This window comes from Streptomyces sp. NPDC029138 (assembly GCF_055564375.1).
In genome coordinates, this window is record NZ_JBVHWM010000042.1 from 1 (window position 1) to 82905 (window position 82905).

Annotated in this window: 69 protein-coding genes and 4 pseudogenes; 39 read left to right on the forward strand and 34 right to left on the reverse strand. The window is 74.0% G+C overall.

The features are described 5' to 3' along the window. A pseudogene (locus tag ACZ4WH_RS27655) lies at positions 1–237 on the reverse strand (aa3-type cytochrome oxidase subunit I); the annotation flags it as partial. Positions 238–286: 49 nt separating this feature from the next. Between ACZ4WH_RS27655 and ACZ4WH_RS27660 the strand changes: the two are divergent. Both ACZ4WH_RS27660 and ACZ4WH_RS27665 read left to right on the forward strand, forming a co-directional pair. Then, positions 287–790: pseudogene (locus ACZ4WH_RS27660) on the forward strand (RNA polymerase sigma factor); the annotation flags it as partial. Between the two features lie 826 nt (positions 791–1616). Next, positions 1617–2591: a CU044_5270 family protein gene (locus ACZ4WH_RS27665; RefSeq protein ID WP_468185356.1), complete on the forward strand. Its 975-nt coding sequence runs from the start codon at positions 1617–1619 to the stop codon at positions 2589–2591. Between the two features lie 138 nt (positions 2592–2729). Here ACZ4WH_RS27665 and ACZ4WH_RS27670 read toward each other — a convergent pair whose 3' ends face one another. Next, a complete protein-coding gene (locus ACZ4WH_RS27670) occupies positions 2730–3095 on the reverse strand; it encodes a nuclear transport factor 2 family protein (protein ID WP_468185358.1) in 366 nt (121 codons plus the stop codon). Between the two features lie 173 nt (positions 3096–3268). On the opposite strand from ACZ4WH_RS27670, the gene ACZ4WH_RS27675 reads away from it, so the two are divergent. The 6 genes from ACZ4WH_RS27675 to ACZ4WH_RS27700 all read left to right on the forward strand — a co-directional run bounded on the left by ACZ4WH_RS27675 (position 3269) and on the right by ACZ4WH_RS27700 (position 7711). Continuing rightward, on the forward strand, positions 3269–3571 hold the full coding sequence (locus ACZ4WH_RS27675; RefSeq protein ID WP_468185359.1) for a hypothetical protein: 303 nt from the start codon (positions 3269–3271) through the stop codon (positions 3569–3571). A gap of 179 nt (positions 3572–3750) precedes the next feature. After that, positions 3751–4839 carry an S-(hydroxymethyl)mycothiol dehydrogenase gene (locus ACZ4WH_RS27680; RefSeq protein WP_468185360.1) on the forward strand — a complete coding sequence of 363 codons (1089 nt, stop codon included), beginning with the start codon at positions 3751–3753 and terminating at the stop codon, positions 4837–4839. Then, complete coding sequence (locus ACZ4WH_RS27685) at positions 4839–5468, forward strand: MBL fold metallo-hydrolase (RefSeq protein ID WP_468185363.1); 630 nt, start codon at positions 4839–4841, stop codon at positions 5466–5468. The genes ACZ4WH_RS27680 and ACZ4WH_RS27685 overlap by 1 nt, the downstream gene beginning before the upstream one ends. Positions 5469–5509: 41 nt before the next feature. Next, positions 5510–5878 (forward strand): DUF4180 domain-containing protein, encoded by a 369-nt coding sequence (locus tag ACZ4WH_RS27690; RefSeq protein WP_468185366.1) that lies wholly within the window; start codon positions 5510–5512, stop codon positions 5876–5878. Between the two features lie 74 nt (positions 5879–5952). Next, complete coding sequence (locus ACZ4WH_RS27695; RefSeq protein WP_468185369.1) at positions 5953–6867, forward strand: SDR family oxidoreductase; 915 nt, start codon at positions 5953–5955, stop codon at positions 6865–6867. Positions 6868–6919: 52 nt separating this feature from the next. Next, positions 6920–7711 carry an SDR family NAD(P)-dependent oxidoreductase gene (locus ACZ4WH_RS27700; RefSeq protein WP_468185371.1) on the forward strand — a complete coding sequence of 264 codons (792 nt, stop codon included), beginning with the start codon at positions 6920–6922 and terminating at the stop codon, positions 7709–7711. A 3-nt stretch (positions 7712–7714) separates the two neighbouring features. Here ACZ4WH_RS27700 and ACZ4WH_RS27705 read toward each other — a convergent pair whose 3' ends face one another. Continuing rightward, positions 7715–9103 (reverse strand): pyridoxal phosphate-dependent decarboxylase family protein, encoded by a 1389-nt coding sequence (locus tag ACZ4WH_RS27705; RefSeq protein WP_468185373.1) that lies wholly within the window; start codon positions 9101–9103, stop codon positions 7715–7717. A 249-nt stretch (positions 9104–9352) separates the two neighbouring features. On the opposite strand from ACZ4WH_RS27705, the gene ACZ4WH_RS27710 reads away from it, so the two are divergent. Beyond that, positions 9353–10048, forward strand: coding sequence for a L,D-transpeptidase family protein (locus tag ACZ4WH_RS27710; protein ID WP_468185375.1), 696 nt, complete (start codon positions 9353–9355; stop codon positions 10046–10048). 15 nt (positions 10049–10063) lie between these two features. On the opposite strand, the gene ACZ4WH_RS27715 is transcribed toward ACZ4WH_RS27710, so the two are convergent. Further along, positions 10064–11266: a Gfo/Idh/MocA family protein gene (locus ACZ4WH_RS27715; protein ID WP_468185377.1), complete on the reverse strand. Its 1203-nt coding sequence runs from the start codon at positions 11264–11266 to the stop codon at positions 10064–10066. Between the two features lie 138 nt (positions 11267–11404). Between ACZ4WH_RS27715 and ACZ4WH_RS27720 the strand changes: the two genes are divergently transcribed. Both ACZ4WH_RS27720 and ACZ4WH_RS27725 read left to right on the forward strand, forming a co-directional pair. Further along, positions 11405–12553 (forward strand): ROK family protein, encoded by a 1149-nt coding sequence (locus tag ACZ4WH_RS27720; protein WP_468185380.1) that lies wholly within the window; start codon positions 11405–11407, stop codon positions 12551–12553. A gap of 132 nt (positions 12554–12685) precedes the next feature. Further along, complete coding sequence (locus tag ACZ4WH_RS27725; protein WP_171150422.1) at positions 12686–12871, forward strand: hypothetical protein; 186 nt, start codon at positions 12686–12688, stop codon at positions 12869–12871. A 122-nt stretch (positions 12872–12993) separates the two neighbouring features. On the opposite strand, the gene ACZ4WH_RS27730 is transcribed toward ACZ4WH_RS27725, so the two are convergent. The 3 genes from ACZ4WH_RS27730 to ACZ4WH_RS27740 all read right to left on the reverse strand — a co-directional run bounded on the left by ACZ4WH_RS27730 (position 12994) and on the right by ACZ4WH_RS27740 (position 16465). After that, entirely contained in the window at positions 12994–14370 is a 1377-nt protein-coding gene (locus ACZ4WH_RS27730; protein WP_468185382.1) for a S1 family peptidase, read from the reverse strand. Between the two features lie 139 nt (positions 14371–14509). Then, a complete protein-coding gene (locus ACZ4WH_RS27735) occupies positions 14510–15340 on the reverse strand; it encodes an SAM-dependent methyltransferase (protein WP_468185510.1) in 831 nt (276 codons plus the stop codon). Between the two features lie 111 nt (positions 15341–15451). Then, the gene (locus ACZ4WH_RS27740; protein ID WP_468185512.1) at positions 15452–16465 is read right to left on the reverse strand and encodes a hypothetical protein; all 1014 of its coding nucleotides are present in this window, start codon (positions 16463–16465) and stop codon (positions 15452–15454) included. Positions 16466–16649: 184 nt separating this feature from the next. Here ACZ4WH_RS27740 and ACZ4WH_RS27745 point away from each other — a divergent pair, with 184 nt between their 5' ends. Continuing rightward, positions 16650–17036, forward strand: a complete 387-nt coding sequence (locus ACZ4WH_RS27745) for a PPOX class F420-dependent oxidoreductase (protein WP_468185384.1) — start codon at positions 16650–16652, stop codon at positions 17034–17036. A gap of 21 nt (positions 17037–17057) precedes the next feature. Here the strand turns inward: ACZ4WH_RS27745 and ACZ4WH_RS27750 are convergent, their stop codons facing one another. The 4 genes from ACZ4WH_RS27750 to ACZ4WH_RS27765 all read right to left on the reverse strand — a co-directional run bounded on the left by ACZ4WH_RS27750 (position 17058) and on the right by ACZ4WH_RS27765 (position 22533). Continuing rightward, the gene (locus ACZ4WH_RS27750; RefSeq protein WP_468185387.1) at positions 17058–19820 is read right to left on the reverse strand and encodes a hypothetical protein; all 2763 of its coding nucleotides are present in this window, start codon (positions 19818–19820) and stop codon (positions 17058–17060) included. 157 nt (positions 19821–19977) lie between these two features. Next, on the reverse strand, positions 19978–21108 hold the full coding sequence (locus tag ACZ4WH_RS27755; RefSeq protein WP_468185389.1) for an NAD(P)/FAD-dependent oxidoreductase: 1131 nt from the start codon (positions 21106–21108) through the stop codon (positions 19978–19980). 106 nt (positions 21109–21214) lie between these two features. Continuing rightward, positions 21215–21628, reverse strand: coding sequence for a Zn-ribbon domain-containing OB-fold protein (locus ACZ4WH_RS27760; RefSeq protein WP_468185391.1), 414 nt, complete (start codon positions 21626–21628; stop codon positions 21215–21217). Between the two features lie 158 nt (positions 21629–21786). Further along, a complete protein-coding gene (locus ACZ4WH_RS27765) occupies positions 21787–22533 on the reverse strand; it encodes a TetR family transcriptional regulator (RefSeq protein ID WP_468185393.1) in 747 nt (248 codons plus the stop codon). 327 nt (positions 22534–22860) lie between these two features. Between ACZ4WH_RS27765 and ACZ4WH_RS27770 the strand changes: the two genes are divergently transcribed. Further along, on the forward strand, positions 22861–23703 hold the full coding sequence (locus ACZ4WH_RS27770; RefSeq protein ID WP_468185396.1) for an ATP-grasp domain-containing protein: 843 nt from the start codon (positions 22861–22863) through the stop codon (positions 23701–23703). Between the two features lie 114 nt (positions 23704–23817). Here ACZ4WH_RS27770 and ACZ4WH_RS27775 read toward each other — a convergent pair whose 3' ends face one another. Together ACZ4WH_RS27775 and ACZ4WH_RS27780 are read right to left on the reverse strand one after the other, a co-directional pair. Then, positions 23818–24126 carry a hypothetical protein gene (locus ACZ4WH_RS27775; protein WP_468185398.1) on the reverse strand — a complete coding sequence of 103 codons (309 nt, stop codon included), beginning with the start codon at positions 24124–24126 and terminating at the stop codon, positions 23818–23820. Positions 24127–24383: 257 nt separating this feature from the next. Beyond that, on the reverse strand, positions 24384–24968 hold the full coding sequence (locus ACZ4WH_RS27780; RefSeq protein ID WP_468185401.1) for a DUF488 domain-containing protein: 585 nt from the start codon (positions 24966–24968) through the stop codon (positions 24384–24386). A 225-nt stretch (positions 24969–25193) separates the two neighbouring features. Between ACZ4WH_RS27780 and ACZ4WH_RS27785 the strand changes: the two genes are divergently transcribed. The 4 genes from ACZ4WH_RS27785 to ACZ4WH_RS27800 all read left to right on the forward strand — a co-directional run bounded on the left by ACZ4WH_RS27785 (position 25194) and on the right by ACZ4WH_RS27800 (position 30596). Beyond that, on the forward strand, positions 25194–26978 hold the full coding sequence (locus tag ACZ4WH_RS27785) for an N-acetylglutaminylglutamine amidotransferase (protein WP_468185404.1): 1785 nt from the start codon (positions 25194–25196) through the stop codon (positions 26976–26978). Continuing rightward, positions 26951–29185, forward strand: a complete 2235-nt coding sequence (locus ACZ4WH_RS27790) for a S9 family peptidase (protein ID WP_468185407.1) — start codon at positions 26951–26953, stop codon at positions 29183–29185. The genes ACZ4WH_RS27785 and ACZ4WH_RS27790 overlap by 28 nt, the downstream gene beginning before the upstream one ends. Before the next feature lie 117 nt (positions 29186–29302). Further along, on the forward strand, positions 29303–29998 hold the full coding sequence (locus ACZ4WH_RS27795; RefSeq protein WP_468185410.1) for a peptidoglycan-binding protein: 696 nt from the start codon (positions 29303–29305) through the stop codon (positions 29996–29998). Between the two features lie 76 nt (positions 29999–30074). Further along, positions 30075–30596 carry a flavin reductase family protein gene (locus ACZ4WH_RS27800; RefSeq protein WP_468185412.1) on the forward strand — a complete coding sequence of 174 codons (522 nt, stop codon included), beginning with the start codon at positions 30075–30077 and terminating at the stop codon, positions 30594–30596. A 38-nt stretch (positions 30597–30634) separates the two neighbouring features. On the opposite strand, the gene ACZ4WH_RS27805 is transcribed toward ACZ4WH_RS27800, so the two are convergent. The 6 genes from ACZ4WH_RS27805 to ACZ4WH_RS27830 all read right to left on the reverse strand — a co-directional run bounded on the left by ACZ4WH_RS27805 (position 30635) and on the right by ACZ4WH_RS27830 (position 39562). Then, positions 30635–33055 (reverse strand): SpoIIE family protein phosphatase, encoded by a 2421-nt coding sequence (locus ACZ4WH_RS27805; RefSeq protein ID WP_468185414.1) that lies wholly within the window; start codon positions 33053–33055, stop codon positions 30635–30637. A 114-nt stretch (positions 33056–33169) separates the two neighbouring features. Beyond that, positions 33170–33550, reverse strand: a complete 381-nt coding sequence (locus ACZ4WH_RS27810) for a hypothetical protein (RefSeq protein WP_468185417.1) — start codon at positions 33548–33550, stop codon at positions 33170–33172. Between the two features lie 410 nt (positions 33551–33960). Continuing rightward, positions 33961–34878, reverse strand: coding sequence for a MurR/RpiR family transcriptional regulator (locus ACZ4WH_RS27815; protein ID WP_468185419.1), 918 nt, complete (start codon positions 34876–34878; stop codon positions 33961–33963). A 78-nt stretch (positions 34879–34956) separates the two neighbouring features. Further along, on the reverse strand, positions 34957–36684 hold the full coding sequence (locus ACZ4WH_RS27820) for an ArnT family glycosyltransferase (RefSeq protein ID WP_468185515.1): 1728 nt from the start codon (positions 36682–36684) through the stop codon (positions 34957–34959). A gap of 92 nt (positions 36685–36776) precedes the next feature. Next, positions 36777–38684 (reverse strand): phosphatase PAP2 family protein, encoded by a 1908-nt coding sequence (locus tag ACZ4WH_RS27825; RefSeq protein ID WP_468185421.1) that lies wholly within the window; start codon positions 38682–38684, stop codon positions 36777–36779. Positions 38685–38911: 227 nt separating this feature from the next. Beyond that, positions 38912–39562, reverse strand: a complete 651-nt coding sequence (locus ACZ4WH_RS27830) for a nucleoside/nucleotide kinase family protein (protein WP_468185423.1) — start codon at positions 39560–39562, stop codon at positions 38912–38914. Between the two features lie 84 nt (positions 39563–39646). Between ACZ4WH_RS27830 and ACZ4WH_RS27835 the strand changes: the two genes are divergently transcribed. After that, positions 39647–40387: an HAD family hydrolase gene (locus ACZ4WH_RS27835; protein WP_468185426.1), complete on the forward strand. Its 741-nt coding sequence runs from the start codon at positions 39647–39649 to the stop codon at positions 40385–40387. Continuing rightward, entirely contained in the window at positions 40384–42738 is a 2355-nt protein-coding gene (locus tag ACZ4WH_RS27840; RefSeq protein ID WP_468185429.1) for a glycoside hydrolase family 65 protein, read from the forward strand. The genes ACZ4WH_RS27835 and ACZ4WH_RS27840 overlap by 4 nt, the downstream gene beginning before the upstream one ends. A gap of 394 nt (positions 42739–43132) precedes the next feature. On the opposite strand, the gene ACZ4WH_RS27845 is transcribed toward ACZ4WH_RS27840, so the two are convergent. Beyond that, positions 43133–44026: a M48 family metalloprotease gene (locus ACZ4WH_RS27845; RefSeq protein ID WP_468185431.1), complete on the reverse strand. Its 894-nt coding sequence runs from the start codon at positions 44024–44026 to the stop codon at positions 43133–43135. A gap of 24 nt (positions 44027–44050) precedes the next feature. Further along, positions 44051–44434 carry a BlaI/MecI/CopY family transcriptional regulator gene (locus ACZ4WH_RS27850; RefSeq protein WP_468185434.1) on the reverse strand — a complete coding sequence of 128 codons (384 nt, stop codon included), beginning with the start codon at positions 44432–44434 and terminating at the stop codon, positions 44051–44053. A gap of 173 nt (positions 44435–44607) precedes the next feature. Between ACZ4WH_RS27850 and ACZ4WH_RS27855 the strand changes: the two are divergent. From ACZ4WH_RS27855 to ACZ4WH_RS27875, 5 genes and pseudogenes are all read left to right on the forward strand, one after another. Then, positions 44608–45672: pseudogene (locus ACZ4WH_RS27855) on the forward strand (hypothetical protein); the annotation flags it as partial. 860 nt (positions 45673–46532) lie between these two features. Continuing rightward, positions 46533–47480, forward strand: a complete 948-nt coding sequence (locus ACZ4WH_RS27860) for a lysylphosphatidylglycerol synthase domain-containing protein (RefSeq protein WP_468185437.1) — start codon at positions 46533–46535, stop codon at positions 47478–47480. A 73-nt stretch (positions 47481–47553) separates the two neighbouring features. After that, positions 47554–48408, forward strand: a complete 855-nt coding sequence (gene prcB, locus ACZ4WH_RS27865; protein ID WP_468185440.1) for a proteasome subunit beta — start codon at positions 47554–47556, stop codon at positions 48406–48408. A 291-nt stretch (positions 48409–48699) separates the two neighbouring features. Then, entirely contained in the window at positions 48700–49212 is a 513-nt protein-coding gene (locus ACZ4WH_RS27870; protein ID WP_468185443.1) for a HoxN/HupN/NixA family nickel/cobalt transporter, read from the forward strand. 57 nt (positions 49213–49269) lie between these two features. Further along, positions 49270–49758, forward strand: coding sequence for a DUF5709 domain-containing protein (locus tag ACZ4WH_RS27875; protein ID WP_468185445.1), 489 nt, complete (start codon positions 49270–49272; stop codon positions 49756–49758). Positions 49759–49885: 127 nt separating this feature from the next. Here ACZ4WH_RS27875 and ACZ4WH_RS27880 read toward each other — a convergent pair whose 3' ends face one another. Beyond that, positions 49886–50092 (reverse strand): hypothetical protein, encoded by a 207-nt coding sequence (locus ACZ4WH_RS27880; protein ID WP_468185448.1) that lies wholly within the window; start codon positions 50090–50092, stop codon positions 49886–49888. A 219-nt stretch (positions 50093–50311) separates the two neighbouring features. On the opposite strand from ACZ4WH_RS27880, the gene ACZ4WH_RS27885 reads away from it, so the two are divergent. From ACZ4WH_RS27885 to ACZ4WH_RS27895, 3 genes are all read left to right on the forward strand, one after another. Beyond that, entirely contained in the window at positions 50312–52150 is a 1839-nt protein-coding gene (locus tag ACZ4WH_RS27885; RefSeq protein WP_468185450.1) for a glycoside hydrolase family 15 protein, read from the forward strand. A gap of 154 nt (positions 52151–52304) precedes the next feature. After that, positions 52305–53810 (forward strand): esterase, encoded by a 1506-nt coding sequence (locus ACZ4WH_RS27890; protein WP_468185452.1) that lies wholly within the window; start codon positions 52305–52307, stop codon positions 53808–53810. A gap of 98 nt (positions 53811–53908) precedes the next feature. Continuing rightward, positions 53909–54145, forward strand: a complete 237-nt coding sequence (locus ACZ4WH_RS27895) for a hypothetical protein (protein WP_030640804.1) — start codon at positions 53909–53911, stop codon at positions 54143–54145. 12 nt (positions 54146–54157) lie between these two features. On the opposite strand, the gene ACZ4WH_RS27900 is transcribed toward ACZ4WH_RS27895, so the two are convergent. The 3 genes from ACZ4WH_RS27900 to ACZ4WH_RS27910 form a co-directional block, all read right to left on the reverse strand. Next, positions 54158–55486 (reverse strand): hypothetical protein, encoded by a 1329-nt coding sequence (locus tag ACZ4WH_RS27900; RefSeq protein ID WP_468185455.1) that lies wholly within the window; start codon positions 55484–55486, stop codon positions 54158–54160. A gap of 61 nt (positions 55487–55547) precedes the next feature. After that, positions 55548–58286 carry a SpoIIE family protein phosphatase gene (locus ACZ4WH_RS27905; protein WP_468185458.1) on the reverse strand — a complete coding sequence of 913 codons (2739 nt, stop codon included), beginning with the start codon at positions 58284–58286 and terminating at the stop codon, positions 55548–55550. A gap of 519 nt (positions 58287–58805) precedes the next feature. Continuing rightward, a complete protein-coding gene (locus ACZ4WH_RS27910) occupies positions 58806–61328 on the reverse strand; it encodes a SpoIIE family protein phosphatase (protein ID WP_468185461.1) in 2523 nt (840 codons plus the stop codon). A 661-nt stretch (positions 61329–61989) separates the two neighbouring features. Between ACZ4WH_RS27910 and ACZ4WH_RS27915 the strand changes: the two genes are divergently transcribed. Beyond that, positions 61990–63225, forward strand: a complete 1236-nt coding sequence (locus ACZ4WH_RS27915) for a hypothetical protein (protein ID WP_468185463.1) — start codon at positions 61990–61992, stop codon at positions 63223–63225. Positions 63226–63478: 253 nt separating this feature from the next. On the opposite strand, the pseudogene ACZ4WH_RS27920 reads toward ACZ4WH_RS27915, so the two are convergent. The 3 genes and pseudogenes from ACZ4WH_RS27920 to ACZ4WH_RS27930 all read right to left on the reverse strand — a co-directional run. Further along, a pseudogene (locus ACZ4WH_RS27920) lies at positions 63479–64177 on the reverse strand (2-phosphosulfolactate phosphatase); the annotation flags it as partial. A 33-nt stretch (positions 64178–64210) separates the two neighbouring features. After that, positions 64211–64498, reverse strand: a complete 288-nt coding sequence (locus tag ACZ4WH_RS27925; RefSeq protein WP_468185466.1) for a DUF1232 domain-containing protein — start codon at positions 64496–64498, stop codon at positions 64211–64213. Between the two features lie 65 nt (positions 64499–64563). Continuing rightward, entirely contained in the window at positions 64564–65778 is a 1215-nt protein-coding gene (locus ACZ4WH_RS27930) for a hypothetical protein (RefSeq protein WP_468185469.1), read from the reverse strand. 154 nt (positions 65779–65932) lie between these two features. Here ACZ4WH_RS27930 and ACZ4WH_RS27935 point away from each other — a divergent pair, with 154 nt between their 5' ends. Beyond that, entirely contained in the window at positions 65933–66295 is a 363-nt protein-coding gene (locus ACZ4WH_RS27935; protein WP_468185472.1) for a hypothetical protein, read from the forward strand. Between the two features lie 149 nt (positions 66296–66444). Here ACZ4WH_RS27935 and ACZ4WH_RS27940 read toward each other — a convergent pair whose 3' ends face one another. Next, entirely contained in the window at positions 66445–67809 is a 1365-nt protein-coding gene (locus ACZ4WH_RS27940; RefSeq protein ID WP_468185474.1) for an FAD-dependent oxidoreductase, read from the reverse strand. A gap of 198 nt (positions 67810–68007) precedes the next feature. Between ACZ4WH_RS27940 and ACZ4WH_RS27945 the strand changes: the two genes are divergently transcribed. Next, positions 68008–69219, forward strand: coding sequence for a serine hydrolase domain-containing protein (locus ACZ4WH_RS27945; RefSeq protein ID WP_468185477.1), 1212 nt, complete (start codon positions 68008–68010; stop codon positions 69217–69219). A gap of 27 nt (positions 69220–69246) precedes the next feature. Here the strand turns inward: ACZ4WH_RS27945 and ACZ4WH_RS27950 are convergent, their stop codons facing one another. Then, positions 69247–70677 carry a C40 family peptidase gene (locus ACZ4WH_RS27950; RefSeq protein ID WP_468185479.1) on the reverse strand — a complete coding sequence of 477 codons (1431 nt, stop codon included), beginning with the start codon at positions 70675–70677 and terminating at the stop codon, positions 69247–69249. Positions 70678–71070: 393 nt separating this feature from the next. Here ACZ4WH_RS27950 and ACZ4WH_RS27955 point away from each other — a divergent pair, with 393 nt between their 5' ends. Next, positions 71071–73023 carry a DUF1996 domain-containing protein gene (locus ACZ4WH_RS27955; protein ID WP_468185518.1) on the forward strand — a complete coding sequence of 651 codons (1953 nt, stop codon included), beginning with the start codon at positions 71071–71073 and terminating at the stop codon, positions 73021–73023. Positions 73024–73120: 97 nt separating this feature from the next. Continuing rightward, complete coding sequence (locus tag ACZ4WH_RS27960) at positions 73121–73771, forward strand: GNAT family N-acetyltransferase (RefSeq protein WP_468185482.1); 651 nt, start codon at positions 73121–73123, stop codon at positions 73769–73771. On the opposite strand, the gene ACZ4WH_RS27965 is transcribed toward ACZ4WH_RS27960, so the two are convergent. Both ACZ4WH_RS27965 and ACZ4WH_RS27970 read right to left on the reverse strand, forming a co-directional pair. Continuing rightward, a complete protein-coding gene (locus ACZ4WH_RS27965) occupies positions 73764–74471 on the reverse strand; it encodes a lipoprotein (protein ID WP_468185484.1) in 708 nt (235 codons plus the stop codon). The two genes, ACZ4WH_RS27960 and ACZ4WH_RS27965, sit on opposite strands and share 8 nt — an antisense overlap. 84 nt (positions 74472–74555) lie before the next feature. Continuing rightward, the gene (locus ACZ4WH_RS27970; protein ID WP_468185520.1) at positions 74556–75164 is read right to left on the reverse strand and encodes a class I SAM-dependent methyltransferase; all 609 of its coding nucleotides are present in this window, start codon (positions 75162–75164) and stop codon (positions 74556–74558) included. 156 nt (positions 75165–75320) lie between these two features. Between ACZ4WH_RS27970 and ACZ4WH_RS27975 the strand changes: the two genes are divergently transcribed. Continuing rightward, positions 75321–75779 (forward strand): flavodoxin family protein, encoded by a 459-nt coding sequence (locus ACZ4WH_RS27975; RefSeq protein ID WP_189817920.1) that lies wholly within the window; start codon positions 75321–75323, stop codon positions 75777–75779. 168 nt (positions 75780–75947) lie between these two features. Here the strand turns inward: ACZ4WH_RS27975 and ACZ4WH_RS27980 are convergent, their stop codons facing one another. Then, positions 75948–76082 (reverse strand): hypothetical protein, encoded by a 135-nt coding sequence (locus ACZ4WH_RS27980; protein ID WP_468185487.1) that lies wholly within the window; start codon positions 76080–76082, stop codon positions 75948–75950. Positions 76083–76381: 299 nt separating this feature from the next. Between ACZ4WH_RS27980 and ACZ4WH_RS27985 the strand changes: the two genes are divergently transcribed. From ACZ4WH_RS27985 to ACZ4WH_RS27995, 3 genes are all read left to right on the forward strand, one after another. Continuing rightward, entirely contained in the window at positions 76382–76771 is a 390-nt protein-coding gene (locus ACZ4WH_RS27985; protein ID WP_468185490.1) for a 1-acyl-sn-glycerol-3-phosphate acyltransferase, read from the forward strand. Positions 76772–76812: 41 nt separating this feature from the next. Then, positions 76813–77100, forward strand: a complete 288-nt coding sequence (locus ACZ4WH_RS27990) for a hypothetical protein (RefSeq protein WP_468185492.1) — start codon at positions 76813–76815, stop codon at positions 77098–77100. A gap of 142 nt (positions 77101–77242) precedes the next feature. Further along, positions 77243–78289: an acyl-CoA desaturase gene (locus tag ACZ4WH_RS27995; RefSeq protein ID WP_468185495.1), complete on the forward strand. Its 1047-nt coding sequence runs from the start codon at positions 77243–77245 to the stop codon at positions 78287–78289. 3 nt (positions 78290–78292) lie between these two features. Here ACZ4WH_RS27995 and ACZ4WH_RS28000 read toward each other — a convergent pair whose 3' ends face one another. Further along, positions 78293–78949: a GNAT family N-acetyltransferase gene (locus tag ACZ4WH_RS28000; RefSeq protein ID WP_468185498.1), complete on the reverse strand. Its 657-nt coding sequence runs from the start codon at positions 78947–78949 to the stop codon at positions 78293–78295. Positions 78950–80139: 1190 nt separating this feature from the next. Here ACZ4WH_RS28000 and ACZ4WH_RS28005 point away from each other — a divergent pair. The 3 genes from ACZ4WH_RS28005 (at position 80140) to ACZ4WH_RS28015 (ending at position 82769) form a co-directional block, all read left to right on the forward strand. Next, entirely contained in the window at positions 80140–81015 is an 876-nt protein-coding gene (locus tag ACZ4WH_RS28005) for a helix-turn-helix domain-containing protein (RefSeq protein WP_468185501.1), read from the forward strand. Positions 81016–81096: 81 nt separating this feature from the next. Next, complete coding sequence (locus ACZ4WH_RS28010) at positions 81097–81912, forward strand: SAM-dependent methyltransferase (protein ID WP_468185504.1); 816 nt, start codon at positions 81097–81099, stop codon at positions 81910–81912. A gap of 356 nt (positions 81913–82268) precedes the next feature. Next, complete coding sequence (locus ACZ4WH_RS28015; protein WP_468185507.1) at positions 82269–82769, forward strand: hypothetical protein; 501 nt, start codon at positions 82269–82271, stop codon at positions 82767–82769. The last annotated feature ends 136 nt before the right edge of the window (positions 82770–82905 follow it).

An 82905-nucleotide genomic window follows, 5' to 3' on the forward strand; every position in this document is an offset into this window, starting at 1 on the left:
GAACTGCTCGTTCGACATGATCTGAAGGCCCGGCCGGGCCAGCTCGGCGCGCATGATCAGCGCCATCACGCCACCGATCAGGAAGAACGCGAACGCGGTGACCAAATAGAGCGTGCCGATCGTCTTGTGATCGGTGCTGGTGAGCCACTGCACGGCTCTGGTGTCTCGGATCCTCTTCACGCCCCGCCTGTGTCCGCGCCCGGCCCGCGGGTCACACTCGGGGGACGCGAGGAGCATCACGGAAGAAGGGTGTGACGATCCGGGCGGTGCCGGACACGAACCGAGCATGAGCAACGACGAGATCTTCGCCGCTGCCTATCGCGAGCACTACTGGGCGGTCAGCCGCTATGTCGCGCGGCGGCTTCAGGGGCGGACCGACGAGGTGGAGGAAGTGGTGGCGGAGGTGTTCACGGTCGCCTGGCGGCGCCGGGCCGACCTGCCGGCCGCGCCGCTGCCCTGGCTGTACGGGGTGGCCCGGAACTGCCTGGCCAACGCGGTACGCGGCTACGGGCGCCGGCGCCGGCTGGTGGACCGGCTGGGCAACGACGAGGCCGCGCACGGTCGGCACGTCGCGGCCGGTCCCGACGCGGAGGCGCCGGGCGCCTGGGTGCACGAGGCCCTCGACCGGCTGTCCCCGGCCGACCAGGAGGTACTGCGCCTCGCCGCCTGGGAGGAACTCGGCGCCGAGGAGATCGCGGTCGCCCTCGGCTGCGGCCGCCGCGCGGCCACCATGCGCCTCCACCGCGCCCGCCACCGCCTACGCACAGAGATAGCCCGCCTACATCCTGCGGCACCGCCGCCAGAAGCGCTGCCCGAACCGCGCCTACGGCCCGCGCCACCGCCACCCGAGCCGCACCTCGCGCCCGGGACGCATTCGCTCGCCTCGCTGCCCGAGCCACGCCTGCGGCCTGCGTCACCGCCACCCGAGCCGCACCCACGGTCCGGGGCGGCGTCGCTCGCCTCGCCACCCGAGCAGTCGTCCGGCGACGGCCCAGGGCCGACCGGCCCGGCCCCGACGAGGCCATCGACGCCCGCCGGCGAGGCCGGTCCGGGGCGGCGTTCGGCAGAGTCCGTCCGTCCCGAGGCCCGGGCGCCCGCCGGTGAGGCCGGTTCGGGGCGGCGGTTGGTCGAATCCGCCCGTCCCCAGCCCCCGGCGCCCGCCGGTGAGGCCGGTTCGGGGCGGCGCTGGACAGAGTCCGCTCGTCCCGGGGCCCCGACGCCTGTCGGCGGGACCGGTTCGGGGCAGCGGTCGGCCGAGCCGGCCCGGCCGCAGGCCCTGACGTCCGCCGGTGAGGCAGGTTCGGGGCGGCGGTTGGTCGAATCCGCCCGTCCCCAGCCCCCGGCGCCCGCCGGTGAGGCCGGTTCGGGGCGGCGCTGGACAGAGTCCGCTCGTCCCGGGGCCCCGACGCCTGTCGGCGGGACCGGTTCGGGGCAGCGGTCGGTCGAGCCGGCCCGGCCGCAGGCCCTGACGTCCGCCGGTGAGGCAGGTTCGGGGCGGCGTTCGGCAGAGTCCGTCCGTCCCGCGGCCCCGGCGCCCGCCCACGAGGCCGGTCGTGGCCGGCCATCCTCCTACCCCGCGCCCACCACTGACGCATGCCTGTGCGAGGACCCCCGACATGCCTGACGAACTCGAACTTCTCCGGCGCGCCAACCCGGTTCCGGACGACGGGCCGTACTTCGGTGACGGGCCGCTGGACCAGCGTGCCGAGTGGCGGCTGGAGCGGCTGTTGCATCAGCCCCGCCCGACGCGCCGCGTCCCCCGCGCCCGGCTGCTGTGGGGCCTCGCCGCCACGGGCGTCGTACTGGCAACCGCGTTCGCCGCGCTGCTCGGCGGGCCGAACACGCAGCCCGCTGTCGCCGCGCCCCGGCCGCTGACCGTCCGCGCCGACTCCGCACCCGTACCGCTGACACAGCTGGCCGAGCTGGCCGCGACCGCTGCCGTCGACGGCTCGCCGCGCCTGCGCAAGGGCACGCACGTGCAGTCGTGGAGCCTGAGCATGACCGACGGCAAACCGCCCGTCACCCTGCCCGAGGAGCGCGTCGTGCGCTGGCGCGCGGACGACAGCCACACCGAGCTGGTCGTGGCGACCGACCCGCGCCGTCCGGGGCGCCCGGTGCTCACCGACGAGGGCGGCGACCCCCGCGTGGTGGCCGACGGCCACGTGCTCAGCCGGGCCACCTACCCGCCGAGCTGGAGCGACGCCCCGCCCGAGGCGCCGCCGCCGCACAGCCCGGCCGCCCTGCGCGCCTACCTCGCCGAGACCGTCCGCACCGACTCCCTGGGCACGCCCCAGCTCCTCGACGCGGTAGCGGAGCTGCTCGACCACTGGACGCTGGGCGCTCGCGAGTCCGCGGCCCTGGTCCGGGTCCTCGCGGACGCCAAGGGGCTACGGCCCGTGGGGCAGGTGACCGACCGCCTCGGCCGCCCCGGGCAGGCGTACGTGTACGAGGGCGAGGGCGGCCGGCGCATGCTGATCCTCGACCCGCGCACCGGCACCGTCCTCGGCCTGGAGACCACCTTCACCCGGGACGCCCCCGAATACGGCGTCGAGGCCGGGGACGTCATGGACTACAGCGCCTGGATGCGCTGACCGGTGCCGCCCCCGCGCTGCCTGCCGCTGGACCCCGTGCCCCCGTGCCGCCCTGCCGCCCGGCGCGTGACCGAGAGTGCGTACGACCTCCGGAACCCGCTCGGCCTCCTTCCGTTCCCGCCGTACCCGGTCGTGGGCCTACTCGTCCCAGGCCTGGATGATCAGCTGATCGGCGATCTTGCCGTCCCGCAGGGTGACCATCGACTCGGCGAGGACCCGGGTGCCGTCCCCGTACTCGCAGGACTCGCTGTAGGCGACGTGGTCGCCCTGGACGACGCACTGATCCAGCCTGTGCGTCATGTCGCGGCTGTAGACGTCGTCCAGCAGCTCGGCGATCTGGCTTCGGCCGTGCAGGACCGTGGGGTGACTGGGCTGGTTGTTGCGGTCGACGATGCGGATCTCCGCGTCGTCCGCGTACAGCGACAGCAGGTTGTTACCGGTGTTGCCCTCGATGGCCCGGCGCAGTGTCTCGGTGTCGAAAGCGGACCCCGTCGCGGTGCCCATGGTGACCTCCTTCAGGCGCCCGTGCGGTCCGGCCAGGAGCGGGCCGCACGGGCCCATCTCCGAGACTCCTCCGCCCCGGCGGCCCCGGCAAGCCCAGCCGGCCCGCTCCACCTCCCGGGTGAGCGCGGCCCGCCGCCCGTGTCCGCCCGGGGCCTGTCGCCGTTGCTGAAGGCATGATCTCAACACGACGTATCGCCGCCGCCGTCGGTCTGGCCGCCGGGATCGCCGGCCTCGCCGTACCGCAGGCGAACGCGGCCGGCTCCGGCGCACCGCTCGTCGGGAAGCTGGGCGCGCTGAGCACGCTGGACTCGCTCGCCGTCAGTGACATCCCGGCGGAGCAGAGGGGCCGGGTGCCGCGGGTCACCGAACAGTTGCAGGAGCTGAAGCATCTCCAGGAGCTGAACCAGCTGAACCAGGTGGAGCAGGTCCTCGCGCCCGCCGCGCCCCTGCTCGGCCTGGCCGGCGCCATCCACTGATCCCGCCCCGTGGCACGAGGGCCGTCCCGCCGGGGCGGCCCTCACCGCTGCCCGGGCCGCCGGGCGACGCCCCGCGCGTGTCCGGAAAGATCCACGATCCCCCTCGTGGCCGGTCACGGTACCGAGCGGTCGCGCGTAGTGTCGGCGGTGAAGGAAAACGAAGGAAGGGAAACCAGATCATGGCGCAGGAAGTCCGCGGGGTGATCGCACCGGGCAAGGACGAGCCCGTACGGGTGGAGACGATCGTGGTGCCGGACCCGGGGCCCGGCGAAGCCGTCGTACACGTCCAGGCCTGCGGGGTCTGTCACACCGATCTGCACTACAAGCAGGGTGGCATCTCGGACGAGTTCCCCTTCCTGCTCGGCCATGAGGCCGCCGGTGTCGTGGAGTCGGTCGGCGAGGGCGTCACCGACGTGGCGCCCGGTGACTTCGTCGTCCTCAACTGGCGTGCGGTGTGCGGGCAGTGCCGGGCCTGTCTGCGCGGCCGGCCCTGGTACTGCTTCAACACCCACAACGCGCGGCAGAAGATGACCCTCGCCGCGACCGGCCAGGAGCTGTCCCCGGCCCTGGGGATCGGCGCCTTCGCCGAGAAGACGCTCGTGGCGGCCGGCCAGTGCACCAAGGTCGACCCGGCCGTCTCCCCGGCGGTCGCGGGCCTCCTCGGCTGCGGGGTGATGGCCGGTATCGGAGCCGCGATCAACACCGGCAACGTCGGCCGCGGCGACGCGGTCGCCGTGATCGGCTGCGGCGGTGTCGGCGACGCGGCCATCGCCGGGTCGAACCTGGCCGGCGCTGCCAAGATCATCGCGGTGGACATCGACGACCGCAAGCTGGAGAAGGCCCGCACGCTGGGCGCCACGCACACCGTCAACTCCAAGGAGACCGACCCGGTCGAGGCGATCCGCGAGCTGACCGGCGGCTTCGGCGCCGATGTCGTCATCGAGGCCGTCGGCCGCCCGGAGACGTACCAGCAGGCCTTCTACGCCCGCGACCTCGCCGGCACCGTCGTCCTCGTCGGCGTCCCCACTCCCGAGATGAAGCTCGAACTGCCCCTGCTGGACGTCTTCGGCCGTGGCGGCGCCCTCAAGTCCTCCTGGTACGGCGACTGCCTGCCCAGCCGGGACTTCCCCATGCTGATCGACCTCCATCTGCAAGGCCGCCTGCCGCTCGACGCGTTCGTCACCGAGACGATCCAACTGGACCAGGTGGAGCAGGCGTTCGAGCGGATGCACCACGGTGACGTGCTGCGGTCGGTGGTGGAGCTCTGATGACCGTACGCATCGAACGCCTCGTCACCTCAGGGCAGTTCACCCTCGACGGCGGCACCTGGGACGTCGAGAACAACGTGTGGATCATCGGCGACGAGCGCGAGGTGATCGTCATCGACGCCGCCCACGACGCCGAGGCCATCGCCCGCGCCGTCGACGACCGCCGCCTGACCGCCATCGTGTGCACACACGCCCACAACGACCACATCAACGCGGCACCGGAACTCGCCGACCTCACCGGCGCCACCATCTGGCTGCACCCCGACGACCTGGCGCTGTGGAAGCAGACCCACCCCCACCGCGACCCCGACCGGCATCTCCTCGACGGCCAGGTCATCGAGGCCGCCGGCGCCGACCTCACCGTCCTGCACACCCCCGGACACGCCCCCGGCGCCGTCTGCCTGTACGACCCCGGCCTCGGCACCGTGTTCACGGGCGACACCCTCTTCAAGGGCGGCCCCGGAGCCACCGGACGCTCCTACTCCCACTTCCCGACCATCATCGACTCCCTCCGCGACCGCCTCCTCACCCTCCCGCCGGAGACGAAGGTCCTCACCGGGCACGGGGACGGCACCACCATCGGCGACGAGGCACCGCACCTGGAGGAGTGGATCCGACGCGGCCACTGAAGCCCGGATTCCCTCCTGGGCCATCTCCTAGGATCACGATCATGACCTCGAACACGCTCGTGACCCTCCATGACACCCGCGTCCTGCGCTGCGCCCCCGACGGTCCCGCGCTGGACGGCGAGAGCGCGGCGCTCGACCTGGTCGGCGACGCGTTCGGCCAGGACGCCCAGGTGGTCGTGGTACCCGTGCAGCGGATGGCGGACGAGTTCTTCCGGCTGCGGTCCGGTGTCGCGGGCGCCGTCGTCCAGAAGTTCGTCACCTACCGGCTGCGGCTCGCCGTCCTCGGCGACATATCGGCCCACGTCGCCGCGAGCGACGCGTTGCGGGACTTCGTGTACGAGTCCAACCGCGGCAACCAGTTGTGGTTCGTCGCGGACGAGGAAGAACTCGACACCCGCCTGCGCGCGTAAAACCCGACAGGAGATGTCCGGCTTCTTGGGGACAGTGGACGACGAGAGCAGTCGTACCGCACAGGAGGCCGGACATGTCAGGACCGCTGGAAGGCAAGGTGGCGCTGGTCGCCGGGGCGACCCGGGGCGCCGGACGGGGCATCGCCGTCGAACTCGGCGCGGCCGGCGCCACCGTCTACGTCACCGGCCGCAGCACCCGCGCCCACCGCTCGGAGTACGACCGCCCCGAGACCATCGAGGACACCGCCGACCTCGTCACCGCGGCCGGCGGACAGGGGATCGCCGTAGCCGCCGACCACCTCGACAAGACCGCCGTACGGGACCTGGTGGACCGCGTCGCGGACGAGCGGGGCCGCCTCGACGTCCTCGTCAACGACATCTGGGGCGGCGAGAACCTCTTCGAGTGGGACACCCCCGTGTGGGAGCACGACCTCGACAACGGGCTCCGGCTGCTCCGCCTCGCGGTCGAGACACACGCCATCACCAGCCACCACGCCCTGCCGCTGCTGCTGCGCCGGCCCGGCGGCCTGGTCGTGGAGGTCACCGACGGCACCGCCGACTACAACCGCGACACCTACCGGGTGAACTTCTTCTACGACCTCGCCAAGGCGTCCGTCCTGCGCATGGCCTTCGCCCTCGGCCACGAACTCGGCCCGCGCGGCGCCACCGCCGTCGCCCTCACCCCGGGCTGGATGCGCTCCGAGCACATGCTCGACGCGTACGGCGTCCGCGAGGAGAACTGGCGGGACGCCCTGGCGCGCGAACCCCACTTCGCCATCTCCGAGACCCCCCGCTTCACCGGCCGGGCCGTCGCCGCCCTGGCCGCCGACCCCGACGTGGCCCGGTTCAACGGCCAGTCGCTCTCCAGCGGGGGCCTCGCCCGGGTGTACGGCTTCACCGACCTCGACGGCAGCCGGCCGGACGCCTGGCGGTACCTGGTCGAGGTGCAGGACGCGGGCAAGCCGGCGGACGTCACCGGATACCGCTGAAACCGGGCGCCGAACCGGTGAAACGGCGCCCGGAGAGCCGTACCGTCGGCCCATGACTGATCCGACCCGCTTCGCAGGACACGGAGTTCTCGTCACGGGCGGCGCCCGTGGCATCGGTGCCGCCGTGGCCCGGCGGCTCGCCGAGGAGGGCGGCCGGGTGCTGGTCACCGACCGGGACCTGCCCGAGGCCGAGCGGACCGCCTCCGCCCTGCGCCGACAGGGCCTCGCCGCCGAGGCGTTCGCCTGTGACGTCGCCGACCGCGCCGCCGTCGAAGCGGCCGTCGCCCGAGCCGTCGCCGCGTTCGGCTCGCTCGACGTGCTGGTCAACAGCGCCGCCCACTGCACCCCGGACACCCCGCTCTTCGAGGGCGACCCCGACGAGGCCTGGGCACGCGACCTCGACATCACCCTCACCGGCGCCTACCGCTGCTGCCGCGCCGCCCTGCCGCACCTCGCCGCCTCCGGACGCGGGGCGATCGTCAGCATCGGCTCCGTCAACGGCCTGCACGACTTCGGCAACCACGGCTACAGCGCCGCCAAGGCCGGCCTCGGCTCGCTCACCCGGACCCTCGCCGGGCACGCGGCGCCCCGGGGCGTGCGGGTCAACCTGGTGGTGCCGGGCACGGTCCGCACCTCGGCGTGGGAAGGGCGCGACGACGAACTCGACGCCGTCCGCCCCCTGTACCCGCTCGGCCGGGTCGGCGAGCCGGAGGACGTCGCCGCCGCCGTCGCCTTCCTCGCCTCGCGCGACGCCGCCTGGATCACCGGGACCTCCCTCGTGGTCGACGGCGGCCTCACCGCCGTCAACACCGGCTTCCGCGCGGCCGTCCGGCACACCTCCTGACCCTCAGCCCGAGGCCGCCGCCAGCACCTGGAGCACCCTGTCGGTGTCCGCGGCCGTGGTCCGCCAGTTGCTGAACGCCGCGCGCAGCCCGGGCACCCCGCCGTACACCGTCGGCGTCACATACGCCTCCCCGGATGCGGCGACCGCCCGGGCCAGTGCCGCCACCCGCTCCGGCGACGGGTCCGCGGCGAGGGTGAAGCAGACGACGTTGAGCCGGACCGGAGCCAGCAGGGTGAGGCCCGGCAGCGCGTCGACGCCGGCGCCGAGCCGGCGGGCCAGCGCCACGTTCCGCTCCACGACCTCCCGGTGCCCCTCCCGCCCGTACGCCACCAGCGAGAACCAGGCCGGCAGGGCCCGCAGCCGACGCGAGTTCTCCGGGGTCAGATGCAGGAAGTCGGGGTCGCCGTCAGGGATGCCCAGATACGGCGAGTCGTTGTGGAACACCGCCACCTGAAGATCGCGCCGCCGGGTGAACTGGACGGCCGCGTCATACGGCACGTTCAGCCACTTGTGCAGGTCCACGCAGACCGAGTCGGCCGCGTCGAGCCCGTCGACCAGCACGGCGTGCTCCGGGGAGAGCGCGGCGAAGGCACCGAACGCCGCGTCCACGTGCAGCCAGAAGTCGTACCGCTCCTTCAGCGCCGCGATGGCCCGCAGATCGTCGAAGTCGACGGTGTTCACGGTGCCCGCGTTCGCCACGACGATCACCGGCCGGCCGTCGGCCCCGGCCAGCTCGGCCTCCAGCGCGGTCACGTCGACGGCCTCCCGGTTGCCGGGCAGCAGCGGTAGGCGCCGCAGTCGGTCCCGGCCCAGGCCCAGGACCGACATCGCCTTCGTGACGCTGGAGTGCGGGCTGCCCGAGAGCACGTCGAGCGGCCCCAGCGCGGCGGCGCCCGCCCGGGAGACGTCCACGCCCAGCCGCTCGCCGGCCCACTCCCGGCCGATCGCCAGACCGACCGTGTTCGACATGGTCGCGCCGGTCACGAACGCCCCGCTGTGCGCCTCGCTCAGCCCGAACAGCTCGCGCAGCCAGGACACGGTCTCCCGCTCCAGTTCCTGCGCCCAGGAACCGCCCGCACCGGACAGGTTCTGGTCGAACGCGGAGGTCAGCCAGTCACCGGCGACCGCCGCGGGTGTGGCGCCGCCGGTGACGAAGCCGAGATAGCGGGGGCCGGCGGAGCCGGAGAAACCGGGTGCCCACCGCTCGGCGAACCGGGCGAGGGCGCCGTCACCGCTCGCGCCCTCGCCCGGGAGCGGGGCCCGCCCGGGCACCGGCCCGGCCGCCGCGACCGGCCGTTCGGCCAGCCCCGCCACCTCCCGGACGGCGAGATCACGGGCGGCCTGGAGGAGTTCGGGAAGCCGGGAGAGGTCGTCGGCGAGAGCAGGGTGCATGCGCCGCAGCGTAGACCGGGACGAGTGCCGCACACCCGGTCCACTTCGCGACCGCTGGACCTCACCCGCGCGGTGACCGCCGTACCCCACTTGGCGGAAGTTCACCGTTTCGTCACAGCCTGACCGGAACCACAACCATGTCCCGCCCGGCCGGGTCTAGTAGTCCGACACCGCGGGAATCGCGCTGGAGAGCACCGGGGAGGCCCGGGCGAACGAAACGCACGAAAAGGGGAAGGGGAAGAGGCCGCCATGGGGGTCATAGGCAGAAGAGGTGCGGTCGCGCTGGGCGTCACGGGACTGGTGGCGCCGCTCGCGCTCGCCCTCACCGCGACGCCGGCCCAGGCCGCGAGCTGCACCACGCGGACGGGGCCGTACCAGAAGCAGGTGGAGAAGTTCCTGGGCCGGCCGGTCGACGGCAAGCAGTCCGCCGCCGACTGCAAGGCCATCCAGGCCTTCCAGGCCAAGCACGGCATCACGCCCCAAATCGGCTACGCCGGTCCCGTCACCTGGGGCGTGATGGACCTGATGAACAAGCAGAAGGCCGTCGGTAACAAGCCGAACAAGGACGGCAAGTGCCCGGTGAACAAGGGCCGCATCGCGTGCGTGAACCTCACGCTCCAGCTCAGCTGGATCCAGGACGGCAGCCGGCTCGTCTACGGCCCGGTGCCGGTGCGCACCGGACGCGACGGCTACGAGACCCGCACCGGCCTGAAGAAGATCTACTGGCGGGACATCGACCACGTCTCCACCATCTACAACGTGCCGATGCCCTACAGCCAGTTCTTCGACGGCGGCCAGGCCTTCCACTCGGTCGGCCTGAGCATGTGGAACCCGCCCGGTTCCCACGGCTGCGTCAACATGACCACCACGGACGCCAAGAAGTACTGGTCGCTCCTGAAGAACGGTGACGACGTCTACGTCTACGGCCGCAAGCCCGGCACCTGAGCCCGCCGAGACCCGTCACGCCTCCGGTGCGTCCCCGAAGTCGGGGATCTCCAACCGGACGCCGCCCTGCCGTGCCGACTCGTGCGCGATGACGCCCGGCAGGGTGTAGCGGGCGGCCACCCACGCGTTCACCGGCGGCAGCGTCCGCGTGGTGACGGCGGTGACGAAGTCGTCCACCAGGAAGTGGTGGCTGCCCTCGTGCCCGTTGTGCAGGTGGTCGAACACCCGTGGCAGCCGTGACCGGTCGTGCACCGGCGCCGAGCCGGAGGTGAAGGCCGCCCGCAGCTCCGGCGCGATGTGCGCCAGCGACGGGTCGTCAGCGGCCAGCGTCCGCTTCGGCTCCAGCAGCAGGCTGATGTCCTTGACCCCGTTCTTGTCCTGCCACAGCGCCACCGTCGCCAGCTGCTCCATGCTGGCCTCCGTCCCGAAGAACCGGAACCGGGACTCACGGATGTGCGAGGGGTAGCCGACCCGCCGGAACTCGTTCGTACGGAACGATCCGCCGCCCGCCACCTCGAACAGAGCGGTCGCGTTGGACACGTCGTTGTCGAACTGACTGACCGAACGATCGAATACGCCGTCCCCGCGCTCGTCGCGCACACCGATCGCCGACACGCTCACCGCGTGCGTCTGCCAGGCCCCGAGCACCCCGCCCACCGAGTGCGTCGGGTACAGCAGCGGGGGATAGCTGGCGGTCGCCTTCCAGTTCTCGCCGCCGCTGTACTGGTAGGCCTCGTAGAACCCGAGGTCCATGTCGTGGACGTAGTCGCCCTCGGCGTAGAACAGCCGGCCGAAGGCGCCCGCCGCGATCTGGTTGCGGGCGTGCACGGTCGCCGGGTTGTACTGGCTGGTCTCACCCATCATGTACGTCAGCCCGGTGGCCCGGACCGCGTCGATGATCGCGGCGATCTCCTCCACGGTGATCGCCATGGGGACCGCCGAGTACACGTGCTTGCCCGCGGCCAGTCCCTGGAGGACCAGCGGGCCGTGGGTCCAGCGCTGGGTGAAGACCGCGACCGCGTCGACCGCCGGCGCCTCCAGCATCGCCTCGTACGACGGGAACGTGCCCGCGAGCCCCTGCGCGGCGACGAGCCGCTCGGCCCGCTCGGGCAGCAGGTCGGTGACATAGACGTCACCGACGCCGGGATGGGCCTGGAAGAGGGTGGCGAACTGCCCGGAGAACTGTCCGGCGCCGACGATGCCGAGGGAGAAAGTCATACGGATTACTTTCGCTACGGAATAATTCACTCGTCAAGAGGTGCGTTCAAAGGTCAGCTCGCTCGCTGAGGCGCGTCTCGCCGCAGTAAGCTGGGCGGCATTGCTTCTGAACCGAAAGAAAAGGAGAGGTCGGCTTCCATGACCAGCTGGCTGCCGCTCAGCCCCGCGGAGCGCTCCGTGGCGATCGAGGTGCTCGTGCACGGCCCGCTGTCCCGCACCGAGCTGGCCCGCCGGCTGCACCTCTCCCAGGGCAGCCTCACCCGGCTGACCAAACCCCTCATCGAGTCCGGGCTGCTGGTGGAGGCCGCCGAGACGGGCGGGGCGGGCGAGAGTCGTCAGGGCCGCCCGTCGCAGCCCCTCGACATCGTCGCCGAGTCCCGCTCCTTCCTCGGATTCAAGATCACCGCCGATACGGTCTACGGCGTCGTCACCACCCTGCGCAGTGAGGTCACCGACCGGCTGGACCGCCCGCTGACCACGCACGACCCGGAGGCCGTCGCCGCTCTGCTCGCGGAGATGACCACCGAACTGGCCGGACGCCACCCCGCCCCGGCGGGCATCGGCATCGGCGTGGGCGGGCGGGTGCGGGAGCGCACGGTGGTCGGCGAGTCGGCCTTTCTCGGCTGGCGGGACGTGCCTCTCGGCACGCTCGTCCGGGAGCGCACCGGGCTGCCGGTCGTCGTGGAGAACGACGTGGCCGCCCTGGTGGAGGCCGAGACCTGGTTCGGCGCGGGCCGGGGACTCGACCGCTTCGCCGTCCTGACCATCGGCGCCGGCATCGGCTACGGGCTGGTGCTCGGCGGCAGACGGGTGCCGTATGACGAGGAGGACCGCGGCTTCGGCCGGCACTGGATCATCGACCCGTACGGCCCGCTCACCCCCGAGGGTGCCCGTGGCAGCGCCGTGTCGTTGCTCACCATCCCCAGCATCCGCTACCAGATCCGCGCCGCCACCGGCCGGGACGTCGGCTACGAGGAGATCCTCGCCGGTGCCGCCGCGGGCGAGCCCATGTCCTTCCGGGTCGTCGACGAGGCCGCCCGCGCCCTCGGCACCCTCGTCGCGCAGATCGCCAACTTCGCCATGCCGCAGAAGATCCTGCTCGCCGGAGAGGGCGTCGGTCTGATGGACGTGGCGGGGAACACGGTCCGCGACACCATCCGCGCCCACCGGCACCCGCTGGCCGCCCCGGTGGACCTGGAGACGAAGGTGTCCGACTTCCACGACTGGGCGCGCGGCGCCGCCGTACTGGCCATCCAGGTGCTGGTGCTCGGCGGGACCGGGGAATGAGCCGGGGCGGGGGGAGAGTCGGGGAGTGGGTGAACTCCCGCTTCCGGTTGACACATTGACGTGATGAGCAACACGGTCTGAAATGTCCGTATCGCGGCTACTTACTCACAGCGCCTTCACCTCGGTCAGCATATGCTTCACAGCATGTCCACCACTGTTGAAGCCGTCTCCGAGCGATCGGCCGCGGAGGTCAACGAGGAGATCCGGGCCCTGTGGCGCCGGTCGGGCGGGACACTGACCACCGAGCAGCGCGCGGAGTACCAGCGCCTCGTGATGGAGTGGGCCGCCGCGGCCCCGCGGCCGCACCGGGCGGCCTGACCGACCCCGCGCACACCGCGCCGAACCGTCCGGGGCACCCGTGAACGCACGGGTGCCCTTCACGTCGTACCCCCGGCCCTTCCGGTCTGCCCCGGCCCACGCGTCGTACCCCGGCCCTCCCGTCAGCCCCACGTCGTCGAGTAGTACCGCTGATACGCCTTGCGGTCCTGCTCGGCCCGGATGTACCGGGTCGCCACCAGCGCGATCAGACTGCCCGCGATGACCAGCAGCCCCGGCCCGATGTTCCGGGTGTCCGTCAGCCGCGCCAGCAGCGTGCTGCCCTCCGACGCGCCCGTGACCGGCGCCGAGGAACCCGGCGAGGCCGCGCTCGGGGCCATCGCGCCCTGGGACGCGGCGGCCGACGGGGCGGGGGAGGGGGTGCCGCCCGGGGCGCCGCCCGCGTCCTGAGTCGACACGATCAGCCGGACGCCGAGCGTCGTCAGCGCCTTGGTCACCGGCTGGAAGAACGTCGTCCCGCCCGCCGTGCAGTCGCCGTTCCCGCCCGAGGTGACGCCGAGCGCGATGCCCTCGGAGAACAACGGGCCGCCGCTGTCGCCCGGTTCGGCGCACACGGTGGTCTCGATCAGACCGGTGACCGTCCCCTCCGGGTAGTTGACGGTCGCGTTCAGCGCCGTGACCTGACCGTCGCGCAGACCGCTCGTGCTGCCGCTGCGGAACACCCGCTGCCCGACCGCCGGATCGGCGGCCCCCGTGATCCGCACGCCCTTGCCGCCGCCGATCGCGACGACGTCCGCGCCCTCACCGGCCTTGCCACCGGCGTACTGCACGAGCGAGAAGTCACTGCCCGGGAAGGAACTGTTCACGGTCCTGCCGAGCTGCCGGTCACCCTGGTTGTCGGCGAACCACGTGGACCCGGCGGGCCCGCAGTGCCCGGCGGTGAGGATGAAGTCGGACTGCCCGTTGGTGACATTGAACCCGGCCGAGCAGCGACCGCCCGTCGACAGGATCGGCTGCGCGCCGTTCAGCCGCGTGGTGAACGTGCCCTTCGTCCGCTCCATGCGCACGAAGCTGCCGATCCCCGTGGCGACCCGGGTCAGCCGGGACCAGTCCCCGGCGGACACCGTGCGGTCCGCCCGCACCACGACCCGGTTGGTCCGGTAGTCCACCGCCCACGCCGTGCCCGGCACCCGGGGAGCCGAACGCAGCGTCGCCGTCGCCGACTTCAGCTCGTTCATGCTGTGCGACACGACCTTCGCCTCCGCCCCGGCCCGCCGCACCTCCCGCGCCGCCGACTCGTCGGTCACCGCCACGACCGTACGCCCGTCGGCGCCGATCCAGTTGCCCGCCGTACGGGCGGTGCCGAGCCGCGCCACCAGCGCGGCACCGGAGTCGCCCGCGGCGGCGAGCGGTCTGGCGGAGGCGGGCGGTGTCTCGCTCGCCATGGCCGCCTGGGCGACCATCGCGCCCCCCAGGAGGAGACCGCCGACCGCCGCCAGCCGTGTCACTCGCCGGACGACCCGTCGTCGTGCGTGCCGCATGCATGGCTCCCGAAGCCGAACCCGAACGCGCGCTGCCCGTACCGGCACCGCGTGGCCCCCGGATCGTCGAGGGCCCGCTCCTCCATACGGGGGCCGGGGCCACGGCGTTCACCGGCGGCGGTGAACTCCCGTACGCGGTTCAGTTCTTCCGGGCCACCCCGCCGAACATGGCGACCTCCTCCGGCTCGGTCCCGTCACCGTCCTCCGGGCGCCACCGCGAGCAGGAGACCACGCCCGGCTCCAGCAGCTCCAGGCCGTCGAAGAACCGGGCCACGTCCTCGGGCGTGCGCTGGGTGAGCTTCGGAGTGCCGTGCTCGTTCCAGAACTTCACCGCCTCGTCCACGTCCGGCATCGACGGGCTGGTGACGGTGTGCGACAGCACCAGGTGGCTGCCCGACGGCAACCGGTCCGTCAACTGCCGTACCAGGCCGTACGGGTCCTCGTCGTCGCCGATGAAGATGACCACGCCGAGCAGCATCAGCGCCACCGGCTGACTGAAGTCCAGCGTCTTCGCCGCGTGTTCGAGAATCGCGTCGACGTTGCGCAGGTCCTCGTCCAGATAGTCGGTACGGCCCTCGGGCGTGCTGGTCAGCAGGGCACGCGCGTGCGCGAGGACCAGCGGGTCGTTGTCGACGTACACGATCCGGGACTCCGGCGCGATCCGCTGCGCCACCTCGTGCGTGTTGTCGGCGGTGGGCAGCCCGGTGCCGATGTCCAGGAACTGCCGGATGCCCACGTCCCGGACCAGATGGCGCACCGCGCGGCCCAGGAAGAGCCGGTCGGCGCGCGCGTACTCACCGATGCCCGGGTGCAGTTGGCGGATCTGGTCGCCGGCCGCCCGGTCGACCTCGTAGTTGTCCTTGCCGCCGAGCCAGTAGTTCCAGATCCGGGCGGTGTGCGGCTGGCCGGTGTTGATACGGGCGCGCAGCGACACGGCCACGTCGTTGGTGGCTGCCGGGTTGTCGGTCACGTGGGTCAGCTCCTGGATGCCTGTTGGGATGCCGGACGGGGTGTCCGGTGTGGTGCCGGACGGGGTGTCCGGCGGGACGCCTGACGAGAAGTACACCGTGCAAGACGCAATCTAGACGCCCGAGTTGATCTCCGCCGCCCGGCCCGGGTTTTCCCGGGCCGGAGCGAGCCGGGCCCAGCTGAGCGCGTCGCCCCACACCGACTCCGCCGCCACGTACGACCGCAGGCACGCGGTCAGCTCCGGGTCACCCGTGCCGGCCAGCTCGTCGGAGGCGATCTTGCGGGCGATCCCGGCCAGGAAGTCGGCGATCTGCACCCGGGCGTCGTCCCGCGAGTCGACCAGCCGCAGCCCGTGGAGCGCGATCCCGTCCCGCCGGGCGGACTGCACGATCCGGGCGATCCGCCCCGGCGTCAGCGCGTTCTGCCGGTCGTGCACGAGGACGACCGGCCGGCCGTCGGCGCTCCAGTGCGCGGCCGTGTGCCGGATCGCCGGGAACAGCGGATTGAGCACCGGGAAGAGGGCCGGTGCCGCCCGCATCCGGGTCCGGTAGGCGTCCGCCCGTTGCCGGTGCGCGGCGAGCCGGCGCAGGATTCCGGCGGCACCGGACCCGGGGGCGGCCCGGATGAGCCCGTCGACGGTGGTGAAGAAGGCGTCTTCGGGTGGGCAGGGGACTTTCCCCGAAGGCAACGCCTCCCCGCCCCTGTCCCGCGATCCGTCCGGACGGACCCGCAGCAGGGCGTTCGCGGCCACCAGGAACTCCCGCCAGGCGTCGGCCCCGAAGACCTCCGGCCCCTGCCGGTACAGGGAAACGGCGTCCGTCGGGTCCGCGAGCAGCAGGCCGACGACCCGGTCCACCACGAGGAACGCCTTCTCCGTCAGATGCACATGGGCCCGCCCGTGGATCGGCCCGCCGGCGGCCAGCAGCCACACCAGGACCGTCCGGTGCTTCTCGCGCAGGAGATGGTTGGCCTTGTACTCCTCGGCGGGCGAACGGATCCGGTGCCGGACCTCCCGCACGCACTCCGCGGCGACGTCCACCGGCAGGGCCACGCTCGCGTGCGCGAACACGTCCGTGTTCCCGCCGAGCAGGTTCTCCCCGTCCGACCCCGACTCGTCGCAGGCCACCTCCCGGACGCGGCCCTCCGCCGCGTCCGACCGCTCCCGCGTCCCGCCGACTCCGTCTCCACCCACGTCACAGCCCTTCGTCGCGAGCCTCACGACCAGCATCTCGCATGGCACCGCGTACCGGTCGGGCGGACCGGACTCGCTGTGCCTCGCCCGGCGCGGGCCGCCCTCCTACACTGCGGGCATGGACGACACGCGGCTCGACCGGCTCGGGTCCGGCAGGTATCTGCTGCTGACCAGCCACCGCAAGAACGGCACTCCCGTCGCGACTCCGGTGTGGGTGGTCCGCGACGGCGGCACGCTCGGGGTGTGGACGGCCGCCGACAGCGGGAAGGTCAAGCGGATCCGGCGCCGCCCCGACGTCCTCGTCGGCCCGTGCGACCTGCGCGGCAACCCGACCGGCGACCAGATGCCGGCCACCGCCGAGATCACCGATCCGGCCACCACCGCCCGCTACCGGGGCCTGATCGCCCGCAAGTACGGCATCCTCGGCCGCCTCACCCTGCTGGGCAGCCGGCTCCGGCGCGGCCTGGACGGCACCGTCGGCATCCGGGTGACCCTCGGGGAGTGAGGGCCACCCGGAACCGGCGTCCTACGACGCGTTCAGCACCGAACCGGACAGCTCGAGGCCGCCGGCCTGCGGCTCCCCGGTCCGCAGGTCGATCTGCCGGAACAGCACCGACTCCGTGGACTCCCGGACCCGGTCCTTCACCGTGGGCAGGGTGATCTCCGCGCTGGTCCTGCCCGCCGGGATGTCCGCCCACAGGTAGAACCCGGTCACCTTGGACAGCGGTCGCTCCGGGTCGGGCTTCTCCCCGGTGATGTCCCGCAGCCAGCTCGCCGGGACGTCCTTCGTGGACAGCTCCGGCGCGGTGGCCGGCGCGACCGCGAACAGCGCGCCCATGTCGACGTCCACCGCCTCGGACAGCGACACCCGCCACTTCAGCGTCTGCCCCTCGGTCACCTTGCCGGCGACGGGCGTGACGGTCATCGTGGGCGCCGGATCGTCGTCGTGGACGGTGATGCCGCCCCGGTAGGAGCCGACGACCGCACCCCGGACCGCCTTGACCAGCACGTCGTACGACACATCGGTGCCGTAGCGGGTGTTGCCCTTCACCTCGACCGGTACGTCGATGTCCTGGCCGCCCGGACGCACCGTCACCAGCCGGTCCCCGGCCTTGCCGGTGGCCGGGTCGATCACGTACACGCGGACCTGACCGCTGCCGCCCCGGCCCGTCACCTGAACCGGGACCCGGTAGGTGCGCACGCCGGAGTCACCCTCGTCCACGGTCGTGCGGCCGATGTCCACGCGCGGCAGCGCGTCCGCGCGCACCGCCGGCGTTCCCGGCCGCCAGCCCCAGGCGTCCATGAGCCAGGCCCGCCCGGACGCCGAACGTGGCGTCAGCTCAAGGGACTTGACCGAACCCAGGTCGAGCCCGGCCCGGCCGGCCGCCGTCAGCGGTACCCGGATCTCCTGCGCCCAGTAGGAGGCGGTCCGTTCACTGCCGGGCAGCCCGGCGGGCTTGATCCGGCCGAGCTTCGCCTTCTTGCCGGAAGCGTCGGTCAGCGACACGTCCAGCTGGGTGCCCCGGGAGTTCGGCGGCACGAACAGCCGCAGCGCCAGCGCCTTGGCACCGGACAGCGACACCGGCTTCCCCGCGCTCACCCGGGCCGGCGTGCCGGCGCGCGTCCAGCGCACCGCGATCGCGCTCCGGCCCGCCTCCCGGTCGGTCTCCCACTGCGCGAAGTGCGGCGAGATGCCCTTGGCGCCCGTGCCCAGGCAGGTCTTGGCCGGGCTCGGGTCCACCGCGGCGCACCGCTTGCCGCCGCTCACCGACACCCCGCCGTCCGGCAGGAACCCGCCGCTCCGGCGGGCGCCCACCGCGTGGCTCAGCACCCGCGCCGGGTCCGCCGACGGGGCCCGCTTCCCGGAGCCGTCCAGCAGCGGCCGTACCCGGTCGTCCCCGGCGAGGAACAGCCGCGCGGCGGCGGCGACGTACGTCGAACCGGCCCGGTGCTGCTGGTCGGCGGTAAGGCGGGTCGCGGCCCGCTTCCCGCACACCGGGTCGTGGTGCTGCGGGTCGTCGGAGAAGTCGTCGTCGGCGGGCGCCGCGGACTGGCCCGGCGTCCACTCCGAGTTGAAGAAGTTGTGGTTGGCGCCGATCACGTACACCGCGCTGTGCAGGGCGGTGCCGTTGCCGACCGCGCGCGTGCCGTCGACGTACACCTCGCCCTGAAGGTCGGAGACGTCACCGTCGCAGCCCGGCAGGATCGTCGTCGACGGCACGTCCGGCACCGGGTTCTGCCCGAAGACGGTCGGGCCGATCAGGACCGTGCCCCGGATGTGCCAGCGCACCGGCCCGCGATAGCCGTCCCGGTCGGCGGGCGGCGGGGTGAGGCTGTCCAACGCGGCCCGGTTGACGCCCTCGCCGCCGCGCGAGTGCCCGACCAGCAGTACCCGCGACAGATCGGCGCGGGGCGCCTCGCGGACCACCTTCGGCGCGGACTGCGGGTGTGCGGCCCAGTCGGCCCAGCGGGCCAGGTGCAGCCGTACCAGCGACGACCGTGCCTGCGCGCCGCCGTCCTCCGCCGCGAAGTCCTGCCCGTTGATGCCGTTGGCCGAGATCGACACGGTCATATAGCCCTGCGAGGCGAGCAGTTTCTGGTCCCGCAGATAGCCACGGTGACTGGGCACCGGCTTGGTGCCGGCCTTGCAGGGCCAGTCACCGGTGATGTCCTGCCCCTTGTAACAGGTGTAGTGACGGCCGTGCAGGAACAGCGCGAGGGGCCGCTTCCCGGACGCACCGACCGGCGCGACGACCACGGCGCGCATCTCCACCGGCGCCGAGAACCCCGGCAGCCGCACCGACTTCAGGCTGTACTCACCCGTCTTGGTGCGGTACGAGCCGGGCTTGCCCGGGTCCACGCCGTTCGCGGGCAGCGGCGCCGGCAACCGCGCCGCCGACGCGGCACCGGTCGCGTCCCGCGCGTCCAACCTCCGCCCGCCGGACCAGACTTCCAGCCCGCGCAGCCGCGTCGCCTGCCGCCCGTCGAGCGACAGCCGGAAGGTGTGGCCGTCCGCACCCGGCCGAGGCACTCCCAACAGCCGTCCCCCGGCCCGGAATTCGACCCGCGCGTCCCCCATCGGCACCGCCCGGCCCGACCGCCACACCAACTGCGGCGCCGAGCCGCTGCCGGCCAGCCGCCACCCCGGCGGCAGCGGCGTGCCGTCGTTCGCCTTCAACACCCCTTCTAATGCTGCCGGTTGAGGGTGGGCGACTGCCACCCCCGGGGATGCTCCCGCCACCGCGAGCAACGCGGCGGCGGTCACCCGTATTCGCCGGGCACGGACCACTGTTCCTCCTCAACACCGACCTGGGACGCCCCGACAGTCCCGGGCGTCCCTCGCCCCGGAGGATGGGGAGCGGAGGCTGTGGGTTGCCTGTGGAGGGGAGGTGATGGATCACAGTGGGGGAGGGGGATCCAGCCGTGGCCTTCTCGGTCGTGAACGTCTAGTCCAACGGCGGTCGGCAGCCGCTCAGTTCGGCGACCCCGCGACCGGTGGCGATCTCGTCCGCCACCAGCCGGCCGACCGTCGGCGCCAACGTCACCGCCGCGTGCGTCACCGCCACGTACGCGGATCCGTCCCGGGTCACCGGGCCGATCAGCGGCCCCTCGGCGGGTATGGGGCGACCGGCGGCACGGGAGCCGACGAGCCGACACGACCCCGCCCCGGCGAAGGCGGCCCGCAACCGCTCGACTGCCGGCCCGCCCCGGGCCGTTGGTGACGTCCCGGGCAGAGTCATGAGCAGCCGGCCGGGTGCGGTCTCGCGCACCTCGAAGTCCGGCCCCGCGACGATGCCCCGCACCAGCCCCGGCGGCCCGGTCAGCCGGAACAGCCGGGCCGGAGACACCGAGATCGGAAGCGGGACACCCAGGGGCGCGGCGAGCGCGTTGATCCCGGTCCCGGCGGCGAGGACGACAGCCGAGGCCGGGAAGTGGCCGACAGCCGAGTCGACACCCGTGACCCGGCCCCCGGTGACCCGCAGCGACACACCGGCCACCCCGAGAACGACTCGCCCGCCGAGCGCCGACACCGCCCGCACCAGGGCCCCGGTGACGGCGACCGCGTCGACGCCGCCGTCGGAGGGTGTGTGCACGGCGTACGGCGGGTGGACGCGCAGACGGGGCTCCAGCTCGGCGATCCGCTCGGGACCTACCGGCACGACCGCCGCGGACTCCTGTCGGCCGGGGGAGCGGTGACGGCTGTGCGGGGTGGCGGCGGCCGGCTCGTCCGCCTCGCTGTCCGGGTGGTCGGAGGGAGAACTCCGCCCGTCCGGGTCAGCGTCCCGTCCCTTTCCCGCCCCCGCGCCCGGCCAGCGCAGCGAACCCGTCCATCGCACTCGTACGTCCGGCAGTTCCGTCTCCAGCCGGCGCCAGTCCGCCAGTACCGACCCGCGCAACCGGGCCGCTCCGCCCGGCCAGTCGCCGCCCGCGCCCCCTATCCACGCGAACGAGTCCCCGGTCACCCCGGCGGCAGGCCGGGGTTCCCGCTCGACCAGGGTGACCGGCACCCCCCGACGGGCCAGGTGGTAGGCCACCGACGCACCGACGATCCCGGCACCCACGACGACGACCGACACCGAACCTGCTCCGCTCCGGTTGTGGTGCGGCCCTCGCACTCCGAGCGACTGCTCGAGGTCCGGACGGCGCGTCACCGCGCCCGTGACGTGCGGCGGTGAGCGGCGGTCAGGTCCAGGCCCGGTACGGCTCGTCGACCAGCTGGAAGACCGGCTCCCCGCGCACCGGGTCCTTGGCGGTGGACAGCCGGACCCGGTCGCCGCTGTGGATGCCGATCGGCGGACCCATGACACGGCCCCGTACGACGAACCCCTCGGCCATCTCTATCAGCGACACATTGCGCGCCGCCGGTGTGTTGCGGTGCACCACGGTGGAGTGGCGGACCGTGCCGACGCCCTCGCTGCGCTCCGTGCGCAGCTCGCTGCCCTGGCAGACCGGACACAGCAGCCGGTGGTACATCGCGGTGCCGCACCAGGTGCAGCGCTGGAAGAGGATGGCGTCCTTGGAGTCCGCGGCGGGATCGAGAACACCCGTCGCGGAACCGGCCACCGGATGCGAGGTGCTTGCTGAGTGGTGGTACACGCTGGTCAACTCCCTGCGCTCGGCCGGAATCCCGCGTGCCCGGGGCGGACAGGGCACGCGTGTGCGCGGTTGCCGTGCCACCGTGCACGCCCGACAGAGTATGGCACTGAGTGTCACTCGTAAAGGCACTGCGTACCCCTAATTACCCCTGTTCCCAGTCAGCCGCGACCCAGCGCCGTCTCCAGTTCCTGCACCACTCGCCACAGGGGGGCGTCCCGGCGGGAGACCAGCACCACCACGTCGTCGGGCTGACCCGCCTGCGCGCCGGTCGTCACCGCGCCGGCCCCGCGGGGTGTCGTCGGGGCATCCGCCGACCTGCCGAACGTCCTCTGCACATAGCCCAGCGCATGGTCCACGGCGGCCCCCGGGTCGCCCTTCCCGTCCGACCGAAGCCAGGAGCGCAGGGCGTTGTTGTGCGCGGCGACGACCGCGGCCGCGATCACGTCGGCGCGCAGTGTCCCGTCGGGACGCCCCGCGAACCGGGCGCGCAGATACTCGGCGAGCGCCCGCTCGTAGCGCCACACCACCGACAGCTCGTAGGCGCGCAGCCCCGGCACCTGCCGGGTGAGGCGGTAGCGCTGCACGGAGAAGGCCGGATTCTCGGCGTACATCCGCAGCACCAGCCGGGCCGCGTCGCACACCCGCCGCACCGGCTCGTGCTCCGCGCCGCCGGCCGCGAGGAAGGCGGTCATGTCGGCCAGGCAGCGCTCGTGGTCGGGAAAGACCACGTCCTCCTTGGAGGGGAAGTAGCGGAAGAACGAACGCCGGCCGACCCCGGCCAGGGCCACGATGTCGTCCACGGTGGTCTGCTCGTACCCGCGTTCCAGGAAGAGCCGGAAAGCCGCCGCCACCAGGGCGTCCCGGATCGGCGGCTTCGCGGCCGGCACCGCGCTGCTGGAGCTCATGGACGGGAACGTAGCACCCGGACCGGATTCGTGACACTCAGTGCAGCGCGAGCGCCATTCCGGGGGAACTGAGTGCTTCTGAGGTCACCTTGGAGCGGCCCGAACGGGCTGGGAGGAGAGGGGCGGGAGGCGGGTGGTAGCCGGGGTGGCCGAAAGTCGCCGCACCCTGCGGCGTAACCTTTCTCCGCCACCGCCACCGCCACCGCCACCGCCACCGACGGAGACGCCACCGACGGAGACGCCGCCGACACCGGCCCCGCACCATCGCACCCGCACCACCCACCCGCACCACACCCGCAGCCCCCTGCGCCGCCCCGAGGAGCCCCCATGCCCGCCGCCCGCCCCCGCCTGCTCTACGTCACCGACCTGGCGTACCAGGCCCGCGGGCGCCGCTACTGCGACGAGGACATCCACCTCACCTCCCGGCTGCGCGCCCACCTCGACCTGGCCCTGTGCCATCCGCTGGACGCGGCGGCGCTGATGGACGGCTTCGACGCCGTCGTCGTCCGCAACAGCGGGCCCGTCCTCGGCTACCGGAAGGAGTACGACGCCTTCCGGGCGCAGGCGCTCGCCGCCGGGACGCGGGTGTACAACCCGCTCACCGGGAAGGCCGACATGGCCGGGAAGCAGTACCTGCTCGATCTGACCGCCGCCGGCTTCCCCGTGATCCCGACCGTCGACCGCGCCGAGGACCTGGACCGGCTGCCGGTCGCCGAGCGGTACGTGGTGAAGCCGAAGTCCGGCGCGGACTCCCTCGGCCTGCGGATCGTCCCCGGCGGCAGGCTCGCCGGACTCGCCACCGGGGACGTCCTGATCCAGCCGTGCGTCGACTTCGCCTACGAGGTGTCCTTCTACTTCGTCGACGACGACTTCCAGTACGCCCTGTACGCCCCCGACCCCGAGCGCCGCTGGGAGCTGCAACCGTACCCGGCCACCGCCGCCGACCTGGAGTTCGCCCGCCGGTTCATCGACTGGAACGACCTCGGGTACGGCATCCAGCGCGTCGACGCCTGCCGCGCCCCCGACGGCGGTCTGCTGCTGGTCGAACTGGAGGACCTCAACCCGTACTTGTCCCTGGACGCGCTCCCGGAGGAGGCCAGGGACGCCTTCGTCACCGCGTTGACGGCGTCCCTGAGCCGCTTCGCGCAGGGGGTGCCCGTCCCGGCCTGACGGTCGTCAGCCGTGGCTTTCGCCCTCCTCGCGTACGCGTGCCCGGCTCTCCCCGGCAGGCGCCCGGCGTCCTCGACCGGCGAGCACCCCGACACCTCGCCCGTCATCTGGCCCTCAGGGCCGGGGACGGGTGCGGTGCCAGCGTGGCCGCGCGTCACCGCCGCGGCGTCCGGCGACGGACGCGCACCGCGGGCACACCCGCCGCACCCGGTCCGCCGCGCCCCCGGACTCGGGGAAGGTGTCCTCCCAGCCGACGTGCGGGAATCGCGTCAGCTGGGAGCGGCTGAGGGACAGTCCGCACACGGTCTGGTTCAGGCCCGGCTCCCACGCGTGGACCTCGCCGGCGGGCAGCCGGTGCCGGCCGTCCTCCTCGTCCGTCCACTGCCCGGAGGCGGCGACGGCGTACCGCTTTCGGCGTGCCATGGCGTGCCCCGGAGCCGGTCAGCCGGCCGTGACGGCGATAGGCGGCCGTCCGGTGCGGCGGGTACGCGGTCCATCGGTGGCGCTGCGTACCAGGCGGCGAGCGGGCGGGATGCGGGAACGCTCGTACTCGGTCATCGTGGCACCGTCCTCGACTCGGCTGGACCGCACTACGCGTGCCCTGCCGGGCGCCCGCCACACCCGCCCGGCACCGGCGGGCCCGCGGACGTGGAACGGCCATGCCGCTCGGGCAGGTGACCTCACCCGGCTGCCTCCGGACCGGCGTCGTAGACCAGGAGGCCGTCACCGCGAAGGCGTACCCCAGGCGTCGGACTGTGCGCCGTCAGGCGCCCGTCGTGCATAAGGTGCAGGACGAGCGCGCCGCGGGCCAGTACGGCGAAGTCGGCGATCAGGCGCCGGTGGCATCTCCACCACACCGCCTCACTGCACATCACCGCGGTCCGCTCCTCGTCTGCCTGCCGCAGCACGCCGTCCATCGCGGTCACGAACTCCGCGCTGCGTGTGTGAGCGGCGTAGCCCCGGAACGACTCGTTGCGCCAGACGGTGTCCGGTGAGTCCGCCGGCGGCTTGCGCCACCCGCCCAGCCGCCCTTCCCACCGGTAGGCGATTCGCTCCTCGGGCATCCACCGGGCCAGCCGCTGCCGTGACAGGTCCGGGTTCCGGCGACTGCCCGGTGCGGTCCTGACGTCCACGACGGCGGTGACGCCGGCTTCCCGCAGGAGCTCGGCCAGCGTCGTCCGATCGGCCGTGCCGTGACCGAAGGTGATCAGTTCCGGGTACGACCCGGAAATCCCGCCGACGGGATCGGTCCGGACAGGGTTCATACATCGAGTGCACCATGTGCCGGCGCGTCGAGTGCGGGGTGCGGGGCTTACCCGCACAGGGCCTGGGCACTCGCACACGCACAAAGCCGCCGCAGCCGCCCAGTACCGGTCTCTGTCTGCACCGGTACACGTCCTGTCGTCTTCAGAAGGGGGCGTCATGTATCGCAGTACCGCCCAGTTCCCCGTCGGAGGGCACGCCGGTGCGCCGGACGGAGGCGGGGCGTCATGTGCGGTCTGAGCGGGGAGGTCCGCTTCGACGGGCGGTCGCCGGACCTGGCGGCCGTCGGACGCATGACGGAGCGGCTCGCTGACCGCGGACCCGACGGGGAGGGCACCTGGAGACGGGGCGCGGTCGCGCTGGGACATCGCCGCCTGAAGATCATCGACCTCTCGGACAGCGGAGCCCAGCCCATGACGGACGCCCGGGGCGAGGTCACCGGCGTCTTCAACGGCTGCGTGTACAACTATCCGGAGCTGCGGGAGGAGCTGCGCGGTCTCGGGCACCGCTTCGAGTCGACGTCGGACACGGAGGTGGTGCTCAACGCCTACCGGCAGTGGGGCACCGCGTGCGTGGAGCGTTTCCTCGGCATGTTCGCCTTCGCGATCGTCGAGCACCGGACCGGTCGCGTCGTCCTCGCCCGGGACCGGCTCGGGATCAAGCCCCTGTACCTGGCGCCGACGCCGGGCCGGCTCCGTTTCGCCTCCACGCTGCCCGCTCTCCTGGCCGCCGGAGACGTGGACACCTCACTCGATCCGGTGGCCCTGCACCAGTACCTGAGCTGGCATGCCACGGTCGCGGCGCCTCGCACCGTCCTCAACGGGGTGCGTAAGCTTCCCCCGGCCACCGTGCGGGTCGTCGAACCGGACGGCACGTACCGGGACCACCGTTACTGGCAGCCGTCCTACACGCGCCGACCCGAGTACGCCGGCATGACAGCGGACGAATGGCGTGACGCGGTGCTGGACGCGCTGCGCGTGGCCGTGCGCCGGCGGACGGTGGCCGACGTGCCGGTCGGTGTCCTGCTCTCCGGCGGCCTCGACTCCAGCCTCATCGTCGCGCTGCTGGCCGACGAGGGCCGGCGGGACCTGATGACGTTCAGCGTCGGGTTCGAGACGGAGGGCGGCGAGGAGGGCGACGAGTTCCGCTACTCGGACTTGGTGGCCCGGGAGTTCGGCACCGACCACCGTCGGCTGATGGTTCCCTCCGAGCGGGTGTCGACGGCTCTGGACGGGGCGTTCGCGGCGATGAGCGAGCCGATGACCAGCCACGACGTGGTCGCCTTCCACCTGCTGTCCGAGCAGGTGTCCCAGCAGGTGAAGGTCGTGCAGAGCGGGCAGGGCGCCGACGAGGTCTTCGCCGGTTACCACTGGTACCCGCGGCTGGCTTCGGTCCCCCGCGAGGACGAGCCGCAGCGGTACGCCGCGACCTACTTCGACCGGCCGCATGCCGACCTCGCCCACGTACTGCGGCCCGAGATGCTGCCTCACGAGGACGTCTCGGGACGCTTCGTACGGGAGCACATGGCGCGACCGGGGGCGGAGACGGCGCTGGACGCCGCTCTTCGGCTGGACACGCACGTCATGCTCGTCGACGACCCCGTCAAGCGGGTCGACAACATGACGATGGCCTGGGGCCTGGAGGCCCGGGTGCCGTTCCTGGACCACGAACTGGTCGAGCTGGCGGCGGCCTGCCCGCCGGAACTCAAACTGGCCGACGGCGGCAAGGGCGTGCTGAAGGAGGCGGGCCGAAAGCTCCTGCCCCAGGAGGTCGTCGACCGCCCCAAGGGGTACTTCCCCGTGCCGGCCATCCGGCACATGGCCGGTCCCGTGCTGCGGCGCGTGCGTGAGGCACTGGAGGCACCGGAGGCCAGGCGACGCGGTGTGTACCGGGACGCGTACGTGGCGGACCTGCTCAGGGCGCCCGACGAGCACCGGACCAGGCGGGGCGCGAACGCGCTCTGGCAGATCGCTGTGCTGGAGATATGGCTGCAGACCCACGGAATCAAGTGACCGACGAGCGGGGCACGCGGGCGGCGTACGGGCCGGCGTCCGCCCTCACCCGGCCGGAACCATCCGGTCCGGGCCCCACCCGCGCCCCGGACCGTCGGACGGCGGACCTCCTCGGCGCCGCCTGTGCCGCCGCCCCCGCGCCGGTGCCGTTGCCCGAGGCGGGCGGCCCGCGAGACGCGGTGACACGGCTGCGCGCGCACGGCTGCTGGTACCCCTCCGCGAACGCCGACGGCAGCGAGGCGGCTTTCATCTGCGACCGGGGAGGCGTCCCCCAGCTGTGGGCCGGGCCCGTCGACGGTGACGAGGTGCGGCTGCTCGACTCCTCGCCGGATCCGGTCAAGGAGGTGTCCTGGTCACCGGACGGCCGCTGGATCGCGTACACCACGGCGCCCGGGGGCGGTGAGCACTCACGGGTGCTCTGCGTGCGGCCCGACGGCACCGGCCGCCGCATCCTGGCGGGGGCCGATCCGGCCAGTACTGCCTACCTGGGCTGCTGGGCGCACGACGGCTCGGCCATCGCCGTCACCGTCGCGGCTCCGGCCGCCGCCGCGTACGGAGGCCTCGCGAGGCAGACCCTGACGCACTCCGTACCGGCGGACGACCGGCTCGCCGACACGCGCCCGGCGGCCGACTGGGCGGAGCGGGACGGTCACGCCACGCTCCTCGGCCCGGCCGCGTACGACGCGGCCTCGGGGACAGCGCCGGACGGGACGCCGACCGGCAGCACGGCGCCGGCGGCCCGGCCCGACGGCGGCCTGTCGGTCTACCTGATCGATCCCGACGGTCTTGCCTCGCCCGTCCTGCTCACCACCGAGACCCACGCCGCCTCCCTGCGCGCGTGCGACCTCAGTCATGACGGCGGCCTCGCGCTGCTGCGCCGGGGGCCGCGCGGACGGCGCGAGGCGGTCGTCCTGCGCACCGCCGACTCGGTGACCACCCTCGCCGTGCCGGTCGCCGACGGCGATCCATGGATCGGCCGGTTCTCCCCGGACGCGCGGACGCTGTGGCTGCGCAGCGACAACGACCGCGAGTACGCGGCCCTCCTCGCGGTGGCCCTGGACGCCGACGGCGGGCCGCACGCGGTGTCGGTCGCGGCGGGGCGTGCGGAAAGCGACCTGGAGCTCCTGGCGCTGGCCCAGGACGGCCGCACCGCCGCGCTCGCGTGGAACGTGCGAGGCGCGAGCGAGCTGGAACTCGTCGAGACCTTCCCGACGGCGCGGGCCCCGGGCGGCACGGGCCCGGCCAGGCCGCTGGACCTGCCCCACGAGGTCGTCACCCGCGTGACCGCCGCCGGTGCCGGGCGCCTGCTGCTCGCGCTGTCCGGGTCGCAGCGCCGACCGGGCGTCTGGTGGGCCCACGAAGGCGTGTCCCTGCTGCGTACCCCGTGGTCCTCCCAGGACGAGGACGCCGTCCCGCCGGGCCGCCCACCGGTACGCCCCGTCCCCGTGCGCCTGACCGCGCGGGACGGGCTGCCCCTGAGCGGCTGGTACTACAGGGCGCCGGGGCGCGCCCCGGACGAACCGGCACCCTGCGTGATCCACCTGCACGGGGGACCGGAGGAACAGGAACGCCCGGTGTTCAACCCGCTCTACCACGAGCTGGTCGGGCGTGGCCTGGACGTCTTCGCGCCCGACGTCCGGGGCTCCCTGGGGCACGGCCGCTCGTTCGTCGACGCCGACCTGGGCGCGGGCCGCTTCGCCGCCCTCGACGACGTCGCGGACTGCGCGGTCCACGCGGTCACCGCGGGCCCCGCCGACCCGACGCGGCTCGCGGTCATGGGCCGCTCGTACGGCGGCTACCTCACGTTCGCCTCCCTCGTGTGGCACCCGGACCTGTTCCGCACCGGGGTCGCCGTCTGCGGCATGTCCGACTTCCTCACCTTCTTCGCCGGTACGGAACCGTGGATCGCGGAATCGGCGGCGCACAAGTACGGCCACCCGGAGCGCGACCGTGAGCTGCTGCGTGCCCTGTCGCCGTTGAACCGCATCGACGCGCTGCGCGTCCCGCTGCTGGCCGTCCACGGCGAACACGACACCAACGTGCCACCGGGGGAGTCCCAGCAGTTCGTACGGGCCGCGCGGGAGCGGGGCGTCCACGCGGAACTGCTGACCCTGCGCGACGAAGGGCACGACTTCCTGCGCGCGGACAACCGGCGCCTGTTCCGCCGCGCCGCGGCCGACTGGATGCAACGGCACCTCCACGCGTGAACCCGCTGCCCCGTCAGGGATGAGCGGGGACGCCTGAACGAGGCCGCCGTGGGCGCCGTATCTCACCACGCGGGCTGCGCAAGCCCCGCCCCACCCACGGGACGGAAGGAGAGCCAGGTGCCGACACCGCCCGACCCCGAACAGCCGCCGCCCGGACCGGTCCTGGAACCCGTCAGGGTCCTGCGACTACGCCGCTTCGACGCCCTCGCGGAACTCATGCGGGAGATCGGGCCCGATCCGGTGGCCTATGAGGACGACACCCAGGAACTCCCACCCGTACCCGCCTCGGTCACTCCCCCCTCGGGCACCCCCGCCACCGGCGCCCCCGGCCTGAGCCCGGGCCGGCGCCGGGCCGCCGTGGTCGTGGCCGTGGCGGCGGCGGCCCTCGTCGGCTTCGGCTGCGCCCTGCTCCTCCCCGGCCGCCAGCAGGCCGCCGCGACCGCCCGCCCCGCCCCGCCGGCCACGACCGCCCCGCCCGCCACCGCACCGGGCGGCCCGTCGACCCCCACCACATCGGCCGAACCCACGTCGGCCGAACCCACGACCCCCGCCACCGCGCCCGACCCCGACGGCCCCGGCACCCTCCGTCAGGGCGACACCGGCCCCGAGGTCGCCGACCTCCAGCAACGCCTGCTGCGCATCCCGGACGTCTACCGCGACGGCTCCACCAGCGGCACCTACGACGCCACGCTCACCCAGGCCGTGGCCCGCTTCCAGCTCTGGTACGGCATCAGCGGCGACGAGACGGGCGTCTACGGGAACGACACGCGCCGTGCGCTGGAGTCCCGCACCGGCTTCGGCGACGATTCATGAGCGGCACACCGGGCACACGAGGACCACCGCACGGTCGGCGCGCGGGCCGGGCGGCGGCGGACGGGAGCGGAGCGGCATGGCGGACGAGAGCGGCACGCGGGGCCGGCAGGCGCGACCCCCGGAACCGGACGGGTTCTTCGACCGGCTGGACCCGGACATGTGCGTGGTGACCGCCGTGGCGAGCGGCAGGCGCGCCGGCTGTCTGGTCGGCTTCGCCTCGCAGTGCTCCATCCAGCCGCCCCGGTTCGCCGTATGGCTGTCCAAGGTCAACCGCACCTACCGGGTCGCCCGGGCCGCGCAGTTCCTCGCCGTCCATCTGCTCACCCGAGACCAGCGGGACCTGGCGGAACTCTTCGGCGGCGAGACGGGCGACGAGGTCGACAAGTTCGCGCGGCTCGCCTGGCGGGAGGGGCACGGCGGCGCCGCCGTCCTGGAGGACGCGGCGGCCTGGTTCGTCGGCGTTATCCTTCAGCGCACCGACGGCGGCGACCACGTCGGCTTCGTGCTGGATCCGGTCGAGTGGGGCGAGGGCCGCAGCGGGCCCCTGCTGCGGCTCTCCGACGCCGTCGCCATCGACGCCGGCCACCCCGTGGACTGAGTATTGAGCGCACCCCGCCTCCCGGACGCCGCCGCTCGCTAACCCTCCGCCGCCTCCGCCCCGTCCTGCACATCCTCCAGAGGCATCCGGATGTCCAGCACGCACACATCGTCGCGCCGGTCGTCCGCCAGCATCGTCGCGAGCAGCGCGTCCAGGGAGCCGGACTCACCGCAGCCGTGGGCGCGCACCGCCTCGGCCAGCCGGTCGAAGCCCGCGTCGAGGCCCTCGCCGGGGCGTTCCACCAGGCCGTCCGTGTAGAGCAGGAGCCGGTCCCCGGGTTCCAGCCGCAGTTCCCGTGACTCGTAGGCGGGGGCGGCTGTCGCGCCGAGCAGCATGCCGCCGGGCCGGTCGAGGAAGCGGACCTCGCCCCGGCGCACCAGGAGCGGCGGCGGGTGCCCGGCCTGCGTCCAGGTGAGGACCTGCTCGTCGGGGTTGTAGCGGGCGAGGATCATGGTGGCGGTGATCTGGCTGTCGCGGGAGTGCAGGAGCAGCTGGTTGAGCCGTGCCAGCGCCCCGGTGAGCGAGGAGCCGGTGCTGACCATGCCCTTCGCGGTGAACCTGAGCTGGGCCATGGTGGCCACGGCGTCGATGCCGTGGCCGGCCACGTCGCCGACCACGAACAGCGCGTCGTAGTCGGGCAGTTCGACGGCGCTGAACCAGTCGCCGCCGACGTGGATGCCGGCCTGCGCGGGCAGGTAGGCGACCTCGATGCGCAGCCCGGCCAGCCGCACCGGCTTGCTGGGCAGCGGCAGCAGGGCGTGCTGGAGCCGGGCCGCCAGGGCCCGTTCGGCCTGGAGGATGCCGCGCTGGAGCAGTATCGCGCGTTCGCTCTCCACGAGCGCGAGTTCCGCGCTGCGTTGCGCGGTGAGGTCCTGGACGAAGCCGTGCACCTCGACCGGGGCGCCGTCGGGCGCCATGACGGCCTCCGCGACCATCCGCAGATGCCGGACCCCCTCGGGCGTCTCCATCCGGAAGGGCACGTCGAACGGGCGGCCGTGGGAGACGAGTTCGGCGATCGCGTGGGCCAGCGGCCCCGTGTCGTCGGCCAGTACCAGGTCGGGCAGCTCCTCCAGGCGGGCCGGCCGCTGCCCGGGGTGCAGGCCGAGCACGGCGTACGTCTGTGCGGCCCAGGAGGTCTCCTGGGTGATCAGGTTCCAGTTCGCCCAGCCGAGGTTGCCGAGCCGCTGCACGTCGGCCAGGCGCTGCTCCTGGCGGTCCACCGGGTCGTGCCGCAGCCAGGTCACCACCAGACGCTCGCCCAGCGGAGCGGCCCGCACCGTGTAGGTGGCGGTCACGGGCACCTCGCCGACCACGTCCTGGTAGGCGAACGGCTCGCCCTCGAAGGGCACTCCGGTCTGGAGGGCCTGGAGATAGCCCCGCCACAGCGGTTCGCCCGCGACCGACGGGTAGCTCTCCAGGACACGCCTGCCGACCATGTCCTGGCCGGTGCGGCCGAACACGTCGACCGCCTCCGGGGTGGCGGCGTCGATGATGTAGTCCTCCACCTCGCCGGAGGGGGCGCGCAGCGGGGTCAGCAGGATCGCCGCGCCCGGCAGCGCGTCGAACACCGCCTGCACGGTCTGGGAGACGTCCGCGGGCGCGTCGCCGCGCGGGCTGTCGAAGGCCCGCAGCCGGCCCGCGCACAGCCGGGCCACGGCCCGCAGCAGCTCCCGCTCGCGCCGTGCGAACGGCTCGCGGCGCCGGCGCAGCACGCCGAGGGCGGCGCACGCGGTGCCCCCGGCCGGCACCGGCAGCCAGGCCCGGGTGAGCCACCGCTCCGGCGGATCGCCGATGAGCGGGTACCGGGTGCGGTCGAGGTCGATGTTCTCCAGCCAGCGCGGCTCCCCGGACTCCAGGGCGTCCAGTGCTGCCACGCTGGTCACCGGGGGGAGCTGGCGCCACTGGGCGGCGAGGGTGGGGTCGATGCCGGCGTACCCGATCAGTCCGAGCCCGCCCTCGGGCAGCCGCTCGTACAGCATCACGGCGTCGGCCCCCGCCTCGGACGCGAGGTGGTCCAGCAGGCATCCGGCCAGCTCGTGCGGCGAGCCGACGCGGAGCAGGTCGCGGCCGATGTGGCCCAGGACGTCGGTGAGGTCGGTGGTACCGGCGGGCACGCCCTCCCGGGAGCGGACGGCGGCGGGCGGGGCGGCGGGCGCGCCGGGCTGCTGCCGGGGCGGCAGGGCGCCCAGGGTGAGCCAGCACTGTTCGAGGAGGGTGCGGTTGCCGTCCTTGGCGCGCTGGACCAGCTCTTGGTGGGCGGCGTCCGGGGTACATGAGGTGACGGCCATCAGCACGCCCTTGGCCCGCTCCACGACCGCGGAGGTGGCGGCCAGGTCCCGCAGCCGTTCCATCTCGGCGCGCTGCCGGGCCACGACCTTGGCCAGCGCCGCAAGATCCGCGCTGGTCTCACGGTCCACCGGAGGCAGAGGCTCGCTCGTCACGCGACGAGCATTGCACATCCGGGCCCGTTCGATCACTCGTCTGCCGGGTCCGGATTCACACGACCGGTGGACAGGATCGGCGGCTCGGGAAGCGGCAGGGGAAGCGGCGGGCGGGGGAGGGGCCCGGGCAGGTCAGCGGGTCGTGCCGCGGGCGGCCAGGGCCTCGCTGACCACCCGGACGCTGCGCGCGATGTGCTGCAACTGCAACACCTCCGCCGCATACAGCTTGATCGTGTGCTCGATCACCGATTCGGGCAGTCCGAGCACGGGCAGTTCGGCCCGCGCGGTCTGGAGGGCGGTCCGGGCGACCCGGATCTCCTGCTGCACCTGGATCTGCGCGTGCCGGGCCAGCAGGACCGGGTGCCGGATGAGCGCCGGGTAGCTGGCGTAGCGCGCGGGGATCAGCTCGCGCAGCCACTTGGCGGCCGAGCGCTCCCAGTCGTAGGAGCCCGGCGTCTTGACCTGACAGGGCCAGTCTGGGCTGATGCGCGTGCTGGTCAGAGGCATGTCCATCGCTTCCGGTGTGCGGCGTCGTGAGGGTGGTCGACGGGTTCGGGGCGGCCCCGGTCTAGGGGATGACCGGGGCCGCCACGGGCGCGTCGCGCAGACGACGCGCCCCGGTACACCCCGGACGCCGACGTGGGTAGGGGACGGCGGCAGAGGGTGTCCGTGCGCGGGCCCCGGGCGCGGGGAACCGGCGCTGCGTGCGGTGGTGCGTGCGCATGGGCGGTCCGTCGGCTTTCTCGGGGCGGTGGCGAGGGGAGTCCGCCGAGCAGTATTTATATATGCCGACCGGTTTGCAAGACGCATGAAAACATTCATGCGCGATATGAGGTGAATCATCCCCGTCCATGGCGGGGGTGACCGCAAGATCTTCACGGATGCCCGTAGCGGGCGGAAGGATCGGCCGCCCAGGCCGGCGCTCAGTCCTTGAGGAAGAACTGGTGCTGGTCGGAGAGCTGCTCGTACTTCTCCAGCCGGGCCTGGGTGCGCTCCGGATCGGCGTCGGTCATGGCCTGGAGCAGCGCCGCCGCCAGCACGCCGGGCGCGGCGTACGAGTCGAAGACCAGCCGGGACCCGGTGCCCGTGGCGAAGGTGACGTCGGCCTCGTCGGCCAGCGGCCCGAGCGCCAGGTCGGTCACCAGGGCGACCTTCAGACCGGCGCCGCGCGCCACCCGGACGGCGTGCAGCGTCTCCTGGGAGTGCCGGGGCATCGCGAAGGCCAGCACCCAGCTGCCGCCGGCCTCGCGGGACTGGAGCAGCGCGTCGTAGGCCACGCTGCCGCCGCGGGTCACCAGCCGCACGTCCGGATGGATACGGCGGGCCGCGTAACCGAAGTACTCGGCCAGCGACACCGAGATCCGCAGGCCCAGCACGGTCAACGGGGCCGACCGGGACAGCTCGCGGCCGACGTGGATGACCCGGTCGGGGTCGGCGAAGTCCCGCCGCAGGTTCTCCAGGTTCTCGATCTCGGCGTCGACGGCCGCCTGCAACTCGTTGGCCCGGTTCTCCTCGCCCGGCCCGCCGGCGAGGCTGCTCAGCGCGATCGACTGGAGCTTCTCGCGCAGCGCCGGGTAGCCGCTGAAGCCGACGGCGGCTGCGAAGCGGGTGACGGAGGGCTGGCTGACCCCGACCCGGTCGGCCAGCTCGGTGATCGACAGGAACGCGGCCTCGGTGATGTGCTCGATCAGGTACTGGGCGATGCGCCGCTGCCCCGGCGACAGACGGGGGCCGTCGAAGAGTTCCCTCAGCCGGGAGGTCGGAGCGGCCTCGGCCGCGGGTACCGTCCTGCCCGACGTGATCGCTGATGCCTGTGCGCGTGCCTGCTGCGGCGAGGGCACCGGTCGGCCTCCTTTGTCTGCCACGAGCACTCAACATAGCTCACCGACCGTCGTCACCAGGGGGTTGAGACGGCGGGCTCACCGCCGGTACAGGCCGATGGAACGGCCCACTTCGCCGACCGGCCGGCTGCTCGCCAGCAGCTCGGCGAGCCGGCCGCGCGCCTTGGCGGCGGCGGAGTCCGACACCACCAGCAGCCCGTGCACCCGCTCCCGCGGCACCGTGCGCGGATCGGCGGCGTGGATGCCGTAGTACGACGGGACGCCGCTGCCCTTGTACACCAGCCACACCCGCTCGCCCGGGTACCGCTCCCGGAGCCGGTCGGCGAGCCGGCCCAGGTCCTGGCCCCAGTCCACGTTCGAGTCGTGCAGCAGCCGGTGGGTGTGCGCCGGGCCGCCGAACGCCTCGTTGGCGTACGGGAGGTAGTACGGGAACGTCCGCAGCGAACTCACCGCCACCCACAGCACCAGGACGCCCGTCAGGAGCCCGCGCCACCGCCACCGGAGTGCGAGCACGCAGGCCGCCGCCACCGCGAGGAACACCGGCACGAACAGCGCGTACCGGGTGCCGAAGTCCCGTGATCCCGTCATCGCCGCCGCCAGCAGCACGAGGGGCGGCACCAGCAGGTACGGCGCCGCGGGGCGCAGCCGCCGTACCGCCACGGCCGCGACGGCACCGGCCGCGCCCAGCGCCAGCAGCCCGAGCGGGGTCTTCACCAGCAACGCGGCCGGCAGGTAGTACCAGAGCGAGCCGGTGTACAGGTGCCCGAACAGATACCCCTGCCAGGGCTGCCGCTCCAGGCCGAACTGCACCCGCATCCCCGCCCGGTACGCCGGCGGCACCGGCAACAGCTCCGCCAGCCGCGCCCGCAGCCCCCGCACACCCGGCACCGGCTCGGCGGGCTCGAACCGCAGCCGCGGGTCGACGACCAGATACGCCACCCACACCACGGCGACGGCCACGACCGCGACGACGACGGCACCCACCAGCGCCGACACCACCGGCCGCCGCGCCGTCAGCCACGGGAGGGGCCACCGAGCCGAGGCCGGGGCGGACCGGTGCGCCGTCAGGGCGGACACCGCCGCCAGCCCCATCAGCACCGGCACGGCCGGCAGGGCGCTCATCTTGGTCGCCGTGGCCGCGCCCAGCGCCGCCCCCGCCAGCGGCAGGTACAGGACGGGGCGGCGCCGGGCTCGCCACGTCAGCCAGGCCGCCGTCAGGACGAATCCGGCCGCCGGCAGGTCCAGCGTGGCCAGGGAACCGTGCGCGATCACATCGGGCGAGAACGCGTACAGGGCGAGCGCGACCAGGCCGCCCGCCGTACCCGTCAGGTCCCGGGCGAACGCGAGCACGACCAGCCCGCACAGCAGCGTCAGCGCGATCACCGGCAGCCGCGCCCACAGCATCACCCGCCAGGGGTCGTTGCCCGACTCGTACAGCAGATGCCGGCCCACCTGCCCCTGGCTGCCGGTGTACGAGGGGTCGTAGTGCGGGTCCGCCACCGCCACCCCGACCGCGATCAGCAGCTTCCCGAGCGGCGGATGCTCGGGGTTGTAGCGCAGCCGGTGCTCGCGCAGGTAGTCGGTGGCCGTGGCGACGTACACCGGCTCGTCGATGGTGGGGGTCTGCTGCACCGCCGTGGTGACCATCGCGAAGGCCATCTGCGCGAGCAGCAGGACGACCAGGAGCGGCGGCAGCCACCGCCGGTGCCGGAGCGGCCGGGCCCACCGCTGTGACGTGCCCTGCCGTACCGGGCCCGCTGCGGGAGCCTCGGGGGTGAGGACCGGGTGCTGTTCGCGCGCCATCATCCGTCCCACGGCGGAACCGGCCGTGCGGGTGCGGGAGGGCACAGGGGCCGGATCATGGGCCTACTGTCGCACCGCTCCCGCCCCCGCCGCCGTCACCGCCGCACGAGTCGCACCGACAGACCTTCTGCCGTGTACACGGGTACGGCCCGCAGCCGGTCGGAGTTCACCTCGATCCGCTGGAACCGCCCGGCCAGCCGGGGTGCGGCGAGGACCGGCAGCGTGTTGCCCGCGACCGGCGGCCGTTCGGTGTCCAGCCGCAGCGCCAGCACGGCCGGCCCGCCGAGCACGGCCCGGTGCCCGACGGTCAGCGGTGCCTTGCCGCCGGCCCGCAGGGTCACCTCCAGCGTGCCCGCGTCCTGGGCCCAGGCGCCGCGCACCCGCAGCCGCCCGGTCACGCGCAGCGTGCCGCCCGTCACCCGCGCGTCCCCGTGCCCGAGCGCGTCCTGGGAGCCGGCCACCAGCGTGCCCTCGGCCAGGACGGTCCCGCCCGCGTACCGGTTGCGGCCGGTCAGCGTCAGCGTGCCCGTGCCCCGCTTGGTCAGTCCGCCGCGCCCGTCGATGTCGTTGCGCCAGCTGTCGGCCGCCGAGAAACCGCCGGCCGCCGCGTCCATGGTGACGGTGACGCCCGCGTCGAAGGCGCCGTAGCCGTCCGCCGCGGCGAACAGGTCCAGCCGCCCCCACTGCTCGAACCCGTCGAGCAGCGCGTACCCGGAGGGCAGCCCGGTGGTGCGCAGTACCTCGCGGCGCTGGTCCGCGGTCAGGTACGGCAGCCGGGTCTCCAGCAGCACCTCCGCGCCCTTCGGCACGGTCAGCGGCAGGTCGCGGCCCTGCCGGGGGAGGACGTACGTCAGCCGGTGCCGCACCGCCCGCCGGCCCGCGTCCCGGTCGGCGTACGGGTCGTCGGCCGGGTGGGCGTAGGCGTACAGCGTGTCGGCGGTCGTCCCGGTCCGCTCCGTGAGGTAGGCCAGCGCCTGGGCGCGGGCGTCGGCCTTCAGCCCGGCGTTGGCCGGGTCGGCGAGCGTGGCCGCGGCGAGCGCGGTCGCCATGATCCGGCCGCCGATGACGTCGACCGTATGGTGCATGCCGGCCACGATCCGGCTGTGGCTCAGCTCGAACGCCCGCGTCACCAGCTCCTGGAAGCGCTCCGGCACGGCGTACGCGTACGCCAGCGCGGCCAGGTGGAAGGCGTTGGTGTGGCCGCTGGGGAAGCCGCCGTCGTCGGCCGGGGAGGTGCCGCGCTGGCGCAGCAGCTGCGGGGCCACGACGACGGGGGAGTCGTACACCGGGAAGCCGAACGCGTCCGTCCGGCCGGTGTCGACGACCTCGCTGTCCTCGGTCAGCCGCCAGGGCCGCGGGTACTGGTAGGCGTACTTGGCCGGGTTGCCGGAGGCGTACGGGCCGCGCACGGTGTCGACCAGTTCCGCGACCTTGCCCAGCGCCGAGTCGTGCGCGCCCGCTCCGAGAGCCGAGCCCGCCGGGGCGTCCGCCGGGACGGCGTCGCTGACGGTGGTCGCCGGGGTGCCGTCGGGCGCGCTCGTGATCGAGGTGACCGCCTTCGCGCCCGTCCGGTACGGGCCGGCCAGCGGGCCGAGGCCGGCGATCAGGGCGTAGCTCTGGTGCTGGCGGTCGTGGACGAACGCCTCCTTCGCCTGCGCGTCGGTGCGCTCGGCCGTGATCCGGGCGCAGTAGCGCATGTTGGCGCGCAGGATCTCGGGGGACAGCGCGGTGCCGGTGTTCCAGGCGGAGCCGGTCTTCCACAGCCGGCCGAAGCCGCCGAGGACGCGGACGACCGCGTTGGTCTCGGGTGTCAGGTTGGCGAGCGTGTTGGTCCGGTAGTCGTCCACGAAGGCGGCCGGCGCGGTCGCGGCCTTGGCGTCGGCAGCCGGCAGCCGGACGGCGACGGCCGGCGCGGCGAGCACTCCCGCCGACGCGGCCAGCGAGGTCGTGAGAAAACCGCGCCGGTTCAGTACGGCGGAGCGGTGCCCGGCAGATGACGGCATGCCTGTGCCTCTCAAAAAGAGTCTCCGGGAACGACCGTGCCGATGTGCGAAGTTGTGCGATCCCGGGAGAAATGCAGGAGCGAGAAGGTGAACGGATGCATATCTAGGGCCGGTTCGTGTCCCGCCGGGGAGGCTTCGATGGCGGGCGCGCGTGCAGTGGGTGAACGCGCGGGCCAGGGCTCACAGAATCGAACCCGGCCGGGCCATGGTCCCGCCGCGGCGGAACGTCAGCCCGCGGGGAGCAGCACGCCGGCCGGCACCACCAGATCCGCCCGCTCCCGTGTCGTCGCCACCAGGTCGGCGTTGCGCTGGTCCGAGCCCAGCACCCAGGCCACGGCCGCCGTATGGTCCTTGCCGAACTCCTCGTGCCGGGCGACCAGCCGGCGGATCCGCTCCTCCTCGGCGATCTCGCAGAACCACACCTCGTCCAGACACGGCCACACCCGCGCCCACGAACCCTCCCGCAGCAGCAGGTAGTTCCCCTCCGTCACCACCAGCCGGGCCTCGGGCGGCACCGGGATCGCGCCCGCGAGCGGCTGCTCCAGCACCCGCTCGAACCCCGGCGCGTACACCACCTCGCCGGTCTCCTCGCGCAGCCGCCGCAGCAGCGCCGCGTACCCGGCCGCGTCGAAGGTGTCCGGCGCGCCCTTGCGATCCCGGCGGCCCAGCCGGTCCAGCTCGGCGTCCGCGAGATGGAAGCCGTCCATCGGCACATGCGCCACCCAGGGCGGGCCGTCGCCGTTCAGCGCGTCCACCAGGCGCTCGGCCAGCGTCGTCTTGCCCGCACCGGGGCTGCCCGCGATGCCGAGCAGGGCGCGCCGGCCGTCCCGGGGAAGAGCGCGGGCACGGCCGAGGAGGTCGTCGAAGGTCAGCGGCACACAGAGAGTGTGGCACCCGCCGTCCACCGGGAGTGTGGCGTGCGCCACCCACTGGAGGGCCACTTCGCGGGGAACAGTCCGGATATGACTCAGCTCGGTCTGCCCGACACCATCCAGGCCTGTCTCTTCGACCTCGACGGGGTCGTCACCAAGACCGCCGTCGTGCACGCGGCGGCCTGGAAGGAGACGTTCGACGCCTTCCTGCGTGACCACGAGGGCGAACAGGGGCGGCCGTTCGACGCCGTCACCGACTACGACGAGTACGTCGACGGCCGCCCCCGCGCCGACGGCGTCCGCGCCTTCCTCGCCTCACGCGGCATCCACCTCCCCGAAGGCGGCCCGGACGATCCACCGGACGCCCGGACCGTGCACGGCCTCGGCAACCGCAAGAACGAACTGCTGCTGGAGAAGATCCGCACCGGCGGGGTCGAGGCCTACGACGGCACCCTGCGGTATCTGGAGGCGGTCCGCGCCGCAGGGCTGCGCACCGCGATCGTCTCCTCCAGCGCCAACTGCCGGGACGTGCTGCGCGCGGTCGGCGCCGAGCACTTCTTCGACGTACGGATCGACGGCGTGGTGGCCGTCGAGCGGAACCTGCCCGGCAAGCCGCACCCCGACACCTTCCTCGCCGCCGCCCGCGACCTCGGCGCCGAGGCGTCCCGCGCGGCCGTCTTCGAGGACGCGCTGGCCGGCATGGACGCCGGCCGCGCCGGCGGCTTCGGCTATGTCGTCGGCGTGGACCGGGTGGGTCAGACCGACGCGCTGTACGCGCACGGCGCCGACACCGTCGTCAAGGACCTGGCCGAACTGGGAGGCAAGCAGTGATCACCGACCGCTCCTACGCCGTCGAACCGTGGACCGTCCGGGAGACCGCCCTCGACCTCGACGTCCTCGCCCAGAGCGAGTCGGTGTTCGCCCTCTCCAACGGACACGTCGGCTGGCGCGGCAACCTGGACGAGGGCGAACCGCACGGCCTGCCCGGCAGCTACCTCAACGGCGTGCACGAGGTGCACCCGCTGCCGTACGCGGAGGCCGGCTACGGCTACCCGGAGTCCGGGCAGACCGTCATCGACGTCACCAACGGCAAGATCATCCGGCTGCTGGTGGACGACGAACCGTTCGACCTGCGCTACGGCCGGCTCGTCGCCCACGAACGCGTCCTGGACCTGAGCCGGGGCGTGCTGGAGCGGACCTGCGAGTGGACCTCCCCGGCCGGCTCCACGGTCCGGGTGCGCTCCACCCGGCTGGTCTCGCTGACCCAGCGGGCGGTGGCCGCCGTGGCGTACGAGGTGGAGGCCGTCGGCAGCCGCAGCCGGGTGGTGATCCAGTCGGAGCTGGTCGCCAACGAGAGCCTGCCCGATCCCGACGGCGACCCGCGAACGGCGAAGGCGCTGAAGTCCCCGCTGGAGCAGGAGGACGGCTTCGCCTCCGGCAACCGGCTGCGGCTGGTGCACCGCACCCGGCGCAGCGGCCTCAGGGTCGCCGTGGCCGCCGACCACACCGTCACCGGACCCGAACGCACCACCAGCCGCAGCGAGAGCGGCATCGACGTGGCCCGGCTGACCGTCACCTCCGTGCTGGAACCCGGACAGACGCTGCGGATGGAGAAGCTGGTCGCCCACGGCTGGTCCGGCACCCGGTCGCTGCCCGCGATGGCCGACCAGGTCGACGCCGCGCTCGCCGCCGCCGGGCACGACGGCTGGCAGGGCCTGCTCGACGACCAGCGGGCCTGCCTGGACGACTTCTGGGCCCGCGCCGACGTCGAGGTGGAGGGCGACGAGGAGATCCAGCAGGCCGTCCGGTTCGCGCTGTTCCACGTCCTTCAGGCCGGCGCCCGGGCCGAGCAGCGCGCGATCCCGGCGAAGGGCCTGACCGGCTCCGGCTACGACGGGCACGCCTTCTGGGACACCGAGATGTTCGTGCTGCCCGTGCTCACCCACACCGCGCCCGCCGCCGTCGCCGAGGCACTGCGCTGGCGGTACAACACCCTCGACGAAGCCCGGGAACGCGCGGCCCAACTGGGGCTCGCCGGCGCCGCGTTCCCCTGGCGGACCATCGCCGGACCGGAGGGCTCCGCGTACTGGCCGGCCGGCACCGCCGCCTTCCACGTCAACGCCGGCATAGCCGACGCCGTCGTACGGTACGTCGAGGCCACCGGCGACACCGCCTTCGAGCGGGAGACCGGCGTCGAACTGCTGGTGGAGACGGCCCGGCTGTGGCGCTCGCTCGGCCACCACGACACCCACGGCGTCTTCCACCTCGACGGCGTCACCGGACCCGACGAGTACAGCGCGGTCGCCGACGACAACACCTACACCAACCTGATGGCCCGCCAGAACCTGCGCGCCGCGGCCGACGCGGTCGAACGCCACCCGGACGAGGCGCGGCGGCTCGGGGTGGACGAGGAGGAGAGCGCGGCCTGGCGGGACGCCGCCGACGCCATGCACATCCCCTACAACGCCGAACTCGGCGTCCACGAACAGCACGCCGGCTTCACCCGCTACCAGCGCTGGGACTTCGACGGCACCCGCCCCGACCAGTACCCGCTGCTGCTCCACTTCCCCTACTTCGACCTCTACCGCAAGCAGGTCGTCAAACAGGCCGACCTGGTGCTGGCCATGTACACCTGCGGCGACTGGTTCGAGCAGGAGCACGACGAGGAGCAGATCGCCCGGAACTTCGCCTACTACGAGCCGCTGACCGTCCGCGACTCCTCCCTGTCCGCCTGCTGCCAGGCCGTCATCGCCGCGCAGACCGGCCACCTGGACCTCGCCTACGCCTACACCGCGGAGGCCGCGCTGATGGACCTCCAGGACCTGGAGCACAACACCCGGGACGGGCTGCACATCGCCTCGCTCGCCGGCACCTGGATGGCCCTGGTCGCGGGCTTCGGCGGCATGCGGCGCGACGGCGACCGGCTGCGCTTCGCACCCCGCCTGCCCGAGCGGTTGCGCCGCCTCGCCTTCAACGTCCAGTTCCGCGGGCGCAGGCTGCGCGTGGACATCGGCGCGGACAAGGTGACGTACGCGCTCCTGGACGGCCCACCGCTGACACTCCGCCACCACGGCGAGCCGCTGACGCTCAGCACCGACGACCCGGCCGTCCGCGCGGTACCCCCGGCACCGCAACGCCCCACGCCGGAACAGCCGGCGCATCGGGAGCCGGGTGGTGGGTGAGGGGGCGCTTGCGGGGGGGCGAGCGGCTGTCGTCCGGGGCTGGTTGGGGGCAGTGAGGGTGCCGGGTGCCGGGTGACCGTGGCCGCGGGGCGGTCGGCGGGTGAGTGCAGGCGGGTGCTTCCGCGCGGTTCAGCACGGCGAACTCCTGAGCGCGTCGGTACCGGCCGGACCGACCACGCCGCCGCATGTGCTCGATGCCGCGCGGCACCGGCTGTCCGGCCGAGCCGGAGGTGGCCGGTGTTGCCGTGCGTCGATGGGCGGGCGTATGTGGCCGGGTGCCCGTTGTGGCTCGGGGCCCGCGCGCCGGACGGCGGCCGAGTGCTGCCGGTTGTCCAGCGGCGCGCGGAGCGTTGCTCTCGCGCGCGGAGCGTCGCCCTGTCGGGCTCATGGTCCCTCAGTCGAGTACCCCGGACAGCAGGTGCAGCAGGTCGCCGGTCGCGTCGGCGGCGAGCAGGGCCGGGAGGGTGCCGAGGGCGAGGACGGCCAGGGCGGCGGACCACAGACGCGGGGGCGGGCCCGTCTGGAGGGCCGCGATCCGGCGGGTGACGGCCCGGTCGGTGAAGTGCAGGGCGCAGCCCACGCGCGCCCCGCCCGCGCTGAGCGCGGCCCGGGCCAGCGCCCGCGCGGTCACCCGCCGGTCCCCGACCACGGCCGCCGCCCGCTCGTCGGCCCACCGCTCCACGAGGAAGGCGACCGCCGCACGCACCGGCTCCAGCAGCGGGTCCGCCGCCGCGGCGAGCGTGACCGCCGTCACCAACAGCCCGTGCCGGTGCGCGAGATGGGCCCGCTCGTGCGCGAGGAGCACCCGTCGCTCGGCGGGCCCCAGCGCGCTCAGCATCGCCGAGGTGACCAGGATGCGGCCCGGCCGCCCCGGGATGGCGAACGCCCGCGGCACCTGCGAGGCGGCGACGATCAGCTCGGTGTCCGCCGGCTGCCCCGCGCCGAGCCGGCGTAGCGCCCGCCGCGTGCACCGCTCGGCGCGCACGGCCCGGTGGACGCGTACGACGACGGCCGTCAGCGCCAGGCAGGCGGCCAGCCCGATCACCGTGGGCACCGGGTCGGCCAGCGGGTGCCCGTCCTCGCGGGCCTCCCGGATCACCGGCGGCGCGTCCCCGAGCAGCGCGGCGGCCAGCAGCAGGAGCGACCAGGTGGTGGCCGCCGCCGTCAGCACGGCGGCCGAGACCAGCACCCGCGCGGCGAGCGCCGGCGCGGCCCGCCGGGCGAGCACGGGAGCGACGGCCGACAGCAGCAGCGACAGCGCCAGCGGGGCGTACACGTCGAACGTCATGCGCCGCACCTCATGAGCCCGGCCTCACGCGCCGTCTCCGGCGAGCAGCCGGCGCAGCGCCCGCTCCTCCTCGGTGCTCAGCCCGGTCACGAACTGCTGGAGCGCGGCGATCGGGTCCGGCCCCCGGTCCAGGGCCTCGTGCATCGCCTCGGCGGTCAGCTCGGCCGCGTTCTTGGCGGGCCGGTACGCGCCGCGCCGCCCGTCGGCGTCCCGCAGCACCAGCCCTTTGTCGTACAGCCGCTTGAGGATCGTATGGACCGTGTTGTACGCCAGTCCGCCACCGATCTCGTGCTGGATCTCCGCCGGGGTCAGCGGTCGCTCGGTGGCCCAGAGGGCGGCCAGCACCTCGCTCTCCAGCTCCCCGGCGCTGCGCCGTTCCGCCCTGCCGCGGGACCCTGTGCCAGCCATGCCCCAACCTTACAGCGCGTAGGGCCGTCGGCCGGATGGCCCTGCCTGCGGGCACAGCTGGGTCATCCGCGTTAGTTTGTCCGTGTTTTCCCCTGCTCCCGTCTCCGGCCCTACGGGCCGTAGGGTGACAGTGGGCCCTACGAGCTGTAGGGGACGGGGACGGAGGGGTGGTCATGGCCGGCAGTGCGCACGTGACAGTCGACGCGGCGAGCCGCGAGCACGCGCGCCGCGCGTCCGCCGGCTCCGGGCGCGCCGTCTGGCCGACGGCGGCCGTCGCCGCGGCCTTCACGCTGGCCCAACTGGTCCTCGTACGGCCCGGGCTGGGGCTCGGCTGGGACGAGACGGTGTACGTCAGCCAGGTCAGCGGACACGCTCCCGCCTCCTTCTTCAGCGCACCCCGCGCCCGGGGCGTCTCCCTGCTGGTCGCACCCGTGGCCGCGTGGTCGTCGTCCACGGCCCTGCTGCGGATCTACCTCGCCCTCCTCTCCGGCCTCGCCCTGTTCCTGGCCCTGCGCGCCTGGCGAGGACTGTTCCCCGCCCGGGTGCTCGCCCTCGGCGGCGCCCTGTTCGCCTCCCTCTGGGTGACCCTGTTCTACGGCCCGCAGGCCATGCCCAACTACTGGGTCGCCGTCGCCGCCCTGGCCGCCGTCGCCTGCTTCCTGCGCGCCCGCACCGACCGGGGCGCCCTGTGGGGACTGGCGGGGAGCGCGGCGCTGATGGCGTGGATGCGGCCGGTGGACGCGGTCTGGGTGACCCTGCCCCTGCTCGCCCTCGGGCTGGCGCGCCGCCGCTGGAGGGCACTGGTCGTCCTGCTCGCCGGGCTCGCCGCCGGCGCCGCCGAGTGGGTGATCGAGGCGTATGTGAGCTACGGCGGTCTGGCGCGCCGGCTGTCCGACGGCTCGGCGATCCAGGGCGGCCTCGGCTGGCATTTCGCCGTCGTGGACCAGTTGCGCGGCCTCGGCGGGCGCACGCTGTGCCGGCCGTGCACCGGCGCCCTGCCGCACCCGCTGGTCACCCTCTGGTGGTTCGTGCTGCCCCTGCTCGCCGTGCTCGGGCTGGCCGTCGCCGTCCGCGCCCGGCGCCCGGCGGCCACGGTGCTGCCGCTCGCCTGCGCGGCGACCGCCGCGTTCCCCTACCTGTTCCTCATCGGCTACGCGGCACCCCGCTTCCTGCTCCCCGCCTACGCCCTCCTCGCGATCCCGGTCGCGGACGCACTGACACACCTGACGACGACCCCCCACCGCCCCCAGCCCCCGAACCACCACCCAGCCCCGCACCCCGCCCGCAGTCCGGCCCCGCGCCCGGCCCACCACTCGGCTTCACGCCTGACCCCGCGTCCGGCGCAGCACTCGGCTTCACGCCTCATTCCGCGTCTGGCCCGGCGCCTGTCTCCGGGCCCCGACCGGCGCTCGCTCTCGCGCCTGGGCCGGCGCCCGGCCCCGGTCCCGACTCCGGGGCCGGCCCGCCGCGTGGCCCTGCGGCCCAGCTGGCGCTCGGCCTTGCGCCTGACCCCGCGCCCGGACCGCCGTCCGACGCCGGACTCGGCCCGCCACCCGGCCCCGCCCTCAGCCCCCCACCCCGACCCGCGCCCGACCCCGCCCACGGCTCAGCATCCGGCCCCGGCCCTGACCCGGAGCCCGGCCCCGCCCCCGACCGAAACCCTGACCCCGCCCCCGGACCAACTCCCCGCGCCCCGCCCCGCCCGGCGCCCAGTGGTTCTCGCGCTGGTCTGTGTCTGTCTCGTCGCTCATCTCGCCGTGCAGCTCGCCGTCCTCGTGCACGTGGTCGGCGGGGCCACCGCCGCGCATGAGGCCTGGGGGCGTACCGCGGCCGAGATGGAGCGCCGCGGGGTGCGGCCGCCCTGTCTGGTCACCGGGCACGAGGCCATCCCGGTCGCCTTCGCCGCGGGTTGTTCCTCCGCCGCGACGGCCGGCCCCAACGCCAACATCACCGAGGACGGCATCGAACGGACCGCGCGGCGGGCGCCGGTCGCCACGCTGGTGCCGGCCGGGTCCGCGCCGCCCCGATACGCCCGCGACTGGCCCTCCGTACCCGTCGGCGCGGTCCGGCTGTACTACGTCGTACCGGGCGCCGCCTCATGACCTCCCCGGCCGGACTGACCGCCTCCCTCGGCCGCCGGCGCACCCGCTGGCAGGCCGGCGTCTGTCTCGCCGTACTGCTCGGCGCGCTGTACCTGGCCCACCGGCACTGGCCCGCGGTCGAGAGCGGCGCCGGGCGGCTGGCGGTCGCCGACCAGGGCTGGCTGCTGGTCGGCGCCGCCGCGGCCATGGGCACCTGGGCGGCCTCCGCGCTCGCCCAGCAGGGCGCCGTCGTGCCACGGCTGCCCGGACCCCGCCTGGTCGCGGCCCAGTTCGCCGCCTCCGCCGCCAACCACCTGCTGCCCGCGGGGCTCGGCGCGGGCGCGGTGAACCTGCGGTTCCTGATGCGCTGCGGGCTCCCGGCCGGACGCTCGGCCGGCGCGCTCGCCGTCAAGGCCACCGCGGGCGCCACCGTACGCCTGGCGCTGATCGCGCTGCTTGCCCCGGCCTGCCCGGGGCTGCTGCGCCTCCCGCACGTCTCCCCGACGGCGGTCGCCGTCGTCCTGGGCGCCGTCGTCCTGGTGGCGGTGCCGCTCGCCACCCCCCGCTGGTCGCGCTGCCGTCTAGCGCTCGCCACCGTGGTGGCCGACATCCGCGCGCTGCACGCCTGCCCGGCCCGCGCGGCGGCCCTGTGGGGCGGCTCGCTGGCCTTCGCCGGCCTGCACGCGCTGGTCCTCATCGCGGTCACCCAGGCCGTCGGTCTGCCGCTCGGGCCCCTCCAGGTGACCCTGCTGTACCTCGCGGCCAGCAGTGCCGCCGCCCTGCTGCCCACACCGGGCGGCCTCGGCTCGCTGGACGCCGCCCTCGCCCTCGCCCTCACCGCCGCCGGCACCCCGGGAGCCGCCGCCGCGTCCGCCGTCCTCGGCTACCGGCTGCTGACCGTGTGGCTGCCGCTGCTCCCCGGTCTGCTGGTGCTCGCGGTGCTGCTGCGCCGCAAGGCCCTGTGAGGACGGGGGAGTTTCCCGCGCGCCCGGTTCAGGTAGGAGTCCCGTACTGCCGTGTGACACAGGAGGGGGAGCCATGCCGGGGAACGACAGCGCGGGCCTGCCGAGCGAGGCCTTCTTCATACCGGGGACGTCGTCCTTCACCGAGTTCCTGGCCGCGCAACGCCCCGCGCTGCTGCCCACCGCGCCCCCGTTCCCGCCCGGCGTCCAGGTGCCGGCGGACCGGTTCCCGCACGGCACGACCGTGCTCGCGCTCACCTACCGCGACGGCGTGCTCATAGCCGGAGACCGCCGGGCCACGATGGGCAACCTCATCGCCCAGCGCGACCTGGAGAAGGTGCACCCGGCCGACGACCACACCGCCGTCGCCTTCGCCGGCACCGTCGGCCTCGCCCTCGACATGGTGCGGCTCTACCAGGTCGAGCTGACGCACTTCGAGAAGGTGGAGGGCGTGCCGATGACCCTCGGGGCCAAGGCGACCCGCCTCGCGGCCATGATCCGGCAGAACCTCGCCCAGGCCATGCAGGGCCTCGTCGTCGTCCCGCTGCTCGTCGGCTACGACCTCACCGCGCCCGGTGGCGGACGCGGCCGGATCTTCAGCTTCGACGCGGCCGGCGGGCTGTACGAGAAGCGGCACTTCCACGCCGAGGGCAGCGGCTCCCCGTACGCCCGGGGCGCCCTGAAGAAGCTGTACCGGCCGGACCTGACCCGCCGGGAGGCGGCCCTCGCCGCGCTTCAGGCGCTGTACGACGCGGCCGACGACGACTCGGCCACCGGCGGCCCGGACCTGAACCGCCGGATCTTCCCCGTCGTCTCGGTCATCACCGAGGACGGCTTCGAGCGGCTGCCGGAGGCGGAGACGGAGGACCTGAGCCGCGAGACGGTCCGGCAGCGCGCCGGCCGCCCGGACGGTCCGCACGCCTCACCCTGACGGGCGGTGCCGGGGCTCGTCTTCTCCACGGCCGGTCTCGCCGGCCCGGCTTTCCCTCCCCATGGGAAAGGCCTGCCGCGGCCTTTACTGCACATGGGTTGCAGGTACGGAAGGAGGGCGCAAGGCTGTGGAGCGCAGCCGTGCCCGCACCACGAGCGCGGCCGCACCCGCACCACCGAAGGAAATCACCTCCCGTGACGGCCGCCCCTGATTCCGCTCCCCCCTCCCCGCCCGGCCCGAGACCCCGCCCTCGGCCCGGCACCGCGTCCGCGGCTCCATGACGCGGCAGGAGTGGATCAGGGTCGGCGGGATGGCCGGCTTCGCATCGGCATCGGCGTCACCGCCTACACCCTCGGCATGCGGCACGCCTTCGACGCCGGCCACATCGCCGCGATCGACAACGACACCACCCGCAAGCTGATGGGGAGGGGCAGCGGCCCTGGCCGTCGGCTTCTGGTTCTCCCTCGGCCACTGCACCAGATCACCGGCCTGATCGGTACGACCGTCTCCGGGACCTTCCTCCACCTGATCGCCGGCATCAACCTCGTCGTCCTCGCCGGCATCCGGAAGGTGTTCCGCCGGATGCGCTCCGGCCACTGCGACGAGGCCGAGGTCTACTACAACCTCACCGTCACCGGCCTGTCCGTCGCCGTCGCCCTCCTGATCGGCACGGTCGAACGGCAGTTCTTCGCCACCTGGGCCGTCGCCTTGCTGGTGTGGAAGGCGGCCCGCATCAGGAGAAGTGGACGGCGGGCCTGGCCGAGCGGTCCGCCGACCGACCTGTCCCGGTGCCGAAGGGGTTAATGATCCGGTCACGGGAAACGCGGACCAGGACCGCCCGCGAACCCGAAGGAGGCGACCATGAGCGACCAGCAGCCCGAGCAGACCCCCATGGCGGACGACGCCTACCAGCCCACGGGCAGCAACGAGGAACAGGAGGACGCCGGGCCCCTGGACCTACAGGACGCGGTCGGCGAGCGCTCCTACGACGACATGCTCGACGAGGGCTACTCCCCGCCCGAGCGGCCCCTGGGCGTCACCAAGTACGGCACCACCGCCGCCGAGCAGCGCGACGGGGAGACCCTGGACGAACGGCTCGGCCAGGAGGTCCCCGACGTGACCCCGCCGGCCGGCGACGAGATCGGCGACCTGCCCGGCGGCGAGGGCGAGCCGGTCGACCCCGAGGCCGGTGAGTCCCGCGCGGGCCGGCTGGTCGCCCCGGACGAGGGCGCCCACACCGACACCACCAAGGAGGAGATCGCCGAGGACGTCGGCATCGACGCCGGTGCGGCCGGGGCGGAGGAAGCGGCGGTGCACGTCGTACCGGACGAGACCCGACTGCCGGAGTGAGCGGGGCGCGACAACACCGCGCGGTGGACCAGTCGCCCTCGGTGCGGCATCCCGCGCACGGCACCGGCCGGACGCACGCGCGTCCGGCCGGTCTCCCCGTTCGTGTCCCTCAGTTCCCCGGACCGCCCTAGGGCAGCAGCTTCTCGATGGCCGCCGGGCCCTCCGACTCCAGCTTGCGACGCGCCCAGTCGAGGGTCTTCGGTGTGACGTCCCTGCCCGTCGCCATCACCAGGTCCTCAGGGGTGACGTCCCTGGCGGGCGCGGAGTGGAGCAGGGCGTCCGGGGTGCAGACGTCGTCCGACGAACGGGACTCTTCGGGTGTGGATGTCGACATGATGCCTCCTCCTCGGTCCGGATGACCGCATCCGTGCCGGTGCCTCCGAACGGGGCACCTTCTCACCATTGCCCTCCCCGGCGCACCCTGCATCCGGAAGCGCCTCGGGAACGGGTGAGGAGCGCCTGCCCACACCATGGCGAACCACTCGCCTAAGCTGGAAAACACTCGCATCAGCCGCATACCGCCCGCACCACCCCGCTCACCGGGAGGCCGTCGATGGCCGATTCGCCGTTCCACGGGGACCTACCCCGCAGCCCCCGCTACCTGCCCATCGCCGAGCACGGACTCATCGGCGATCTGCGCACGGTGGCCCTGGTCGGCAGCAACGGCACGATCGACTGGTACTGCTGCCCGGCCTTCGACTCCCCGAGCGTCTTCGCGGCGATCCTCGACGCCGAGCGCGGCGGACGCTTCGAGCTGGCCGCCGCCGTGCCGGCCCGGACCAAGCAGTTCTACTTCCCCGACACCAACGTGCTCATCACCCGGTTCTTCACCGAGGACGGCGTCGGCGAGGTGCAGGACTACATGCCGATCGCCGGCGACGAACCCGGGGACGCGGGCCGGCACCGGCTGATCCGGCGCGTGATGTGCGTCCGCGGCACCGTGCCCTTCCGGACGCTGGTCGCCCCCCGCTTCGACTACGGCGCCGCCCCGCACACCCTGCACCTCGTGGACGACATGGTCGTGTTCGAGTCGCCCGCCCAGTCGCTGTCGCTGACCTCGACCGTCGCCCTGGAGTGCGACGGGCGGGACGCGCGCGCCGACTTCAAGCTCGGCGAGGGCGAGTCCGCCGTGTTCGCCCTCGACCAGGTCGACGGCGAGGTGGCCCCGCGCGGCTGCGCCCACGCCGAGGCGGAGCACCAGTTCAACGCCACGGTCGCCTACTGGCGGCGGTGGCTGCACCAGTCCCGCTACCGGGGCCGCTGGCGCGAGATGGTGCACCGCTCCGCGCTCACCCTGAAACTCCTCACCTACGCCCCGACCGGCGCCATCGTCGCGGCCCCCACCACCAGCCTGCCCGAACAGCTCGGCGGCGAGCGCAACTGGGACTACCGGTACGTGTGGGTGCGCGACGCCGCCTTCGCCGTATACGCGCTGCTGCGGCTCGGCTTCCCCGGCGAGGCCGAGGCGTTCATGCGGTTCGTGACCACGCACGTCAGCCCCGGCTGCCACGACGGCTGCGGCCCGTTGCAGATCATGTACGGCATCGACGGCCGCACCGACCTGCCCGAACGCGTCCTGCCGCACCTGGAGGGCCACCAGGACTCGGCCCCGGTCCGGGTCGGCAACGCCGCCGCCGGCCAGCTCCAGCTCGACATCTACGGCGCCCTGATCGACTCCATCTACCTCTACGACAAGTGGGCCCAGCCCATCTCCAGCGGGCAGTGGGACGACGTGTGCCACCTGGTCGACTGGGTGTGCGACCACTGGGACCAGCCCGACGAGGGCGTGTGGGAGACCCGCGGCGGGCGCAAGGACTTCACGTACTCGCGGCTGATGTGCTGGGTCGCCATCGAGCGGGCCATCCGCCTGGCCACCCACCGCGGGCTGCCCGCCGACCACCGCCGCTGGCGCCAGGCCCGGGACACCATCTACCGGCGGATCATGGAACGCGGCTGGTCGGAGCGGCGGGGCGCCTTCGTGCAGTACGAGGGCGGCGACGTCCTGGACGCGTCCCTGCTGATGATGCCGCTCGCCAAGTTCATCGCCCCCACCGACCCCAAGTGGCTGTCCACCCTGGACGCCCTCACCGAGGACCTCGTCTCCGACTCGCTCGTCTACCGCTACGACCCGCAGGCCAGCCCCGACGGACTGCGCGGCGACGAAGGCACCTTCTCCATCTGCTCGTTCTGGTACGTCGAGGCACTCGTCCGGGCCGGCCGGCTCGACGAGGCCCGACTGGCCTTCGAGAAGATGCTCACCTACGCCAACCATCTCGGCCTGTACGCCGAGGAGATCGGCCGCACCGGCGAGCAACAGGGCAACTTCCCGCAGGCGTTCACCCACCTGTCCCTCATCAGCGCCGCGTTCAACCTCGACCGCGCCCTCGGCTGAGGCAGCCCGCACCTCCCGTTCGGGCCACGTCTGTCACCGCCGTGTCACAGCCCGTCCGCGCGCCACAACCACCCCCGCCCCCGCCGGGTCGAACCATGCGCCGGCACCGACCAGTCGGCTGACGGATCATCAAACACCCACGGGGGTAAGGGACATGACGAGCAATACCCGACGCACCGCAGGCTCCGCCGCCGTCGCCGCGGCCTCCTTCCTGCTGCTGGCCTCGGCCGGCATCCTCGCCGCCCCGGCCGCGTTCGCGGGCGTACCCGGCGGCACCTCGGCCGCCGACCGCAACAGCGACTTCGACGGCGACGGCTACACCGACCTGCTCACCGGCGTCCCGGAGGGCACCGTCGACGGCAAGGAGGGCGCCGGCTACGTCACCGTGCAGTACGGCGCCCCGAACGGCATCGGCACCGACACCACCGTCCCCAAGGGCCGCGTCCAGGTGATCAGCCAGTCCACCAGGGGCGTGCCCGGCACCTCCGAGGCCTGGGACGACTTCGGGCAGGCCGTGGCCACCGGCGACCTGGACGGCGACGGCTACGACGACGCGGTGATCGGCGCGCCCGGCGAGGACGAGGGCACCGTCGCCGACGCGGGCCGGGTGACCGTCCTGTACGGCTCCGAGGACGGCCTGGGCGTGGAGCAGAACGCCTCCGTCACCGCCGCGAAGCCCGCCGCCGGCGCCCGCTTCGGACTGTCGGTGGCCGCCGCCCGGTTCACCGGCGACGTCGACTCCGACCAGCTCGTGGTGGTCGACCAGAAGGTCGGCCTCACCGTCTTCACCTGGCACGCCGGCGTCCTGCGCCAGGTCGGCGCCCCGCACTCCACCGGCCACCGGCTCCAGCCCGGCTACGTCACCACCGGCGACTACGACCACAACGGCTTCGCCGACCTCGTCGTCTCCGGCTACAGCCCCGACGACGACTACACCAAGGGCTGGTCGGCGTACTACGCGGGCGGACCCGAGGGCCTCGCCTACCGGCGGGACCTGCACGGCGGCCTCGGCTCGGCCTCCGGCGACATCGACCGCGACGGCTACGACGACCTCGTGGTGGGCCAGCTCAGCGCCGCCGACGAGGCCACCGGCGACGCCGACGCGCCCGGCGGCCTGGTCGGCGTCTACTACGGCGGCGAGGACGGTCCGGCCGGCACCCAGGGCCCCGCGACCGCCCCGCAGTGGTGGTCGCAGAACTCCCCGGGCGTCCCCGGCACCGCTGAGGACGGCGACGCGTGGGGCGCCGACCTGTCCGTGGCCGACGTGAACGGCGACGGCTACGCGGACGTGGCGGTCGGCGCGCCCGGCGAGGACATCGGCACCGTCGCCGACGCCGGAGCGGTCTGGCTGCTGCGCGGCACCCGCACCGGCCTCACCGGCAGCCACGCCCAGTCCTTCGACCAGAACACCCCGGGCATCCCCGGCACCGCCGAGGCCGACGACGCCTGGGGCGCCCAGGTGCGGCTCGCCGACACCGACGGCGACGGCCGCGCCGAGCTGGTGGCCGCCGCGCCCGGCGAGAACGCGGGCGACGGCGCGGTGTGGCTGCTGCCCCCGAGCGGCGACGGGCTGCTCGCCGACGGCTCCCGTTCCTACGGCGCCGCCGCGCTCGGCGGCACCGCCCACGGCGCCCGCTTCGGCGCGGTGATCGACGAGTAGGTGCGGTCCGATCGGCCTGTGTGTCCGCAGGTCGCACGGGTACCCGGGGTGACGGCAAGCGGAATCGACACAGGGTCGACAGAAGGAGGAGACCCCGGATGACCAGCACCAGCGAGACCGGCGACGTCACCGGCACCCGCGACAAGGACTACAACCTGATCTGGTACGTCGAGGCGTGCCTGAGCAATGCCCTGCGTCTGGAGCAGTACATCCAGGACGCCGAGCGCGACAAGGACAACGAGGTCGTGGAGCTGTTCCGCAAGGCACAGTCCGACAGCCGCAAGGGCGCCGAGCTGGGCAAGCAGTTGCTGCGCTCGCGGCTCAACGGCGGCTGACCGCCGCCCCGCTCAGGCGAACCGGGAACCCGGGACCGGCCCGGCGGACCGCACACGCGCCCGTTCGCCGCGCAGCCACGTGCCCTGCACGGCCGTGGCGAACGCGGCGAACTCCGTGTCGCCGTCCGCCGGGCCGTCGCCGTCCCCGGGATCGGGCGACGGGTCCGCCGCGGTGATCCCGGCGGCGATCTCCTCCTCCGGGCGGTCGTCCGCCGGCCCCCGCTCGACCCCGCCGTCCGCTCCCAGGCGCAGCCCCTCACCCCACGGAGCCATCACCGACTGGTGCAGCAGGGCGGCGCTGTCCGGCGTGACCGCGGGCGGGTCGGTCCAGCAGCAGGCGTGCGCGTGCAGCACCTGCCCCGGTGCGCGTTCGAACAGCTCCCCGATCAGCTCCTGCCCGCCGTCGTGCGCCGCGAGCCCGTCCAGGTCGTAGGCCACGACCACCGTGTCCGCCCGGCCCGGCGCGAACGGCTCCGCCGGCAGGCCCAGCACCTCCGCAGCGGCCAGCCCGAGAATCCGCGAGTCCCGGTCCGGCAGCAGCGACACCGACCGCGGCCGTACCCCGGTGGCCGCCAGCAGGCCCCGCAGCCGCAGCAGGCCGCGCAGACACTGGTCCGGGGTGTCCTGCAACCAGGCGTAGCGGCCGTTCATGCCCGAGTCGTAGCCCCACGGGGACAGCGTGCCGAGGACCGTGCCGCCGAGCACGTACTGCCAGCCCCGCAGATCGGCCGTGTCGAGCCGGCCCGCCCGCTCGGCGTCGGCGGCCCGGGCGAGCATCCGGTTCTGCCGGTCCCGTGCGGGTAGCCACCGCTCGTCCTCCGGGTCGGGCAGCAGCGCGTGCTGACGCCGGGCCAGCTCCAGATCGCCCGCCAGTACGGCGTTGAACACCAGCAGATAGCGGTCCGGCCAGTCCGCCAAGCGGTCCTCGTGGCGGCGAAGTTCGGCCACCGCCTCCCGGTGCCGCCCCTCGTCCTCGTACGCGGACACCAGCTCCCGCAGCACCGGCAGCGCCCCATCGCTCAGGCCAAGTGCCGTGCGCAGCGCGGGAATCGCCAGATCGGACACCCCGCGTTCGACGCACGCGTACCCGAAGTCGTAGAGCGCCCGGGGGTCTTCGGGGGCGGCGGCCAGTGCGGACGAGGCGTCGGCGAGGTCGTCGAACCCGGCAGAACCGGCCGCCCGCCCCACCACCAGAGCCACCTCACCGAGCGGCTGGTCCTCCCCGGCCGCCCGCACCTGCCGCAGCGCACCGGGCACGTCCCCGGCGTCCAGGGTTTCCCAGGCGGCGCGGAGCGCGGGGGACGTGGGCCGGGCGGTGCGGCGACTTCTGCGCGAGAACATGCCGGAGATCATCACTCACAGGCCGACAGCTCCTCAAACGATTTCCCCGCGCCCCGCACGTTCAGGGAAGCGGCTGCTCCGCCCAGATCACCTTGCCGTGCGGGGTGTACCTGGTGCCCCACCGCTCGGCGACCTGGGCGACCAGGAACAGGCCCCGGCCGCCCTCGTCGGTGCTCGCCGCGTACCGCAGATGCGGCGAGGTCGTGCTGCGGTCGGACACCTCGCAGATCAGCGTCCGGTCGCGCAGCAGCCGTACCCCGATCGGGCCGCGCCCGTAGCGGATGGCGTTGGTGACCAGCTCGCTCAGGATCAGCTCCGTCGTGAACGCCAGCTCCTCCAGACCCCAGTCGGCCAGCCGCCGGGTCACCGAGGCCCGCACCTCCGACACGGCCGCCGGCTCGGACGGCACCTGCCACTGCGCGACCCGGTCGCCGCCCAGCACCCGGGTACGGGCGACGATCAGCGCCACGTCGTCGCTCGGCCGGGCCGGCAGCCGGTCGAGCACGCTACGGCAGGTGTCCTCGGGGGAGGCGCCCGGCGTCCGGAGCAGGGCGTCGCGCAGCAGGCCCAGCCCCTCGTCGATGTCCCGCTCCCGGTCCTCCACCAGACCGTCGGTGTACAGCACCAGCCGGCTGTCCTCCGGCAGTTCCAGCTCCGCCGTCTCGAACGGCAGCCCGCCCAGGCCCAGCGGCGGACCCGCGGGCACGTCCAGGAACTCCGCACCGCCGTCCGGCCGCACCAGCGCGGGCGGCGGATGGCCGGCCCGGGCCATCGTGCACAGCCGGGACACCGGGTCGTAGATCGCGTACAGGCAGGTCGCGCCCGTCACCACGGACGCGCCTGTCGCCGGGGTCTCGTCCTGGTCGAGCCGGCCCACCAGTTCGTCCAGCAGGCCGAGGAGTTCGTCCGGCGGCAGGTCCAGCGAGGAGAAGTTGTGCACCGCCGTACGCAGCCGGCCCATGGTCGCCGCCGCGTGCAGCCCGTGCCCCACGACGTCCCCGACGACGAGGGCCACCCGGGCGCCGGACAGCGGCAGCACGTCGAACCAGTCGCCGCCCACGCCCGACTGGGCCGGCAGATAGCGGTAGGCGATGTCCAGGGCACCCTGCTCGGGCAGGGTGCGCGGCAGCAGGCTGCGCTGGAGGGTGACCGCCATGCTGTGCTCACGGGTGTACCGGCGGGCGTTGTCGATCGACACCGCCGCCCGCGCCACCAACTCCTCCGCGAGGGCCAGTTCCTCGGCGTCGAACGGCTGCGGCTTCTCCGCCCGCCAGAAGTTCGCCAGCCCCAGCACCAGATTGCCCGCCCGCAGCGGCACGGTGATCAGTGAGTGGATGCCGTACGCCAGCACCTGGTCGGTGCGCTCCAGATCCTGCGCCCGCCAGCCGGGTTCGTCGCGCAGCCGCGGGACCACGACCGACTGCCCGGTCGTCAGGGCGCGCGCCTGCGGAGAGGTGGTCACGAACCGGATCCGCTCGCCGAGCGGATACAGCGGGGCCTCCTTGCGGATGCCCGCGCAGGCCGTGCGGCGCAGCGCCGTGCCCGGCCGTGGCTCCTCCCCGCCCAGCACCGCGTCGAACAGGTCGACCGTCGCGAAGTCCGCGAACCGGGGCACCGCCAGCTCGGCCAGCTCCTCCGCGGTCCGGGTCACGTCCAGGCTGGTGCCGATGCCCACCCCGGCCTCGTACAGCATGTTCAGCCGCTCCCGGGCCACCTCCGCGCGGCCCGACAGGGCGCGCAGCTCGGTGGAGTCGCGCAGCGTGGTGACGCTGCCCGGCGGGCCGCCGCGCAGGTCCGTGGGCCGCTGGTTGATCGCCAGCAGCCGGTCCTTGACCAGGTGCACCTCGTCCGTGGCGACCCGCCCCGAGGCCAGCAGCCCCGCCGTCTCGTCGTCCAGGCCCAGCTCCAGCACATGCCGCCGCTCGGCGTCGGCCGGCAGGTCCAGCAGCCGGTGGGCCTCGTCGTTGGCGAGCAGCAGCCGGCCGTCACCGCCGACGATCAGCACGCCCTCCCGGACCGCGTGCAGCACCGCGTCATGGTGCTCGTACATCCTGGTCATCTCGTACGGCCCGAGGCCGTGCGTCTGGCGCAGCAGCCGTCTGCTGACCAGGGCCGTGCCCGCCGTCGCCAGCGCGAGCGCGGCGGCCGCCGCTGCCAGCAGCAGCGGCAGCTGCTGATCGGCGGCCCCGCCGACGTGCGCGGTGGTGATCCCGGCCGACACCAGGCCCACCACCTTGCCACCGGAGTCCTTCACCGGCACCACGACCTGCACCAGCGGGCCGATGGTGCCGGTGATGTGCTCGGTGACCGTGCCGCCGGCCAGGGCCGGGGCGATCGTGCCGACGAACTTCTTGCCGATGCGGTCGGTCTTGGGGTGCGTGTAGCGGATGCCGTCGGTGTTCATCACGACGATGAAGTCCACGCCGGTCGCCTTGCGGGCCGCCTCCGCGCGCGGCTGGAGCACGGCCGTGGGGTCCGGGGAGCGCAGGGCGGCGACCGTGCCGGGCGCGTTGGCGAAGGTCTCGGCCACGGCGAGGGAACGATTGCTCGCCTCGGTGTCGCTGTCGTGCCGGACCTGGAGCACCTGGGCCACCACCGCCGAGACGACCAGCAGCAGGACGATCACCACTTGGAGGACGAACACCTGACCGGCCACGCTGCGACCGGTCACCGCCGACCGGAGCACCCCGGGCCGGCTGCCGCCCACGCCGCGGTCCGCCGGCGGCGGGGTGTGCGGTGCGCGCGGGTACCCGAAAGTTCGGGGCGGCCGAGTCACGGGCCGGCCGGGCAGTCGCACCATGTGCCCATGTCTACACTGCCCGGCGCCATCAGGCGAGACCATCACCCGGGGCGACGACACCCGACCGGAGGGGCGGGGGGTGGGGTGAGTGGGAGGCGGGTCGGTCACTGGTCGGGCGGGGGTGTTCGCGGTGGGCGGTGGGCGGTGGGTGATGGGCAGTGGCGGCCGGTGCGTGATGGGCGGTGGCCGGTGGGTGGTGGATGGTGGCCGGTGGGGCGGTTCGCTGGCCCGTCGTGCGGCGATGCCCGGCAGAGGGGGCGGGGTGGCCGTCGGGCCCCCGGTGTGGCCGTCGGTTGCGGGTGGCCGTCGGTTCGGTGTGGTCGTCGGGTCCGCGGTGGTCGTCGGGCCCGGGATGGTCGTCGGGCCCGGGATGGTCGTCGCACCCGGGGTGGTCGTCGGGCCCGGGATGGCCGTCGCACCCGGGATGGCCGTCGGGTCCGCGGTGGTCGTCGGGCCCGGGGTGGTCGTCGGGCCGACCGAGCCGGAGCCGTGTCACGCCCACCCCCCACACCAGTTCGGTCAGCCGGTGGGCGGGGGAGGTGAGCGGCGGGCGGCGAGGAGGAGGGCCACGTCGTCGGGGCGGTCGGTGGCGTGCCGGGCGGTGGCCGTGAGCCGGTCGGCGACCCCGGACAGGGACCGCCCGCCGCGCCGGCCGGCCGCGGCACCGGCCTGGGTGAGCGCCAGCCGCAGAGCCGCGATGCCGTCGTCGATGTCGGCGCCGGGCCGCTCCACCAGGCCGTCGGTGTACAGGGCGAGGATCGCGTCCGGCTCCAGCCACAGCTCGGTCACCGGGTACCGGGCGTGCGGGTCCACCCCGAGGACGACACCCCCGGCGATGTCCAGCAGCCGGGTCCGGCCGTCGGGGCCGCGCAGCAGCGGCGGCGGATGGCCGGCCCGGGCGATCCGGGCCCGGCCGGTGGCGGGGTCCAGACGCAGATAACAGCAGCTGGCGAACTGGCCGGGGTCCAGGTCGATCAGCAGATGGTTGGTGCCGCTCAGCACCTCGTCCGGCGGCCGGTCGCCCAGCGCGAACGCGCGTACGGCGCTGCGCAGCTGGCCCATCGTGGCCGCCGCCTGCACCCCGTGCCCCTGCACATCACCGATGACCAGCGCGAGCCCGTCCCCGGCCTCCACCACGTCGTACCAGTCGCCGCCGACGTCCATGCCCTGCGTGCCCGGCAGATACCGCCCCGCGGTCTCCACCCGCGGATGCGTCGACAGGCGGCGCGGCAGCAGCGCCTGCTGAAGGCCGCGGGCGAGGGCCGCCTCGTCGTCGTAGCGCCGGGCCCGCTCCATCGCGTGCGCGATCAGTCCGGCGAGCGCGGTGAGGACCGTACGTTCCTCCGTGCTGAACCCGCGCTCGCGGTCGAAGCCGAGGATGCAGGAGCCCACCGGCCGGCCGGAGGCGATCAGCGGCAGGAAGGCACGCGCCCCCTCGTGCGCGTCCAGGGCGATCCCCGGATAGGCCGCCGCGATCTGCCCCATGGACTCGAAGAACAGCGGGCGGCCGGTGGTCAGGGTCTCGACACCGGGCAGATGCGCGTCGAGGCCGACGCCTTCGAACGCCGTGAGGAAGCCCTGCGGGAAGCCCGTCTCCCAGGCGAGGTACAGATGCCGGTCCTGGAGCAGGTAGATGGCCAGCCGCCGGCCGCCGAACGCGGGCAGCAGCTCCTGCATGACCACCGCCGACACCTGCCGCGCGGTCACCGCGTCCGTCAGCGCGATGGCCAGCGCGATCGGCCGGTACAGCGGCGTCATCGCGTGGCCGCCCGCCACCGTGTTCTCCGGGACCGGGACCGGAACCTCGGGGACCGGCTCGCTCCCGGCGTCCATCCGGCTGGCGGGGACGAGCACGCAGGTCAGCAGGTCCGTGCCGGGATGCACCGACACCGCCAGCCAGTCGCCCTCGCCGGGTGCGTCCCGGTCACCGGCCGGCCGCCGGGCATGGAAGTGCACGGGCTCCGGGGAGAGCAGGGCGCCACGCAGATGGTCGTCGTACGGCGGTCCGGTCAGCCAGGGCAGCGCGTCCCACAGCGTCTGCCCCAGCAGCCGCTCCCGGGCCCGGCCCGTGAGCCGGGCCGCCGCCGGGTTGGCGTACACGATCAGCCCCAGCCGGTCCAGGCACAACACGCCCTCCGGCAGCAGGTCGGCCGCGCCGTCGGCGGAGGCCGTCGTACCGGGGTCGAACACCACCCCGCCGACCACCGCCCCGGCGTCGTCCGCCCGCTCCGCGCCGACCGACCACAGGTCCAGCAGCCGCGGCGTGCCGTCGTGGGCGCGCAGACTCAGCGGCGCGCTCGGCGGCTTCCCGGCGGCGGTGTCGCGCAGCGCGGCCAGTATCCGGTGCGCGTCGGCGGGGGCCACGGCGTTCGCGAGCGAGGTCACCGTCCCCGTGAACTCGCCGGGGCGCAGGCCGAGCAGGTTGTGCAGCCGGTCGTCCGCGCGGACCGTGGAGGTCGCCGGGTCCCAGCTGAAGCGTCCTACGGCGGCCCGGGCGGGCCGGCTCGCGGGCGGCCGTACGCACAGCGGCTCGCCGTCCCAGACGATCGCGCTCTCGTCCCCGTCGGCCAGGCCGAGCAACTCGGCGCCCAGGCCCTCGGCCAGCCGGCCGAGCAGTTCCCGGTCGAGCAGGTCGTCGACGGTGTCCGCCACCGCCGGGTGCAGCACCGTGAGCACTCCCAGCGGCTCGGTCCCGCCCGGCACCGGCACGTGCACCGAGCCGAACGGGAAGGGCAGACCGGCCGCGAACTGCGGATACCGGCGCATGGTCTCCGTGGCGTTCGGCAGGACCACCTGGACGCCGAGCCGGTAGGCGTCGGCGACCGGGAACGGACGGGCGACGTGCAGCCGCCACCAGGACCGGAACAGCGGGCCGGGCAGCCCCGTGAGCACCGCGAGGCGCAGCAGGCCCGGGGTGCCGGAGCGCAGATACACGCCCGCCACCCGGCCGCCGGCCGCGGTGAGGGCGCCGGTCGAGGCGTCGGCCAGCAGCGCGGTCAGCCGGGCCCGCGTACGGACCGCCCGCTCGTCGCTCCCGGCCATCGGCCCCACCTCGTCCCGTGCGGCTCCGGGTGGTGACACAGCAAGAATGCGCCACGAGACGCGCGGAACGCACCTGGGCGGGGTGAAGAAGGGGGCGGGGGGGCGAGGGCCGGGGCGGGGCCGGGAGCGGACCGAGGTCGGGTCGGGTGCGGGGGCGGGGGCTGAATGGAGGCGGGTGCGGGCTGGAGGCCGGTGCGGGCTGGAGGTGGGTGCGGGCTGGGGTCGGGTCGGGTGCGCGTGCGGAGTAGAGGCGGGTGCGGGCTGGTGCGGGTGCGGCTGCGGGTGCGGGCTGGAGGCCGGTGCGGGCTGGGGTCGGGGCATGGGCAGCGGCAGGGGTAGAGGTGGGGGCGTGGCAGGGGCAGGGGCGGGCGGTTTCGGGCGGTGACCGCTGGGTCGTCCCGGGGCAGGGGCCACCGGGTCGGTTCACACCAGTGCCCCGCCCGAGTGGCGGGCCGTCGGACCCGCTCCTAGTAATGGACTCCATACTTCGGCGACCGCAGACGGGGCGCAGGTGCGGTCGCACCCTTCTCCTGGAGCCGAGATGACGACCCGCTCTTCGACCCCCCGTCCCGACGACTCGCTGATACCTCCGGCACCGGCCGCCCCCGGCGTGCCCACCTCGCCCCCTCAACCGCTGACGTGGCCCGTACGACCGCTTCCCGTGGAGGGCCCCGCGTACGGCGACCCCCTGCACGGCCTGGTCCACGCGGCCGTCGCCGACCGCCCGGTGGAGGACGTCGTCCGGCTCATCACCCTGCTGGAGCGCTCGCCGGAGCTGGCCCGGATGACGGCCGACGCGCTGCGCGCGGTCGCGGTCGACCGGTCGGTGGAGGACGTCACCCGCCTGGTGACACTGCTGACCAAGCCGCCCCGGGACAGCGGCAGCGCGGACGAGGCGATCCGGGCCGCCGCCCGGAGCCGCCCCCTGGAGGACGTCTCCCGACTGGTGCGGCTGCTGCACCGCAGTCCCGTGGAACCGCACTGCGGGGAGGCGGCCGTGCGGGCTGTGGCGGTGCACCGGCCCGTCGAGGAACTGGCCGAACTGATCGGTCGGCTGGCCGCGGAACGGGAGGAGTGCGTGCGGCCGCTGGACGGGGCGGCGGGGACGACGTCCGCCGAGGCGCGGCCGGTGTCTGCCGAGGTGGGGCTGGCGTCCGTCGGAGCGCACCTGGCGTCGGCCGAGGCGCGGCCGGTGTTTGCCGTCGCCGCACCGGTGGTCGTACCGGATGCGCAGGACCGCCCGGCCGGGGACCGGTTCCCGGGGGAACGGCCGGTGGAGGAGGCGCAGATGCGGCCGTTCGCTGTGGAGGGGGCGGTGACGGTGGGGCGGTCCGTCGGGGAAGGGCCGGGGACGGAGGGGCGGTCGGCCGCGGGAGGGCCGGTGAAGACCCGGCGGTTCATCATCCAAGGGCCGGCGAAGACGCCGCGCTCCGCTGCGAAAGGGCCGGCGGGCGAGCGACAGGCGGCTGCGGACCGGGCCGGGGACGACCGGGCACCGGCGGCTTGTGTGTGGGCCGCCCGGTGTGCCGCGCTGCTGGTGTTCCTGTGCGGGATGGCGCACGCCCCGCGCTACTGGACCGGGCTGTCCCACGGCGTCCTCGGGGCCACCCTGCTCGCCTCGGCGCTGTGCGGGCTGCTGGCGCTCGCGCTCACCGCGCGGGCGGCGCCGGCCCGGCTCGTCGCGGCGACGGCCGCCGTCGGAGTCACGGCGGTGCTCGCCGCCGGACAGGTGCTCGGCGGACGGTTCCATCTGCCGGACCCGGCCCGGTTGCAGGCGGCGACCCTGGCACCGTCATGGCTGGCCGGCCCGACGGCCGCGGCGGCGGCGCTCGGCGCACTGGCGGCCCTGCTCACGACCCTGGCGGTGGGCAACGCCCAACGGGACGAGGCCGGTTGAGACCGGACCTGTGGTGGCACCTGCTGACGGGTGGGAGGCGGGCCGACGCTGCCGCTGGCGCCGTCGGACTTCGGCTCAGCCGGCCGCTGTTACGGCGGGTGCTGTGGTGGGCTCGCTGGGACGGCGGCGGCTGCGGCCCGGGGTACGGCCCGGCTCGTCGACATGGCGGGCGCTGACCCTGCTCATCGGCACAGCTCATGCACCAGCCGACCGCTTCAGCCCCCCCCGGGCGGTACCCACTCCCGTGGCCCCGGGCCGCCGGACCCTCGGCGGGAGTCCATGGGCGAAGCACCAGATGGCCGTCCCTTCGGGTGGCCGCCACGGCCGACGGGAACGTGTCCATCTCCAGGCATACGGCCACGTCCTCGGGATCGACCCCGGCCCACCCGCGCCGCGCACCGTCGGCCAGTTGCGCGGCGGCGGTGGAGCGCCGGGCCCGGTCCAGGTAGGGGCCCGGGTCGACGTCGGCGGTCCGCACGCATGCCGCGATGTACTCGGCGCAGGCCAGATCCTCCTCGGCCCGTCCGCCGTTTCCGGTGACCACGAAGGTCACCGTCTCCGCCCGGGCCCGCCGCAGCGTCTGGGCGGTCGCCCCGGCCACCGCGAAGCTCACGCACAGCAGCAGGCCGGCGTCCGCCACGGCCAGCGCACCGGCCGTCCCGGCGGTGGTCTTCTGGACGACCGTACGGCCCCGCAGGTCGAGTGCGCGCAGTCGCGCGGGGGAGTTGGCCAGGTCGAAGCCCGGCATCGGTGCCCCGTCCTGGCAGGTGAGCCAGTCCGGATGACGGGCCTTGAGCGCCAGCGCCTCCCGACGCGTGCGGACGATGACGATCCGTTCGGCCCCGCGCCGGAACGCCCAGGCGGCCACGGTGAACGCGCGCATGACGTCGACGACCACGGCCACTTCAGGGGCCGTCGGCGCACCGGGTATGCCGGTGAACACGGGCTGCATCGCCCCATGGTGCGGCATACCGCGCCCGGCCGGTCAGGCCCCGGTCGTCCCGGGCGGCAGCGGCCGGGCGGCGCGAAGGCTGCGCAGGGCGAGGAGCAGGACGCCGATGTCGTCCAGGTAGACCGGGTCGGGCAGCAGATCGGTGGGCAGCACCAGATAGGCGACCGCGCCCCAGAACACCCAACGCGGCCCCGTCGGCAGCCCCGCCCGCCGCAGCGTCCGCCGCGCCCGCACCAGCCGCACCAGCACACCGACCGCGACGGCGAGCAGAACGGCCGCGACGACGGCGGCGATCACCAGCAGGCTCGTGGTCGTGTCCATCCTGGCTCCTTGTCCGAGTAGGACGCCTACGAACGCCATGTCCGTCCAGGTACCCCGGCGAACCCCTACGACGAACGGTCGTCCGTATCGCTGCCGGCGCCCGTGCCCCCACCGCCGTCGTCCTCCCGCGCCGTGCCGTTCGGTGAGGCCTCCGCGGCAGACCCCTGCTGCTGCTTGCCCTTGGCCGTCAGCTTCAGCCGTTCGAACGTGCGCGTCAGCTGTTGCAGCGCGCCCGGTGTCCGGGAGGCGGGCCGCTGCTGGGGGAGGGCGGGCGCGGGGACGTCGCGGTAGGCGGCCAGGGCCTCCAACGCCTGCTCGGCGGCCTGCTTGTACAGGTCCCGGGACTTCGTCATCGCCTCCAGCGCCTCGGCGTACATGGCGACCAGCCGCCGCTCGCGCTCCAGCTCCTCCTGAAGGGTCAACAGGGTCCAGTTCTCCCGGAGGTCCGTCAGCGCCTCCTCGGCGTCCCGCGACAGCGGCCGGGGCAGCGCGACGAAGTGCCGTAGCGCCGCGATGAGTTCGGCCGGTTCCGAACCGTCCAGGAAGACGGTGCGCACGCTGTGCTCCCGGCCGTCGTACCCCTCCGGCGCCGGATCCGGCGGCAGCAGTACCGCACCGCCGCGCGGCACCTCGACGCCGAGGTCCTTCAGCGCCCAGTTGACGGCGCGCAGCTGCTGCGGGGTGGCCCGGTGCTCGATCACGCGGTGCCGCAGCCCGGGCGGCAGCAGCCGCGTCAGCGGCAGCCGGCCCCGCTCGTCGGGCGTCATCGCCTCGTGCACGACGACATGGACGCACCACGCCTCCCGGGCCGCGTCCCGCAGCCGGCGCCGCATCTCCTTGTCGTCCTCGGGGAGCGCGTTGACCTGCCGGAAGCGCAGGCCGGCGACCGTGGGGTGATGGTCCCAGGAGCCGTCGTCGCCCTCGCCCGAGCCGTCCTCCGGCCAGAAGAGCGTCGCGGGCGACGGCCACGCGTCGTCCCACGGACGCTCCGCCTCGGCGACCAGCCGCCACTCGTGGCCCTGCGGCCGGTCCTCCCGTGGTACGAGGGTGAGCCGGGCCCGCACGGTCACCCTGCCGCCGGCCCGCCAGCGGGCCTCGAACACCCGCCGGTCCGGATCATCGGCTGCGGGCGGCTCGGCGAAGTCGTCGATGTCCCCGCTCTCCTTGCGCCGTCGCAGAGTGCGGCGGACGACCTCCTCGGGGGCGGGACCGGTGTGGCGGCCCCGGGCCGCCCAGAGGGTCTGCGGGATGGTGGCGTGGTCGCAGGCGGAGTTCGACATGAGCCAATCTGCTGATGGGGGCGGGTGCGGCTCCCAGTATCACCGTTCGGAGGGCCGATACGGTGGCCGGGGCCCGGCCCCGCGCGTCGCCCAGGGGTGCGACCGGCGCGCGGGGTGTGTGCCGTACGCCCGGGGTGTGCGCGGTGCGCATCAGGTGACCGGGGTTCACCCGTGCCCGGACGCCGGGCACGGCGCCCACAATGTCCGGCGAACGGGGCCCGCCCATCCATCCGCTCAGGGGCGGACCCCGTTCAACCCGGCCGACACCCTCGTCGAGGGCGCCTTCGGCCGGCTGCTGTGGCGCGCCCGGTGCACGGACCGTACGTCTCCCGGGGCCGCCCTCGCCCTGGCCGCGCCCGGCCTGCTCATCCTCGCGGTGCGGGTCGCGGTCCTCTGTCGCTGGCTGCACGTGCCCGGAGCCGGCCTGGTCGGCGGCGGCCTCGGCCAGACGGCGGCCCTCGCCCTGCTGACCATGGCACTCGCCGTGGCCGGAGGCCGCGACCTCGCCCGCCGCTGACCGACCCCACCGGACGTTCCCGTCCAGGGCCGCCCGGCACTCACCCCGTGCGAGACACGACCCCGACGCGCACATGGCGGCGCGGGCCTGAGACGGAGCGGGGGCCGGCGCACCGGCGCCGGCCCCTGAGACCGAAGGAAGGCGGGAGCTTACGCCCCGCTCTCCCGCAGCATGTCCTCACGCTCGACGATCTTCACGCGCTCGCGGCCCTGCGGCTCGCCCAGGGCACGCTCGGCGGCGTCCAGCTTGTACCAGCCCTCCCAGGTGGTGAAGCGGACGTTCCGCTCGGCGAGGAAGGCGTCCACGGCCTCCGGCCCGGGCGAGGCGGGGGTGTGCAGACGGCCGCCCGCGTAGTCGTCCAGCAGGTTGGCCACGGTCTCGTTGGCGTCGCCCTTGGTGTGGCCGATGAGGCCGACGGGGCCGCGCCTGATCCAGCCGGTGACGTAGGTCGACTGGAGGTGGGCGCCGCCCTCCTCGATCACCCGGCCGCCCTCGTCCGGGACGGTTCCGGAGTCGATGTCCCAGGGCAGCTTGGGCAGCTTCTCGGAGAGGTAGCCGACCGCGCGGTAGACGGCCGTGACGTCCCAGTCCTTGAACTCGCCGGTGCCCTTGACGTTGCCGGTGCCGTCCAGGGCGGTGCGCTCGGTGCGCAGGCCGACGACCTTGCCGTCCTCGCCGAGGATCTCGGCCGGCGACTCGAAGAAGTGCAGGAACAGCTTGTGCGGGCGGTCGCCGGCATCGCGGATCGCCCAGTTCTCCAGCGTCTTGGCGACCATGTCGGCCTGCTTGTTGCCGCGCCGGGTCTCGATCGAGCCCTCGTCGTAGTCGATGTCCTCGGGGTCGACGATGACCTCGATGTTCGGGGAGTGGTCCAGCTCGCGCAGCTCCATCGGGCTGAACTTCGCCTGCGCCGGGCCACGGCGGCCGAAGACGTGGATCTCCATGGCCTTGTTGGCCTTCAGACCGTCGTAGACGTTCGGCGGGATCTCGGTCGGCAGCAGCTCGTCGGCGGTCTTGGCGAGGATGCGGGCGACGTCCAGGGCGACGTTGCCGACACCGAGCACGGCGACCTTCTCGGCCTCCAGGGGCCAGGTGCGCGGGACGTCCGGGTGCCCGTCGTACCAGGAGACGAAGTCGGCGGCGCCGTAGGAGCCGTCCAGGTCGATGCCGGGTATGGACAGCTCGCGGTCGGCCATCGCGCCGGTGGAGAAGATCACCGCGTCGTAGAAGGCGCGCAGGTCGTCCAGGCTGATGTCCGTCGGGTAGTCGACGTTGCCGAACAGGCGGAGCTGCGGCTTGTCGAGCACCTGGTGCAGAGCGGTGATGATGCCCTTGATGCGAGGGTGGTCGGGCGCCACGCCGTACCGGATCAGGCCGAACGGGGCGGGCATCCGCTCGAAGAGGTCGATGGACACACCGGGGTCGGCAGCCACCTCGGACTTGAGCAGGGCGTCGGCGGCGTAGATCCCGGCGGGGCCGGCTCCGACGATGGCTACCCGCAGGGGGCGCGGCATGATCAGGTTCCCTTCGAGCGCAATGGGCGACTTGATCACGAAGCCTAAACTAAGGCAGACCTAAGTCGGTACGCGGGTCGGGTCTATGACCTCATAAGCTGATCTTATGCCTCACCTAGCAGTGCCTTATGGGTGTGTCGGGTCGGAGAGCTTGGGCCCGGTCTCCCCGCCAGAGCCCGCCCGTTACCAGGAGCACCCGTGACCCCTCGTGTCGAAGGAACCGTCGCCGCCGGCTTCGAGGAGGTCCGGGACGCCTTCGCCCGGGCCCAGGCGGACGACCCCGGCAACGCCCAGCTGTGCGTCTACCACCGAGGGCGCCCGGTGGTCGACCTGTGGACCACCCACTCCCTCCCCACCGGCACGTTCGGACCGGACCACGTCTGCGTCACCATGTCCTGCACCAAGGGCATGACCGCCACCTGCGCGCACCTCCTCGCCCAGCGCGGACGGCTGGACCTCGACGCCCCGGTGGCCTGGTACTGGCCCGAGTTCGCCGCCGCCGGCAAGGAGAGCGTCACGGTCACCGACGTGCTCGCCCACCGCGCCGGCCTGGCCGCCTTCGACCCGGACGCCCCGCTCACCCGGGCCGGCCTCCTCGACTGGGACCAGGCCGTCGCCGCGCTCGCCCGGATGCGCCCCCTCTGGACGCCGGGCAGCGCCGCGCTGTACCACGCGGTCACCTTCGGGTACCTGGTCGGCGAACTGGTGCGCCGCGTCGACGGCCGCTCGCTCGGCCGGTTCCTCGCCGACGAGGTCGCCACCCCGCTCGGTCTCGACCTGTGGATCGGACTGCCCGAGCGGGAGGAGTCCCGCGTGGTGCCGCAGACGGACGACACCCCCGCCCCGGACACCGGCCCGTCGTCCGGCCCCCTCGGACAGCTCGCCCCGGACAACCGCCTGGTGCGCGCCGTCCTCGCCTCCATGGCACTGATCGGGGACGGTACGGCGCTCAACCGGCGTGACATGCATGCCGCGGAGATCCCCGCGGGCAACGGCATCACCAACGCCCGTTCCCTGGCCCGCATGTACGCCGCCCTGATCGGCGAGGTCGACGGGGTCCGCCTGCTGGACCCGGCGACCGTCGACACCGCGCGCACCCCGCGGACCGACCGGCTCACCGCACCCGCCCCGCTCGACCGGCTGCCGACGTCCTCCCCTCTGCGCTTCGGCCTCGGCTACGAACTCCACCGCGGCGCCGTACCCATGCTGGGCCCCGGCTCCTTCGGCCACTCCGGCGCGGGCGGACGCCTCGGTTTCGCCCACCCCGAACACGCCACGGCCGTCGGCTATGTGTGCACCCGGATGGCCTGGGACCCCACGGCGGGCCCCGACTCCCGCTGGCTGCCGTGGACCACGGCTCTCGCCGGCGCGCTGTCCCGGCAAGCCGGCCGAACGACCTTCATCGAGTAGGCAGTCGACGCCGGGGGCCGCCCCTGCTCAGGCCGGCCGGATGACGCGGTGGATCGCCGCCTCGCCGGCGCCGTAGATCGACTCCTCGCGGATGGACGACCCCGGTCCCGGGGCGTGGACCATCATTCCGTCGCCGGCGTACAGGCCCACATGCCGGTCGTCCTCGAAGAAGAGGACGAGGTCGCCGGGTTCGAGCCCGGCCGTCGTGACCGGCGCACCGGCCACCGCCTGCTCGTGCGCGGCGCGCGGCAGCGTGACACCGGCCGCCCTCCACGCGGCCTGGGTGAGGCTGGAGCAGTCGTAGGAGTCCGGCCCCGTCGCACCCCACACACACGGCTTCCCGATCTGCGCCCGAGCGAAGGCGATGGCCTTGGCGGCACGGAGAGCGCGAGGCGACTCGACGGGGGCGGGCACGGGCAGGGGGAGGGAGAGGGAGCCGGTGTCGGTCAGGGCAGAGGTGACGTCGACCGGCCGCGTGTCCGCGACCGGCGTTGCCGACACAACGGGTTCCGCACTCTGCTGCCACTGGACCGTCGAGGTCATGGCGGGATGCGGCATCTGCCGCGCCGTGGCGGCCCACTCGGGCTGCGCCGGTGCGGCGGGCTGAACGGCGGTGTCCGGCAGGCCGAGTCGGGCGGTGCGCCCGGACAGCAGGTCGCGCGCCGTGTCGAGCTTGCGCCGGATGCCGGCCTTGGAGGCGGCGGGGGAGAGGCGGACGAATCCGGCCGAGCCGGGGAGCGTCCTGGGCAGCTGAACCGTGGCCCCCAGTACGGCGGGAGGCGCGGCGACCGGCAGGACGGCAGGGCTCGCCGGTCCGGACGTGGCCCAGCCGGCCTGTTCCGCCGTACCGCCGCTCAACTCCAGTGCGGCGACCGGGAGTTCCCTGCTGCTCGGGGCGTCGACCGGTGCTGCCCAGCCGGTCTCCAGAGCCGGCAGGGAGCCGGTCGCCGGGTCCGTCGCCGGGCCCGCCGTCAGTTCCGCCATCGCGTGGCCGGCGCCCGGTTCCAGCGCCTCGGGCCGCTGTTCGGGCAGGCCGCCCATCCCCAGGGCCCGCCGCTCACCGCCCGGAAGAGCGCGAGCCTCCCTGCCGCCGGCCGGCAGGCCGAGGCGCTCCCCACCACCCGGCAGGGCGCGGACCTCGCGCTCACCCATCGCAAGCTCCTCCGTCCGCTCTCGCGAACGCGGGGGCGCGACAGGCCCGTCGGGCAGCCGGTCGGCGGGCAGTACGGCGGGGACGGTCGGGCCGAGTTTGGCGCGTGCCGCGTCGAACCACTGCCGGGCGACCTCGTCGAGTGCCGGCTCCGGCCGCCGGCCCGCCCGCTTGGCCAGCGGGACGCCGCGTGAACGCGTCCGGGCGGCCATGGCCCGGGTCGCGTTGAAATTACCGGTGTCGTTCTCCGCCTGGTCGTAGAGGGATGCGATCCGCTGTCGCACCTCGTCGCGGCTCTCCGGCGCCATGGAAGACGTGCTCCTTCCTTGCCCCGCAGGGCAGTTGGGCGGCTCGCCGGGGCAGAGCCGGGCGGCGGCCTCGCGTCAACCTAGCCAACGTGTGTACCTCGTGTGAAGGTTGAGGCCTGAAATGCCCGATACATATTCGTGATGTTCGCGATGACGTTCGACGGGGAAAGGGTGGCGACCATGGTTTCCTGTGAGGTCCCGGTGAATTCGCGATTCTGTTGAACACAGTGGCTCCGCCCGCCGTATGAAGCCGGGGAACTCCATGCCCGACCGGCGGCCACACCCACCGGCGGTCCGACCACCGGCGATCACACACAGGGGACGACCTTGGTACGCAACAGGCGCAGACGCCCGACCGGCGCACGACGCGCGACCCTCGCCGCAGCCGCCCTGATGCTCGGCGGAGCAGGACTCGTCGCGGCGAACGTCTACGCCTCCGCCAGCGAGGGCTGGGGCGACGGATCCGGCACGGACGCCTCCGGGCGCGTCCTCTCCTCGGGCATGGCGACCATCGACTGTCCCGACGTCGGCGGCCGGCTGACGGCCGTACCGGACGCGGCCCGTCCCGACGTCGACCGCGAACTCGCCCTGTTCGACGAGCAGATCGCGGCGGCGTACCGGCAGGTGCAGCAGGCGGGGCAGGCCGGTGGCCTGGACGCCGGCTCCGCCGAGGAGACGATCATGAAGCCGCTGAAGGAGAAACGGTCGGAGTCCATCGGGCGGATCGCCGACGCCATCGACCGGGCGGGGGAGCGCCCGCAGGGCCTCGACGCCCTGGCCGCCTGCACCCTGCGCCCCGGTGACAACGGTCAGGCCACCGGCACCCCGGACGACGAGGGCCGGCAGGGCGGCACCGGCCAGGGGCAGGACGATGGCGGGGCGGACCAGGGCGGCAACGCTCAAGGACAGAGCGGCAGCGGTCAGGGGCAGAGCGGCGGCGGCCAAGGGCAGGGCGGTGCCGGTCAGGGCGGCAACGGGCCCGTCGTCTCCGACTACGCGGACATCACCGCCGTACCGCCCGACGCGCCGGCCCCGCCGCCGCAGGCCGACGCCTCGCGCGGCACGTTCACCTCCGACTGCGGGGTCAACGCGGGCGGCCTGTTCAACTCCGACAACGTCATCGTCGCCCCCGGCGTCTCCAACGGCGCCCACCACTTCCACGACTACGTCGGCAACCAGGGCAACAACGCCTTCGCGAGCGACGAGGAGCTGGCCGAGGCCGGGACGAGCTGCGCGGACCAGGGCGACAAGTCGTCGTACTACTGGCCGGTGCTGCGCCTTCAGAACGGCACCCAGGAGCGGGACGCCGGAGCCCCTGGCGGCGGTACGGAGGGCAACGCCGGTCAGATCGTGACGCCCCGGCAGGTCACGCTGACCTTCGTGGGCAACCCGCGCGGCAAGGTCACCGCCATGCCGCGCCTGCTGCGCATCATCACCGGCGACGCCAAGGCCTTCGTCAACGGACCCGGCAACGCCAACGCGTCCTGGAGCTGCACCGGTTACGAGAACCGGCAGCTGAAGGACAAGTACCCGCTGTGCCCGCAGGGCAGCGACGTGGTGCGCACCTTCCGCTTCCAGAGCTGCTGGGACGGCCGCAACATCGACAGCGCCAACCACCGCACCCACGTGGCCTTCACGGCCGCCGACGGCTCCTGCCCGGCGGGATTCCAGCCCATTCCGCAGCTGGTGCAGCGCATCGTCTACGACGTCGACGCGCCGAGCCTCGCGGACGGTGGCCGAACCGTCCCGCTGTTCGCGGTGGACTCCTTCCCCGAGCAGCTGCACAAGCCCGTCACCGACCACGGCGACTTCATCAACGTCTTCGACGAGAACCTGATGCGCGAGATGGTCGACTGCATCAACTCCGGCCGCACCTGCGGTTCCTCGTCCGACGACGACTCCGCCACGACACCCACGCCCACGGCGAGTACGAGTGCCACGGCGGCACCGGGTGACGGCTCCACCGAGGAGAACGGCGGAAGTGTCACCTCCCCGCCCGCGCCGTCGGCGTCCCGGGCCGGTGAGGCGCCCCGGCACGACGTGACGACGTCGCCCGCCCGCACCACCAAGCACGACACGGACGACAAGGCCGCACCGGCCAAGTCCGCCGAACCCCGGTCCACGCCGGCGCGTTCGGCACCGGCCGCGTCCGCCGGCGCCGCCACGCCGGGGCAGTCGGCGACCGCCGCCGCGTACGCCCCGCCGTCGGCCGCGCGGACCGAACCCCAGGCGAGTCAGGGCGGGCTGGCGGAGACGGGGGCCCATCTGTGGCCCGCGGCCATCGGCACGCTGCTCGCCCTGTCGGGCCTGTTCATGCTGCTCCGGGCCAGGCGCATGCGCTACTGACCGCCGCGGACGACGGCGGCCACCCTTCGAGGTGTGGTCGCCGTCGTGCGCCTACGACCCCTTGTGGGAGCGCTCCCAAAGGGGCGAGGATGGGGCCATGCCGTCCCTCGACCCACACCCGGTGATCCGCCCCTACCGTCCCGCCGACCGTGACGGCGTGGCCGACGTCTGCGTCCGCACCGCGCACAACGGGGGCGACTCCCGGGCGATCTACCCCGACCAGCGCCTGATGCCGTCGCTGTTCGCCGAGCCGTACTGTCACTTCGACCCGGACCTCGCCTTCGTGCTGGACGACGGCACGGGCCGGGCCGTGGGATACATCGTCGGCACCGCCGACACCAAGCGTTTCGTGCGGGACTTCCGGCACAGCTGGATACCCCGGCTGGCCGCGCGCTATCCGGAGCCCACCGCGCCACCCCGCACGCCCACCGAGGAGATGATCCGCCTCCTGCACCACCCGGAGCGGATGCTCGTACCCGAACTCGCCGCCTACCCCGCCCACCTGCACATCGACCTGCTGCCGCCCTGGCAGGGGCGCGGCCACGGCCGCCGCTTGCTGCACACCTTCCTGGACGCCCTGCGCGGACAGGGTGTCCAGGCGGTCCACCTCGGCATGGTCACCGTCAACACCGCCGCCCGCGCCTTCTACGACCGGGTCGGCTTCCACGAGATCCCGGTCGCCGACGCCGGCCCTCTCACCTACCTGGGCCGGGCGACGACCCGGGAGCCGACAGCGGTCCTCAGCTGAGCCTGAGGGTCTGCTTGGCGAGGTCGTACGCGGGCCGCATCTCCTCGTGCTCCTCGGTGTCCATGCCGCCGAGGTGCAGGACGACCGGGCCGTCGGGCGTGCTGACGGCGAAGGCGCTCTCCCTCTTCGTCTCCTCCAGGAGCTTGCTCGTGTAGAGGTACTCCACCTCCACCGCGGAGACGCCCCCGCCGGTCCGGAAGGAGTGGTACTTCGCCTTGCTGACGTTGTCCTCGGCGGCGACGAACGCGCGCAGCACACCGTCCGCGTCTCCGGACTCGCCCTTCCACACGCGCAGGAAGCCGATGTTGCCGGCCGGCTTGGCGTCGATCTCGCATGCGGCCGTGACCGGTCCCTGCCGGAGGAAGGCGTCGGCGAGCGCCCCGCTCAGGTCGCCGTCCTCGCCCTTCGAGGCCTTGGCCAACTCCTTGTCGGCGTCGATCGACTTGGCCTTCCAGTGCTTGGCGACGTCGAAGCTGACGGGCAGTTCACAGGCGGAACCGGCCGCGCCGATCGTGCCGCCGCGGGCCGCCGCCGTACCCTTCGCGCCGCTGCCCCCGGCCGCCGCGTCCTCGGCGCTCGCCGACGCGCTCGCGGACTTCTTCCCGTCGCCGTCCGCCGGCTCCGCGCACCCGCCGAGCACCGCGGCGAGCGCCGCCACGACGACTATGCGGCCTCCGACGGTCCCCACCCCGACCTGCACTGTTGCCTCCCCTTCGGTTCCGAGCCGCCACTGTAACCGAGGGCACCGACAACGCCGACCGCGATGCGGCTCACCGGCTGCGCGTCATCCCGCCTCGCGCGCACAGTGCAGGAAGAGCTGCGGCTCGGGTCCCGCCTCGGGACTGGCCGGGGCGAACACGGTCTGCTCCTCCGCCAGGACGGTCAGGCCCGCGCCGGAGGCCAGTTCGGTGAACGCCTCGGCGGTGAAGCTCGTCACCCGGACCGGCTGCCCCATGAAGACGGCCTCGGTGTCCTCCAGGTCCAGCGGCACGGTGGCCAGCGCAAGGAAGCCGCCGGGCCGTACCGCGCGGGCCAGCTTCGCCACCACGGCGGCCTGTTCGGCGCGGGACATCTGCAACAGCGAGAAGTACGCGCACGCGGCGTCGAACGAGGCCTCCGGCAACGGCGTCTCCCGGATGTCGGCGAGCCGGAACTCGGCCCCGGGCACCTGCCGTACGGCCAGGTCGACCATGACCGGTGAGATGTCGATGCCCAGCACGCGGTGGCCGGCCTCGGTCAGCGTCTGCGCGGTCGGGCGGCCCGTCCCGCTGCCCACGTCCAGCACCCTGCTGCCCGGTGCCAGCCGCTCCACCAGCCAGCGGAGCGACGCCCGGTGCGGTGCGGAGTCGGCGAACGCCTGCTCGTAGGTGAGCCCCAGCGCGTCGAACACCATGGCGGCCTGCGGCCGGCGGTCCTGGTTGACCACGACTGATCCTCCTGTCTCGGCCCTGCCGCGCGTCCCGTCCCCGGCAAGCCGGTCGCGTCGCCGCGCAGCCGCCTTGGTGCCGCCGTTTGCGAGGGACGGTACGCGCACGGCAGGGTGCCGGATGTGCCTACCCTGCTGATCATCCATCACACTCCCTCCCCGAACTGCCAGGCCCTGTTCGAAGCGGTCGTGTCGGGAGCCACGACACCCGAGATCGAGGGCGTGCGCGTCGTACGCCGGGCGGCCCTGTCGGCCACCGCCTCCGACGTGCTCGAAGCCGACGGCTACCTGCTCGGCACGCCCGCCAACCTCGGCTACATGTCCGGCGCCCTCAAGCACTTCTTCGACCAGATCTACTATCCCTGCCTGGACGAGACCCGGGGCCGCCCCTTCGGCTTCTACGTCCACGGCGGCAACGACGTCACCGGTGCCGTCCGCGCCATCGAGACCGTCACCACCGGCCTCGGCTGGCGCCGGGCGGCCGAGCCGGTGACCGTCACCGGCGAGCCGGGCAAGGCCGACATCCAGGCGTGCTGGGAGCTGGGTGCCACGGTCGCGGCGGGCCTGATGCCCGGCGCCTGAGCGGTCCCGCCGCGTGCTGCACGGCCACGTGAGCGCCCGGCGCCCGTCGCACGGCCACCGGGGTGATCTTCGTTCCGGACGCGGACATCCGCTGTCCCGGCGGCGGACGTGTCGGGATTGACGGCGAACGCCCGCTGCATCCGGCGGGTGCAGGAGTGCAGCGTCCCCTCACAAGGTGTCCGTGTCCCGGCCGGTCGCCTCGTCCAGCACCTCGTCGGCGGTCCGCGCGGTCAGCCTCCGCACCCGGGGCGCGTCCTGCGTGGCGAGCGTCAGCTGCCCGTACCCGCGCTCCCGCCAGTGCACGTCGGCAGCCGTCCCGGGCCACGATGAACGGCGACCCGAGCACGTCCTCCAGCGCCGGGCCGAACAGCCCCACGGTGAACGTCCCGGGCGCCGACAGCACCTCCACGGCGTCGGGGTGTCGCGTGACGAACACGCCGACGGGCGTGCTGAGCACCGGTCGGCGCGCGCAGCTCGGCGAAGAGGGCCGCCCTGCCGGTCGCCATGGATCAAACAGGCATTCGGGGCAGTACGGGCGTGCGCCGGAGCGCGGTGCCGGTGATGATCGGCACGGGGGGAGACACAGCGGAGAGGAGAGCCCGATGCTGTCCGCATGGGCCGGGGCCCTGGTGCCCGCCTTCAGCGACACGAGCGTGAGCGGCACCCGGCATCTGGTACGGCCGTCCGGCACCGGATACGTCCTCGCCGCCAGCCGCGCCTCGTTCTTCGACCCGGTCCTTCTCATCGGCACCCTGCACCGGCTCGGCCTGCGCCCCGTCGTACTGGCCACTGCCGGGCTGTGGCGGGTGCCCCTGCTGGGCCGGGTCCTCACCCGGGAGGGCCATGTGCCCGTCCACCGGGGCGGCCGACGCGCCCCCGACGCGCTCCGGGCCGCCGCCGACGCCCTCGCCGCCGGGCGCGGCGTGCTCATCTACCCCGAGGGCGGCCTGCCCCGTTACCGCGCCCCCACGGCCGCCCGCCCGGACGCCTGAAGTCCGGGGTCGTCCGGCTCGCGCTGTCCAGCGGCGCCCCGGTGCTGCCGATCGGGCACGCGGGCGCCCGGCGGGTCTCCTCCGGCAGCCTCGCCAAACAGCTTGCCGGCTGGGCCACCGCGCCCGTACGCCGCCCCCGCGTCCACGTGCACATCGGCCCCGCCCTCCGGTTGGACACGTCCGACCGCCCACTGGACGACCTGGAAACCGCCCTCGCCCAGGCCTGGTCGAACGCGGTCAGCACCCTGGAGGGCGGGACCGGGGACAACGGGGGGTACGAGGGGCAGGACAGGGCCGGCGGGGAGGGCGGACCCCGAGGGGCGCGGTAGGTACGAGGGGGGCGGGCCCGGGGGACGGTGGCCGACGAGAACGGGGCCCGGGGCGCGGTGGACACGGCGGGGACTGTGGATGTGGCGCGAATGCTGGGCTTGGCGGGGACGGTGGACCTGGCGCGGATGCGGGGCTGGCGGGTTGCTGAGCCTGCGCCACCAGCTGATCCCGCCCACCGCCAACCTGGACACGCTCGATCCGGCGATGGACCTCGACGTCGTCACCAAGGTGCCCCGGCCGCAGCGGATACGAGCCGCCGTCAGCAACGCCTTCGGCTTCGGTGGCCAGAACGCCGTTCTCGCCTTCACCGCCGTCGACCAGGCCGCCCCCGGCCGAGAAAGGCTCGCGATGCCCCCGCCCCTCCTCGCCGCCGTGCCGCTGGCCTGGCGGCACGGGCTCAGCCCCGTGGACGTCGCGCTCGCCGTCGCCTTCTACCTGATCAGCGGGCTCGACATCACCGTCGGCTTCCACCGGCACTTCACCCACGGCTCGTTCAAGGCCAGACGGCCGCTGCGGATCGCGCTCGCGCCGGCCGGCAGCCTCGCCGTACAGGGCCCGCTCATCACCTGGGTGGCCGACCACCGCAAGCACCACCAGTACTCCGACCGGGACGGCGACCCGCACTCGCCCTGGCGGTACGGCCACTCACCCCGCGCCCCCGCCAAGGGCATGTTCCACGCCCACCTCGGCTGGCTGTTCGAGACCGAGCACGCCTCGCCCCCGCGGTACGCGCCCGACCTCGTCCGCGACCGCGCCCTGCTGCGGATCTCCCGGAGCTTCGGCATCCTCGTCCTCGCCTCCCTCGCCCTGCCCGCGCTGCTGGGCGGGGCGCTGACCCGGTCCTGGCAGGGCGCGCTCACCGCGTTGTTCCGGGCCGGGCTGGTCCGTATCTGCCTGGTGCACCACGTGACCTGGTCCATCAACTCGATCTGCCACGCCACCGGTTCCCGCCCCTTCCGCAGCCGGGACCGCTCCGGGAACGTGTGGTGGCTGGCCCCGCTGTCCCCCGGCGAGTCCTGGCACAACCTCCACCACGCCGACCCCACCAGCGCCCGGCACGGCGTGCTCACCGGCCAGCTCGACGCGAGTGCCCGGCTGATCCGCTGGTTCGAACGCCTCGGCTGGGCCTACGACGTACGGTGGCCGGACCGGGACCGGGTGACCGGGCGCCGCCGGGACGATCCCTGACGGTCAGCGGCAGCGCACCGGCGTCCCGATGTCGTGCCGGTGCCAGACGGCGTCGACCACGCGGCCGTCGGGCAGGGTGTGGCGGCGCGGGCCCTGGTCGGGGACGAAACCCGCGCGGGTCAGGGCGCGCCGGCTCGCGGTGTTCCCGGGCTCGGCCCCGGCACGGACCCTCGCCAGTCCGAGGTGGGTGTGGGCCAGCTCCAGGCCCGCGCGGAACAGCTCCGCGCCCAGACCGTGGCCCCGGCAGCCCGGCGCCAGCCAGCCGCCCATCTCGCCCGCGCGGTGCTGTAGTTCGAGGGCGCCGGCGTAACTGCGGTCGGACCGGCGCACGCAGACCAGCAGGAGCGGGTCGTCCGGGCCGGGCGTGTACGGCTCGGCCAGCTCGCGGGGAATCCGGCGGCCGTCCTCACCGGCGGGCCGCCAGGCCAGCAGGGCCCGGCGGACGGCGGGATCGGGCAGCACCTCGTCCGCCTGGGTGCCGAGCCACCGCTGCGCCTCCGCGTCCGCGCTCGCGGCCAGCGCCGCCACCACGTCCAGGCGGGTCCGCGGGGTGAACAGCAACAGCCGCTCGGTGCCCAGCGCATGCCGCCCCGGCTCACACCGCCCCGGCACCGGAAGCCCCGACGCGATCCGGCTCCGGCGGAACAGCGACCAGCCCATGAAACCCCCGGCACACCAGCACACACGGCGGCCACGACACCGATCCACCGAGAGCACGGACACTCCGCACCGGCGGCGAATCTAGCGGGTCGCGAGCGGGATGCCGTAGCGCTGCGGGTGTAGGCCAGGGAGGGGTGGGGTGTGGTGAGGGTGACCGGGAGTGTCACGGGAGGCGGGGCGGAACGGGGCCGTGGCCGGCACCGTGCTGTGGGGTGCGGCTCGGGTCAGTCGGCCTGTTCCTGGGAGCCGGGCTTGGGGCGGGTGCGGGTCCAGGACGGGTCGGCGGCCGGGGCTGGAGTGGGGGTGGTGGTGTGGTGCATGGCTGTCCTTCGGACGAGTGGGGGATGGTCCGGGGTGGTGCTGCGAGGGGCCCAAGGGGCTTCTGAGGCTTCCCGCGTCGACTCGCAAAGACCGTCGGGGAGACCGCCGGAGAGACCTCGTCCGACCCGTAGCGGCGTTGTCTCAGCAGACTGCCGACTGACCGTCTGTGCCACGGCGGGCGGTGCCCACGACCGTGTGCCGGCCCGGCAGGCCGAAAGCCGCGCGGCCGACGGAACCAGGGTGGCAAGCGCGTCCGACGCGGCCGGTGGGTTCCACGCGGTCGGCGGAGCCAACACGGCCGGTGGGGTCGAGGCCGCCCGTGGACCCGTGGGAGTCCGCCGGGGCGGGGAGTGTGGCCCCGGAGGCGAGGTGGTCGGGGCTGTGGGGCCCAGGGAGTCGACCGGGGTGCTCGCCTCCGGGTGGTTCAGGGGCGCCGGGTAGGGCCGGCAGTCGGTGCGGCGCGGTCGGCGCCGGGAACACGTCCCGTTTCCGCACCGTCGGTCGTCTGTTGTGGTCGGTCGGTCGAGGGAGCCGTCGGTGGAGGGAGGGCGGAGCCATCGCCGTGCGCCTTTCGTCCGGCCTCTCGGGTGAGGGTGCGGGCGTCGGCCGGCCGCTCGGGCGGCAGACGTCGCACCGCCTGCCGGCAGGCCGTGGCGGCGGCCTGTCTCCCCTGGGCCGGCCGCGCCGCCTGCTCCGGGGGTCGGCCGGAGCAGCGAGTCCACTCTGGCACCTGCCAACCACGCTCGGCAACCGGCAAGTTGAAATTTGCAAGTGGCGAAGTGCATGCTGCATCCGCCAGAACGTGATCGAATGGATGGCGCAACGGATCGCGTGCGAAGGTGATCCTGGGACCTGACGAGGGGGTGGGCGTGACCGCGGAGACCGACTGGGGCGGCGCCCCCTGCGTGTTGCGCATGATCCTCGGCAGACGGCTGGAGGAACTGCGCACCCGGGCCGGCCTCAGCTACGCCGAGGCGGGAGCCGCCATCGGGGTCAGCCACTCCACGATCCGCCGCATGGAGGCCGCCAAGGTGTCCCGGCTACGGCTCGCGGACGCCGAGAAACTCCTCCAGGTCTACGGCGTCACCGACCAGCAGGAGATCGACACCTTCGTGCAGTCCGTGCGCGAGGCCAACAAGCGCGGCTGGTGGCACACCTACCGCGATGTCATGCCCGACTGGTTCTCCGCCTACCTCAGCCTGGAACAGGCGGCCCTCCAGATCCGCGCGTACGAGAACCAGTTCGTGCACGGGCTGTTGCAGACCGAGGACTACGCCCGCGCCCTGCTCACCGCGGCGCATCCGCACGTCTCCGCCGAGGCCACCGAACGCCGTGTCGCCCTGCGCATGCGCCGCCAGGAACTGCTGACCAGAGCGGCGCCGCCACGGCTGTGGGTCGTGATGGACGAGACCGTGCTGCGCTGGCCGGTCGGCGGCCCCGAGGTGATGCGCGCGCAGATCGACCACCTCATCGAGGTCAACCGGCTGCCCCAGGTCACCGTGCAGCTCATGCCGTTCGCCAACGGCCCGCACCCCGCCCTGCCGGCCGGTGCCTTCCACCTCTTCCGGTTCCGGGCCCGCGAACTGCCCGACATCGCCTATCTCAGCGGCCTCGTGGGGGCCGTCTACCTCGACAAGGCCGAGGAGGTCGTGGTCTACCGGGAGGCCCTGGACCGGCTCGGCGCCCAGGCCGCGTCCGCCAGGAGGACCGAGACCCTGCTCGCCGCGCTGCGCAAGGAGTTGTGACCGCCCCGCCGCCCACCGCCCGCCCTCGTACCTGCTGACGCGAAGCCCCGAGCCCCACCCGACCGAATGGGAGACACGGCGTTGCCCGACAACGGATGGCCGGCCGACCGGATCGACACCGAGAACGCCCACTCCGCCCGCATCTACGACTACATACTCGGCGGCAAGGACTACTACCCCGCCGACAAGGAGGCGGGCGACGCCATGGCCCGGGAGTGGCCCGCGCTCCCGGTGCACATGCGGGCCAACCGCGACTTCATGAACCGTGCCGTGCGCTGGCTCGCCGAGGAGGCGGGCATGCGCCAGTTCCTGGACATCGGCACCGGCATCCCGACCTCGCCCAACCTGCACGAGATCGCCCAGGCCGTGGCCCCCGACTCCCGGGTCGTCTACGTCGACAACGACCCGATCGTGCTCACCCTCTCCCAGGGCCTGCTGGCCAGCGCCCCCGAGGGCCGGACCGCGTACATCGAGGCCGACTTCCGTGACCCGGCGGCCATCCTGGACGCCCCCGAGCTGCGCGAGACCCTGGACCTGAGCCGGCCCGTCGCCCTCACCGTCATCGCGATCGTCCACTTCATGCTGGACGCGGACGACGCGGTCGGCGTCGTACGGCGGCTGCTGGAGCCGCTGCCGTCCGGCAGCCACCTCGCGATGTCCATCGGCACCGCCGAGTTCGCCCCCGAGGAGGTGGGCCGGGTCGCCCGAGAGTACGCGGCCCGCAACATGCCGATGCGGCTGCGCACCCTGGACGAGGCCCAGGAGTTCTTCACGGGCCTGGACCTGGTCGAGCCCGGCATCGTCCAGGTGCACAAGTGGCACCCCGACGGCAGCGGCGAACAGGGCATCCGGGACGAGGACATCGCGATGTACGGCGCGGTCGCCCGCAAGCCGTGACAGACCCGGGGCCGGGGTCCGACCCACCTCCCGGACCTCGGCCCCGCCTTCGTCGTACGACGGCCGTGGCGGTCGCCGGCCCCTACCGTGAGCCCATGGACACCATCCGCGCCACCCGGCGTGTGCAGGCGCCCCCGCACGCGCCTTTCCCGGCGCCGGCCGGGCCGTCGTAGGTGAGGGAGATACATGGCTCTGCACAACCTCGCCCGGTTGGTCGAGGGAACGGGAGCGGCCCGCGCCGGAATGACCGAAAAGAGCGGAGGGGAAAGCGGAACCAGGACGCGGGAAACGCGGTCTTAGGCTCCGTCGACGGCCGGGATCAGCCCGGTCGCGAAGAAACCGGGGGAACGCGAAACATGTCCGTGCGCAGCCGCAAGACCCTCCTCACCGCCGCCGCCCTCACCGCCGGCCTCACCCTGGCCGCCGTCACGCCCGCCCTGGCGGGGGCCTCCGCGAACGGCACCACCCGCGCTGCCGCCGTGTCGTCCACGCAGGGCGACCCGCGTGACGTCACCCAGCACGTGGCCGACTTCTACGGCGCCTACATCGACGCCGTCTGGGCCACCGACGACCCCACCGCCGCGGCCGGCGCCAAGGCCCTGCGTGCGTTCTACCTCTCCGCCGCCGCGCAGAAGAAGGTCGCCGCCTACGAGAAGAAGGAACACGCCGACGGCATCCTGTTCGCGCAGAACGTGCCGGTGAAGTGGAAGGTGGCGTACACCGGCTCCGGCGCCGGCCACGCCACCAGCAGGGTCACGCTCACCTGGAGCGACGGGCCGCACGCGCAGGTCAGCCGGATCGACGTCCAGTCCGACCTGAAGACCCTGAAGATCACCGACCTGAAGCCGGCCGGCTGACCGGGGGCACCGGGGGGGGGGGGGGGGTCCCCCCCCCCCCCCCCCCGGACCCCCCCCCCCCCCCGTGGGGGTGGGGGGGGGGGAGGGATGTGTGCGCGCGTGAGGTGCGCAAGGACGCCCTCCACACCACATCCCC

Coding starts and splice junctions, on each gene's coding strand:
- ACZ4WH_RS27730 (WP_468185382.1), bottom strand. CDS start 14,370: ATGCGGCACGCACGACGACGGGTCGTCCGGCGAGTGACACGGCTGGCG.
- ACZ4WH_RS27820 (WP_468185515.1), bottom strand. CDS start 36,684: ATGATGGCGCGCGAACAGCACCCGGTCCTCACCCCCGAGGCTCCCGCA.
- ACZ4WH_RS27800 (WP_468185412.1), top strand. CDS start 30,075: ATGGCGGACGAGAGCGGCACGCGGGGCCGGCAGGCGCGACCCCCGGAA.
- ACZ4WH_RS27710 (WP_468185375.1), top strand. CDS start 9,353: ATGGGGGTCATAGGCAGAAGAGGTGCGGTCGCGCTGGGCGTCACGGGA.
- ACZ4WH_RS27775 (WP_468185398.1), bottom strand. CDS start 24,126: ATGGCACGCCGAAAGCGGTACGCCGTCGCCGCCTCCGGGCAGTGGACG.
- ACZ4WH_RS27680 (WP_468185360.1), top strand. CDS start 3,751: ATGGCGCAGGAAGTCCGCGGGGTGATCGCACCGGGCAAGGACGAGCCC.
- ACZ4WH_RS27825 (WP_468185421.1), bottom strand. CDS start 38,684: ATGCCGTCATCTGCCGGGCACCGCTCCGCCGTACTGAACCGGCGCGGT.
- ACZ4WH_RS27970 (WP_468185520.1), bottom strand. CDS start 75,164: ATGGTGTTCGACGCGCTGGGGCTCACCTACGAGCAGGCGTTCGCCGAC.
- ACZ4WH_RS27705 (WP_468185373.1), bottom strand. CDS start 9,103: ATGCACCCTGCTCTCGCCGACGACCTCTCCCGGCTTCCCGAACTCCTC.
- ACZ4WH_RS27905 (WP_468185458.1), bottom strand. CDS start 58,286: ATGGTGCGACTGCCCGGCCGGCCCGTGACTCGGCCGCCCCGAACTTTC.
- ACZ4WH_RS27765 (WP_468185393.1), bottom strand. CDS start 22,533: ATGAGCTCCAGCAGCGCGGTGCCGGCCGCGAAGCCGCCGATCCGGGAC.
- ACZ4WH_RS27785 (WP_468185404.1), top strand. CDS start 25,194: ATGTGCGGTCTGAGCGGGGAGGTCCGCTTCGACGGGCGGTCGCCGGAC.
- ACZ4WH_RS27670 (WP_468185358.1), bottom strand. CDS start 3,095: ATGGGCACCGCGACGGGGTCCGCTTTCGACACCGAGACACTGCGCCGG.
- ACZ4WH_RS27725 (WP_171150422.1), top strand. CDS start 12,686: ATGCTTCACAGCATGTCCACCACTGTTGAAGCCGTCTCCGAGCGATCG.
- ACZ4WH_RS27960 (WP_468185482.1), top strand. CDS start 73,121: ATGCCGTCCCTCGACCCACACCCGGTGATCCGCCCCTACCGTCCCGCC.
- ACZ4WH_RS27900 (WP_468185455.1), bottom strand. CDS start 55,486: ATGTTCTCGCGCAGAAGTCGCCGCACCGCCCGGCCCACGTCCCCCGCG.
- ACZ4WH_RS27835 (WP_468185426.1), top strand. CDS start 39,647: ATGACTCAGCTCGGTCTGCCCGACACCATCCAGGCCTGTCTCTTCGAC.
- ACZ4WH_RS28015 (WP_468185507.1), top strand. CDS start 82,269: ATGTCCGTGCGCAGCCGCAAGACCCTCCTCACCGCCGCCGCCCTCACC.
- ACZ4WH_RS27895 (WP_030640804.1), top strand. CDS start 53,909: ATGACCAGCACCAGCGAGACCGGCGACGTCACCGGCACCCGCGACAAG.
- ACZ4WH_RS27925 (WP_468185466.1), bottom strand. CDS start 64,498: ATGGACACGACCACGAGCCTGCTGGTGATCGCCGCCGTCGTCGCGGCC.
- ACZ4WH_RS27880 (WP_468185448.1), bottom strand. CDS start 50,092: ATGTCGACATCCACACCCGAAGAGTCCCGTTCGTCGGACGACGTCTGC.
- ACZ4WH_RS27860 (WP_468185437.1), top strand. CDS start 46,533: ATGACCTCCCCGGCCGGACTGACCGCCTCCCTCGGCCGCCGGCGCACC.
- ACZ4WH_RS27695 (WP_468185369.1), top strand. CDS start 5,953: ATGTCAGGACCGCTGGAAGGCAAGGTGGCGCTGGTCGCCGGGGCGACC.
- ACZ4WH_RS27940 (WP_468185474.1), bottom strand. CDS start 67,809: ATGCCGCGCCCCCTGCGGGTAGCCATCGTCGGAGCCGGCCCCGCCGGG.
- ACZ4WH_RS27720 (WP_468185380.1), top strand. CDS start 11,405: ATGACCAGCTGGCTGCCGCTCAGCCCCGCGGAGCGCTCCGTGGCGATC.
- ACZ4WH_RS27910 (WP_468185461.1), bottom strand. CDS start 61,328: ATGGCCGGGAGCGACGAGCGGGCGGTCCGTACGCGGGCCCGGCTGACC.
- ACZ4WH_RS27805 (WP_468185414.1), bottom strand. CDS start 33,055: ATGTGCAATGCTCGTCGCGTGACGAGCGAGCCTCTGCCTCCGGTGGAC.
- ACZ4WH_RS27955 (WP_468185518.1), top strand. CDS start 71,071: ATGCTCGGCGGAGCAGGACTCGTCGCGGCGAACGTCTACGCCTCCGCC.
- ACZ4WH_RS27685 (WP_468185363.1), top strand. CDS start 4,839: ATGACCGTACGCATCGAACGCCTCGTCACCTCAGGGCAGTTCACCCTC.
- ACZ4WH_RS27930 (WP_468185469.1), bottom strand. CDS start 65,778: ATGTCGAACTCCGCCTGCGACCACGCCACCATCCCGCAGACCCTCTGG.
- ACZ4WH_RS27845 (WP_468185431.1), bottom strand. CDS start 44,026: ATGACGTTCGACGTGTACGCCCCGCTGGCGCTGTCGCTGCTGCTGTCG.
- ACZ4WH_RS27700 (WP_468185371.1), top strand. CDS start 6,920: ATGACTGATCCGACCCGCTTCGCAGGACACGGAGTTCTCGTCACGGGC.
- ACZ4WH_RS27780 (WP_468185401.1), bottom strand. CDS start 24,968: ATGAACCCTGTCCGGACCGATCCCGTCGGCGGGATTTCCGGGTCGTAC.
- ACZ4WH_RS27675 (WP_468185359.1), top strand. CDS start 3,269: ATGATCTCAACACGACGTATCGCCGCCGCCGTCGGTCTGGCCGCCGGG.
- ACZ4WH_RS27875 (WP_468185445.1), top strand. CDS start 49,270: ATGAGCGACCAGCAGCCCGAGCAGACCCCCATGGCGGACGACGCCTAC.
- ACZ4WH_RS27850 (WP_468185434.1), bottom strand. CDS start 44,434: ATGGCTGGCACAGGGTCCCGCGGCAGGGCGGAACGGCGCAGCGCCGGG.
- ACZ4WH_RS27770 (WP_468185396.1), top strand. CDS start 22,861: ATGCCCGCCGCCCGCCCCCGCCTGCTCTACGTCACCGACCTGGCGTAC.
- ACZ4WH_RS27890 (WP_468185452.1), top strand. CDS start 52,305: ATGACGAGCAATACCCGACGCACCGCAGGCTCCGCCGCCGTCGCCGCG.
- ACZ4WH_RS27985 (WP_468185490.1), top strand. CDS start 76,382: ATGCTGTCCGCATGGGCCGGGGCCCTGGTGCCCGCCTTCAGCGACACG.
- ACZ4WH_RS28000 (WP_468185498.1), bottom strand. CDS start 78,949: ATGGGCTGGTCGCTGTTCCGCCGGAGCCGGATCGCGTCGGGGCTTCCG.
- ACZ4WH_RS27690 (WP_468185366.1), top strand. CDS start 5,510: ATGACCTCGAACACGCTCGTGACCCTCCATGACACCCGCGTCCTGCGC.
- ACZ4WH_RS27715 (WP_468185377.1), bottom strand. CDS start 11,266: ATGACTTTCTCCCTCGGCATCGTCGGCGCCGGACAGTTCTCCGGGCAG.
- prcB (WP_468185440.1), top strand. CDS start 47,554: ATGCCGGGGAACGACAGCGCGGGCCTGCCGAGCGAGGCCTTCTTCATA.
- ACZ4WH_RS27885 (WP_468185450.1), top strand. CDS start 50,312: ATGGCCGATTCGCCGTTCCACGGGGACCTACCCCGCAGCCCCCGCTAC.
- ACZ4WH_RS27810 (WP_468185417.1), bottom strand. CDS start 33,550: ATGGACATGCCTCTGACCAGCACGCGCATCAGCCCAGACTGGCCCTGT.
- ACZ4WH_RS27665 (WP_468185356.1), top strand. CDS start 1,617: ATGCCTGACGAACTCGAACTTCTCCGGCGCGCCAACCCGGTTCCGGAC.
- ACZ4WH_RS27745 (WP_468185384.1), top strand. CDS start 16,650: ATGGACGACACGCGGCTCGACCGGCTCGGGTCCGGCAGGTATCTGCTG.
- ACZ4WH_RS27790 (WP_468185407.1), top strand. CDS start 26,951: ATGGCTGCAGACCCACGGAATCAAGTGACCGACGAGCGGGGCACGCGG.
- ACZ4WH_RS27950 (WP_468185479.1), bottom strand. CDS start 70,677: ATGGCGCCGGAGAGCCGCGACGAGGTGCGACAGCGGATCGCATCCCTC.